The organism is Ralstonia sp. 25C (assembly GCF_051904805.1).
Classification (GTDB): Bacteria; Pseudomonadota; Gammaproteobacteria; order Burkholderiales; family Burkholderiaceae; genus Ralstonia.
The window spans coordinates 3,809,670-3,923,790 of record NZ_CP196737.1 but is presented as its reverse complement, the minus strand read 5'-3'; the positions used below and the strand labels follow the sequence as shown (position 1 = coordinate 3,923,790).

The 114,121-nt window shown below is 63.2% G+C and carries 96 protein-coding genes, 5 tRNA genes and 1 pseudogene (2 of these 102 only partly in view); 36 read left to right on the top strand and 66 right to left on the bottom strand.

All coding sequences use genetic code 11. The features are described from left to right. The 5 genes from ACS7SF_RS18245 to ACS7SF_RS18225 form a co-directional block, all read left to right on the top strand. A protein-coding gene (locus tag ACS7SF_RS18245) for a sensor histidine kinase (RefSeq protein WP_439891042.1) crosses the window boundary here: on the top strand, window positions 1-956 show its 3' portion. It extends 478 nt beyond the left edge of the window; 956 of the gene's 1,434 nt are visible here — the last part of the coding sequence; the start codon falls outside the window, past its left edge; its stop codon occupies window positions 954-956. Between the two features lie 444 nt (window positions 957-1,400). Then, window positions 1,401-2,489 (top strand): ABC transporter ATP-binding protein, encoded by a 1,089-nt coding sequence (locus ACS7SF_RS18240; RefSeq protein ID WP_439891041.1) that lies wholly within the window; start codon window positions 1,401-1,403, stop codon window positions 2,487-2,489. Window positions 2,490-2,559: 70 nt separating this feature from the next. Further along, entirely contained in the window at window positions 2,560-3,600 is a 1,041-nt protein-coding gene (locus ACS7SF_RS18235) for an ABC transporter substrate-binding protein (RefSeq protein ID WP_439891040.1), read from the top strand. A gap of 103 nt (window positions 3,601-3,703) precedes the next feature. Beyond that, a complete protein-coding gene (locus tag ACS7SF_RS18230; RefSeq protein ID WP_439892800.1) occupies window positions 3,704-4,972 on the top strand; it encodes an ABC transporter permease in 1,269 nt (422 codons plus the stop codon). 16 nt (window positions 4,973-4,988) lie between these two features. Next, window positions 4,989-5,825 (top strand): ABC transporter permease, encoded by an 837-nt coding sequence (locus ACS7SF_RS18225; protein WP_439891039.1) that lies wholly within the window; start codon window positions 4,989-4,991, stop codon window positions 5,823-5,825. A 764-nt stretch (window positions 5,826-6,589) separates the two neighbouring features. Here ACS7SF_RS18225 and ACS7SF_RS18220 read toward each other — a convergent pair. Then, window positions 6,590-7,354 (bottom strand): SDR family NAD(P)-dependent oxidoreductase, encoded by a 765-nt coding sequence (locus ACS7SF_RS18220; RefSeq protein WP_439891038.1) that lies wholly within the window; start codon window positions 7,352-7,354, stop codon window positions 6,590-6,592. Window positions 7,355-7,482: 128 nt separating this feature from the next. Between ACS7SF_RS18220 and ACS7SF_RS18215 the strand changes: the two genes are divergently transcribed. From ACS7SF_RS18215 to ACS7SF_RS18205, 3 genes are all read left to right on the top strand, one after another. Beyond that, window positions 7,483-8,409 (top strand): LysR family transcriptional regulator, encoded by a 927-nt coding sequence (locus ACS7SF_RS18215; protein ID WP_439891037.1) that lies wholly within the window; start codon window positions 7,483-7,485, stop codon window positions 8,407-8,409. Window positions 8,410-8,531: 122 nt separating this feature from the next. Then, on the top strand, window positions 8,532-10,154 hold the full coding sequence (locus ACS7SF_RS18210; protein WP_439891036.1) for an NAD(P)/FAD-dependent oxidoreductase: 1,623 nt from the start codon (window positions 8,532-8,534) through the stop codon (window positions 10,152-10,154). Window positions 10,155-10,297: 143 nt separating this feature from the next. Next, window positions 10,298-11,536: a serine hydrolase domain-containing protein gene (locus ACS7SF_RS18205; RefSeq protein ID WP_439891035.1), complete on the top strand. Its 1,239-nt coding sequence runs from the start codon at window positions 10,298-10,300 to the stop codon at window positions 11,534-11,536. A gap of 162 nt (window positions 11,537-11,698) precedes the next feature. Here ACS7SF_RS18205 and ACS7SF_RS18200 read toward each other — a convergent pair whose 3' ends face one another. The 3 genes from ACS7SF_RS18200 to ACS7SF_RS18190 form a co-directional block, all read right to left on the bottom strand. Continuing rightward, window positions 11,699-12,334, bottom strand: a complete 636-nt coding sequence (locus ACS7SF_RS18200) for a Pr6Pr family membrane protein (protein ID WP_439891034.1) — start codon at window positions 12,332-12,334, stop codon at window positions 11,699-11,701. 60 nt (window positions 12,335-12,394) lie between these two features. Further along, the gene (purL, locus tag ACS7SF_RS18195) at window positions 12,395-16,483 is read right to left on the bottom strand and encodes a phosphoribosylformylglycinamidine synthase (RefSeq protein WP_439891033.1); all 4,089 of its coding nucleotides are present in this window, start codon (window positions 16,481-16,483) and stop codon (window positions 12,395-12,397) included. A gap of 137 nt (window positions 16,484-16,620) precedes the next feature. Then, a complete protein-coding gene (locus tag ACS7SF_RS18190; RefSeq protein ID WP_439891032.1) occupies window positions 16,621-17,199 on the bottom strand; it encodes a winged helix DNA-binding protein in 579 nt (192 codons plus the stop codon). A gap of 85 nt (window positions 17,200-17,284) precedes the next feature. On the opposite strand from ACS7SF_RS18190, the gene ACS7SF_RS18185 reads away from it, so the two are divergent. Then, a complete protein-coding gene (locus ACS7SF_RS18185; protein WP_439891031.1) occupies window positions 17,285-18,880 on the top strand; it encodes an NAD(P)H-hydrate dehydratase in 1,596 nt (531 codons plus the stop codon). Window positions 18,881-18,950: 70 nt separating this feature from the next. Next, the gene (gene pgi, locus ACS7SF_RS18180) at window positions 18,951-20,570 is read left to right on the top strand and encodes a glucose-6-phosphate isomerase (RefSeq protein WP_439891030.1); all 1,620 of its coding nucleotides are present in this window, start codon (window positions 18,951-18,953) and stop codon (window positions 20,568-20,570) included. Between the two features lie 4 nt (window positions 20,571-20,574). Here the strand turns inward: pgi and ACS7SF_RS18175 are convergent, their stop codons facing one another. Further along, window positions 20,575-21,285: an ABC transporter ATP-binding protein gene (locus ACS7SF_RS18175; protein WP_439891029.1), complete on the bottom strand. Its 711-nt coding sequence runs from the start codon at window positions 21,283-21,285 to the stop codon at window positions 20,575-20,577. 73 nt (window positions 21,286-21,358) lie between these two features. On the opposite strand from ACS7SF_RS18175, the gene ACS7SF_RS18170 reads away from it, so the two are divergent. After that, window positions 21,359-21,964, top strand: a complete 606-nt coding sequence (locus ACS7SF_RS18170; RefSeq protein WP_439892799.1) for an arylesterase — start codon at window positions 21,359-21,361, stop codon at window positions 21,962-21,964. Window positions 21,965-22,053: 89 nt separating this feature from the next. Beyond that, entirely contained in the window at window positions 22,054-22,746 is a 693-nt protein-coding gene (gene lepB, locus ACS7SF_RS18165; RefSeq protein WP_439891028.1) for a signal peptidase I, read from the top strand. 76 nt (window positions 22,747-22,822) lie between these two features. On the opposite strand, the gene ACS7SF_RS18160 is transcribed toward lepB, so the two are convergent. The 23 genes and pseudogenes from ACS7SF_RS18160 to cyoA form a co-directional block, all read right to left on the bottom strand. Continuing rightward, the gene (locus ACS7SF_RS18160) at window positions 22,823-24,763 is read right to left on the bottom strand and encodes a SurA N-terminal domain-containing protein (protein WP_439891027.1); all 1,941 of its coding nucleotides are present in this window, start codon (window positions 24,761-24,763) and stop codon (window positions 22,823-22,825) included. A 64-nt stretch (window positions 24,764-24,827) separates the two neighbouring features. Further along, a complete protein-coding gene (locus tag ACS7SF_RS18155) occupies window positions 24,828-25,397 on the bottom strand; it encodes an NADPH-dependent FMN reductase (RefSeq protein ID WP_439891026.1) in 570 nt (189 codons plus the stop codon). Between the two features lie 93 nt (window positions 25,398-25,490). Then, a tRNA-Asp gene (locus ACS7SF_RS18150) sits at window positions 25,491-25,567 on the bottom strand. 44 nt (window positions 25,568-25,611) lie between these two features. Further along, window positions 25,612-25,687: transfer RNA gene (locus ACS7SF_RS18145), tRNA-Val, on the bottom strand. 77 nt (window positions 25,688-25,764) lie between these two features. After that, on the bottom strand, window positions 25,765-26,037 hold the full coding sequence (locus ACS7SF_RS18140; protein ID WP_426398509.1) for an HU family DNA-binding protein: 273 nt from the start codon (window positions 26,035-26,037) through the stop codon (window positions 25,765-25,767). Between the two features lie 159 nt (window positions 26,038-26,196). Continuing rightward, window positions 26,197-28,617, bottom strand: coding sequence for an endopeptidase La (gene lon / locus ACS7SF_RS18135; protein WP_439891025.1), 2,421 nt, complete (start codon window positions 28,615-28,617; stop codon window positions 26,197-26,199). 217 nt (window positions 28,618-28,834) lie between these two features. Beyond that, window positions 28,835-30,109: an ATP-dependent Clp protease ATP-binding subunit ClpX gene (clpX, locus tag ACS7SF_RS18130; protein WP_439891024.1), complete on the bottom strand. Its 1,275-nt coding sequence runs from the start codon at window positions 30,107-30,109 to the stop codon at window positions 28,835-28,837. A 186-nt stretch (window positions 30,110-30,295) separates the two neighbouring features. Then, window positions 30,296-30,944 (bottom strand): annotated as a pseudogene (gene clpP, locus ACS7SF_RS18125) (ATP-dependent Clp endopeptidase proteolytic subunit ClpP). 55 nt (window positions 30,945-30,999) lie between these two features. Continuing rightward, on the bottom strand, window positions 31,000-32,343 hold the full coding sequence (gene tig, locus ACS7SF_RS18120; RefSeq protein WP_439891023.1) for a trigger factor: 1,344 nt from the start codon (window positions 32,341-32,343) through the stop codon (window positions 31,000-31,002). A gap of 242 nt (window positions 32,344-32,585) precedes the next feature. Continuing rightward, window positions 32,586-34,604: a bifunctional tRNA (5-methylaminomethyl-2-thiouridine)(34)-methyltransferase MnmD/FAD-dependent 5-carboxymethylaminomethyl-2-thiouridine(34) oxidoreductase MnmC gene (gene mnmC / locus ACS7SF_RS18115; RefSeq protein WP_439891022.1), complete on the bottom strand. Its 2,019-nt coding sequence runs from the start codon at window positions 34,602-34,604 to the stop codon at window positions 32,586-32,588. Window positions 34,605-34,680: 76 nt separating this feature from the next. Then, window positions 34,681-35,841 (bottom strand): aromatic ring-hydroxylating oxygenase subunit alpha, encoded by a 1,161-nt coding sequence (locus tag ACS7SF_RS18110; protein WP_439891021.1) that lies wholly within the window; start codon window positions 35,839-35,841, stop codon window positions 34,681-34,683. Between the two features lie 39 nt (window positions 35,842-35,880). Beyond that, complete coding sequence (locus ACS7SF_RS18105; RefSeq protein WP_439891020.1) at window positions 35,881-36,681, bottom strand: siderophore ferric iron reductase; 801 nt, start codon at window positions 36,679-36,681, stop codon at window positions 35,881-35,883. Window positions 36,682-36,689: 8 nt separating this feature from the next. After that, window positions 36,690-38,567, bottom strand: a complete 1,878-nt coding sequence (locus ACS7SF_RS18100) for an IucA/IucC family protein (protein ID WP_439891019.1) — start codon at window positions 38,565-38,567, stop codon at window positions 36,690-36,692. Window positions 38,568-38,582: 15 nt separating this feature from the next. Next, the gene (locus tag ACS7SF_RS18095; protein WP_439891018.1) at window positions 38,583-39,179 is read right to left on the bottom strand and encodes a GNAT family N-acetyltransferase; all 597 of its coding nucleotides are present in this window, start codon (window positions 39,177-39,179) and stop codon (window positions 38,583-38,585) included. Further along, window positions 39,169-40,416, bottom strand: coding sequence for an MFS transporter (locus ACS7SF_RS18090; protein WP_439891017.1), 1,248 nt, complete (start codon window positions 40,414-40,416; stop codon window positions 39,169-39,171). The genes ACS7SF_RS18095 and ACS7SF_RS18090 overlap by 11 nt, the downstream gene beginning before the upstream one ends. Further along, window positions 40,413-41,804 (bottom strand): lysine N(6)-hydroxylase/L-ornithine N(5)-oxygenase family protein, encoded by a 1,392-nt coding sequence (locus ACS7SF_RS18085; RefSeq protein ID WP_439891016.1) that lies wholly within the window; start codon window positions 41,802-41,804, stop codon window positions 40,413-40,415. Before ACS7SF_RS18085 ends, ACS7SF_RS18090 begins: the two co-directional genes overlap by 4 nt. Window positions 41,805-42,093: 289 nt before the next feature. Then, window positions 42,094-44,310, bottom strand: coding sequence for a TonB-dependent siderophore receptor (locus ACS7SF_RS18080; RefSeq protein ID WP_439891015.1), 2,217 nt, complete (start codon window positions 44,308-44,310; stop codon window positions 42,094-42,096). A 95-nt stretch (window positions 44,311-44,405) separates the two neighbouring features. Continuing rightward, window positions 44,406-44,912: a sigma-70 family RNA polymerase sigma factor gene (locus tag ACS7SF_RS18075; RefSeq protein ID WP_439891014.1), complete on the bottom strand. Its 507-nt coding sequence runs from the start codon at window positions 44,910-44,912 to the stop codon at window positions 44,406-44,408. A 157-nt stretch (window positions 44,913-45,069) separates the two neighbouring features. Then, a complete protein-coding gene (locus ACS7SF_RS18070; RefSeq protein WP_426398496.1) occupies window positions 45,070-45,264 on the bottom strand; it encodes a hypothetical protein in 195 nt (64 codons plus the stop codon). A gap of 48 nt (window positions 45,265-45,312) precedes the next feature. After that, entirely contained in the window at window positions 45,313-45,741 is a 429-nt protein-coding gene (gene cyoD, locus ACS7SF_RS18065) for a cytochrome o ubiquinol oxidase subunit IV (RefSeq protein WP_426398495.1), read from the bottom strand. Beyond that, window positions 45,738-46,394 (bottom strand): cytochrome o ubiquinol oxidase subunit III, encoded by a 657-nt coding sequence (cyoC, locus tag ACS7SF_RS18060; protein ID WP_439891013.1) that lies wholly within the window; start codon window positions 46,392-46,394, stop codon window positions 45,738-45,740. Before cyoC ends, cyoD begins: the two co-directional genes overlap by 4 nt. Next, window positions 46,387-48,390, bottom strand: coding sequence for a cytochrome o ubiquinol oxidase subunit I (gene cyoB, locus ACS7SF_RS18055; protein WP_439891012.1), 2,004 nt, complete (start codon window positions 48,388-48,390; stop codon window positions 46,387-46,389). The genes cyoC and cyoB overlap by 8 nt, the downstream gene beginning before the upstream one ends. A 91-nt stretch (window positions 48,391-48,481) precedes the next feature. Continuing rightward, window positions 48,482-49,543, bottom strand: a complete 1,062-nt coding sequence (cyoA, locus tag ACS7SF_RS18050; RefSeq protein WP_439891011.1) for a ubiquinol oxidase subunit II — start codon at window positions 49,541-49,543, stop codon at window positions 48,482-48,484. A 154-nt stretch (window positions 49,544-49,697) separates the two neighbouring features. On the opposite strand from cyoA, the gene ACS7SF_RS18045 reads away from it, so the two are divergent. Then, window positions 49,698-51,017, top strand: a complete 1,320-nt coding sequence (locus ACS7SF_RS18045; protein ID WP_439891010.1) for an MFS transporter — start codon at window positions 49,698-49,700, stop codon at window positions 51,015-51,017. A 35-nt stretch (window positions 51,018-51,052) separates the two neighbouring features. Here ACS7SF_RS18045 and ACS7SF_RS18040 read toward each other — a convergent pair. The 3 genes from ACS7SF_RS18040 to ACS7SF_RS18030 form a co-directional block, all read right to left on the bottom strand. Next, a tRNA-Leu gene (locus ACS7SF_RS18040) sits at window positions 51,053-51,139 on the bottom strand. 124 nt (window positions 51,140-51,263) lie between these two features. Continuing rightward, a complete protein-coding gene (locus ACS7SF_RS18035) occupies window positions 51,264-54,383 on the bottom strand; it encodes an efflux RND transporter permease subunit (RefSeq protein ID WP_439891009.1) in 3,120 nt (1,039 codons plus the stop codon). Window positions 54,384-54,425: 42 nt separating this feature from the next. Next, window positions 54,426-55,646, bottom strand: a complete 1,221-nt coding sequence (locus ACS7SF_RS18030) for an efflux RND transporter periplasmic adaptor subunit (protein WP_439892798.1) — start codon at window positions 55,644-55,646, stop codon at window positions 54,426-54,428. A 195-nt stretch (window positions 55,647-55,841) separates the two neighbouring features. Here ACS7SF_RS18030 and hpnD point away from each other — a divergent pair, with 195 nt between their 5' ends. Next, window positions 55,842-56,675, top strand: a complete 834-nt coding sequence (gene hpnD, locus ACS7SF_RS18025) for a presqualene diphosphate synthase HpnD (RefSeq protein ID WP_439891008.1) — start codon at window positions 55,842-55,844, stop codon at window positions 56,673-56,675. Here hpnD and ACS7SF_RS18020 read toward each other — a convergent pair whose 3' ends face one another. The 3 genes from ACS7SF_RS18020 to ACS7SF_RS18010 form a co-directional block, all read right to left on the bottom strand. Continuing rightward, a complete protein-coding gene (locus ACS7SF_RS18020; protein WP_439891007.1) occupies window positions 56,676-57,869 on the bottom strand; it encodes a DUF1501 domain-containing protein in 1,194 nt (397 codons plus the stop codon). Between the two features lie 23 nt (window positions 57,870-57,892). Then, window positions 57,893-59,503, bottom strand: coding sequence for a DUF1800 domain-containing protein (locus ACS7SF_RS18015; RefSeq protein ID WP_439891006.1), 1,611 nt, complete (start codon window positions 59,501-59,503; stop codon window positions 57,893-57,895). A 67-nt stretch (window positions 59,504-59,570) separates the two neighbouring features. Continuing rightward, window positions 59,571-60,017, bottom strand: coding sequence for a hypothetical protein (locus ACS7SF_RS18010; RefSeq protein WP_439891005.1), 447 nt, complete (start codon window positions 60,015-60,017; stop codon window positions 59,571-59,573). Between the two features lie 177 nt (window positions 60,018-60,194). On the opposite strand from ACS7SF_RS18010, the gene ompR reads away from it, so the two are divergent. The 4 genes from ompR to ACS7SF_RS17990 all read left to right on the top strand — a co-directional run bounded on the left by ompR (window position 60,195) and on the right by ACS7SF_RS17990 (window position 63,736). Beyond that, window positions 60,195-60,917 carry an osmolarity response regulator transcription factor OmpR gene (ompR, locus tag ACS7SF_RS18005; RefSeq protein WP_004627064.1) on the top strand — a complete coding sequence of 241 codons (723 nt, stop codon included), beginning with the start codon at window positions 60,195-60,197 and terminating at the stop codon, window positions 60,915-60,917. A 38-nt stretch (window positions 60,918-60,955) separates the two neighbouring features. After that, window positions 60,956-62,317, top strand: a complete 1,362-nt coding sequence (locus ACS7SF_RS18000) for an ATP-binding protein (protein WP_439891004.1) — start codon at window positions 60,956-60,958, stop codon at window positions 62,315-62,317. Window positions 62,318-62,605: 288 nt separating this feature from the next. Next, entirely contained in the window at window positions 62,606-63,154 is a 549-nt protein-coding gene (locus ACS7SF_RS17995) for a peroxiredoxin (protein ID WP_439891003.1), read from the top strand. Between the two features lie 60 nt (window positions 63,155-63,214). After that, a complete protein-coding gene (locus ACS7SF_RS17990; RefSeq protein ID WP_439891002.1) occupies window positions 63,215-63,736 on the top strand; it encodes a carboxymuconolactone decarboxylase family protein in 522 nt (173 codons plus the stop codon). A gap of 13 nt (window positions 63,737-63,749) precedes the next feature. On the opposite strand, the gene ispF is transcribed toward ACS7SF_RS17990, so the two are convergent. Continuing rightward, window positions 63,750-64,256: a 2-C-methyl-D-erythritol 2,4-cyclodiphosphate synthase gene (gene ispF, locus ACS7SF_RS17985; RefSeq protein WP_439891001.1), complete on the bottom strand. Its 507-nt coding sequence runs from the start codon at window positions 64,254-64,256 to the stop codon at window positions 63,750-63,752. Window positions 64,257-64,272: 16 nt separating this feature from the next. Beyond that, complete coding sequence (ispD, locus tag ACS7SF_RS17980) at window positions 64,273-65,013, bottom strand: 2-C-methyl-D-erythritol 4-phosphate cytidylyltransferase (protein ID WP_439891000.1); 741 nt, start codon at window positions 65,011-65,013, stop codon at window positions 64,273-64,275. A gap of 157 nt (window positions 65,014-65,170) precedes the next feature. Between ispD and mfd the strand changes: the two genes are divergently transcribed. From mfd to ACS7SF_RS17960, 4 genes are all read left to right on the top strand, one after another. After that, the gene (mfd, locus tag ACS7SF_RS17975; RefSeq protein ID WP_439890999.1) at window positions 65,171-68,602 is read left to right on the top strand and encodes a transcription-repair coupling factor; all 3,432 of its coding nucleotides are present in this window, start codon (window positions 65,171-65,173) and stop codon (window positions 68,600-68,602) included. A 37-nt stretch (window positions 68,603-68,639) separates the two neighbouring features. After that, complete coding sequence (gene argE, locus ACS7SF_RS17970; protein WP_439890998.1) at window positions 68,640-69,824, top strand: acetylornithine deacetylase; 1,185 nt, start codon at window positions 68,640-68,642, stop codon at window positions 69,822-69,824. Window positions 69,825-69,925: 101 nt separating this feature from the next. Then, on the top strand, window positions 69,926-70,783 hold the full coding sequence (serB, locus tag ACS7SF_RS17965) for a phosphoserine phosphatase SerB (protein ID WP_439890997.1): 858 nt from the start codon (window positions 69,926-69,928) through the stop codon (window positions 70,781-70,783). A gap of 118 nt (window positions 70,784-70,901) precedes the next feature. Then, window positions 70,902-71,759 carry a DUF2071 domain-containing protein gene (locus ACS7SF_RS17960; RefSeq protein ID WP_439890996.1) on the top strand — a complete coding sequence of 286 codons (858 nt, stop codon included), beginning with the start codon at window positions 70,902-70,904 and terminating at the stop codon, window positions 71,757-71,759. 72 nt (window positions 71,760-71,831) lie between these two features. Here ACS7SF_RS17960 and ACS7SF_RS17955 read toward each other — a convergent pair whose 3' ends face one another. The 9 genes from ACS7SF_RS17955 to phaC form a co-directional block, all read right to left on the bottom strand. Then, complete coding sequence (locus ACS7SF_RS17955) at window positions 71,832-73,043, bottom strand: cystathionine beta-lyase (protein ID WP_439890995.1); 1,212 nt, start codon at window positions 73,041-73,043, stop codon at window positions 71,832-71,834. A gap of 63 nt (window positions 73,044-73,106) precedes the next feature. Then, window positions 73,107-73,856, bottom strand: coding sequence for a hypothetical protein (locus ACS7SF_RS17950; protein ID WP_439890994.1), 750 nt, complete (start codon window positions 73,854-73,856; stop codon window positions 73,107-73,109). Further along, window positions 73,831-75,015: a beta-ketothiolase BktB gene (bktB, locus tag ACS7SF_RS17945; protein WP_439890993.1), complete on the bottom strand. Its 1,185-nt coding sequence runs from the start codon at window positions 75,013-75,015 to the stop codon at window positions 73,831-73,833. The genes ACS7SF_RS17950 and bktB overlap by 26 nt, the downstream gene beginning before the upstream one ends. Before the next feature lie 100 nt (window positions 75,016-75,115). Next, window positions 75,116-76,477 (bottom strand): 30S ribosomal protein S12 methylthiotransferase RimO, encoded by a 1,362-nt coding sequence (rimO, locus tag ACS7SF_RS17940; protein WP_439890992.1) that lies wholly within the window; start codon window positions 76,475-76,477, stop codon window positions 75,116-75,118. A 68-nt stretch (window positions 76,478-76,545) separates the two neighbouring features. Beyond that, the gene (locus tag ACS7SF_RS17935) at window positions 76,546-77,550 is read right to left on the bottom strand and encodes a tRNA dihydrouridine synthase (RefSeq protein WP_439890991.1); all 1,005 of its coding nucleotides are present in this window, start codon (window positions 77,548-77,550) and stop codon (window positions 76,546-76,548) included. 207 nt (window positions 77,551-77,757) lie between these two features. Continuing rightward, the gene (gene phaR, locus ACS7SF_RS17930) at window positions 77,758-78,312 is read right to left on the bottom strand and encodes a polyhydroxyalkanoate synthesis repressor PhaR (protein WP_021194616.1); all 555 of its coding nucleotides are present in this window, start codon (window positions 78,310-78,312) and stop codon (window positions 77,758-77,760) included. Window positions 78,313-78,719: 407 nt separating this feature from the next. Continuing rightward, complete coding sequence (locus ACS7SF_RS17925; protein WP_439890990.1) at window positions 78,720-79,460, bottom strand: 3-ketoacyl-ACP reductase; 741 nt, start codon at window positions 79,458-79,460, stop codon at window positions 78,720-78,722. Between the two features lie 123 nt (window positions 79,461-79,583). Next, entirely contained in the window at window positions 79,584-80,765 is a 1,182-nt protein-coding gene (locus ACS7SF_RS17920) for an acetyl-CoA C-acetyltransferase (RefSeq protein WP_439890989.1), read from the bottom strand. Between the two features lie 87 nt (window positions 80,766-80,852). Then, window positions 80,853-82,646, bottom strand: coding sequence for a class I poly(R)-hydroxyalkanoic acid synthase (gene phaC, locus ACS7SF_RS17915; protein WP_439890988.1), 1,794 nt, complete (start codon window positions 82,644-82,646; stop codon window positions 80,853-80,855). Between the two features lie 267 nt (window positions 82,647-82,913). Between phaC and ACS7SF_RS17910 the strand changes: the two genes are divergently transcribed. After that, window positions 82,914-83,135, top strand: a complete 222-nt coding sequence (locus ACS7SF_RS17910) for a hypothetical protein (protein ID WP_439892797.1) — start codon at window positions 82,914-82,916, stop codon at window positions 83,133-83,135. Window positions 83,136-83,139: 4 nt separating this feature from the next. Here the strand turns inward: ACS7SF_RS17910 and pgeF are convergent, their stop codons facing one another. Together pgeF and ACS7SF_RS17900 are read right to left on the bottom strand one after the other, a co-directional pair. Then, complete coding sequence (pgeF, locus tag ACS7SF_RS17905) at window positions 83,140-83,949, bottom strand: peptidoglycan editing factor PgeF (protein ID WP_439890987.1); 810 nt, start codon at window positions 83,947-83,949, stop codon at window positions 83,140-83,142. After that, the gene (locus ACS7SF_RS17900; protein WP_439890986.1) at window positions 83,933-85,057 is read right to left on the bottom strand and encodes an RluA family pseudouridine synthase; all 1,125 of its coding nucleotides are present in this window, start codon (window positions 85,055-85,057) and stop codon (window positions 83,933-83,935) included. Before ACS7SF_RS17900 ends, pgeF begins: the two co-directional genes overlap by 17 nt. A 15-nt stretch (window positions 85,058-85,072) precedes the next feature. On the opposite strand from ACS7SF_RS17900, the gene ACS7SF_RS17895 reads away from it, so the two are divergent. Then, on the top strand, window positions 85,073-85,927 hold the full coding sequence (locus tag ACS7SF_RS17895; protein ID WP_439890985.1) for an outer membrane protein assembly factor BamD: 855 nt from the start codon (window positions 85,073-85,075) through the stop codon (window positions 85,925-85,927). A 67-nt stretch (window positions 85,928-85,994) separates the two neighbouring features. On the opposite strand, the gene ACS7SF_RS17890 is transcribed toward ACS7SF_RS17895, so the two are convergent. From ACS7SF_RS17890 to ACS7SF_RS17880, 3 genes are all read right to left on the bottom strand, one after another. Further along, the gene (locus ACS7SF_RS17890) at window positions 85,995-88,133 is read right to left on the bottom strand and encodes an ATP-dependent DNA helicase (protein WP_439890984.1); all 2,139 of its coding nucleotides are present in this window, start codon (window positions 88,131-88,133) and stop codon (window positions 85,995-85,997) included. A gap of 85 nt (window positions 88,134-88,218) precedes the next feature. Then, the gene (locus ACS7SF_RS17885) at window positions 88,219-88,422 is read right to left on the bottom strand and encodes a DUF465 domain-containing protein (protein ID WP_426398465.1); all 204 of its coding nucleotides are present in this window, start codon (window positions 88,420-88,422) and stop codon (window positions 88,219-88,221) included. 36 nt (window positions 88,423-88,458) lie between these two features. After that, on the bottom strand, window positions 88,459-89,223 hold the full coding sequence (locus ACS7SF_RS17880) for a hypothetical protein (protein ID WP_439890983.1): 765 nt from the start codon (window positions 89,221-89,223) through the stop codon (window positions 88,459-88,461). A 110-nt stretch (window positions 89,224-89,333) separates the two neighbouring features. Here ACS7SF_RS17880 and ACS7SF_RS17875 point away from each other — a divergent pair, with 110 nt between their 5' ends. Then, a complete protein-coding gene (locus ACS7SF_RS17875) occupies window positions 89,334-91,679 on the top strand; it encodes a Tex family protein (protein WP_439890982.1) in 2,346 nt (781 codons plus the stop codon). A gap of 187 nt (window positions 91,680-91,866) precedes the next feature. After that, complete coding sequence (locus ACS7SF_RS17870; protein WP_439890981.1) at window positions 91,867-92,307, top strand: hypothetical protein; 441 nt, start codon at window positions 91,867-91,869, stop codon at window positions 92,305-92,307. Between the two features lie 81 nt (window positions 92,308-92,388). On the opposite strand, the gene ACS7SF_RS17865 is transcribed toward ACS7SF_RS17870, so the two are convergent. Beyond that, window positions 92,389-94,290, bottom strand: a complete 1,902-nt coding sequence (locus ACS7SF_RS17865) for a potassium transporter Kup (RefSeq protein WP_439890980.1) — start codon at window positions 94,288-94,290, stop codon at window positions 92,389-92,391. 357 nt (window positions 94,291-94,647) lie between these two features. Between ACS7SF_RS17865 and ACS7SF_RS17860 the strand changes: the two genes are divergently transcribed. Next, the gene (locus ACS7SF_RS17860) at window positions 94,648-94,842 is read left to right on the top strand and encodes a hypothetical protein (protein ID WP_439890979.1); all 195 of its coding nucleotides are present in this window, start codon (window positions 94,648-94,650) and stop codon (window positions 94,840-94,842) included. Window positions 94,843-94,854: 12 nt separating this feature from the next. Here the strand turns inward: ACS7SF_RS17860 and ACS7SF_RS17855 are convergent, their stop codons facing one another. Further along, entirely contained in the window at window positions 94,855-95,898 is a 1,044-nt protein-coding gene (locus tag ACS7SF_RS17855; protein ID WP_439890978.1) for a quinone-dependent dihydroorotate dehydrogenase, read from the bottom strand. A 229-nt stretch (window positions 95,899-96,127) separates the two neighbouring features. On the opposite strand from ACS7SF_RS17855, the gene ACS7SF_RS17850 reads away from it, so the two are divergent. From ACS7SF_RS17850 to ACS7SF_RS17830, 5 genes are all read left to right on the top strand, one after another. Then, window positions 96,128-96,204 (top strand) — tRNA-Met (locus ACS7SF_RS17850). A 28-nt stretch (window positions 96,205-96,232) separates the two neighbouring features. Then, a tRNA-Met gene (locus ACS7SF_RS17845) sits at window positions 96,233-96,309 on the top strand. Window positions 96,310-96,478: 169 nt separating this feature from the next. After that, window positions 96,479-97,066 (top strand): NUDIX hydrolase, encoded by a 588-nt coding sequence (locus ACS7SF_RS17840; RefSeq protein WP_439890977.1) that lies wholly within the window; start codon window positions 96,479-96,481, stop codon window positions 97,064-97,066. Between the two features lie 27 nt (window positions 97,067-97,093). After that, window positions 97,094-97,840: a leucyl/phenylalanyl-tRNA--protein transferase gene (gene aat, locus ACS7SF_RS17835; RefSeq protein WP_439890976.1), complete on the top strand. Its 747-nt coding sequence runs from the start codon at window positions 97,094-97,096 to the stop codon at window positions 97,838-97,840. Then, a complete protein-coding gene (locus ACS7SF_RS17830; RefSeq protein ID WP_439890975.1) occupies window positions 97,827-98,588 on the top strand; it encodes an arginyltransferase in 762 nt (253 codons plus the stop codon). Before aat ends, ACS7SF_RS17830 begins: the two co-directional genes overlap by 14 nt. Before the next feature lie 3 nt (window positions 98,589-98,591). Here ACS7SF_RS17830 and ACS7SF_RS17825 read toward each other — a convergent pair whose 3' ends face one another. From ACS7SF_RS17825 to ACS7SF_RS17805, 5 genes are all read right to left on the bottom strand, one after another. After that, a complete protein-coding gene (locus ACS7SF_RS17825; protein WP_439890974.1) occupies window positions 98,592-98,759 on the bottom strand; it encodes a hypothetical protein in 168 nt (55 codons plus the stop codon). A gap of 14 nt (window positions 98,760-98,773) precedes the next feature. Beyond that, a complete protein-coding gene (locus ACS7SF_RS17820) occupies window positions 98,774-99,088 on the bottom strand; it encodes a TM2 domain-containing protein (RefSeq protein ID WP_439890973.1) in 315 nt (104 codons plus the stop codon). Window positions 99,089-99,157: 69 nt separating this feature from the next. Beyond that, window positions 99,158-99,439 (bottom strand): hypothetical protein, encoded by a 282-nt coding sequence (locus ACS7SF_RS17815; RefSeq protein ID WP_439890972.1) that lies wholly within the window; start codon window positions 99,437-99,439, stop codon window positions 99,158-99,160. After that, window positions 99,436-100,845: a LutB/LldF family L-lactate oxidation iron-sulfur protein gene (locus ACS7SF_RS17810; protein ID WP_439890971.1), complete on the bottom strand. Its 1,410-nt coding sequence runs from the start codon at window positions 100,843-100,845 to the stop codon at window positions 99,436-99,438. Before ACS7SF_RS17810 ends, ACS7SF_RS17815 begins: the two co-directional genes overlap by 4 nt. A gap of 38 nt (window positions 100,846-100,883) precedes the next feature. After that, window positions 100,884-101,609: a (Fe-S)-binding protein gene (locus tag ACS7SF_RS17805; RefSeq protein WP_426398452.1), complete on the bottom strand. Its 726-nt coding sequence runs from the start codon at window positions 101,607-101,609 to the stop codon at window positions 100,884-100,886. A gap of 251 nt (window positions 101,610-101,860) precedes the next feature. Here ACS7SF_RS17805 and ACS7SF_RS17800 point away from each other — a divergent pair, with 251 nt between their 5' ends. Continuing rightward, window positions 101,861-102,658, top strand: coding sequence for an IclR family transcriptional regulator (locus ACS7SF_RS17800; protein WP_439890970.1), 798 nt, complete (start codon window positions 101,861-101,863; stop codon window positions 102,656-102,658). Between the two features lie 71 nt (window positions 102,659-102,729). Here ACS7SF_RS17800 and pbpG read toward each other — a convergent pair whose 3' ends face one another. The 5 genes from pbpG to ACS7SF_RS17775 form a co-directional block, all read right to left on the bottom strand. Beyond that, window positions 102,730-103,920: a D-alanyl-D-alanine endopeptidase gene (gene pbpG, locus ACS7SF_RS17795; RefSeq protein WP_439890969.1), complete on the bottom strand. Its 1,191-nt coding sequence runs from the start codon at window positions 103,918-103,920 to the stop codon at window positions 102,730-102,732. Between the two features lie 437 nt (window positions 103,921-104,357). Continuing rightward, entirely contained in the window at window positions 104,358-105,065 is a 708-nt protein-coding gene (locus ACS7SF_RS17790; protein WP_439890968.1) for a nitroreductase, read from the bottom strand. Between the two features lie 15 nt (window positions 105,066-105,080). Next, on the bottom strand, window positions 105,081-105,524 hold the full coding sequence (locus ACS7SF_RS17785; protein WP_439890967.1) for an acyl-CoA thioesterase: 444 nt from the start codon (window positions 105,522-105,524) through the stop codon (window positions 105,081-105,083). Between the two features lie 58 nt (window positions 105,525-105,582). Next, a complete protein-coding gene (locus ACS7SF_RS17780) occupies window positions 105,583-106,506 on the bottom strand; it encodes a DMT family transporter (protein ID WP_439890966.1) in 924 nt (307 codons plus the stop codon). Then, entirely contained in the window at window positions 106,503-107,507 is a 1,005-nt protein-coding gene (locus ACS7SF_RS17775) for a histone deacetylase family protein (protein ID WP_439890965.1), read from the bottom strand. The genes ACS7SF_RS17780 and ACS7SF_RS17775 overlap by 4 nt, the downstream gene beginning before the upstream one ends. A gap of 39 nt (window positions 107,508-107,546) precedes the next feature. Between ACS7SF_RS17775 and ACS7SF_RS17770 the strand changes: the two genes are divergently transcribed. The 3 genes from ACS7SF_RS17770 (at window position 107,547) to ACS7SF_RS17760 (ending at window position 109,334) form a co-directional block, all read left to right on the top strand. Then, window positions 107,547-107,750, top strand: coding sequence for a hypothetical protein (locus ACS7SF_RS17770; protein ID WP_439890964.1), 204 nt, complete (start codon window positions 107,547-107,549; stop codon window positions 107,748-107,750). A gap of 112 nt (window positions 107,751-107,862) precedes the next feature. Then, entirely contained in the window at window positions 107,863-108,441 is a 579-nt protein-coding gene (locus tag ACS7SF_RS17765) for a phasin family protein (protein WP_426398445.1), read from the top strand. Window positions 108,442-108,773: 332 nt separating this feature from the next. After that, window positions 108,774-109,334 (top strand): hypothetical protein, encoded by a 561-nt coding sequence (locus ACS7SF_RS17760; protein WP_439890963.1) that lies wholly within the window; start codon window positions 108,774-108,776, stop codon window positions 109,332-109,334. A 104-nt stretch (window positions 109,335-109,438) separates the two neighbouring features. Here ACS7SF_RS17760 and lpdA read toward each other — a convergent pair whose 3' ends face one another. From lpdA to aceE, 4 genes are all read right to left on the bottom strand, one after another. Then, a complete protein-coding gene (gene lpdA / locus ACS7SF_RS17755) occupies window positions 109,439-111,220 on the bottom strand; it encodes a dihydrolipoyl dehydrogenase (protein ID WP_439890962.1) in 1,782 nt (593 codons plus the stop codon). Between the two features lie 57 nt (window positions 111,221-111,277). Then, window positions 111,278-111,850 (bottom strand): MFS transporter, encoded by a 573-nt coding sequence (locus ACS7SF_RS17750; RefSeq protein WP_048932532.1) that lies wholly within the window; start codon window positions 111,848-111,850, stop codon window positions 111,278-111,280. A 93-nt stretch (window positions 111,851-111,943) separates the two neighbouring features. Next, entirely contained in the window at window positions 111,944-113,614 is a 1,671-nt protein-coding gene (aceF, locus tag ACS7SF_RS17745; RefSeq protein WP_439890961.1) for a dihydrolipoyllysine-residue acetyltransferase, read from the bottom strand. Window positions 113,615-113,765: 151 nt separating this feature from the next. After that, a protein-coding gene (gene aceE / locus ACS7SF_RS17740) for a pyruvate dehydrogenase (acetyl-transferring), homodimeric type (RefSeq protein ID WP_439890960.1) crosses the window boundary here: on the bottom strand, window positions 113,766-114,121 show its end. It continues 2,335 nt past the right edge of the window; 356 of the gene's 2,691 nt are visible here — the last part of the coding sequence; the start codon falls outside the window, past its right edge — the gene reads right to left on this strand; it ends in the stop codon at window positions 113,766-113,768.

The following is a 114,121-nucleotide window of genomic DNA, read 5'->3' as shown; positions in this document are numbered from 1 at the left end:
CGCGCGAAGCCCTGGCGCACGAAATTCTCGCCGGCTCGCTGCAGCAGGAAGTGCTGCTGGTGGTGCTGGCGGTGGGCATCGTCTGGCTGGGTGTGCGACGCGGGCTTCGGCCACTGCGTCAGTTGAGCGAAACCGTGGCCAACCGCAGCACCGATGAACTTGCCCCGCTGCCGCAGCATGGCTTGCCGGCGGAAGTCGCGCCGCTGGTCGAAGCCATCAACCAATACGTTGCACGCCTCCTGAGGCTGCTGCAGGCCCGCAAGCGCTTTTTTGCCGATGCCGCACATCAGTTGAAGACGCCGCTGGCCGTGATCCAGGCGCAATCTGAACTCGCCTTGCGCGAGCCTGATGGAGACCGCATCCGCCGCCATCTGGAACCACTGCATGGCACCGTGAGACAGGCCGCGCGGGGCGTGCAGCAGTTGCTGTCGCTCTCGCGCCTGGAGACCGACAGCGGTTACGCCCCGCACCTCCAACCGCTTCGCCTCGACACGCTGGCCGGTGATGTGGCGCTCGAACTGGCACCGGTGGCGCGCAAATCCGGCGTCGATCTCGGCTTTGAAGGCGACGAACCCGTGACCGTAGCCGGTGAGCCCCAGTGGCTGCAGGAACTGGTCGGCAACCTGCTCGACAACGCCATCCGCTACGCCGGCAAGGGTGCACGCGTCACGCTGCGCGTCAAACGCCAATCGATGGCAATGCTGGGCGAGCAGGCCGTGCTGCAAGTGGAAGACGACGGCCCCGGCATTGCCGTGCCTGAGCGCGATGTGGTGTTCGGCCGGTTCTATCGTGGCGCCGCATCGGAAGGCCACGACGGCAGTGGCCTGGGCCTGGCCATCGTGCGCGAGATCGCGCGCATGCATGGCGGCACGGTGGCCCTGTCGGAAACGCCCGGCGGCGGGCTCACCGTGAGCGTCTACCTCGCACTCGCGCTGGCGGAAGAACCCGTAGCCTGATCGCCGGTTGCCGCAAGGCCACATCTTTTTTTTCGGCGATGCAGCAATGCGCGACACACCGTGCACCGTTTGCGTGACGACGCAGCGCACCATTTCCAGGCGCCGTCGCGTTCGCGGCTGCGCCGCCCAAATTGGTTCCATCCACACACGCTGATGCCCGCCACATGTGTGCTGACGGCGACCTACACTCAGAGCACACCCCAGTCGTTACCCAATCGGCCGCCGAGCTTGCTCGGGCAAGGCATCCGGGGTTTTCCCTATTGTGGTGCCGTGGGCCCGCACGCCCATTGGCTGTGCCTGCGGCGTCGCCTGAAATGGCTCCATCAAATAACCGGGATTGGGTCCACTTGGCAGAACAATGAGCCGCTATAGTCCATTCACAAATCGTCACAACACGATACGTTGACCGACCCGAAGGGGCCTAGGGACAGCAGGAGGCAGCAAATGAAGACCGACGACGTGATCGTCAGCTTTCGCGGTGTACGCAAGACGTATGACGGCGAGACCCTCGTAGTCAAACACCTGGATCTCGACATCTACCAGGGCGAGTTCCTGACCCTGCTCGGCCCCTCCGGCTCGGGCAAGACAACGTGCCTGATGATGCTGGCCGGGTTTGAATTCCCGACCGGCGGCGAGATCCGCCTGGAAGGCACACTGCTCAACAACGTGCCGCCGCACAAGCGCAACATCGGCATGGTGTTCCAGAACTACGCGCTGTTCCCGCACCTGACGGTGGCGCAGAACGTGGAATACCCGCTGACCGTGCGCAAGATTCCCGCCAGCGAGCGCGCCGATCGTGTCCACAAGGCCCTGCAGATGGTGCGCATGGAAGGCTTTGCCAAGCGCTACCCCGCGCAGCTCTCGGGCGGCCAGCAGCAGCGCATTGCCCTGGCCCGCGCGCTGGTGTTCGAACCCAAGCTCGTGCTGATGGACGAACCGCTCGGCGCGCTCGACAAGCAACTGCGTGAACACATGCAGTACGAGCTGAAGTCCCTGCACGAAAAGCTCGGCGTGACCTTCGTCTACGTGACGCACGACCAGGGCGAGGCACTCACCATGTCCGACCGCGTGGCCGTGTTCGACAAGGGCATCGTGCAGCAGCTCGACACGGTGGACAGCCTGTATGAGCGCCCGTGCAACGAGTTCGTCGCCAACTTCATCGGCGACAGCAACACGCTGCGCGGCACCGTCACCCGCATCGACGGCGACTACTGCGAACTGCAACTCAATGACGGCGCCCGCATCCTGGGCCGCAACATCGCTGGTGCCAGCGTGGGTGCTACCGCCACCGGCTGCATCCGCCCCGAGCGCATGCGCCTGCTTGATGGTGCGCCAGCCACCGGCAACGCCATCGCAGGCCAGACACGCGGCCTCGTCTACTTTGGCGACCACGTGCGTATGCGCTGCGCTCTACCCGATCAACCTGAATGTTTCGTCAAGGTGCCGCTGGGCACGCGCGCGCTCGAAGGCTTTGCGCCGGGCGCTCCGATCCAGTTGGAGTTCGCACCCGAACATCTGCGCATTTTTGTCTGAGCCGTTTTTGCCTGACCGTAACACGACCACAAAGCCGTAACCACACGCTAAAGCCAAAAGAGGAGCCAACATGAAACACAGCACGAAAATGCGTCTGAGCCTGCTTGCAGGTGCGTTCGCCATTGCATTCGGCGCGCATGCAGCGGAAATCACCGTCGTCAACTTCGGCGGCGCCAATGGCGATGCGCAGAAGGCCGCCTTCAACAAGCCGTTCGAGGCGCAGACCAACAACAAGGTCACCGTGGTCGAGTACAACGGCGAGCAGGCCAAGATCAAGGCCATGGTGGAAGCCAAGCACGTCAACTGGGACGTGGTGGAAGTCGAATCCGGCGACATCGGCCGCGGCTGCGATGAGGGCCTCTTCGAGAAGCTCGACTGGAGCAAGATCGCCAAGAAGAGCGACCTGATCCCCGAGTCGCCGAGCGCCTGCGGCGTGGGCTTCTTCGTGTGGTCGACCGCGATGGCGTACAACGCCGACAAGCTCAAGACCGCCCCCACCGGCTGGGCCGATTTCTGGGACGTGAAGAAATTCCCGGGCAAGCGAGGCATGCGCAAGGGTGCGCGCGGCAACCTGGAATTCGCGCTGATGGCCGACGGCGTGCCGGTCAAGGACGTCTACAAGGTGCTGGCCACCAAGGACGGCCAGGCCCGCGCGTTCAAGAAGCTCGATCAGCTCAAGCCGAACATCCAGTGGTGGGAAGCCGGTGCACAGCCGCCGCAGTTCCTGGTGGCGGGTGACGTGGTGATGTCCACCGCGTTCAACGGCCGCATCGATGCCGCACAGCGCGAAGGCAAGAACCTGAAGGTGGTCTGGAACGGCAGCATCTACGACCTGGACTACTGGGCCATCCCCAAGGGCACGCCCAACAAGGCGCTGGCCGAGCAGTACATCGCCTACACGCTGTCGCAGAAGCCGCAGCAGGAATACGCCAAGCACATCGCGTATGGCCCGGCCAACGTGGCGGCCATCAAGGCGCTCGATACCAAGACGCAAGCCAACATGCCCAACTCGCCCGAGAACGCCAAGAACGCCGTGCTGCAGAACCTGCAGTTCTGGACCGACCATGGTGACGAGCTGGAACAGCGCTTCGCCTCGTGGGCATCGAAGTAACACCGTAGCGATGTAACGCAGTACCGCGCGGATGCCCTGTCGACTCGGCATGGCATCCGCCGGATGAATCTCCGCAGCATTTGGCGAGGGCAGCTTGAACACCATGACCATCGCGGCTGAATCGGTTCCGGAATCGACGGCCAAACTCAAACGCGAACTGAAGAGCGCTGAGGCGCGCAGGCGTGCCATGGCGCTGGCGCTGGTGGCGCCGCTCGCCATCTTCCTGCTGCTGATCTTCGTGGTGCCGATCGGCGCCTTGCTCACGCGCGCCGTGCAGAACCCCGAGGTGGCCGACGCGCTGCCCAAGACAGTCGCCGCGCTCAAGAACTGGGACCGCAAAGCCCCACCCGCCGATGCCGCCTACGTTGCCTTGGTCGCCGACCTCACCACCGTGAGCGAAGGCGAAGCGATGGGCGCCCTGGCCCGCCGCCTGAATACCGAAATCCCCGGCTTCCGCTCGCTGGTCGCCAAGACCGCCCGCGCGATGCCGTTGGCCGATGACCAAGGCAAGGCGCTGACGCTCACGCCCGAGCAGACCCGCGCCAAGCTCCTCGAAGTCGACGAGCGCTGGGGCGATGCCACCTACTGGCAGGCCATCGCCAAGAATGGCAGCCGCACGTCGCCGTTCTACCTGCTGGCGGCGTTGGACCACAAGCAAGACGCCTTCGGCCACATCCAGCCCACCGACCCCGACGAGCAGATCTACGTGACCGTGTTCGTCCGCACCTTCGTCATCAGCGCGATGGTGACGCTGTTCGCGCTGTTGCTCGGCTATCCGCTGTCGTACTGGATCGCCTCGCTGCCGGAGCGCCGCGCCAACCTCGTCATGGTGATGGTGCTGATCCCGTTCTGGACCTCCATCCTCGTGCGCGTGGCCGCATGGATCGTGTTGCTGCAAACCGAAGGCCTGATCAACCACGGGCTGATGGACCTGGGGATCATCAAGGAGCCGCTGGCGCTGCTGTTCAACCGTGTGGGCGTGTACATCTCGATGACGCACATCCTGCTGCCGTTCATGATCCTGCCGCTGTACAGCGTGATGAAGTCGATCCCGCCCACGTACCAGCGGGCAGCCGTCTCGCTGGGCAGCCATCCGTATGCCGCATTCTGGCGCGTGTACGTGCCGCAGACCTATCCGGGCATCGGCGCCGGTGCGCTGCTGGTGTTCATCCTGGCACTTGGCTACTACATCACGCCCGCGCTGCTGGGCGGCCCGAACGATCAGATGGTCAGCTACTACGTGGCGTACTTCACCAACGTCACCATCAACTGGGGCATGGCTTGCGCGCTGGGCGCACTGCTGCTGCTCGCGACGCTCGTGCTGTACGCGGTGTACGGCCGCTTCACGCGCCCCAAGGTTCGCGTCGGTTGAACGGAGCCCATCGACTATGAAACTCGCCAAACCGATGTTCGCCCCGCACACCTCGCTGATCGAGCGCATCTGGTACTTCGCGCTGCGCGGCCTGGCCGTGCTGACGCTGCTCTACCTCGTGCTGCCGGTGCTGGTGATCGTGCCGCTGTCGTTCTCGTCGAGCACCTTCCTCTCGTACCCAATCCCGAGCTATTCGCTGCGCTGGTACCACAACCTCGTCACGTCGGATGAATGGCGCATGGCGGCCAAGAACAGCTTCATCGTCGCGCCCGCAGCCACGATCGTGGCAACGGTGCTGGGCACACTCGCGGCCATCGGGCTGAACAAGGCGGACTTCCGTGGTAAGGGGCTACTGATGGCGGTGTTGGTATCGCCGATGATCGTGCCGGTGGTCGTCGTCGGTGTCGGCATGTATCTGTTCTTCGCGCCGCTGGGGCTGGCCAATACGTATGTCGGGCTGATCCTCGCGCATGCGGCGCTGGGTGTGCCATTTGTGGTGACGACTGTGCTGGCGACGCTGCAGGGGTTCAATCACAACCTGGTGCGGGCTAGCCTGTCGCTGGGCGCCAATCCTGTGATGACGTTTTTCCGGATCACCCTGCCCGTGATTGCGCCGGGCGTGATTTCGGGCGCGCTGTTTGCCTTCGCTACGTCGTTTGATGAGGTGGTGGTGACGCTCTTCCTAGCCGGCGCCGATCAGGTCACGCTGCCGCGTCAGATGTTTACCGGGATTCGCGAAAACATCTCGCCGACGATTGCTGCGCTGGCGACGATTTTGATTGTGTTCTCGACTTGTCTGCTGCTGACGTTCGAATGGCTGCGCGGGAGGGCTGCGGCTAAGGCGATCGCCTGACTTGGTTTTTGTACCTCGGGGTCTTTGCTTTTGGTCCATCCCCTGTTTCATCCCCTGCCGGGGCTGACTCACTTTCTTTGTCTTGCCAAAGAAAGTAAGCAAAAAAAGGCGCGCCCAAGATGGCGACCCATCCCTTGAATTTCTGTCACCGGGCGGAGACGGGGAAAACTCGCTTCGCTCAGACAGTTCCCCGTCTTTTTTCCGCCCGCTGACAGAAATTCAAGGCGCCATCTAGGGCAAGGGCAAAGCACACCATCGCTTGCCAGCGCACTACTTCGTCTTACCTTCTAAACTAGTCGCCGCTCGCCTTGCATCTGGCGCCTCGCGCAGGGCATCAACCACGCACACGCACCGCCTGAGCTATGTCGCTCACTCTTGTTCCTCGCCGGTTTGGCCTTTGACGTTCCTGCCCTTGATGGCGCCTTGGATTTTTGTTGCGGGGAGGATAAAGAGAGCGGGCCTGTCTGAGCGCAGCGAGTTTGCCCGCTCTCCCTCCCCGCGACAAAAATCCAAGGAGGGGGTCGCCATCTCGGGCGCGCCTTTCTTTGCTTACTTTCTTTGGCAAGACAAAGAAAGTGAGTCGCCCCCGGCAGGGGGTGAAACAGGGGATAAGCCGCTGCGCCAAGCAGCAAGCCCCGACGCCTCCAGTTCAGAACTCGACGCCCGGAGCTATTTTCTCGACACGCCGAGCTTTTCTCTCGACGCGTGGAGTTCCGAACTCGGCCGTTGGCGTTCCGAACATCACGCGCGGGGAGTTGTCCCGCTCAGAGGAACATCCCACCCGAAGCCTCGATGCGCTGCGCATTGATCCAGCGGTTGTCCGGCGACAGCAGCGAGGCCACCACGCCACCGATGTCATCCGGCAGCCCAGCACGCCCCAGCGCCGTGTTGGCCGCCACCATGGCATTGAGATCGGGGTTGTCGCGCACGGCACCGCCACCAAAGTCCGTCTCGATGGCACCCGGTGCGACCACGTTGACGGCAATGCCGCGGGGCCCAAGTTCCTTCGCCAGATAGCGCGTCAGCACCTCCACCGCGCCCTTCATCGCCGCATACGCGCCATAGCCAGGTAACGCAAAGCGCGCCAGTCCCGACGAGATATTGACGATGCGCCCGCCGTCGGCCATGAGCGGCAGCAGGATCTGCGTGAGGAAGAACACGCCTTTGAAGTGCACATTCATCAGCTCATCGAACTGGGCTTCAGTGGTTTCGGCCACGCTGGCATGCGCGCCGACGCCTGCGTTGTTGACGAGGAAGTCGAAGCGCTCGGCCTTCCACTGCGCCAGCACGCCGCGCACGGCATCGGCAAAGGCTGGGAAGGTGGCGATCTTGCCGGTGTCCAACTGCAGCGCTGCGGCGCGGCGGCCCTGGGCGGTCAACTCGGCGACGAGTGCGTCGGCGTCTGCGCGGTTGCTGCGGTACGTGAAGATCACGTCGGTGCCGCGCTGGGCCAGCTTCTGCACCATGTTCTTGCCAAGGCCGCGGCTGCCGCCGGTCACGATGGCGATGGGGGTGTGGGATTGGGTCATCTTGCTCTCCGTTGGGTTAAGGGGTGTCGAACACCGTGAGAGCATGGTATTGGGCGATAAACTAAGAATAAATCTCGCCTATCCTATTGCTGTGTTTGCCCACAGATAACAATCTACCCACCGCCGCCATGCCCGCCAACCAACTCGAAGCCATGCAGATCTTTGTGCGCGTGGCTGAACTCGCCAGCTTCACGCGCGCCGCGGAGGCGCTGAGCATTCCCAAGCCGGCCGCCTCGGTCGCGGTGCAGCAGTTGGAGACGATGCTCGGCACGCGCCTGCTGCATCGGACCACGCGCAAGGTGCAGCTCACGCAAGACGGCCAGGCCTTCTACGAGCGCTGCCAAGACCTGCTGGCCGACATGGACGAGCTGCAGACCATGTTCCGGCAGACCTCGCAGGCGCTGCGCGGCCGCTTGCGTGTGGACATGCCCGTAGGTGTCGCCCGCCGCATCGTCATCCCCGCCCTGCCCGGCTTTCTGGACGCGCATCCCGATCTGGAAATCGAGCTCTCCAGCACAGACCGTCGCGTCGACCCGGTGCGCGAAGGTTTCGACTGCGTGCTGCGCATCGGCGCACTGACCGACAGCAGCCTGATCGCCCGCCCGCTCGGTCAACTGCATCAGGTCAACTGCGCGAGCCCCGCGTACATCGCGCGCTATGGCATGCCGAAAACACTCGAAGACCTCGACCGCCATCGCATCGTTCATTACGTGCAGACGCTGGGCACCAAATCGCCGGGGTGGGAATACACGGTGGAGGGCCGCTCGGCGTTTCGGCCGATGAAAGGTGCGGTAACGGTCAGCTCGGCGGAGAGCTATGACGCGGCGTGCCGAGCCGGGCTGGGGATGATCCAGGCGCCGGTATATGCCGGGCTGTCATCGGCGATTGCCGATGGGACGCTGCTGGAAGTCCTGCCGGATTTTCGGCCGCCGCCGATGCCGGTGTCGCTGGTGTATCCGAACCGGCGGAACCTGCCGGTGCGGGTGCAGGTGTTCATGCATTGGATGGAGGGGTTGCTGGGCCCGTATCTGGAGGCGCGGCCGTCGGGTTCGTAGGAAGTCGCCCGTCAAATGGTCTGTTTGCCTTGAACAGGTCGCCTCCTTTCCATTAGAGAAGCCGCTGAACCTATAAAATACGGCTTTCGCCACGATTCCCGTGGCAACCGCACTCAGCACCCATGTTACGTTTAAGCGAAGTCAAACTCCCTCTGGACCATGCCGAAGACGATCTTGACGCCGCAGTTCGCGCGCGCCTCAAGGATCTCGGCGTCGCGGCAGACGGGCTCGTCCGTTACACCGTATTCCGCCGTGCCCACGATGCACGCAAGCGCTCGGATATCAAGCTGACCTATATCGTCGACGTCGAAGTCAAGAACGAGGCAGCCGTGCTCAAGCGGATCGCCGGCAAGCCGCATTGCGGGGTGACGCCGGACATGACCTACCGCTTTGTTGCGCAGGCACCCGAGCACACGACGCGCCCGCGCCCGGTGGTGATCGGCATGGGGCCGTGCGGTCTGTTTGCGGGGCTAATCCTCGCGCAGATGGGGTTCCGTCCCATCATCCTCGAACGTGGCAAGGCCGTGCGCGAGCGCACCAAGGACACCTTTGGCCTGTGGCGCAAGAGCGTACTCAACCCCGAATCCAACGTGCAGTTCGGCGAAGGCGGCGCCGGGACGTTCTCTGACGGCAAGCTGTACAGCCAGATCAAGGATCCGCACCACTACGGCCGCAAGGTGCTCGAGGAGTTCGTCAAGGCGGGCGCGCCGGAAGACATCCTGTATCTGAGCCGGCCGCACATCGGCACGTTCCGCCTCGTCAGCATGGTGGAAAAAATGCGCGCCACCATCCACGAGCTGGGCGGCGAAGTGCGTTTCGAAACCCGGGTGGACGATATCGAAATCGATCAGGGCAAGGTGCGCTCGCTCAAGCTCTCGAACGGTGAAACGCTGCGCTGCGACCATGTGGTGCTGGCCGTTGGCCACAGCGCGCGCGACACGTTCCAGATGCTGCACGATCGCGGTGTGTATATGGAAGCCAAGCCGTTTTCACTGGGTTTTCGCATCGAACATCCGCAGGGGCTGATCGATCGCGCCCGCTTCGGCAAGTTTGCGGGCCACAAGCAACTCGGCGCGGCCGACTACAAGGTGGTCCACCACTGCAGCAATGGGCGGGCGGTCTACAGCTTTTGCATGTGCCCAGGCGGCACAGTGGTGGCGGCGACCTCCGAACCCGGCCGCGTGGTCACCAATGGCATGAGCCAGTATTCCCGGGCCGAGCGCAATGCGAATGCGGGCATCGTCGTCGGCATCACGCCGGAAGACTATCCGGGCGGGCCGCTGGCGGGCATCGCGTTCCAGCGCAAATGGGAAGAACGGGCATTCGAACTCGGCGGCAGCAACTACCAGGCGCCCGGTCAACTGGTCGGGGACTTCATCGCCGGCCGGCCATCGACGTCGCTTGGCTCCGTCATCCCGTCGTACAAGCCGGGCGTGCACCCGACCGATCTCAGCACGGCGCTCCCGGACTACGTGATCGAAGCCATCCGTGAAGCACTCCCCCAGCTCGATAAGAAGATCGCAGGCTTCGCGCTGCACGATGCCGTGCTCACCGGCGTGGAGACGCGCACTTCGTCACCGCTGCGGATTCGACGCAAAGACGATTACCAAAGCATGAACGTCGAAGGCCTATATCCGGCTGGCGAAGGTGCCGGGTATGCCGGTGGGATCTATTCGGCGGCCATCGACGGTATTGAAGTGGCGCAAGCGGTGGCACTCAATCTGGCATCGACGCACGCGTCCTGATGTGTGGGGGTAAGGGCGGCTGGTGAGCTGCCGCCGATGCCGGTGTCGTTCAACCGCTGGCCTCGAATTCGTAGGCGCTCCGGCTTGCGGTCAGTGTAGTCTCACGGCTTGCCGCTGCCCGCCACCTAACCCCCGCCCCGGTCATGAAAGCTCTCCAACGCTGTGCCATATGCGCGCTGCTCGCCTGTAGCGTCGCCATCGCCTCCCCCGATGAAGATCGGCTCGGTAAGCCGCAGGGCTATCCGCTTGCGCCAAGCGCAGCACGCATCCACGAGGCTCAATACATCGTGGGCGCCTTCAGCGGCATGGACCGTATCTCGCCGTCTTGCGAACTTGCGCCGGCCGACAAACCGGTGCCGCTCAAGATCGCGGAACAGGAGGCGGATGTCCGGTATCGGTTCCGCAACCATGACTACACGCTGGCGGACTACATGGAGCATCAGCGCGCGACCGCCGTGCTGATTGTTCAAGACGGCGTCATCCTGGCTGAGCATTACGGCTACGACCGCACGCAAGACATGCGCATGCTGTCCAACTCGATGGCCAAGACGCTGGTGGCACTTGCCATCGGCAAGGCGCTGGAGGACGGAAGCCTGCGTTCGCTGGAAGACCGCGTGGACCAATACGTGCCCGGGCTTGCGGGCACACTGTACGGTGAAACGCGCATCGTCGATCTTCTGCGCATGGCCTCCGGCGCCAAGTACGTCGAGGACTACACCCCCAACGACGATCGGGCACGCTTCCTCAAGACAGCCGCCAAGCAAGGCGTGCTCGCGGCAGCCGCCCAGGTCAACGAGCGCGCCGATGCGCCGGGCACGCGTTTCAACTATGCGGGCGCGCAAACCGAAGTGTTGGCGCTGGTGCTGCAGGCGGCTACGCAGCGCAGCCTGTGCGACTTCGTTGACGACAAGCTATGGAAGCCAATGGGGGCACAAGCCAAGGCGACCTATCTCGTGCGCGAATCCGACGGATCCGCGTTTGCACAGGGCGGCTTCAATGCGACGGCTCGGGACTACGCGCGCCTCGGATCCCTGCTCGCCAACGACGGCGTGGTGCAAGGCCAGCAAGTCGTGCCCCGCGCGTTTCTGTTGGACATGGCCGACGCATCGCGCCAGCCTGAGGCGTTTCGTCCGGGGCAGATGGCCTATCACGGCAATCACTACTACGGCTACGGGTTCCAAGTCTGGCTTCTGCCGGGAGAAGCGCGGCGGTTCGTGCTGCTCGGCATCCATGGACAGGCAATCTACGTGGACCCGCGATCCAAGCTCACCATGGTTCATCTTGCGGTGGGACAGGATGCGGCGGGCGATGCGAGCGGCGCCCATTTGGGCGCAGAGCGGGATGCGTTGTGGCGCGGTGTCGTGGAGAGGTTTGGGCGCTAAACCGCACGGCTGATATGGCGGGTCGCCGCAGTCTGTGAAGAAAGAAAAAAGCGCGCCGAGATCCCCTCGGCGCGCTTCATTTTTTGCTTCACCCCTTCTGCTGGGTAGGTACCCCGGACTCCGGGTGCGGCATCAGCACCACCACCGAAGCGAACCTCCAGCTCACGCTGTCGCAGACGTCCCACCCGCCTTACGCGCGCGCATCAACAGCAACGGCGCGGGCACCCAGCGGTCTACCGCCTTGAACACCAGGACGACGAGACACGCTCCAGCAAGCACCGCCGCTGTGTTCGTCAGCGCAGCCGGATAGCCGATCTTCGCCACATTCAAGAACGGATAGGGATACCACCCGCTCAACGCGCCGTGCACAAAGGTGTACGCAAGCCACGCCGCCGGCCAGATCAGCGACAGCGCGACGGTCGACCATCCGATGCGCGGCCGCGGGCCAAACAGCAGCCAGCCGACAAGCGCCATCCATGGCGAGACGTAGTGAAAGCCATTTGACGCCAAGAGCGCCAATCCGGTTGCCTTCGAGATTGGCGCAAGCACGATGTGAAACACCAGCCCCGTCGTCGCGATGCCGAGCAAACCATCCAGCCTGAGTACGCGCCACCATTTGCCATCGCGCGCAGGGTCCAGCACGAGAGAGATGGCAACCGCCGCAACCAGGAGGTTGCTTTGGATGGTGAAGTAGCTGAACAACCGGACAAGCCGCGTAGCAAGCGAGACCTGGCTACCCACACCGCTGATGGTCACGCTGAGCTGCACGATCAGTGCAACGACAATGACGGCGGCCAACAGGGCATGCCATGCCCGTGCCGGCCGCATCGGTGATGCATTGGCCAACTCAGCCACGCATCAACCCATCCACTTGCGTGCGTTGCGGAACATCCGCATCCACGGGCTGCTGCCGTCGCCGGCGGCTTCCCATTCCTTCGGATGCCAGCTCATCTGCACCGCGCGGAACACGCGTTCCGGGTGCGGCATCAGAGCAGTGAATCGACCGTCGTGCGTCGTCACCGAGGCAATGCCCTGCGGCGAGCCGTTCGGGTTGAGCGGATACGTCTGCGTGACTTCACCGCGGTTATCGACATAACGCAGGCCAACGGCCACCTTGCTGATGTCGCCTTGCTGCGAGAAGTCGGCATAGCCCTCGCCGTGCGCGACGACGATGGGGATACGGCTGCCTTCCATGCCAGCGTAGAAGATCGACGGGGACGCTTCCACCTGCACGGTCACCAGACGACCTTCGTACTGCTCCGACTGGTTGCGCGTGAACTTCGGCCATGCGCCGGCACCCGGGATGATCGGGGCGAGGTTCGCCATCATCTGGCAGCCGTTGCACACACCCAGCGCGATCGAATCCGTGCGGTTGAAGAAGGCCGCGAACTGCTCGGCGAGCATGCTGTTGAAGAGGATGGTCTTCGCCCAGCCTTCGCCCGCGCCGAGCACATCGCCGTAGCTAAAGCCGCCACAAGCGACGAAGCCCTTGAAGCCGGCCAGCGTGGTGCGGCCAGCCAGCAGGTCGCTCATGTGGACGTCGTAGGTGTCGAAGCCGGCCTTGTCCATCGCATAGGCCATTTCGATCTGCGAGTTCACACCCTGCTCGCGCAGGATCGCCATGCGCGGGCGGGCGCCCGTGGCGATGAACGGTGCGGCCACGTCTTCCGCAATGTCGAACGTGAGCTTGGGCGAGATGCCCGGGTCTTCGGCATCCAGCAGGATGTCGTATTCGCTCTGCGTGCACTCGGGGTTGTCGCGCAGGCTGGCGATGCGCCAGGAGACGTCCGTCCAGGTGCGTTGCAACTCGATGCGCGAGGCACTGAACACCTTCTTGGCGTCGCGCCAGATTTCGATATGGTCGTTGGCGTTGGGGGCGCCGATGACGTGGCTGCAGCCAGCAAGGCTGTGCTCGCGCAGCACCGCGAACACCGCATCGCGCTGAGCCAGCGGCACTTGAATGACTGCGCCGAGTTCTTCGGAGAACAGTGCACGCAGCGTCAGGTCCGCACGGCGGCCGGAGACTTGCTGCGCCCAGTTCTTGGCGTCGCCATGGTCGGCTGCATCGTCCAGCGTGAGCATGTCGACGTTGATCGACACGCCGCAGTGGCCGGCAAAGGCCATTTCGCAAACCGTCGCCCACAAGCCGCCGTCGGAGCGATCGTGGTAGGCGAGCAGCGAACCGCTGGCGTTCAGTTGCTGGATGGCTGCGAAGAAGCGCTTGAGGTCTTCCGCGTCGTCCACGTCCGGCACGGTGTTGCCGATCTGCTGCGTGACCTGCGCCAGGATGCTGCCGCCCATGCGGTTCTTGCCGCGGCCCAGGTCGATCAAGATCAGCGTGGTGTCGGCCGGCGCGTTGGCCGATTCGACTTGCTTGAGTTGCGGCGTGAGCGTCTTGCGCACGTCCGTCACCGGCGCAAAGGCCGAGACGATGAGCGACACCGGCGCCACGACTTCCTTCGCTGCGCCATCGTCTTCCCACTTGGTGCGCATCGACAGCGAATCCTTGCCCACCGGAATGCTGATGCCCAACGCCGGGCACAGGTCCATGCCGACGGCCTTGACGGTGTCGTACAGGCGGGCGTCTTCGCCGTTCACACCGCAAGCGGCCATCCAGTTGGCCGACAGCTTGAGTTGCGTGAGCGAGTCGATCGGTGCAGCGGCGATGTTGGTGATGGACTCGCCAATCGCCATGCGGCCCGATGCCGGTGCGTTGATGACAGCCAGCGGCGTGCGCTCGCCCATCGTCATTGCCTCACCCGTGTAGCCCTTGTAGTCGAGCGTGGTGACGGCCACGTCGGCCACCGGCACTTGCCACGGGCCGACCATCTGGTCGCGCGTGTTCAGGCCGCCGACGGTGCGGTCGCCAATGGTGATGAGGAACGATTTGCTGGCAACGGTCGGGTGGCGCAGTACATCGCGCGCCACCACTTCCAGATCCAGACCGGTGACATCGACTTCCGGCAGTTCTTGCGACACGCGACGCACGTCGCGGTGCATGCGCGGCGGCTTACCGAGCAGCACGTCCATCGGCATGTTGACCGGGAAATGGTCGGCGCTATCGACCGGGGCATCGCTGTCGACCACTTGCAGTTGCTGCTCATCGGTGGCGAAACCGACCACCGAGAACGGCGCGCGCTCGCGCTCGCACATGGCCTGGAAGCGCGGGAAATCGCCCGGGGCGATGGCCAGCGTGTAGCGCTCTTGCGATTCGTTGCACCAGATTTCTGCCGGGCTCAGGCCCGACTCTTCCAGGTGCACCTGGCGCAGGTCGAAGCGTGCGCCCTTCTCCGCTCCGTTGACGATTTCCGGGAAGGCGTTGGAGATACCGCCCGCGCCCACGTCGTGAATCGACAGGATCGGGTTGTCTTCGCCCAGCGCCCAGCACGCGTTGATGACTTCCTGCGCGCGGCGCTGCATTTCGGGGTTGCCGCGCTGGACGGAGTCGAAGTCCAGGTCAGCGGTGTTGGTGCCGGTGGCCATCGAGCTGGCAGCGCCGCCGCCCATGCCGATGCGCATGCCGGGGCCGCCCAGTTGAATCAGCAGCGTGCCGGCCGGCAGGCCGTGCTTGTGCGTGTGGCCGGCATCGATGTTGCCGATGCCGCCCGCGATCATGATCGGCTTGTGATAGCCGCGCACGGTGCCGCCGACGTTCTGCTCGTAGACGCGGAAATAGCCGCCCAGGTTGGGCCGGCCGAATTCGTTGTTGAACGCAGCGCCGCCGATCGGACCTTCGATCATGATCTGCAGCGGCGAGGCGATGCGGTCCGGCTTGCCGATGGGGCCTGCAGCAGCTTCATCGGGATTGCGATGCGCCACGGGCTGAGCCGTATCGCGGGCGTTTTCCCACGATTGTTCAGCGTCCGGCAGCAGCAAGTTCGACACGGTGAAGCCGGTCAGGCCCGCCTTGGGCTTGGCGCCACGGCCGGTCGCGCCTTCGTCGCGGATTTCACCGCCCGCGCCGGTTGACGCACCCGGGAACGGCGAGATGGCCGTCGGGTGGTTGTGCGTCTCCACCTTCATCAGCGTGTGCGTGAGCGCCTCGCGACGGTTGTATTGCGGCACGCCCGTTGCGGCTTCGGTGCCAGCGTGCGGGAACCAGCGCTCGGCCATGCCGCCTTCCATCACGGCGGCGTTGTCCGAATACGCGACGATCGTGCCCTGCGGCGCGAGCTGGTGCGTGTTGCGGATCATCGCGAAGAGCGACTTGTCTTGCGTTTCGCCGTCGATGGTCCAGTCGGCGTTGAAGATCTTGTGGCGGCAGTGCTCGCTGTTGGCCTGCGCGAACATCATCAGCTCGACGTCGGTCGGGTTGCGTTCGAGCTTGCGGTAGGCGTCGACCAGGTAGTCGATTTCGTCGTCGGACAGGGCCAGGCCCATTTCGACGTTGGCGGCTTCCAGCGCCTGACGGCCACCGGCGATATCGACAAAGCGCAATGCCTTGGCGGGCAGCACGTCGAACAGGCCGTAGCCAGCTTCGCGCGAGTCGATCACCACTTCGGTCATGCGGTCGTGCAGATGCTCGGCCACCGCGGCGCGGGTGGCGTCGTCCAGATGCTTGGCCGCACCGGTCAAGCTGCGGATGAGGCCCTTCTTGCACGTAACGGTGAATTCCACGCCGCGCTCGATGCGGTGGATCTGCGGCAGCGCGCAGTGGCGGGCGATTTCGGTCGCCTTGCTGGCCCACGGCGAGATCGTGCCGAAGCGCGGGATGACCACGAAACGGTCGCCCTCGACATCCGCTGGGGCGGGCGAGCCGTAGGTCAGCAGCGCCTGAACACGGGCGGACTCATCGGCCGACAGCGGCGTGTCGGCTGCAACAAAGTGCAGGTATTGGGCACTGACGGCTTCGATATCGGGATCGATGCGCTTGAGGGTGGAAAGCAGGCGTTGCTGACGGAAGGCGGACAGCGCGAGAGCGCCGGGAAAGCACGAGAAATGCGCCATGGTGGGCAAGGCAGGCAGTAGCTGGAAGAGGAGACTCCCCGGCGTGCGCGGGGAAACCGCTATTGTACCTTGCCCAGCCCGTGTTACCGAGCCTCAAAGCGCCTGGAAATGCGCTTGCCGAGGCTGAAACAGGCGTTTTACAGCGAAGTTGCCGAGCGCGCGGCCTGTTCGTACAGCCCCGTCAGCACGCGCAGCAGGCGCGCCAGCTCGCCAATCTCGGCATTTTCTTCACCGCTGGGCGAAATATTGCTGGTCAGGCACTGCTCGCGGATCTCGCGGTAGCGGGCGCAGGCCTTCTCGCCGGTCGGCGTGGTGGTGTAGGTGACTTCCTTGCCGTTGCGCGTGCCTTCCACCAGCTCCATCCCCTGCAGCTTCTTGAGGGAATACGTGACGAGGTGGGTATCTTCCACGTTCAGCACAAAGCAGATGTCGGCCAGCCGCTTGGCGCGGCCCCGGTGGTTGACGTGATGCACCACCAGCACATCGAGGAAGGTCAGGTCGCGCACGCCAGCAGCCGCCATGCAGCGCACGCACCAGCGGTTGTAGGCGTTATACGCCGTGTTGAGCGCGAATTCGAACTCCGACAACTCAGGGCTGCGCGCCGACACCAGATGCGACGACGACACAATCGGCCCGCCGGGGCTTCCCGCCTTCCCCGCCTCATTGGCTGCAGATTGCGGCAGATCAGCTTTCGGAGTGTTCGGCGACTTGGACATTGCAACGGGCTAGGAAGGGACCGGGAACGCCGGCTATTGTATGAGAATAGATCGTCATGTCTGTCCCGGTTTCTCCGTAGTCGCCATGTCCGCACACTCTTCCTGGCGTGAAATTCTGATCGACGGTGCCCTCGCCGCGCACCACGGCGCCGACCTGCTGTTCGGCACAACAGGCGTTCGCGCGCTGGAAGCTGCCGCCTACCGTTCGCTCGAACCTTTTACCTTGATGGCCCGCGCTGGTGAGGCCGCTGCGGACTGGCTGCAAACGCGCGCGCCACATGGGCACCTGCTGTTCGTCGCTGGCCCCGGCAACAACGGTGGAGACGCCCTCGTCGCCGCAACGGTGCTGCATCTGGCAGGCCGTGCCGTCACCGTGTGGCTCGCCGCCGACCCGGCCAAGCTGCCCGACGACGCCCGCCGTGCCTGGACCGAGGCCAGCGCTGCGAATGTCCCCATCGAAGTCCTGCATACCCCCGCCTCGTTGCCAGCAGCGGCCACCGCCATCGTCGATGGGCTATTCGGCATCGGGCTCGCGCGGCCATTGACCGGGTTGCACGCGGCATTGGTCGACACGCTCAACGCCAGCGGCCTGCCGGTGTATGCGCTGGACATCCCTTCGGGGCTGAACGGCGACACCGGCCAGCCACCCGCACCGGATTCGCCTGTGATCCAGGCGCGCGCCACGATCACGTTTCTCGCCTTGAAGCCCGGCTTGTTGACCGGCAACGGCCGCGATGCTGCAGGCGATATCGCACTGGCCGACTTACAAGCCGCGCAACCGGCGTACGACGGCGTGATCGAGGCGGACGCGCTCATCAATACACCGGCGCGCTGGCTCGGGCACGTGCCGCGCCGGCGGCATAACGGACACAAGGGCACCTACGGCAGCGTGGCGGTCGTCGGCGGCGTGCCGGGCATGGTGGGGGCGCCGCTGTTGTCGGCACGCGGGGCGCTGTACCTGGGTGCGGGCAAGGTGCACGTGGTGTCGCTTGCCGCCGACGCGCCGCGCGTCGATGCCGTTCAGCCTGAACTGATGCTGCACACGTGGGGCACGCTCAACGTTGGCGACATGCAAGCGCTGGCGGTTGGCCCCGGCATGGGCACCGGCAAGGAGTCAGAAGCCGCGCTCGAGCATCTGCTGGATCGCATGCTGTCGACCCGCACACCCGCCGTGTTCGACGCCGATGCGCTCAACCTCTTTGCCAAGGTGCCCGCGCTGCTTGCACGCCTCACTCAGTTGGCGGGGAGCGGCGTGCCATTCGTGCTGACGCCGCATCCACTGGAAGCCGCACGTCTGCTGCATACCGATGCGCACAACGTGCAGCACGATCGGCTGGCCGCAGCCAAAGCGCTCGTCAACCGGACCGGTGCGGTCGTGGTGCTCAAGGGCTCAGGCACGATCATCGCGGCGCCCGGCATGCCGCCCGCCATCAACCCCACCGGCAATGGCGGGCTCGCCACCGGCGGCACTGGTGATGTGCTGACCGGCATGATCGGTGCGCTGCTTGCGCAAAGCATGCCCCCGCGCGAAGCCGCGCTGGCCGCCGTGTGGCTGCACGGCCGCGCGGCGGATGACCTCGTCCACACGGGTGAAGGCCCGATCGGCCTGCATGCCGGGGAACTGTGCGCACCCGCGCGGCGCGCACTCAACGCATTGCTCGCGTCAGAAACTCGCCGATAGAAAACGACCATATCGCACCGTTATACTGCGCATTCGTTTTCCTAGGTCGAACTCATCCCCATCACGCCGTATGCCCATCGCCCTCCCCGCCTGGCAGTCCCTGACGCAACATGCAGAATCGATTCGCTCGGCGCATATGCGCGATTGGTTTGCCGCGCCGGACGCTGAGGAGCGGGTGCGCGCCTTCACACTGGAAGCCGCGGGCCTGACGGTCGACTACTCGAAAAACCGCATCACCCCCGAGACGCTCACCCTGCTGCTGCAACTGGCCGATGAAGCCGGCGTACTCACGCTGCGCGACGCCATGCTGCGCGGCGACCGCATCAATAACACCGAGCACCGCTCCGTCCTGCACGCGGCCCTGCGCGGCCATGCCGAAGACGACTTCCGCGCCGATGGCGAACCGGTCATGCCGGAAGTGCTGCGCGTGCGTGCCCAGATGCGCGACTTCGCCAACCGCGTGCATAGCGGCGCGTGGACCGGACACTCCGGCCAGCGCATCACGGATGTGGTGAACATCGGTATTGGCGGCTCGGATCTCGGCCCGCGCATGGTGTGCCGCGCGCTCGAGCACTTGGCAGTGCCGCAGGTGCGCGTACATTTCGTCTCCAACGTCGATGGCACGGACCTGGCCGAAACACTCGACCACCTGAACCCGGATACCACGCTCGCCATCGTCTGCTCCAAGACGTTCACCACGCTGGAAACGATGGCCAACGCGCACAGCATGCGACGCTGGTTTGTCGAGCACGGCGTGGCGGAAGACCAGCTCAAGCATCACTTCGTCGCGGTCTCCACCAACCGCGAGGCCGTTGTCCAGTTCGGCATCGATCCGGACAACATGTTCACGTTCTGGGATTGGGTTGGCGGGCGTTTTTCGCTGTGGTCGGCCGTGGGGCTGTCGATCGTGCTGGCGATCGGGCCGCAGCAGTTTGAAGCGATGCTCGATGGCGCGCGGGCGATGGATCGCCACTTCGCCACAGCCGCGCCGCGCGAGAACCTGCCGCTCATTCTCGGGATGCTGTCGGTGTGGTATCGCGGCTTCTTTGATGCGGCAAGCGCCTGCACGGTGCCCTACTGTGCGCCGCTGGAACTGCTGACGGATTTCATGCAGCAACTGGAGATGGAGAGCAACGGCAAATCCGTCCAGCGCACCGGCACCGCCATCGATACCGACACCGGCCCCATCGTCTGGGGCACGGCCGGCACCAATGGCCAGCACGCCTATTTTCAGTTGATCCACCAGGGCTCGCAGATCGTGCCGGTGGATTTCATCACCACGCTGGAGCCCGTGCGCAGCCTGCCCGGCCATCACGCCAAGCTGCTGGCCAACTGCTTTGCGCAGGGCGAGGCGCTGCTGCTCGGCCGCACGGCAGATGAAGTCCGCGCGGGCGGCGTCACAGACGAAGCGCTGGTGCCGCACATGGTGTTCGAAGGCAATCGCCCGAGCACGACCATTCTGATGGAGCGACTCGACGCCGCGTCATTCGGCGCGCTGATCGCCTGCGCAGAACACCGCACCTTCGTGCAAGGCGCGGTGTGGAACATCAACTCGTTCGATCAGTGGGGCGTGGAGCTTGGCAAGAAGCTCGCCAAGCCGATCCAGGCGGAGCTGGAAGGCGCACCCGCCTCTGTGGCGCACGATGCATCCACGGCGGCGCTGATCCGCCGCGCCAAGGCCGCGCTTTAAACGTTCAAAGCTCGGTGACGGTCTCGTCGCCGACCAAGTGACCCGCTTCGATGGTCAGAATGCGGCTGCAACGTGCCGCGACGGAGCGATCATGCGTCACCAGCACGAGCGTGGAACCGGCACTCCGATTCAGCTCGAACATCAATGCGATCACAGCCTCGCCGGTGGCGGTGTCTAGACTGCCGGTCGGCTCATCAGCAAAGAGGATGTCGGGCTCGGTCACGAACGCTCGGGCCAACGCCACGCGCTGCTGTTCGCCGCCCGACAGCGTCTTCGGATAGTGTGACAGCCGCGCGCCCAAGCCGACGCGCTCCAGCAATGCCGTAGCACGGCGACGCATCTCGGCAGCGCCAACATCGCCGCGCAGCTCCAGCGGCAGCATCACGTTCTCGAGCGCCGTCAGATGCGGCAGCAGCTGGAACGACTGGAATACGAAGCCGACGTGGCTTCCGCGCACCGCGGCACGGCCGTCCTCATCGAGCTTGAACAGATCATTCCCCAGCAACTTGACTGAGCCCGATGTCGGCAAGTCGAGACCGGCGAGCAACCCGAGCAGCGTCAACTTGCCCGACCCCGACGCGCCGACAATGGCCAGCGTCTCACCCGCTTCCACGCGGAAGGCAACATCGCTCAGAATAGGCAACTCGCCAGTTGCATCGCGCACGGTCTTGTGCAGCGAATCGACTTCAATCACCCAGGTAGCGGAAGACGACATGATTGGACAGGTAGGTAGGAAGAGGCGCTTCATCCAGGCACTGGCTGCTGCGCTCGGCTGCGCAGTGTTCGGCATGCCGATGGCACAGACAGCAGCGGCACAGGCCGCGCCGGCATCGCATCGCGTGGTGGTGCTGGGCGACAGCTTGTCTGCGGGATACGGCCTCGCGCAGGGCACCGGCTGGGTCGCACTGCTCGACAAGCGCCTCAAAGAACAGAAGCCCGATTATAGCGTTGCCAATGCAAGCATCAGCGGCGACACCACGGCCGGCGGGCGCTCGCGGCTGCCGGCCGTTCTGACGCGCGAGAAGCCTGCCGTCGTGATCCTGGAACTGGGTGCCAACGATGCGCTGCGTGGCCTGTCGCTGGCGTCGAGCGAAGCCAATCTGAAGGCCATGATCGAAGCCTCGCAAGCGGCGGGCGCGAAGGTACTGTTGGTAGGCATGCGCATTCCGCCGAACTACGGGCCCGATTACAGCGAGCGTTTCTTCGCCATGTTTGGCAAGCTCGCGCAGCGGTACAAGCTGCCGCTGGTGCCCTTCCTGCTCGACGGGGTGGTGCAGCGCGCGGACTGGTTTCAGGAAGACCGCATCCATCCGATCGCCCAGGCGCAACCCACCATGCTGGATAACGTCTGGCCCAAGCTGGAACCTCTGCTGAAGGGCCGGGTCGGAGGTTGACGGCCCGCCCGCGCCAGCTTGCTCACTAGAAGCATCACGTATCAGCGCTGCGCTGGGTGTCGGAGCCGCATTTCACTCGGGGGAACATCATGAAGCTTCTGACAAGCACGCTGCGTGCGGCACGCGACAACAAACGATTCCTGGTCGGCATGTCGTTGCTGTTCGCCTTCCGCGCCTGCATCGCCGATTGGTCCATCGTGCCCAGCGGCTCGATGAATCCGACCCTCATCGAAGGCGACTACGTCCTGATGAATCGGCTCGCTTACGGTGTACGCGTACCCGCCACCACCGTCTGGCTCAAACGTGGCGACGAGCCACGACGCGGAGATGTCGTCGTCTTCTCTTCTCCCGAAGACGGCACGAAACTGGTGAAACGCCTGATTGGCCTGCCCGGTGATGTGGTCGAAATGCGGGGCGAAGCGCTCTACCTCAACCACCAGCGCATCGCTTATACCCCCCTGCCGGACGTCGCGCCTGGTGCGTTACCGCAAGCCACGGCCATGCTGCAGCATGAACTCTGGTCCGAAGCGCTGCCCGGCCGAGCCCATCCAGTGATGGTCTTGCCTGAAGTGCGCGCGTTGCGCAGTTTCGGTCCGATCACCGTGCCACAGGACCACTACCTGATGCTCGGCGACAACCGTGACAACAGCCGGGATTCGCGCTACTTCGGCCTCGTCCCGCGCGAGAACCTTATCGCCCGCGCTTCGCACGTGGCACTGTCGTTCGATCCGGACCACTGGTATCTGCCGCGCATTGCGCGCATCGGCAAGCCGCTGGACTGAGTGAAAGCGCACACAAAAAAGAAGCCCCCTCACAGTGAGGGGGCTTTTTCGTCAGGCTAACTACGGCGCGTCGGGATCAGTCTTCCGCCGTATTGGCAGGCTTGGCACTGTCAACCACGCTGCTGTTGATCTTCACCTTCGCGCGCGCCTTCAGGGCGTCGTAGTAGGCATTGAAATCCGCTTGGCCAGCAGCCTGCGACAGTTGCTGCGCATCGGCGGTGCGGCGAGCCTGGTCCACATTGGCCGGCGGCAGTACCTTGTTGATGCGATACAGCGCATAGCCCTGCGCACCCAGGTCCACGCCGATGGTGGTCGGCAGCTTGCCGGCATCGGCGCGTAGGATCGCCGTCAGCGCTGCGGGCAGCGTGCCCTGCGCTTGTTGGCGCGAAACCGTCTGTGCTGCGCTGAAGCCCTCTGCGCTGTTGCTCTGCTTCACGGCAGCCAGCTTCTCTTCGCCAGCCTTCTTCGCCAATACTGCAGACTGCTCGGCGATCACCTTCGCCTTCACCTGCTCGCGCACATCGGCCAGCTTCTTGACCGTTGCGGGACGGTACTCCGCCGCGTGCGCGGCCACCAGCGTGGTCGGGCCAACCTGGATCGCCGCCGTGTTGCGATGGTTCTTGATCACGTCGTCAGCAAACAGGGCCTTGAGCACCTTGTCGTTGCCGATCGGGCTGTTGGCCAGCGCGGGGTTCGGCGTGCGCGTCACGTTGTCGACGGTCTGGATCTGCAACTTGAGCTTGTCGGCCACCGGCTTCAGGCTGTCGGCCTGATCTTCCACCGTGTTGGAGAACGCTTCCGCCAGTTCCGAATACTTCTTGTTGGCCAGTTGCGTACGCACTTCGCGCTCAAGCTCCGGCTTGACGGCTTCCAGCGGCTGCACACCGCCGCCCTTCACTTCTTCCAGCTTGATGATGTGGAAACCGAAATCGCTCTCCACCACATCGCTGATGTCGCCCGGTTGCTTGAGTGCAAACAGCGCGTTTTCGAACGGCGGCACAGTCGCACCCTTGCCCAGGAAGCCGAGCTCACCACCCTGCGCGGCCGAGCCCGGATCGCCGGAGTACTTCTTCGCCAGATCAGCAAAGCTCGCAGGGTTCTTGCGCACTTCGGCCAGCACTTCCGCGGCCTTTTTCTTGGCAGCATCCTTATCGGCCGGTTTGGCGTTGTCCGGCAGTTTGATCAGGATGTGCGCGGCGCGGCGTTGCTCTTCCAACTTGAAGCGCGCAGCGTTCTGGTCGTAGTACTCCTTGAGCTGCTCGGGTGTGACCGGAATCTGCTTCATCATGTCTTCGCCCGAAAACACGACGTACTCGGCCTTCACCTGCTCGGGCACCGTGAACTCCTGCTGGTGCGCGTCGTAGTAAGCCTGGATAGCCTTGTCATCAACGCTGACCTTGGCTGCGTAGTCCGCCGGTTTGAACAGCAGTGCCTGCACTTCGCGCTGTTGATCGCGCGCCTGAATCAGGCGATCCACCAGGGACTTGGGCACGAACGCCGTCGAGGCGATGGACTGGGGAATCTGCTGCTGCGCCAGCTCAAAACGCAGATTGCCCTCCAACTGCTCGGGGGTCATGTTCTGCGCGGCCAGCAGTTGCACATAGGCTTGCTGATCAAACGAGCCATCCGGCTTGCGCAGCGCGGCCACGGCCGGAATCTCCAGAATGGTGTCGCGAATCTTGTCGTTCGAGACGCTCAAGTTTGCGCGCGCGACTTCGTTAGCCAGCACGCGCTGCTTGATGATGCCGTCCAGCACGTCACGGCGCATCTGCGGACCTTCAAACTGGCGCGGATCATATTGCGCGCCCAGCATCTGACGCAGACGCTCGGTCTGCTCACGCACGCGATTGTCGACCTCGGTGGTGGTGATGACCTTGCCGTCGACCTTGGCGGCGTCATGCGAGCTGTCCATGAAGCTCGAATAACTTTGCACACCAAAGAACACGAACGACGGGAACACCAGAATCAGCAGCACCAGAAACATCAAGCGCCGATGCGTACGTACGAAATCAAGCATGCTGAACGGAGTGAGGATGAGATGGAAAATCCGCTGATTCTATCAGGGCTGGCGATCACCCCGGTTAATCGATGGAGTCGGCCGCGTGATTCATTTCGCTCCGTCGATCCAGGACGTAACGCCGCAGCACGTCCAGCGCATCACGCAACGTCGCTGCGAGCGCAGGATGGCGCGCAATACCAAGCGCATCGAGCCCGCTGCCAAGCACCGGCAGCGTGACAGAAGCGTCCGACACAAGGTCTGCGGACATGACCGACAGCGTTTCTTTGAGCGCTGCATCGGCGTGCACCGCGCGCGGCGATGCATTGAGAACAGCCGTTGGCTTGTAGACGAAGGCCTCGCAACCGACAACCCAGTCCAGCGCGTTCTTGATCACGCCCGTCACGCCATGCGCATATTCCGGGCTGGCAATCATCACAGCGTCTACTGCGATGAGTTGCTCTCGAAACGCCTGCACCGGAGGCGGAAGCGGATATTCGGTATCGGGATTGAACAGCGGAAATTCGCCGAGCCGCGCAAACGGCACGACGGCGATTCCAGCAGGCGCCACTGCAGCGGCGGCCGTTAGCACGGCGGTATTGATGGACGCGGCCCGCAGGCTGCCGGAAATGGCCAACACTCTGATGGTTTGCATTACCTCGCCCTAACGAGGGCCGCCAAACAAGCGCGCGCCGTGTCAACCGCAGAAAAGACAAAGGCCCGAACAAATCGGGCCTTTGCAGTGTTTTGGCGGAGCGGACGGGACTCGAACCCGCGACCCCCGGCGTGACAGGCCGGTATTCTAACCGACTGAACTACCGCTCCAGATTGGGTCGGACCACCCGACGCAGAAGCGGCAATACGAACGATGGTGGGTGCTGAGAGGCTCGAACTCCCGACCCGCGCCTTGTAAGGGCGCTGCTCTACCAACTGAGCTAAGCACCCGTTCGTACTGCCGGCGTGAGCCGGACTGTCCGGCGCTTGCGATTCGTTGTCACTCGAATCGTGAGCACCAAAGCCCGCTAGTTTAGCGCATCTTTTAGCGCTTTGCCAGGTTTGAATTTCGCAACCTTGCCACCTTCGATGGTGATGGTCGCTCCGGTGCGTGGATTACGGCCGTTACGCGACGATCGCTTCCCCACCAAGAACGTGCCGAAGCCGACCAGCGTGACCGACCCGCCATCGCACAGCGCGTCTTTGATGCCGTCGATCAGCGCGTCGATTGCGCGCCCGGCCGCAGCTTTGGACATATCTGTCTGCGCCGCTACATGGTCGATGAGATCCGTCTTGTTCATCGTGCCACCTCCCCGAACACCCGCTTAGTGTGGATTCATTAAAGTGGCCGCCTATCGACGTGTCAAGGCGAAGAACCGACTACACCTCGCCGCCCATGGCGCAATGAAAAAGGGCCCGAACACTGTCGGGCCCTTCTTCAACCTAGGCAGGCTACGGCATCAATGATGCACCATCTCCTGCGACTTCCCGTCATCCGTTTTCGCGGCTTCGGGTGCCGGCTTGGCTTCCTCTTCCGGCAGCGGCTCCGGCTTGCGCACCAACGCGAGCTCCAGCACCTTGTCGATCCAGCGTACCGGCTGAATCTCAATGCTGTTCTTCACGTTGTCCGGAATGTCCGCCAGGTCCTTGACGTTCTCTTCCGGAATCAGCGCCAGCTTGATGCCACCGCGGTGTGCGGCCAGCAGCTTTTCCTTCAGGCCACCGATCGGCAGCACTTCGCCACGCAGCGTGATCTCACCGGTCATCGCCACATCGGCACGCACCGGAATACCGGTCAGCACCGACACCAGCGCCGTCGTCATCGCAATACCTGCCGACGGGCCGTCCTTGGGCGTCGCACCTTCGGGCACGTGGATGTGGATGTCGCGTTTCTCGAACATCTCATCCTTGATACCCAGACGCGTCGACCGCGAACGCACCACCGAACGCGCAGCCTCGACCGATTCCTTCATCACGTCGCCCAGCGAACCGGTGCGGGTGATGTTGCCCTTGCCCGGCATCAGCGCGGCTTCGATGGTCAGCAGATCGCCGCCCACTTCCGTCCACGCCAAACCGGTTACCTGGCCCACCTGGTCTTCCTTGCCGGCCAGACCAAAGTCGAAGCGACGCACGCCCAGGAATTTGTCCAGGTTGTCCGAATCCACCTTCACGGACGTACCCGCTTCCTTCTTCAGCAGCAATTGCTTGACGACCTTGCGGCAGATCTTCGAGACCTCACGTTCCAGCGAACGCACACCAGCTTCACGCGTGTAGTAGCGGATGATGTCGCGCAGCGCGGCTTCGGTCACCTCGATCTCGCCTTCCTTCAGACCGTTGTTCTTGATCTGCTTAGGCAGCAAGTAGCGACGGGCGATGTTGACCTTTTCATCTTCCGTGTAGCCCGACAGGCGGATCACTTCCATCCGGTCCAACAGCGGCGCCGGAATGTTCAGCGAGTTCGACGTCGCCACGAACATCACGTCCGACAGGTCGAAGTCCACTTCGATGTAGTGGTCCTGGAACGTGTGGTTCTGTTCCGGGTCCAGCACCTCGAGCAGCGCCGACGACGGATCGCCGCGGAAGTCCGCGCCCATCTTGTCGATTTCGTCGAGCAGGAACAGCGGGTTGCGCACGCCAACCTTGGTCAGGCTCTGCAGAATCTTGCCCGGCATCGACCCGATGTAGGTACGACGGTGGCCGCGAATTTCAGCCTCGTCACGCACACCACCCAGCGCCATGCGCACGAACTTGCGGTTCGTTGCACGCGCCACGGACTGCCCAAGCGAAGTCTTCCCCACACCCGGCGGCCCCACGAGGCACAGAATCGGCGCCTTCAGCTTGTCGACACGCTGCTGCACTGCGAGGTACTCGAGAATGCGTTCCTTCACCTTCTCCAGACCATAGTGGTCCTGATCCAGCACCTGCTCGGCATTCGACAGGTCGTTGTTGACCTTGCTTTTCTTGCGCCACGGCAGGCCCACGAGCGTGTCGATATAGTTGCGCACGACCGTTGCCTCAGCCGACATCGGCGACATCAGCTTGAGCTTCTTGAACTCGGAGTCGGCCTTCTTCTTGGCCTCCTTCGGCATGCGAGCGGCCTTGATCTTCTTGTCCAACTCTTCAAGATCAGCGCCTTCTTCGCCTTCGCCCAGTTCCTTCTGGATGGCCTTGACCTGCTCGTTCAGGTAGTACTCGCGCTGGCTCTTCTCCATCTGGCGCTTGACGCGGCCACGGATGCGCTTTTCCACCTGCAGAATGTCGATCTCGCCTTCTAGCTGCGACAGCAGGCTCTCCAGACGTTCGGTGACATTGAACATCTCGAGAATCTTCTGCTTCTGCTCAAGCTTGATCGGCAGATGCGCGGCGATGGTGTCAGCCAGGCGACCCGGCTCGTCGATGCCCGACAGCGAGGTCAGGATCTCCGGCGGGATCTTCTTGTTCAGCTTCACGTACTGATCGAACTGCGAAACGATGGCGCGACGCAGCGCCTCGGTCTCAGCCGATTCAGTAGGCTCCGGGCCGACAGGCACCGCTTCGCAGAAGAAGTGCGATTCGTCGTCGGTCACAGACAGGATGTTGGCGCGTTGCGTACCTTCGACCAGCACCTTCACGGTGCCGTCCGGCAGCTTCAGCATCTGCAGAATGTTGGCGATACAACCGACCTCGTAGAGGTCCTTGTCGGTCGGCTCATCCTTGGCGGCGGTCTTTTGCGCCACCAGCATGATGCTCTTTCCCGCTTCCATCGCAGCTTCCAGCGCCTTGATGGATTTAGGGCGCCCCACGAACAGCGGGATCACCATGTGCGGAAACACCACCACGTCACGCAGCGGCAACAGCGGCAGGCGAATCTGCTCAGCGGGTAAAAGTTGGGTTCCGGACATTATTTTCCCCAGAAAGTCATGTAAGGGCTAAATTGGGCGCAGCGGCGGTTTTACAAGACCGCCGCTGCAAGTCGCATGCCGGCCCGGTTTCCCGAAGCAAAAAAGCCGCTCGCGTGCGAACGGCTTCCTGCTTGGGATGCTTACGGCACATCCCGGCCGGGCATTCGCATCAGAACCTGTCCACGATCACAACCAATGGCTGAACCGTGAATGGCTCTCAGTTGGAACCTGCAACCTTGGGCTGCTCTTCGTAAATCAGCAAGGGCTTGCCGTCACCGGAGATCGTGCTTTCATCGATCACCACCTTCTGCACGCCCTTGTGGTTGGGGAGGTCGTACATCACATCCATCAGCGCGTGCTCAACGATCGAACGCAAACCGCGCGCGCCCGTCTTGCGCTTGATCGCCTTGCGGGCGATTGCCGTCAGCGCGCTGGGACGAATTTCCAGTTCCACCCCTTCCATTGCCAGCAGTTTCTGATACTGCTTGACGATTGCGTTCTTCGGTTCGACCAGAATTTCCATCAGAGCCGCTTCGTCCAGCTTGGCCAACGTCGCCACCACAGGCAGACGGCCGATCAGCTCGGGAATCAGGCCAAACTTGATGAGGTCTTCCGGCTCCACCTCAAGCAGCACTTCGCTGACCTCGCGCTCTTCCTTACTCTGCACCTCAGCACCAAAACCGATACCAGTCTTGTCCGAGCGCTGCACGATGATCTTCTCCAAGCCATCGAATGCGCCACCGCAGATGAACAAGATGTTGGTGGTGTCAACCTGCAGGAAATCCTGATTTGGATGCTTGCGACCACCTTGCGGTGGCACCGACGCCATCGTTCCTTCGACCAGCTTGAGCAAGGCTTGCTGCACGCCTTCCCCAGAAACGTCCCGGGTGATGGACGGGTTGTCAGACTTGCGCGAAATCTTGTCGATTTCATCGATGTAGACGATGCCGCGCTGGGCCTTGTCCACTTCGTAATTGCAGTTCTGCAGCAGCTTCTGGATGATGTTTTCGACGTCTTCGCCCACGTAGCCGGCTTCGGTCAGCGTGGTGGCATCAGCGATAACGAACGGCACATTCAGCAGACGTGCGAGCGTTTGCGCAAGCAGCGTCTTGCCCGAACCGGTCGGCCCGATGAGCAGGATGTTGCTCTTGGACAGCTCGACATCGTCCTTCTTGCCGAGGTGCTTCAGACGCTTGTAATGGTTGTAGACCGCGACCGCCAGAATCTTCTTAGCCTGCTCCTGACCAATCACATATTGGTCCAGGCTTTGGCGGATCTCATGCGGGGTGGGAAGGTCGGACTTGACGGCCAGACCACCTTCCTTTTCGGAGATGGCGGCTTCGTCCCGGATGATCTCGTTGCACAGGTCGATGCATTCATCGCAGATGAAGACCGAGGGGCCGGCAATCAGTTTCTTGACCTCATGCTGGCTCTTGCCGCAGAACGAGCAATACAGCAGCTTTTCGCCAGTCGAGCCTTTCTTGTCCGCCATAACGATTACCAGTAGTTCTTGGCAGCATCATACGCCAAATTATCTGGCGACGATCCGCTGGTGTTGTACAAAGCAAAAACGAGGCGCGAAGCCTCGTTTTTGACACCGCTTGACATGCTTTGCGCGCCTAACCAGTGTGCCGCCGAGGTGCCTCGGGATGCACCGGCTATGGCGCACATCCGCGTTTTACCGCTTGCTGATGACCTGGTCGATCAGGCCGTATTCCTTGGCCTGTTCGCTGCTCATGAAGTTGTCGCGGTCCGTATCGCGGGCAATCTTGTTCGACCGGCTGGCCCGTCGCCTCCGAGAGTACCGTGTTCAGGCGCTCGCGCAGGTACAGAATTTCGCGCGCCTGAATCTCGATGTCCGATGCCTGACCACGCGCGCCGCCCAGCGGTTGGTGAATCATGATCCGCGAGTTCGGCAGTGCCAAGCGCTTGCCCTTGGCACCAGCCGCCAGCAGGAACGCGCCCATGCTGGCTGCCATGCCCATGCACAACGTCGACACGTCCGGCTTAATGAACTGCATCGTGTCGTACATCGCCAGACCCGACGACACCGAGCCACCCGGCGAGTTGATGTACAGCGAGATGTCCTTATCAGGGTTCTCGCTTTCCAGGAACAGCAGTTGTGCCACCACGAGGTTGGCAGTCTGGTCGTTGACCTCGCCCACCATGAAGATCACGCGCTCCTTGAGCAGGCGCGAGTAGATGTCGTAGGCGCGCTCGCCGCGGCCAGACTGTTCGACCACCATCGGCACCAAACCGAGCCCCTGCGTTTCGAGCGCGGAAGCCTGGGTACGGGCAAGTTGGTCGATCAGTTCATTGCGGATCATGCGGTTCTCCGGTGCTTATTTCGGAAACTCTATCGACGGAATCTCAGCCGATTCGTCAGCCTTGCGCCGGGGTGGCGGTCAGCTCTTCGAACGACACAGCCTTGTCAGTGACCTTGGCCTTGTCGCACACAAAATTTACCACGTTGTTTTCGAGCACGTAGGCTTCCATTTCGGCCAGGCGCTGTTGGTCTCCGTAGTACCAGCGAATGACTTCCTTCGGATCTTCGTAGCTCTTGGCGAACTCTTCGATCTCGGCCTTGATCTGCTCCGGCTTCGCTTCCAGGTTGTTGGCCTTCACGACTTCAGCCAGCACCAGACCCAGCTTCACGCGGCGCTCAGCTTGTTGCGTGAACATCTCGGCCGGAATCGGCATGTTCTTGGCGTTCGGCATGCCGCGCGACTCGAGGTCACGACGGGCCATTTCCACCAGGCGCTCCTGGTCTTGTTCGACCAGCGACTTCGGCACGTCCAGCTCTGCCACCTTCAGCAGCGCTTCCATGACTTGGTCCTTGAGCAGCGCGTGCGTGCGACGCTTGACTTCACGCTCGAGGTTTTCGCGGATGTCGGCGCGCATCTTGTCGAGGTTGCCGTCGGCGATGCCCAGCGATTGTGCGAAGGCTTCGTTGACTTCCGGCAGGTGTGCCCACTCGACTTGCTTGAGCGTCACGGTGAATTCCGCCGTCTTACCGGCCACGTCCTTGCCGTGGTAGTCCTCGGGGAAAGCCAGCGGGAATTTCTTCGACTCGCCTTGCTTCAGGCCCAGCGTGGCTTGTTCGAACTCGGGCAGCATGCGGCCCTCGCCCAGCACGAAGCTGAAACCTTCAGCCTTGCCGCCGGCGAATTCCACGCCGTCGATTGTGCCAACGAAGTTGACCGTCACGCGGTCGCCGTTTTGTGCAACCGCTGCGCCGCCATCACCGTGCTCGCCGGCTTCGCCGCGCGGGTGGTAATGCACGCGTTGCTTGCGCAGGATGTCGATGGTCTTGTCGATTTCGGCGTCGGTGATTTCGGTCTTGGTGCGGGTCAGTTCCGCGCCGGCCAGATCGCCCAGCTTGACTTCCGGGTACACCTCGAAGGTAGCGTCGAATGCGACTTGGTCGTCTGCCACGCCTTCGGTCTTCAGCTCGAAGCGCGGTTGGCCGGCAACCTTCACGCCTTGCTCGTTGGTGATGTCGAAGAACTGGCGAGCGGCCTTGTCGTAGCGGACTTCGAATTCAACTTGCTGGCCGTATTGCTTCTCGACCATCTTCATCGGGACCTTGCCCGGGCGGAAGCCGGACATCTTGACGGTCTTGGACAGACGCGCCAGACGGCTTTGCTTCTCTTGCTCCACTTCGGCCTTCGGGACAGCCAGGGTCACTTTGCGATCAAGCTTGCCGAGGTTTTCGATAGTCGACATGGTCGTAATTCCAGAATCAGATGAAAGTTGCGTCGAACGGCGCAGCGCCAGCAGCAGCCGTGGTTCAGTTCTTGGTCTTGCCGGGCTTGCAGGAATGCGTTGCTGGGACCGCTTAGGCGGGACTTCAGCGGCACAACAAGCGTATTCAGGCTGGCAAACGCAAAACGCATATTATGGCATGGAACGTTCGGCAGCCTTGATTTTTTGGGTCTGAACGCTCGGAAAACCCTTCAAACGGCGCGTTAATCCTGCGTATCGGCCGCGTCGCTTTCGGCGGGTGCGGCGCCCTGCGCTTGCGAGCGCCCGTGCTGCAATACGCGCAGGACAAACCGGCCTGGATCGAGCGCTGCCGCAAGATCACTCTCCAGCGGCAGCGGGCCTCCATCGATTTGCGCAGCCAGCAATTCCGCGCCAAGCACCGACCATGTGAGGCCGCGCGACCCATACGCAAGTGCGGCATACAGCCCGGCAAGGCGCGGGAGCTGCGCATGCGGCCCGCGTAGACGGAAACCCGGTGCCATGGCAGCCGCTTCATCCACCACGGGGCCGATCAACGGCAGCCGGTTGGCAGAGACACAGCGCACACCGACGTAGCCCCGCAGTTGCGTAGGCTCGACCCGCGCAAGCGCGGACGATTGCTGCGGCTGCAGGGCGGCGAGTCGTCGAAGGTTAGCCGCGTGATCGGCGGTGCGCTCGACCAAACTGTATTCGCCTGGCTGGAAGGAGGACCCTGTGCGCACCGTTTGCGCGCCCACCTCGGCCGGCAGCAGATAACCGTCGCCGCAGACGACGGCTTTGGGCCACGTGGCAGTCGGATCCAAGTCGGCAACCGGCACATCGGTAAGCTGACCGCGCACCGGCTTGAGCGATGCCGTTGCCAATGGCGCAAGACGCGCGGCGTCCAGGCTATTGGCGAGGACGACAACCGGCGCGCTTGCCATCACATCGCCCTGCGCATCCAGGGCCCGCCATTGATCGCCGTCTTGGCGCAGCGATTCGACCTGCATATTCCAACGTGTTTGGATTGCAGTCCCGGCAGCGGCCAGATTTGCGCGGCAAACATCGGGCGGCGCCACCCAACCGGCTTGCGCGAACCACCAGCCGCCCTGCGGGACGCTCGCACCAACACGTTCGGCGGCTTGGTCTGCATTGAGCCAATCGATGTAATCGGTGGGGTAGCCAAGCGCTGCCACGATGCGCTGCTGCTCGATGGCGTCTTCAGCGTGCTCGGCAAGTTGCAGCACGCCGGTGGGGTGGAAACCCGTGGTGAAGCCTGCGCGATCGAGTGCATCCCAATGGCGGCGTGCGAGCAGGTTCCCGGCGCGCGACAGGCGTGACAGCACGCTGTCATCGATGGACACGTGCGGATGCATCGCTGCTGCGCGATGCGCCGACGTACCGAGCGCCGGTCCATCGTTTGCATCGATCAGCGTGATGCGCCAGCCGCGGGCCACGAGCCGTTCGGCGACGGAGCAACCGGCGAGTCCTGCCCCAATGACGATGGCATGGCGCTCGGTCCAGACGGGCGCCTCAGCCGGCCCGCGCCGTGTACGCCAGTGTGTCGGAAACTGCGCGACGGTCATGTCGCGCTTGGTGCCGAAACCGGGGGCCTTGCGCGTCTCGAAGCCGGCCTCCTGCAACCCACGCCGCACAAATCCAGCAGCGGTATAAGTGGCCAACGTAGCTCCGGCGCGTGCGACACGCGCGAGCTGCTTGAAGACGCGCGGCTGCCAGAGATCCGGGTTCTTGGCGGGCGAAAAGCCGTCGAGATAGAACGCATCGGCCGCGCAGGAAAGCTGCGGCAGCATCTCCATCGCATCACCGAAGAACAGCGTGAGCGTAACGTGGCCACCATCGAACACGAGGCGATGCACACCGGGCACCGGCACAGGCCACGCCTGACGCAGCGCTTGCGCAAGCGGTGCAAGCACGCCGTCTTTCGGATGGACGACGGACAAGCCCGCGCGATCAAACGGGTGCTTCTCGATGGAAACGAAATCGAGCCGTGCACAACGATGCGAGTCATCACGCCATGCCTGCCATGTCGCCAGAAAATTCAGGCCTTGGCCGAAGCCGGTTTCGACGATGGTGAATGCGCTCTTGCCTTGCCACGCGCCGGGCAAACCATTGCCGCCGAGAAAGACGTGCTGCGCCTGCGCCAGACCGCCTTCGGTGCTGTGATAGACGTCGTCGTATTGCGCGGAGAACGGCGTGCCGTCGGACGTGAGGTGAGGCGTGGCGAGAACGAGGCCGCGTGGCATGAAACACCCTGGAAAGAAGCTGCGGATTGTACCGCCGCCCTCCTCGCCCACGTTGACTTGGCGCAGGCCCGTGGGGCTAGACGTCCGCGATCGGCAATGTGCCCATGAGCCGGCGGTACCACGCATGGAAATGCCGCATGCCGTCTTCGAGCGGCGACTGGTACGGACCGGTTTCCGACACGCCGCGCGCCATCAGTGCGCGGCGCCCTGCGTCCATGCGCTCGCCAATCTCGTCGTCTTCGATGCAGGTTTCCATGTAGGCGGCGCGTTGTGCTTCCACGAACTCGCGCTCGAACGCGGCAATCTCTTCCGGGTAGTAGAACTCGACCACGTTGACGGTGTCCTGCGGCCCCTTGGGGTACAGCGTGGAAAGCACCAGCACGTGCGGATACAGCTCGATCATGTGGGTGGGGAAATACGTGACCCAGATGGCGCCAAAGTCGGGCGATGCGCCGGCGCGGTAGTCGAGCAATCGATCATGCCATGCGCCATACGCGTCGGAGCCAGGTTGGCTGAGCGCCTGATGAATGCCGACGCGCTGCATGCTGTACCAGTCGGCAAACTCCCATTCCAGGTTGTCGCACGTCACGAAATGGCCGAGGCCGGGATGGAACGGTGCGACGTGGTAGTCCTCCAGGTAGACCTCGATGAAGGTCTTCCAGTTGTAGTTGCATTGATGAACTTCCACGTGGTCGAGCACGTAGTCGCCAAAATCGAACTCGGGCCGTGCGAACAGCGGCGCCATGTCGCGAGCAGGATCGCGCGGCCCTTCGAACAGCAGGCCATGACAGTTGCGCAGCGTGAAGCGCTGCAGGTTCTTGCAGGGTGTGCTGGCAAACTGCGGCGCGCCGATCAGCTCACCGCGATCCGTGTACGTCCAGCGGTGCAGCGGGCAGACGATGTTGCCGCCAGCTGCGCGCAGGTTGCCGGTGGCGTGACCTGCGCCGGTGACGTTGCCAGCCTCACCGCCGAGGATGAGCGCCTGCCGGTGGCGACAGACGTTAGACATCAATTCCACGCCGCCGGCGTTGCGCACAAGCACGCGGCCGCCGCCTTCGTGCACAAGGCGGCGCCAGTCGCCGGATTCGGGCACGGCTTTCTCGTTGCCGACGTAGCAGGCGGATTGCCTGAAGATGGCTTCCAGTTCGAGAGCGAACAAGTCGTCGTCAAAATACGCGGCGACGGGCAATTGGGTATGCGCTGGCATCACGTGGGCCAGGCGTCCGATATCGGTCATCGGGGCTCCAACATGGGTGGCGGTCGGGCACGACGCAGGCTATGACGCCTCATCCCTCAGGCGGGCGATGCGTGCGTCGAGCGAGAGCTTTGGACAAGTGCTGCACTTCACCCCGTCGTGGCGGCGAAAATGGTGGCAGCAGACCTTGCGGTCGAGCGCGAGTGCAGCCGTGCCGTCACGAGCGCGGTAAGCGAAGAAGGCGCAGCCGCCAGCAATGCCCAGGCGCGCGAGCCACGCCTCTCCCATGACCGTCACCTCAGCATCGGACAATGACGTGTGCGGGCGCACGATCAGGAGCGCGCCAAGCACGCATTCCGCTTGCAGCCGATCGGCCGCGCGGTCTTGGAGTGCCACCTTGGGCTTCAGCATTCGACGGACTGCTGCAGAGAACCCACGGAGCTCAATGACGGCAGCGTCCATCCGTTCAGCGAAGAGGCCATCGATTGGCACGTGCTCCGGCAAGTGCAGGCCACTGGGGAAGCCGTCCACGACCGGCTGCGAGATGCCCGCCAGTTGCGGCACCGGCGCCCCGAGGTGGACGGCGATCACGCACAGATAGATCGGTTGCCAGATCGCCAGGCCCCAGCAGCGTAGCGCGAGGTAATGTCCGCCGGCTTCCGGATAAGCCTGCGCCCAGTGATCGCACAGGCGCTGCCATGCAGCGTCGTCGTCAAGTTGCAGCGCGCCGGCAGTAGCCGCGCTGCACTGCCCGCCATGCAGGCTGGGGAGGACGCGTTCGATCGCCTCCCACACGCGGGTGAGATCGGGCGCGGGCGAAGGTCGCCAGGTTGCTGCCATGGCGAAGCCCTGCCCGCTGGCTTCTTCGGAAAGGCCTCGCATGCCGTCCGTCATGCAGCTGCTTCTGCCGCTTCAGCCGGTGCGGGCTGTACCACGCGGCGAAACTTGGCGATCGGGTTGATCAGGTGGCCCGCGATCTTGAGACTCGACGCGGGGTCGGCCAGGTTCACCATCTGCACGTTGTTGCCGAGTTGCAGGCGATTCAGGCACGAGTGCAGGAACTCGGGCACGAACATGTCGTAGTGCGCGTACTTGGCGGCATGCTCGGGGTGCGCGTCCTGATAGTCATGTACGCATTCGGCCACGGCACCCCAGAACGCATCTTCAGTGCAGCAATCGTTTTCAACCAGCACTTGATTGATGTGGCGCAGCACGCCATCAAACACGTCGATAAAGATGCCGAGCAGCTTGAAGTGGTCTGGCACTTCCACGGCGAGGCGCTGGACGCGTTCGGGCAGCCACGCGCGCGCCTTGATATCGAGGATGGCGCATTCCTCGGCAATGTCTTTCATGATGGCGCGCACGGGCACGTGGTTGTCCATCACGAGAATGAGGTTTTCACCGTGCGGCATGAAGGTGAGCTCGTAGGCATAGAAGCAATGCAGCAACGGTGTGAGGTACACCTCAAGGTAGCGGCGAATCCAGGCAAGCGCCGGCAGGCCAGAGCGACGAATCAGCTCAGGCATCAGCGCATGACCATCCTTGTCGACATGCAGCAGTGCAGCCATCGTCATCAGGCGTTCGCCCGGTTGCAGCAGCGGCAGCGGGTTTTCGCGCCACAGCGCCGAGAACTGCTTCTTGTAGGGCGTATCCACCGGGATGGCCGCCTCGTAATAGAAGTTGCGAAAGCCGATGGCCGCCACTTCCTGCAGGATGGTGAATCCGTTTTGGCGCAGGAACGCATCGTCCGCCACCAGCCCTTTGATGAACTCGTTGATGGCCGGGGTGCCCGACATGTAGTACGGCGACAGCCCGCGCATGAACCCCATGTTCAGGATCGACAGCGACGTCTTTACGTAGCGCTTGGTGCGGTCGCTCGTGTTGAAGAACGTGCGGATGGATTGCTGGGCGATGTAGTGGTCGGCGCTGTAGTCCAGGCAAATGATCTTGCGCTGGGCGACGTAGCCCGCAAACGCGATAGAGAGCTTGTTGAACCACTGCCACGGATGCGCGGGCATGAAGTGATAGTCGCTCGGGTCCACGCCCTTGGCCGCCACCTGGCGCGTGAAATCGTGCACCGTGTCCTGGCCCAGTTCCTCAACCAGCAGTTGCGCATAACTCAACGTGGAAAGCGTGGATGGCGTGGCGTGGTCCTTGTGCACAGCGAGCCAGATCACGCGAATGTCCGAGCCGGCTTCCGGCGCATAGGCTTGGTAGTCGACGGCGGTGAAGCCCAGGCGCCCGTTGTTGGCGACGAAGCCCGGGTGCCCTTCCATCATGGCAACTTCGATGGTCTGGAAGTCCGTGGCTTCGGCAAGTTGCGCGCTGCTCGGCGCGTCGGCCTTCCCGCGTTTGAAGGCGCTGCCAAAGAGCGTGCTGCTGATCTCATCGAGGTAGATCGGCAGCAGCTCGTCTCGGATGCCCAGGCGCTGACGGCATTCGATGATGAACTGCAATGCATCGAGCGGTTGCTCCACACCGTCGACCACTCGACGAATCGACTGCGGCTTGATAAACCAGTGGCGCAGCGCGAGCTGCTGCGCCTCAAACTGGTAGCAAACCTTGCCGTCATCAGAGACCACCTGATACAGCGCAAAACCATGGGCCGTGGCATTCAAGTGTTCCGGCTCCAGAATGAGCTCGTGTGCGTATTCGGCAATCGCCTTACGCAACAGCAGGCGGTTGGCCTGGGCCCAGACTTCGGGCGTGAGGTGAGCGGCGGCCTGGGCCGGGTGCTGGGAAAGCCGGTTGTGGATAGTGACGTTCATGAGAAATCCTTGGTCTTAGGCGATGGCTGTGGTGGCCTGTTCGAAATCTCGCTGGGTGCAAAAAGCGAGGCTGGCAATCTTTTCGGGAAACGCCACATTGCGGTCGTACACAAAACCCGCAGCGCGGTTGATGGCGTGAATACGTGTGTTGTCGGCATCGGGCTCGACCACGATGCGTGCCGCGCCCAGGTGCACGAACATGAAGCGCATCAGCGCGAAAAACACCGTGCGCGTGTAACCAGCAATGCACACGTCCGATGGACCAATGAAGATGTGCATGCCGAGATCCCCCGGCTGCACGTCGTAGAACGCGCGGATACGGTCATGCGCGGGGTCGTAGCACTCCGCCAAAAAGGCGGGTTGACCGCCCCTCCATGCCAGGTACGCAGTCGCATGGCCCGAGTCCATCAACTGCTTGTAGATGTGACCGATCTCGGCCTCCGTCTTGTCGCGCATCAGCCAGAACGATGCACGTTCGGGCTGAAACCAGCGATGCAGCGTTGGGATGTCTTCCGGAATGCGCAACAGGTGGAAGGTGAAACCTTCGGCATCGGTGTACGGCGCGCTGGCGGCTTCCGCACGGCGATGCTTGGTGCGAGCGTCAGTTGGCATGGGCAGGCGCCTCCAATTGCGTGCCAGCCTCTACCTCGTGCGCGCCATGCACATGGCCCGCGCTGGGCACATTCAGGATCAACCGGTCGAGCCATGCCGTCAGCACAAAACCGCCGGCCGCGAGCAGAAACGGCACGTGCAGCCCGTAGCGATTGACGATCGCCCCCGCCGCAAACGAAGACAGCAGCACCCCCATGTTCTGGAAGAAGTTGGTGATGCTGTAGTCGTGGGCATAGCGCTGCGGCGTGGAGAGGCGGAACAGGTTCACCTCCAGCTTCACGATGATCTGGAACAGTGCCCAGCCGTACAGCACGCGCCCCAGCACGATCAGCATTGGATTCGGCGCCGCATGCAACAGCAGACCGACCATGCCCAGCAGCAGGTTGCCGACCGTGTGGTCTGGCAGCTGGCCGCCACGCGCACGAATACGCGCGTGCAAGCGCAACGCCACGATGGCGACCACGCCCGGAATGGCAAACGCCATGCCAGAGACGAACTCGCTGTCGACGCCCGAGACCCGCTGCCAATACACCGAAAAAAACGGGCGGATGAGATACGCACTGAAGTCGAACACCAGCATCACCAGCGCCAGGCGCAGGATTGGCAGGCGGTCGCGCCAACCCGTGCGCTGCACCTTGGAGGCTTCCGCGGCCGCCGCCTCGGCATGCTCGCCCGAATTGACGCGCACGATCTTGCCGCTGCGGATCAGGTAGCAGCACACGCCCATCTGGAAGAAATCGCCCGCAGCCATGGCGACGATACTGGCGCGCGGCCCCCACGTCTGGAGCACGAGGCCGCCCACCACCGCCCCAAAGATGGCGCCAAAGTGCACGACCACCGACAGCGTGCCCACCGTGGCGGCATGCTGGTCCTTGGGCGTCAGCCGCATCATGTACGGATACATCAGCAGATAGCTGCTCTTGCACATGAACATCAGCATCGAGAGCACCCAGTACGTCACCACATTGGGTGCCCAGTCGCTCAACAGGCTGAACGTGCCCGCCGCACACTGCGTATAGACCAGCAAATGCAGCGGCTCGACACGCTTGGCCACACGCGCCCAGAACGGCAGCGTGCACATCACGGCAATCGAAATCGCCGCCACATAGGCGCCAACGTGCACGGGGCTGTCCAGCCCATAGCGCGACGCGAAGAACTGCGGATAGAACGGAATCAGGATCGCATCGCTGATGACGGCAAACACCGTCATCAGGATGATGGTGTTGCGCAGCTTCATGCGATTACCTCGGCGGTCACCTCGGCACCCGCTTCGACAACCGCGCCCTCCCGCTGGCTCGCCCCCTTCTCTGCGCTCAGCGGGATGAACTCCGGTGTGGCGGGAATCGCAAAGTCCTGGATGGCGACCCGGGGCTCGATCTTGTAGTGCTCCACACCGGTCAGCTCACGCAGGATGTAGGAATTGCGGTAGCAGCTCATGCCGATGTCCTGATTGGTCACGCCGTGCGTGTGCAGGCCTGCGTTCTGGACAAAGATCTCGCTGCCGTTGACGTCTGCCGCATAGTTGCGCGCGAGCTGGTAACGGCCCTTGGCGTCCCAGCGCAACCGGTGGCGAATGCCATCGAGGAAGGCCGGGATGTTTTGCGCATAGCCCGTGGCAAGCACGAGACCCTCCGTGCGGTGGGCATAACGCGCCCCGCTGTCGACTTGCTGGAATTCGATCGCGTAGGCGCCCGCGGCGGCGTCGTAGTGGCACGCCTGCAACTCGCAGTTGGTGATCAGATGCGTGCGCAGATCGCCGACCTTGCGTCGGTCATCCAGAAGGTCGTAGATCTGGTTGATGAGGCTGGCGTTCACGCCCTTGTACAGACTGTCCTGCGCTCGGATGATGTCGTCCTTGCGACCATCAGGCAGGCTGTAGAAATGATCGATGTAATCCGGCGAGAACATCTCCAGCGTCAGCTTCGTGGTCTCCATCTGGAAGAAGCGCGGCGAGCGCGTGATCCAGACCAGGCGGTAACCGTGTTTGTCGCTCTCCTTGAGCAGGTCGCAATAGACTTCCGCTGCGCTCTGCCCGCTACCGACGATGGTGATGGAGCGCTTCTTGTGCAATGACTCGCGCGCGTCGATGTAGTCGGCGGTGTGCAGGTAGCGATGGCCATCGCGCCGCACGCACGCCGGGAACGACGGCGACGACCCCACGCCAAGCACGAGCTTGCGCGCACGCAACACAAACGGTTCGCACTCCGCGCCACGAACACCCGTAACGACATAGCAGCGGTGCTGTGCGTCATACGACAACGCCTGCACCTCGTGGTGGAAGCGCGTGCTGGTGAGCTGCGCGACCACCCACTTGCAGTAGCGGTTGTACTCCCCCCGGCTCAGATAGAAGTTCTCGCGAAAGTAATACGAATAGATCTTGCCTTCCTGCTTGCAGTAATTCAGGTAACTGAAGCGGCTTTTCGGGTCTGCCAAGCTGACAAGATCCGCCAGAAATGGATTCTGTAATGTGGTGTTATCAATCAGCATGCCTGGGTGCCAATTGAATTCCGGCGAACGCTCCAGGAATACCCCATCCAGATTCGCAATCGGTTCAGCCAGGCAAGCCAGGCTTAAATTAAATGGACCTAACCCGATGGCAATAAAGTCATGAATCTCAGATTCCATCACAATCGCACCTCCTGATTGACAAAAGCGATGACAACAAGACGCCAGCCGGGCGAGCACACGCGCGCTTCCCGTCGGCTGACGGCATCAAGCCGCGCCTAGGCTGGGTGATTTCAGGTGGGGGTTGATCACGACCGATGCATGCCGGTCGCTGGAAGATCATGGAATACCGCGGAGCGGTATCAGGACTGATATTGAACGCCCCAGCAACCGCAATACAGGGTTGCCGGGCAACAATCTAATTCACAATACTACACATAGAATCGGATTTCTTCGTGAATAAAATGAATTACCACTGACAAGAAAGGGTTGCTGTCACATTACGCGCATCACCCCAATAACAATAGTTGCTGTTCATGCAAGATGACACATACGTTTTATTCAAGATGTTTTTGGCCGACAACTGCAGCTTGGCACCCTTGAGCGACGGGTCCCAGCGCGCCAGATCAATACGCAGCATCAGATCGAACAGCGTGTACGGCGGCACTTTGAAGCTATTGGCATTGTCGCCATAGCTCGTACCAACGTAGCGCACGCCCATGCCCGCCGTGTAACCCGGCATGAACGTCCAATCGCCCCAGACCGACGCCACGTGGCGCGGTGCCTGGTAAGGCGTGTTACCCGTGAACCCCTCGGCCGACTCGACAAACTTCATATCGGTCAAGGTGTAGTTGGCCAGCACCGAGACCGTGTCCGTCACCCGTGAACGCGCCTCCAGCTCTACCCCGCGCGTACGGATCTTGCCTGTGGGCAGGTAGTAGACCTGGCCAACCGGTTTGCTGGCCACGTTCTCCTGCTCCAGGTTGAACACCGCAGCGGAGAGCATCGTGTTCGAGCCCGTCGGCTGATAACGCACCCCGGCCTCGAACTGCTTGGCCGTCGCCGGTTGCAGCAGGTTGCCGCCCTGATCTGCGCGCAGGCTGGGGTTGAAGCCGTCCGCATAGCTGAAGTACGGAGCGATGCCGTTGTCGAACAGGTAGACCACCCCAGCACGCTTGGTGAACTTCGATCCGCTCCACTCCGACGGTGTGCCCGTGCCATACAGGTTCGACGCCTTGGCGTGGTCTTCACGCACGCCCAGCGTGAAACGCCAACGATCAATGGCAATCTGATCTTGCAAGTACACGCCGGTCTGCTCCAACCAGCGATCGATCGGCGCTACCGACACCCCCGTCAGGCCCGGATTGCCGTAGACCGGGTTGAACGCGTTGATCGGGTCTGCGCTGCCGGACTCCCAGAATCCATCGACATGACGCTTCTGGTAGTCGAGGCCGATCAGCATCGTGTGCTTGACGGCGCCGGTCGTGAACTTGCCCTCGAGCTGGTTATCGACCGTATAAGCGTGCGCCGCTTCCTTGGCACCGGAGTAATAGCGCGTGAGGTTGTCCGCATCTGCCCAGCCATAACCGTAGATCTGGCGCAGACGTGTATCGCCGAAGACATAGCGGAAATTCTGGCGCACCGTCCATTGATCATTGAAGGCGTGTTCAAACTGATAGCCCACCATGCGTTCGGTGCGGCGGAATTTTTCAACCGTCGGGTCGCCATCGAAGAAGTTGCGTGAGATGGTGCGGCCATTGCGTGGGAAGAGACTCCCCTCGGCCGGCACCCCGCTGTGGAAGCCCCCCTCCGGGTCGTGCTGCAGATACGCCTGCAGCAGCAGATGCGTGTTGGGCGTGAAGTTGATCGCCAGCGACGGTGCGATGGCGAAGCGCTGCTCGCGTACGTGATCAAACTGCGTGTCCATGCCCCGCGCCAAACCGGTCACGCGAAAGGCCATCACGCCGTTCTCATCGATCGGCCCCGAGATATCGAACGCGCCTTCCAGGCGGTTGCGGTTGCCTACTGTCATCTCGACTTCGTGGTACGGCTGGAACAACGGCTTCTTGGTGGTAAGCGCCACCACCCCACCCGGCGACGCGCGCCCATACAGGATCGAACCCGGCCCCTTCAGCACATCAATGCGTTGCAAGAAATACGGATCGATCTGGAACGACGTGTAGCTGCCTTGATCTCCCAGCAGGTTCAAGCCGTCGAGAAACGTGTTGTTGACGCTGCTGTCGGCAAAGCCGCGCAGCGCGACGTAGTCATACCGGTTGGATGCGCCGACCAGCCCGGTGAACGCGCCCGACGTGTAGTTGAGCGCCTCTGAAATACCGCGCGGTTTCTGATCGTCAAGCTGCTGCTGTGTGATGACCGAGATTGACTGCGGTGTCTCGATGATCGGTGTGTCGGTCTTTGTGCCGGCGGTGCTTTGCTTGGCCACAAAACCCTTACCCGGGCTCTGCGCCGTCTCGCCACGGCCGACTGCCGTGGTCGCTGGCAGCGTGGCACTGACTTCGCCAGTGGTACGCTGCGCGATCGCTTGTGCCGTTGCCGATCCGGGCAGCGCCGCCCCCAACAGCGCTGCGCAAGTCAACCGTGCAGCGAGCGCCAGCGGGCGCAGCGTCGTACGGCAAGTCGTTTCAATGGGAAGAACCCTTGTTGTGTTGGTGTGCGTTGACATGGTGTGTTGGAAGATGCGTGTCGTTTCCACACCCATCGACGATCAACACAGCAAAAGCGGAACCCGGTGCGGAACTTTTTTCCATCAGGCCATCGCTACATTGCGCAACGCTCGCCCGCCTGCACGAGGTACTTGCGCACCATGCGCGTCGACTTGCCGAGCTGTTCGGCAATGCACGCGTGGGACTGCCCTTCGATGTAGCGCAAGCGAACCGCCTCGCGCGCGGCGGTCAACAGCGTCTCCAGCATCGCGCTGGTGTGCTGGAGCGCCTGGGCCTGCGCCATGCGCTGCTCTGGCGACAGTGCATGACCGAACGCCTCGGATCGCAGCGACAGCTCGTCCAGGCAGGCGCATTCGATACGCCGCCGGCGCGCGCGATCAATCATCAGATGCTTGGCAGTGGTGGTCAGGTACGCGCGCGGCTCGTGCACGCCATGCAGTGCACCAGGCAAAGCCAGTACGCGCATGAAGGTATCGTGCAGCACGTCCGCAGCCTCTTCTGCGCAAGCGAGCTTTTTGCGCAGCCAGGCAAACAGCCATTCGCTGTGGTGCACATAAAGGGCGTCGATATCGTGCAGCGGCTCGAGCTGTACGGCAGGCATGCGGGCTCCCGAAAATCCACCAGACGCCCGCACGCAGATACGCATGCACCGCGCCAATACAAATGAGAATTATTCTCATTGTAGGAGCTAGAAAGCCCTGCTCGCAAATGGGAATTCAAAAGGGAGCGCTCAGAATTGAGCGCTGCGGCAAGAGAGTCTACGTCGCGTCGCGGGACGAACGCTGCCGCCACACCATGAGTGCAATCGCCAGCGCGCCGACAGACAAGCCGATCGCCAGCCCCGTCAACCGACCGGCGCGACGTGCTTCATCCACCCGGTCGCGAGCCTCGATGGCCTGGCGCACGGTCTCCCAGAAGGCTTCGCGGTGTTCGTTCTCATCGAAGATGGACATGGCGCGTGTTCCCTATTCGGTATGACTGGCCTTGTCAGTACGCGCAACCTACTGCGTCCGGGGCGGCAGCATCGTGCCGCCCGCCTGCGCTGGCGGCCGCATGTGCGGCATCATGTTGGTATTCAGGTGGTACATCACCCACAGCGAGCCGGTGAGCGTGATGACCACCAACACCAGTGTGAACATCAGCGACAGCATGTTCCACCCGCCTTCCGATTTGGCGTTCATGTGCAGGAAGTAGATCATGTGCACCACAATCTGCACCGCGCCAATCAGTAGGATCGCTACAGCAGTGGTGGACGATCTCTCGAAGACATTGCCCATCACGAGCCAGAACGGAATCGCCGTCAGAAAGACAGACAGTACGAAGCCCGTCAGATAGCCACCCAGCGTGGCGTGCGGCCCGAGGTCTTCCTCATGGTGATGGCCATCGTGTGCATCGCCATGGCCGTTCATCGTTTGATCTTGCGCGCTCATGGCAGCGTTCCCATCAGGTAGACGAAGGTAAAGACGCCGATCCAGACGACGTCCAGAAAGTGCCAGAACATCGACAGGCACATCAGCCGGCGTTTGTTGGCGACAATCAGCCCGTGTTGCGACACCTGCAGCATCAGCACGATCAGCCAGATCAGGCCAAACGTCACGTGCAGGCCGTGTGTACCGACCAGCGAGAAGAACGAGGTCAGGAAGGCACTGCGTGTCGGCCCCGCACCCTCGTGGATCAGGTGCGCAAATTCATACAGCTCCACTGCAAGGAACGCCGCGCCAAACAGCCAGGTGATGGCCAGCCAGATCTGCATGGCGGCGGCCTTGTTCTGCTGCATCTGCAACATCGCAAAGCCATACGTAATGGACGACAGCAGCAGGAACGATGTGTTGAGCGCCACCAGCGGCAATTCGAACAGCTCCGCGCCAGTCGGGCCGCCCGCGTATTCGCGGCCCAGCACACCATAAGCGGCAAAGAGGCACGCGAAGATCAGGCAATCGCTCATCAAGTAGAGCCAAAACCCAAGCAGCGTGCCGTTGGGCACGTGGTGCTCTTCGGTAACGTGGAACTGGTAGCCGCCGGGCGGCACGACATCCGCCGTGGTGGTGCCGTTGGTATGCAGGGTTGCGGTCGTATCAGCCATGGCCTGCCATCAGTTGGGTGCGCAATGCTTCGGTCCGGACCACATCTTCTGCCGGGATGTAATAGTCGCGCTTGTAGTTGAAGGTATGAATGATTGCGGACAGGATGGTGGCCGCGAACGACACAATGGCCAACCACCAGATATGCCAGATCAGCGCAAAGCCGCACACCGTGGACAGCCCTGCCAGCACAATGCCGGCCGCGGTGCCCTTCGGCATATGGATCGGCTTGAAGCCTTCTTGCGGGCGCCGATAGCCGTACTGCTTCATCTGCCACCAGGCATCGGTGTCATGCACGAGGGGCGTGAACGCGAAGTTGTACTGCGGCGGCGGCGATGACGTGGACCACTCCAGGGTGCGGCCGTTCCAGGGGTCGCCAGTCGTATCGCGCAATTCCTCACGGCGCAGGAAGCTGACCACGAGTTGGATCAGGAAGCACCCAATGCCGATGGCGATCAGCAGCGCGCCGAGCGCTGCGAGCTGGAACCAGATCTGCAGCGACGGATCGTCGAAATGGCTCATGCGGCGGGTCACACCCAACATGCCCAGCCAGTACAGCGGCATGAACGCCAGATAGAAGCCAACGAACCAGAACCAGAACGACGCCTTGCCCCACGACGACACCAGCCGATAACCGAACGCCTTCGGGAACCAGTACGTAATGCCCGCCATAAGCCCGAAGAGCACGCCCCCGATGATCACGTTATGGAAGTGCGCGATCAGAAACAGGCTGTTATGCAGCGAGAAGTCCGCCGGCGGCACCGCCAGCAGCACGCCCGTCATGCCGCCGATCACGAACGTGACCATGAACCCCACCGTCCAAAGCATCGGCGGTTCGAAGCGGATCTTGCCGTGGTACATCGTGAACAGCCAGTTGAAGATCTTCGCGCCGGTCGGGATCGAGATGATCATCGTGGTGATCCCGAAGAACGAGTTGACGCTCGCGCCCGACCCCATCGTAAAGAAGTGGTGGAGCCAGACCAGATACGACAGCACCGTGATCACCACCGTCGCATAGACCATCGACGCATAGCCGAACAGGCGCTTACGGGAGAACGTCGCGACCACCTCCGAGAAGACGCCGAACACGGGCAGCACCAGGATGTAGACCTCGGGGTGGCCCCAGATCCAGATCAGGTTCACATACATCATCGCGCTGCCGCCCTGCTCGACCGTAAAGAAATGCGTGCCGAGGTAGCGATCCAGCGCCAGCAGCGTCACAGCCGCCGTCAGCACCGGGAAGGCAGCCACGATGAGCGTGTTGGTGCACAGGGCCGTCCAGGTGAAGATCGGCATGCGCATCAACGTCATGCCGGGCGCGCGCATCTTGACGATGGTCACCAGCAGGTTGATACCCGATAGCACCGTCCCTACCCCGGCAATCTGTAACGCCCAGATGTAGTAATCGACCCCCACATCCGGGCTCGCAATGATGCCGGAGAGCGGCGGATAAGCCAGCCAGCCCGTGCGCGCAAACTCGCCCACAAACAGCGACATCATCACCAGGATGGCGCCGCCCGTGGTCATCCAGAAGCTGAAGTTGTTGAGGAACGGAAATGCCACGTCACGCGCGCCAATCTGCAGCGGCATGACAAAGTTCATGAGCCCCGTTACCAACGGCATGGCGACGAAGAAGATCATGATCACGCCGTGCGCGGTGAAGATCTGATCGTAGTGATGCGGCGGCAGGTAACCGAGGTTGTCGCCGAAGGCCACGGCTTGCTGGATCCGCATCATGACGGCATCGGCAAAGCCGCGCAGCAGCATCACGATGCCGAGCACCACATACATGATGCCGATCTTCTTGTGGTCGATGCTGGTGAACCATTCACGCCAGAGGTAACCCCAGACGCGGTAATACGTCAGCGCGCCCACCAACGCCAGGCCGCCGATGGCGACCGCGGCAAAGGTGGCCAGCAAGATGGGCTCGTGGTACGGAATGGCCTCCCACGTCAGGCGGCCAAAGATCATGTTGGCGAGTTCGGAGCGCTCGGGCATGGTTGTCACCTGGGCCTTATGTTGGCCAATCGGGGTCGATCAAGGTTTGGCGAAACACGTCACATGGGGCAAGGAGGCGCAAGGCTCTGCGCTACCGCAACACCTGTCGGCCGTCGTTGACGGCGGCATCCGGCGCAAACACCGTGCCGGCACCCGCGATGTTGCTTGCCGTGCAGACTTGTGCAAACGGATCGAACCGGCCGCGGCTGCCGCGGTTGCTATCACGCGCCATGGTGTCTGCCACGCACGCCTGGCCGTCCACGCAGCGGTTCAGGATGCGGTCGTAGAGGTCGGGTGCCACGCTGGCGTAGCGTTGCACCGGCTCGCTTTCGCTGGGCTTGGCCAGCTTCAGGTAGGTGTCTTTCGACAGCGGCGTGCCCGACGACTTTGCTTGCTGGACCCAGCGGTCGAAGTCTCCACTCGACAAGCCGTGGAACTTGAACCGCATGTGTGAGAAGCCCGCGCCGCTGTAGTTGGAAGAAAACCCGTCATAGACGCCGGGTTGGTTGATGACCGCATGCAGCTTGGTTTCCATGCCCGGCATCGCGTAGACCATGCCAGCCAGCGACGGCACAAAAAACGCGTTCATCACCGACGTGGCCGTGATCTTGAACGCAATCGGGCGATCCACCGGCGCTGCCAGCTCATTGACGGTGGCAATGCCCTGCTCGGGATACACGAACAGCCATTTCCAGTCCATCGCCACCACCTCCACGGTGAGCGGCTTGGTCTCCGCCGGCACGGCGCGCGCGCCGTCTAGCCGCGTCAGTGGCCGATACGGATCGAGTTGATGGGTACTGACCCAGGTAATGGCACCGAGCGTGATGATGATCAGCAGCGGCGCAGCCCAGATCGCTAGCTCCAGCACTGTGGAATGGTCCCAATCCGGGTTGTAGGGCGCATTCTGAGCGCTCTCCCGGTATCGCCATGCAAAGACCAACGTGAGAACGATCACCGGCACGATGATCAGCAGCATCAGGCAGGTGGAGATGATGATCAGGTCCCGCTGCCGCACCGCCATGTCGCCAGCGGGCGACAACAGCACTGCATTGCTACATCCCGCAAGCCCCAGCAACAGGGCGACTGCGGCACTTCGTAAAAGCGATCTTTCCGCAATTTTGAGAGTCATCACGGCTGCACCGAAGCGTGGCATGGTCTCTGAAGTGTCGTCGAATTGATGTCATCGCGCATTGGGGTGATCCCCAACGATCTTTCGATTTGCCGTTGCAGTTTAGGCGGCTATTCTGGTGATTGCAGAACTTTAAGTACCGTACGACATCCTTCCCGGCTCCGATGGAGACTCTACGATGGCCAGTCTGACCCACCAACACCGCGCATCGCCGACGGCTCCTCCGGCACCAGGACACCACGAAGTGGCGCCTGCCGAAATCGCCACCGGCGTGGTGATCGGGCGAGCGTCGGAGTACTTCGATTTCTTCGTCTACGGCATCGCCTCGGTGCTGGTCTTCCCAACGGTTTACTTTCCGTTTGCCAGCGAACTGGCCGGGCTGCTTTACAGCTTCGCGATCTTTTCCTTCGCCTTTATCGGCCGCCCATTCGGAACCGCGCTCTTCATGCGCATCCAGCGACGTTGGGGCCGCGGCACCAAGCTGACTGCGTCACTGTTTCTGCTGGGCACGGCCACGGTGGGCATTGCGTTCTTGCCATCGTACGCATCGATCGGCAGCGCAGCGATCTACCTGCTGGCGCTATTCCGTGTCATGCAAGGCATTGCGTTTGGCGGCTCGTGGGATGGCCTGCCATCGCTGTTAGCACTAAACGCGCCCGAGAACAAACGCGGGTGGTATGCCATGGTGGGGCAACTGGGCGCCCCCACGGGCTTCCTCGTTGCGGGCGGCCTGTTCCTGTTCCTGCATGCCAGCCTGACGCCGGAGGAATTCATCGACTGGGGTTGGCGTTATCCGTTCTATGTCGCCTTTGCCATCAACGTCGTGGCGCTGTTTGCGCGCCTGCGCCTGGTGGTGACGTACGAATACACGCAGTTGCTCGAAGAAGGCGAGCTGGAACCGATCAGCACGCTGCAGATGGTCAATGCGCAGGGCTTCAACATCTTCCTGGGTGCGTTCGCGTCGTTGGCCAGCTACGCGCTGTTTCACCTGGTGACGGTGTTTCCGCTGTCGTGGGTGTCGCTGCACAAGACACAGGACGTGTCGAATGTGCTCGTGGTCCAGATCGTCGGTGCGGTCATCGCATTCATCGGCACGCTGGTCTCGGGCTTGATCGCCGACCGCATCGGCCGCCGCACCACGTTGGCGGCCATGGCGGTGCTCATCGGCATCTTCAGCCTCGCTGCGCCGTGGCTGCTAGATGGCGGTGCGGCTGGGCAGGACATCTTCATCCTGATCGGCTTTGGCCTGCTGGGGCTGTCCTACGGACAGGCCGCCGGTGTGGTGACGTCGAACTTCGAGAGCCGATTCCGCTATACCGGTGCGGCCCTCACGACCGACTTCGGCTGGCTTTTTGGCGCGGCGTTCGCGCCGCTGGTTGCGCTGGGCCTGTCGTCGCTGTTCGGGCTGGCGGCGGTGAGCTTGTATCTGCTGTCCGGGGTCGTGGCGACGCTGGTGGCGTTGCGGATCAACAAAGCGCTGGGAACGCCGGATGCGTAACGGCGCTTGCTGGAGAAACCTCAGAACGAGGTAAGTGGTGCGAGGGAGGGGACTCGAACCCCTACACCATTGCTGGCGTCAGGACCTAAACCTGGTGCGTCTACCAATTTCGCCACCCTCGCTGGATGGATCGCGGCGTCCCTAGAACAAGGGGCGCCGGAAAGGAAGCCCGCGATTATATCGCAGTCGCCCGGGGGTTACCATCCCTGCCGCCGCAGAAGCTGCCGGGCGGTTACGGAGTGACGTTTAGACCGTCGGTGCAGTCGCCTCCGATTCGGGCCGCTTGACCCGGAACCACGCCGCATACAGCGCAGGCAAGAACAGCAAGGTCAGCACCGTGGCGATGATCAGCCCACCCATGATGGCGGCAGCCATCGGCCCCCAGAACACGCTGCGCGACAGCGGAATCATTGCCAGCACCGCCGCTGCCGCCGTCAAGATGATGGGGCGGAAACGCCGCACCGCTGCCTCGACAATGGCCGTCCAGGTGGGCACACCCGCCGCCACATCCTGCTCGATCTGATCCACCAGAATGACCGAGTTGCGGATGATCATGCCGATGAGCGCAGTGATGCCGAGCTGCGCCACGAAGCCCATCGGCGCACGCAGCAGCAACAGCGTCGCAGCTGCACCGATCAACCCCAGCGGGCCAGTCAGGAACACCATGACCGAGCGCGAGAAGCTGTGCAACTGAAGCATCAGCAGCAGGAAGATGATGAAGATGCATAGCGGCATCTGCGCGGCAATCGATGCCCCCGCATTGGCGCTCTCTTCTTCTGCCCCGGCAATCTTGATCTGGTAGTCCGGCGGCAAGTCCGCGCGGATCTTGTCGAGCAGCGGGTTGATCTGCGCCGTTACCGTCGGGCCCTGCACGCCGTCAACCACATCGGACTGCACGGTGATACCGTAATCGCGGTTCTCGCGCCAGATCACGCCCGGCTCCCACGTGAAGCCCACACGCGCCACCTGTGTGAGCGGCACCGTGCGGCCGCTAGCCGTCGGCACCTGCACGCGTTGCAAGGCGTCGAGCGTGTTGCGCTCGTCTTCCTGCGGACGCATGACGATGTCGAGCAGCTTGTCGCCATCACGGTATTGGGCGATCGGCGCGCCGGACAGGACCGTCTGTGTGACCTGCGAGATCGACCCGGTCGACACACCCAGCGCGCGCGCCTTGTCCTGGTCGATATCCAAGCGCAGCACCTTGACGTTCTCGTTCCAGTTGTCGTTCACGCCCACGGTGTTCGGGTTGGCGACCATGATCGCCTTGACCTGGTCGGCGATCTTGCGCACGCCGCCAATGTCCGGGCCCATTACGCGGAACTGCACCGGATACGGCACCGGGGGCCCGTTCGGCAGCAGCTTCACGCGGCCACGCAGATGCGGGAATTGCGACTTGAGCAGCCCGATCAGGCGTTGCCGCACGCCCTCGCGCGTCTCCAGCGAAGTCGGCATCACGATGGCTTGCGCCACATTGGTTTGCGGAAGAATCTGGTCCAGCGGCAAGTAGAAGCGCGGCGCACCGGAGCCGATAAACAGCGTCACGCTGTCGACGTTCTCCTCCTTACGCATCAGGGCTTCAAAGCGCTTGGCCTCGGCTTCCGTCTGGTTGAAGCTGCTGCCTTCAGGCAGCCAGAGTTCCACCATCAACTCGGGGCGACTGGAATCCGGGAAGAACTGCTTCTCCACATACTTGAAGCCGAACACGCCCAGCCCGAACGCCACCAGCGTGATGGCGATCACCGTCTTGCGATATTCCACGCACCAGTTCACCCAGCCACGAAAGCGCGTGTAGAACGGCGTATCAAACAACTCATGATGGCCGCCATCGCCCACGTGCGACTTGGTGCGCAACAGCAGGAAGCCGAGGTACGGCACAAACACCACCGCCGCAAACCACGACAACACCAGCGCCAGCGCCGTCACGGCAAAGATGCCGAAGGTGTATTCGCCCACGGTCGAACGCGCCAGCCCCACCGGCAGAAAGCCCGTGGCGGTAATGAGCGTACCGGTCAGCATCGGCATGGCGGTGGAGCTATACGCAAAGGTGGCCGCCTCCATCTTGGAGAAGCCCTCTTCCAGCTTGCGCACCATCATCTCGACCGCAATGATCGCGTCGTCCACCAGCAGGCCCAGCGCGATGATCAGCGCGCCCAGCGATATCTTGTGCAGGCCGATGTCGAAGATGTTCATGAACAGGAACGTCACCGCCAGCACCAACGGGATCGTCAGGCCCACCACCAGACCCGGCCACACATCAATGCGCAGCTTCGGCTTGGTGTGCAACCCCAGTGAGAGGAAGCTCACCGCCAGCACGATCACCACAGCCTCGATCAGCACGTGCACGAATTCGCCCACTGAGCTCTGCACCGATTTCGGCTGGTTCTGCACCTGCTCCATCTCGATCCCCACCGGCAGCTTGGCGCGGATCTTCTCGACTGTGGCGCGCAAGTCCTTGCCCAGCGTAATGATGTCGCCGCCCTTGGTCATCGAGATGCCCAGGCCAATGACTTCCTTGCCGTTGAAGCGCATCTTGGCGTGCGGCGGGTCGATGTAGCCGTGCTTGACGGTGGCGATGTCGCCGAGGCGGATGTTGGTTGTGCCGCCGGGGCCGCGCAGCGTGAGGTTTTCCAGATCGCGGATGTCCGAGAACTGGCCCGACAGGCGGATCTGCACGTTATCGGAAGGCGTCACCAGCACGCCGCTCGGGCCGATGTTGTTCTGCTGGCCGATCTGCGTGGCGATGCTGTTGATGTCGAGCCCCATCTGCGACAGCTTGGCTTGCTGGAACTCGATGTAGATCTTCTCGTCCTGATCGCCCAGCAGTTCGACTTTGGCGACGTTCGGCACGCGCAGCAGCTGCTGGCGGATCGAATCGGCGTAATCGTTGAGCTGGCGGTAGGTAAAGCCATCGGCCGACAGCGCGTAGATGGAGCCATACACGTCGCCGAAATCGTCATTGAAATACGGTCCGCGCACGCCCTGCGGCAGCGTGGGCGCGATGTCGCCCACCTTCTTGCGCACCGTGTACCAGGATTGCTGCACATCCTTGGCGGGGGACGTGTCGGCCAACTGGAAGGTGACGAGCGTTTCGCCGGGCTTGGAATAGCTGCGGATCTTCCAGGCGTACGGCACTTCCTGCAGCGCCTTTTCGATCTTGTCGGTCACCTGGCGCGACATCTGCTCGGCCGTGGCGCCGGGCCAGAAGGCCTGCACCACCATCGCGCGGAAGGTGAACGGCGGATCTTCGTCCTGCCCGAGTTTGGAATACGCAAAGATGCCGCCGAGCAACAGCGCCACTAGCAGAAAACGCGTGAGCGGCTGATGTTCGAGCGCCCAGCGTGACAGGTTGAAACGGGAGTGTTCCATGCGCGCGAAGGTTGGCGTGTTGGAGCGGAGGCTTGCCGCGGATTAGCGGCGCGGCGTAATGGCGGACTGCGCTGACGGCTGATCGGCCGGCGCCATCGGCATGACTTTTTGGCCGGCCTTGAGCAGGTGCACGCCGGCCGTCACGATGGTCTGGCCGGGTTGCAGCCCGCTCGTGACCAGCAACACGTTGTCGCGCGGGGCGCCCACCGTCACTGGCACAGGTTTCACCGTTTGCGATGCCGCGTCGTACAGCCACACCACGTTCTTGCCCTGCTCCTGCAGCAGCGCAGTGATCGGCACGCGTACGCCCATGCCACCGCTGTCGCCACCGCCAGATGTGCCAACTGCTGGCCGTACAAACGTTGCCACGGCTGTCATGCCCAGCTTCAGGTCAGGCGGCGGGTTGGGGATCGAAATCTTGACTGTATACGTACGCGTCAGCGGGTCCGCCGCAGGAGCGATCTCACGCACCTTGGCCGGAATGCTGCGCGACTGGTCCGCCCACAGCTTGACGCTCACCTCGGGCGACTTGCGCAGCGTATCGACCTGGTCTTCGGGAATGCCGACAACGACTTCCTTCTCCGCCGTCTGCGCCACGCGCACGACCGGTTGGCCGGCGGAAACCACCTGCCCGACTTCTGCATCCACGCCCGTCACTACGCCATCGGCGTCGGCTTCGAGTGTGGCGTAGCCGGCTTGGTTGGACTGGTTGCGATAACCCGCCGCTGCCTGGTCGTAGCGCGCCTGGGCGCCGTCGAAATTGGCTTGATGGCGTTGCTGCTCGGCCGCGCTGATGAAGCCCTTGGCGAACAGTTCTGAATAGCGTTTGAGGTCGGCCGCAGCCAGATCACGGTCGGTCTTGGCGGCAGATAGCTGGGCCTGGGCGGACTGCTGTGCGAGCGCTAGATCGGTCGGGTCGAGACGAGCCAACGTTTGGCCCTTCTTGACCGTGGCGCCCACATCCACCAGCCGGGCGACGATCTTGCCCGGCACACGAAAGCCCAGGCGCGATTCAATGCGCGGGCGCACATCGCCGGAAAATTCAGCCGTGCCCGCGCCTTGCTCGCTGGCAACGGTCAGGGTGCGCACGGGGCGCACGTCGGGGGCTTTGGGCGCCTCCTTGCTGCAACCGGCCAGCAGCGCCACGCCGGTCAACAAAGCTGCCGATACGGCAACAGATAACGAGCGCCTGCGCGACAAAGACTGCGTGTCGGTAGGACCAATGGAATCGGAATGCGGGTACGGCAAACTCATCGCAGGCACGGCAGGCATGACACGCTCTCAGTAAATAACTGACCGGTCAGTAATATACCCACGCCCATGCGCAGGGTCAACGACACGGCTGTGTCTGATTGACTTTTCTTAGCGGACACTCCAGCAAGGGTCCGCAGTATGCTGCGCTGCAACGCGCTGTAGAATGGCCGCCCTGCACGAAACCTCATCAAAACGGCCCCTTCCGTGACCCCCGACGACTACTGCGCCGACAAGGCCGCCCCGCCCGGCAGCGACGTGTACTACAGCGTATTGTTTCTCGCGCCCGAGCGCCGCCGCGCGACCATCGCGCTGGAAGCCGTGCGCCGTGAGTTGGAAGATGCCGTCCGTGATGCGAGCGACCCAAGCGTCGTGCAATCGAAGTTGCAATGGTGGCGGCAAGAACTGGCGCGGCTGTTTGAAGGCCGCCCCGAGCACCCAGCGGCCAAGGCACTGCAGCCGCATCTGGCCACGTACGACATCGGCGCCGTGCACCTGGGCGAACTGCTGGCCGGCGTCGAGGCCGATGCCATGCAGAACCGGTATCTGGATTGGCCCAACCTGCGCCGACACGGCGACCAGGTCGCCGGCGTCGCGGGCCGCCTGACCGCGCGCATTGCCGGGCACACGCATGCGCGCACGCTGGAGTTCGCACGGCTGCTGGCGCTGGCCGAACAGCTCGTCCACTTCATCCGCAATCTCCACGAAGACGTGCGCCACAACCGCGTCTACATCCCCGTGGACGAACTGCAGCGCTTCAACGTACCGGCGGCCGATCTGTTCAACCGCCGATACGCAGAAGGTTTCAAGCCGCTGATGGCGTTTCAGGCCGAGCGCGCCCGCGCAACGTACAAAGAAGCGCTCGCCGCGCTGCCGGCCGAAGACCGCCGCGCCCAGCGCTCAGCGCTGATCCGCGGCGTGCTGGCCATGCGCCTGCTCGATGAGGTGGAGGCGGACGGCTTCCAGGTGCTCACGCAGCGCACGGACCTGACGCCGCTGCGAAAGCTATGGCTGGCCTGGAAGACCCACATCCGCGGCTGATCAGGCCTTGATGAGGTCGAGCGGCGCAAACCGGCCGGCGAGCACGGACTGCGAATCCATCCCCCACCAGCGCTCCAGCACCGTTGCGTAAAGCGAGCGGAAATCGACGGACGGATCGAGATTGCCGCCGCCGTCCAGCCGCTCCAGCACCGGCCCTTGCCCCGCCAGGCCGCCCTTCACGCGACCACCTGCGACGAAATGCGCGGCCGCAGTGCCGTGGTCCGTACCGTTGTTCAGGTTTTCGCGCGGGCGGCGGCCGAATTCTGAGTACGTGACGATCAGCGTATCGTTCCAGCGGCCCAGTTCCGTCAGCGCGCTCTTGAGCGAGGCAATGCCGTCGCCCAACTGGCGCAGCAAGTTCGCCTGCGTGCCTTGTTGATTCGTATGGGTATCGAAGCTGCCCAACGACAGGCACACCACGGCGACATCCGCCCCGCCATGTCCCGGCGCCGCCACGACCTGCATCGCTGCCTTGATCGAGTTACCGAAGCCGCCGTCAGGAAAGTGTGTCTGAAACGCGAACTTGCCGGCTTTCGGACGCAGCCCGTCGGCAGCTTTGACGATATCCGCCTCCACCTTCAGCACGTGCGCGAGTGTGGCGTTGCCCATCGCGTGCGACGGCATCGCCAGCTTGGCGTCGTTGAGGAAGGCATCCGGATTCGCCAGCGCCACGGCGCGTGAGCCGCCCTCAAGCGGGCCCAGATCGGCGGTGCCGATGATCACGCCATCCGCGCCAAACGATGGGGGAACCGGCTTGGCGGCAAACGCGCGCGTCAGCCAACCTTCGCGCAAATACTGATCGGAGCGCGATGCCGTATCCCAGATCTCGATCGAGCGGAAGTGCGAGAGATTCGGCTGCGGATACGACAGCCCCTGCACCACCGACAATTCGCCCGCCTGCCACAGCGGCATCATCGCCTGCAATGACGGATGCAGACCGTAGCGGTCATCCAGTTGCAGCACCTGCTCACGCTTGATGGCAATGCGCGGGCGCAGCGCGTAGTACTGCGCGCTGGTGTACGGCACGACGGTGTTCAGCCCGTCGTTGCCGCCCTTGAGTTCGATGAGGATGAGCAGGTTGCCGTAGCCCTTGCGCCCGCCTTGATCCCGCTGCCCTTGCGCAAAGACGACTCCCGGTACAGCACCACCCATGCCGAGCATGGCGCCAGCCTTGAGAAAATCGCGACGTTCCATGATGTGCTCCTGCAGAGATGGCGTTACTTCAACTGATAGGCCGGGTCCATCATCAGCGTGCGCAGGTACGCCGTACCGGCCAGCTTGACGGGGATCGGCGCGGTCGGCTCGATCGGCAGCACCGCACGCTGAATCGAAATACGCGGCCCAAGCTGCGGCGGGTCATCCCCATCCGCGCCAAACTGCGCCAGCCACTTAGTCGAGTTGAACGACACCATCGTCTGCGACTGCGCCAGCTTGAAGCGCCCTTCCTGCCCCATGCCCTTGAGCGCCTGGCCCAGGCCCTGAACGTTGCCGCCCTCTTTCAACTCCTGGCGCATGGCGGCGACCATCACGCCAGGCTTCTGCGCTTGCGGAGGCGCCTTCATCTCGGTCGACCGGAACAACTGGTCGAGAAACTGCTTGCGCCCGAGCAGCGTGGTCGAGTTGATCCACGCATCGCCGCCGGGCCAGCCCTTCACATTGGGCGGCGCCAGCAGGTTCTGCCCCAACTGCGCAGATTTGATCGCAAATGGCGTGGGGTCGGTGTACTGCACGTTGAACTGCTTGAGCGTGCCGACAATCATTTCCACCGGCGATTTCACCAGCGTTGCATGCGATTGCGGCGCCCAGAAGGCCTGCGTCATGAACAACTCGCGCAGCGCCACCTTGATGTCGTAGCCGCTCGCGCGGAACGTATCGGCCACGTGCTGGACCTGCGCCGGATCCGCGTCGGGTGAAACAAATTCATGCCAAAGCTTGGTGACGATAAAGGTGGCCGTCTCCGGGCGCGACAGCAGAATGTCGAGCATCTGGTCGCCATCGTAATCGCCGCTCTGGCCGAACACCGTCTTCGTGCCGGTGTCGTGGATCTGCGGGCGCCAGATGTAAGCGAAATCGTGCTCGCGATCGATGCTCCAGCCCGTGTACGCGCGGGCGGCTTCCTTGATGTCCTGCTCGGTGTAGTGGCCCTCGCCCAGCGTGAAGAGCTCCATCACCTCACGCGCGAAATTCTCGTTGGGCTTGCCCTTGCGGCTTTCGGCGCCATCGAGGTAGATCAGCATCGCCGGGTCTTTGCCGATGGCGTGCAGCATCGTGCCGAAGTTGCCCACCGCGTTTTGGCGCAGCAGCACGTTCTGCCGGTACATCAACTGCGCGAACGGCACCTTCTGCGAGCTGGAAACGAAGTGGTTGTGCCAGAACAGCGTCATGCGCTCGGTCAGCGGCGACGGCGTCTTGATCATCTCGCCCATCCACCACGCGCGCAGTTCCAGCTCGTGCGCCCCGTTCTGCTGGCGTGCGGCCTTGCGGGCGTCTTCGTCAGGCAGCTTGTTGTAGGGGATGATCGGTTCGTTTACCCACGCTGGCGGCGCCTGGGTAGCCACGGTGCCGGTCTGGGCCAGCACGCGGTCGATCGCCTCGCGGTGGGTGAGTCCGGCATAGGCGTCGAGTTCGCTCTCGGAAGGCGCAAAGCCGATGCGGGTGAGGAAGTAGCGCGCGTCGTCGCGGTCCAGGCGCTGCTCTTCTGCGGCGGGTGCCCTGGCGTGCGTGGTGTGGTGGTGCGGCTTGTCCTGCGTTGCCGCGTATGCGGGCTGCAGAGAGAGTACGCCGACAGCAGTCAGCGCCAAGAAAATGGTAGTGCTACGGATTCGCATGTCGGTCCCCCGATCGACCCTACTGCCTTGCCGGGACAGCGACTGCGCGCCGTTCCTCGGCCCCTACCTAGCCGCCACGGTGGTAGATATCCCGCGTGACGTCATAGATGTTCTGCCGCAATTGCTTGCGTTCCTCGGGAGACAGCTTGCGCTGCGGGGATGGGCGGTCGGCGTTCTCACCACGGCGGTTTTCCATCGCAGCGGCACGACGGCTGCGTTCTTCGCCGCCATGACCACGCCCTGGACCCTGCCCGCCCTTTTTTTCCTGGCCCCCGGCCTGCATTGCATGCCCGCCGCCGAAAAAGCCACCGAATCCGCCAAAGCCACCGCGGTCGCCACGTGCGTGCGCCGACGAGCCGGCCGCGCAGAGGGCAAGTACACAGGTGAGCAGCGAGAGGCGCTGCCGAAACATCACTGAGCGATTCAAAAAAGGGAGTTGAGAAGCCACGTCCATGTTGCTGGAAACCGATGCGCCATGCATCATTGCGCGACAATCGATAACAAGCAACCACATTGCACGCCAGTCCCCTCGGGGTCGGCAGACCCCAAAACCGTTGCGAGGAACTGCCAGGGCAGTGTAGCTGTGCGTCCTACAGACTGTTCGCGTGGCTCGGTAAATAATGTAACCGTCTGTTTCAATTGGGCTTTTACAGCGCCTCGGGCGCATGTTTTTGTCGTTACCATTAGCGCCATGGAAAATTCCGGTCAAAAGATTCTCGTCGTCGACGACGACCCCCGCCTGCGTGACTTGCTGCGCCGCTACCTCGGGGAACAGGGCTTCACCGTGCTGGTGGCGGAAAACGCCACGGCCATGAACAAACTCTGGCTGCGCGAGCGCTTCGACCTGCTCGTGCTCGACCTGATGATGCCCGGCGAAGACGGCCTGTCGATCTGCCGCCGCCTGCGCGGCGCGAACGATCAGACGCCGATCATCATGCTCACCGCCAAAGGCGAAGACGTGGATCGCATTGTGGGCCTGGAAATGGGCGCCGACGACTATCTGCCCAAGCCCTTCAACCCGCGCGAGTTGATCGCCCGCATCCACGCCGTGCTGCGCCGCCGCGGCCCGGCTGAGATTCCCGGTGCGCCGTCGGAGACGCCCGAAACCTTCGCCTTTGGCGATTTCGTGCTGAATTTGGCCACGCGCACGCTCAAAAAGAACGACGAAGAGATCACGCTCACAACGGGCGAATTCTCGGTGCTCAAGGTGTTTGCGCGCCATCCGCGCCAACCCCTGTCGCGCGAAAAGCTCATGGAAATGGCGCGCGGCCGTGAATACGAAGTCTTCGATCGCAGCCTCGACGTGCAGATCTCGCGCCTGCGCAAGCTGATTGAGCCGGACGCCAGCAACCCGCGCTTCATCCAGACGGTGTGGGGCCTGGGCTACGTGTTCATTCCTGACGGCGCCAAGTAAGCCGGCGTTCTAGCAACCTCTTCTTTTCCGCATCCGACTTGCGCATCCCGCGTCCGGCCGCGTTGCGGCGTCTATTGATCAGTGTGTTCGGTTCGCTGTTCTGGCGAACCTTCATGCTGATCGCATTGCTCATCGCGATCTCGCTGGGCGTCTGGTTCCAGAGCTTCCGCATTTTTGAGCGCGAACCCCGCGCGCAGCAGATCGCCATGCAGGTGGTCAGCGTGGTCAAGCTCACGCGGGCGGCGCTGCTTTACTCCGACCCCGCGCGGCGGCGCTTCCTGCTGCTCGACTTGGTGCAGAACGAGGGCATCAAGGTCTACCCTCGCGAGAAGGAAGACGAATACCGTGAGCCGCACACCAACCCGTATCTGACGCAACTCGTGCAGCAGGAAATCCGCAACCGGCTCGGCGCCGATGCGGTGATCGCGACGGCCGTCAATGACATCCCCGGCGTGTGGGTGAGCTTCCAGATCGAGGGCGACGATTACTGGGTGGCCATCAGCCCGGACCGTTTCGAGCATGTGCCCGGGCTGCAATGGCTGTGGTGGTCGATGGCGGCGCTGGTGCTGTCGGTGCTGGGCGCGGCGTTCATTACGTCACGTGTGAACCAGCCGCTCAAACGTCTGGCGGATACGGCACGCGCCATCAGCGCGGGGGACGATCCGAAAGCGCTGCCCGAGGGCGGCGGCACGGAAGTGGCGCAGGCGAATCACAGCTTCAACCAGATGGTGCGCGACCTTAAACAGCTCGAGGCCGATCGCGCGGTCATGCTGGCCGGTATCTCGCACGACCTGCGCACGCCGCTCACGCGCCTGCGCCTGGAAACCGAGATGAGCCCCGTCGACGAGCAAACGCGCGAGTTGATGGTGGCCGACATTGAGCAGATGGACGCGATCATCGGCCAGTTCCTCGACTACGCGCGCCCCAGCGGCGAAATGCTCGAAGACGTGGACCTGACCGAACTCGTGCGCGACACGGCGCCCGTCTACTCCGCGCATGACGATATCGACCTCACGCTCAAGCTCGCGCCCGAAGCCGTTGCCCGCTGCAACCGCATGGAAACGCAGCGCATTCTCGACAACCTGATCGAAAACGCCCGCCGCTACGGCAAAATCCCCGGCACAAACCGCGCGGACATCACCGTCAGCACGTTCCTGCAAGGCAACGAAGTTGTGTTGTGCGTGGCGGATCGTGGCGCGGGGGTGCCGACGGATCAGCTTGCCTTGCTGACGCGGCCGTTCTATCGGCTGGAGTCTGCGCGCAGCGAGGCCAAAGGCGCGGGGCTCGGCATGTCGATCGTCAATCGCATCTTGCAGCGCAGCGGCGGCCGGCTTGTGCTGGAGAACCGCACGCCGCCCGAAACCGGCCTGCTCGTCAGCGCCTGTTACACGCGCGGCTGATCCGCTGCCCGCAGGCACATCCCCTGCTTCCCACCGCTGTCATGCGCCGTCGCTAAGCTCGTGCGGCGGGCTGCGCTATGGCTGGCGTTGAGATTATCAATTAGCCGGTTACGGATTCATCGCCAATACTGCAGCCGCAGGCTGTGTGCCCGCGCGTCCTTCGTTCCTTCGTCTCTCCGACCGCCTTTCTTCCCCCCACCGGACGGCCGGGGAGCGTGTGTTTGCAAGCCCCACTGGGGGCCATTTGGGTGCCCCCAGCCCGTTGCCAGACCACTCCAGGAGAAGCTCATGAAGACCATTGGTGACAAGCTCGAACCGTTCAAGGTTGTTGGCGTAAAGCCGGGATTCAACAACCATGAGGAAAACGGCGAGTCGGCGTTCGAAGACATCACGGAAACCTCGTTCCCAGGCAGGTGGAAGGTCATCTTCTTCTATCCGAAGGACTTCACCTTCGTGTGCCCGACCGAGATCGTTGCCTTCGCCAAGCTGAACAACGATTTCGCCGACCGCGACACCATCGTGCTGGGCGGTTCGACCGACAACGAATTCGTCAAGCTCGCATGGCGCCGCGAGCACAAAGATCTGAACAAGCTCAACCAGTGGTCGTTTGCCGACACGACCGGCGCGCTGATCGACCAGCTGGGTGTGCGCGAGCATGAGGCCGGTGTTGCGTTGCGCGCGACCTTCATCGTCGATCCGGACAACGTGATCCAGCACGTATCGGTCAACAACCTGAACGTCGGCCGCAACCCGGACGAGGTGCTACGGATTCTCGATGGCCTGCAGACGGATGAACTATGCCCCTGCAACCGCGCCGTCGGCGGCGCCACGCTGTAATCGGAACGGCACCTGGCAAGCCCGCACATGCGGGCTTTGTCGTCTCAACGGGAGGCGCGCATGGAATTTCTGCAGACGATCAAAGGGCTTATCCCTGACTATGCCAAGGACATCCGCCTGAACCTCGACGGCACGATCGCGCGGTCCTCGCTGGAAGGTAACGATGCCGTTGGGGTTGCACTGGCCGCGGCGTTTGCTGCCAAGAGCAAGGTGCTCGTCGATGCGATCCGCAATGCCGGTGTGCTGTCGCCAGAAGAGACGAACGGCGCGCTCACGGCGGCCGCGCTGATGGGCATGAATAACGTCTGGTATCCGTTCGTCGAGATGGCGGACGACACGGACCTCTCGCAGCAGAAGGCGGAACTCCGGATGAACGCCTATGCAAGCAACGGCGGTGTCGATAAGCGTCGCTTCGAGATGTATGCCCTGGCGGCGTCCATCATCGGGAAGTGCCATTTCTGCATCAAGTCGCACTACGACTTGCTGAAGAACCACCAAGGCATGAGCGCGCAGCAACTGCGTGACGTGGGGCGCATCGCGGCCGTGATCAACGCCGCTGCGCAGGTGATTGCGGCTGAATAGTCGTGGAGCACGCTCAGTCCTGGTCGGCAGCGTCGGCGCGATAGATCAGCACCACAGCCTGCGCAACGATGCCCTCTTCCTTGCCTTCGAAGCCGAGCTTTTCGTTGGTCTTGGCTTTGACGTTGCACCGTTCCGGCGCGATACCGAGGTCTTCCGCCAGATTGGCGACCATACCCGGCACGTGCGGCGCAAGCTTGGGCTTCTGCGCAATGACGGTGGCATCGACGTTGCCCACCGCATAGCCCGCCTTGTGCACGCGGCGTACGGCTTCGCGCAGCAACACGCGGCTGTCAGCACCCGCGAAGGCGGGATCGGTATCGGGAAAATGCCGGCCGATATCGCCCAGGCCGGCCGCGCCGAATAGCGCATCGGTAATCGCATGCAGCAGCGCGTCGGCGTCGGAATGGCCGAGCAAGCCGCGCGTGTGCGGAATGTCTACGCCGCCGAGGATCAGCTTGCGGCCTTCCACCAGCGCGTGCACGTCATAGCCTTGCCCGATGCGAATGTCCATCCAGTTCATGCTTGCGATGCCTCTCTTAGTCGTGGCGTGCCCGCGCGAGGATAGCCTCGGCGAGCGCGAAATCGTCGGGGTATGTCACCTTGAAGTTGCGCAGCGCGCCCGGCACGAGCAGCGGCTTGTGGCCAGCGCCCTCGATGGCGCTGGCTTCATCGGTGACGATGCGTTGCTGAACAAGCGCATCCCGCAAGGCGCGTTCCAATAGGCCTAGCGGGAACATCTGCGGCGTTTGTGCTTGCCACAGGCCGTCGCGCGGCACGGTGGCGTTGACGTGCTGCCCGGCGTCGGCGCGCTTGAGCGTATCGGCCACCGGCAACGCCAGAATGCCGCCGACTGCCTGCGCCCCCTCTTCTTCCACTGCGGCGATAAGGCGCGCGATCAGCGCGGGCGTCAGGCCGGGGCGTGCGGCGTCATGTACGAGCACCCAGTCGTCGTCATGCGCGCCGAGGCCGCGCAAGGCCGCCAACCCATGCGTGACCGATGCGTGGCGTGAATCGCCGCCGCAGTCCACCTCCACCAGCTTGGGCGCGTCGAAACCGCCATCGGGAAAGCGCTGCGTGAGCGGCTGGGCGCCGGGCGTGGTGACGATGAGCACCGTATCGACTTCGGGACTGGTCAGAAAGGCTTGTGCCGTATGCCAAAGCATCGGTCGCCCGGCGACTGCCTGATATTGCTTCGGCAGATCACCGCCGGCGCGCGAGCCGGTACCGGCCGAGGGAATCAGCGCAAAACGACGTCGGCGAGGAAGGGAGGCGGGCATAAAGGCTGGAAAGTCGGCGTAGGAGCAGCGTTTGCTAGGGTTTTGGTCCGTCGCCAGCGCAGGATTCGCGCGGATTTTATAATAGCCGCCAGTGCCACGACACCCCGCCTGCAAATGCCGGCGGGGTGTCGTGCTTTGTCCCCGATCCCGACGTCCCATGTCCGACTTTTCGCTCTCTGCCCTGCCCGCCGTCAAACCAGGCGCGCGCTTCGTCTTCAGCGGCCTCCAGGGCGCGGCAGATGCCTTGCTGCTCGCGCGCTACCTGGAGCAGCATCGCGCCAAGGTGCCCATGCTGGCCGTGATCTGCGCCAATGCCGTCGACGCCCAGCGCCTGGCCGAAGAGCTGCGCTGGTTTGCCCCGCAGGCGCGCGTGAAGCTGCTGCCGGACTGGGAAACGCTGCCGTACGACAATTTCTCGCCGCACCAGGATCTGATCTCCGAACGGCTGGCCACGCTGCACGATCTGCAGAACGGTGCCTGCGACATCCTGCTCGTGCCGGCATCGACGGCATTGCAGCGCATCGCGCCGCCGTCGTTCCTGGCGGCCTACACGTTCTTCTTCAAGAAGGGCGAGAAGCTGGATGAGGCCGCGCTCAAGGCGCAGTTCACGCTGGCCGGCTACGAGCACGTGAGCGCCGTCATGCGCCCCGGCGAATACTCCGTGCGCGGCGGCCTGATCGACCTCTTCCCGATGGGCTCGCCGCTGCCGTACCGGCTGGACCTGTTTGGCGACGAGATCGAGACCATCCGCTCGTTCGACCCCGACACGCAGCGTAGCCTCTACCCCGTGAACGAAGTGCGCCTGCTGCCGGGCCGCGAATTCCCGATGGACGAGGCCTCGCGCACCGCCTTCCGCGGCCGCTGGCGCGAGGTGTTTGAAGGCGACCCCACACGCTCGCCCATCTACAAGGACATCGGCAACGGCGTGCCCTCGGCCGGCATCGAGTACTACCTGCCGCTCTTTTTCGAAGAGACCGCCACGCTGTTCGACTATCTGCCGGGCGCCACGCACCTGGCCTTCGTCGGCGACATCGAAGGCGCGGTGCGCCGCTTCTGGGCTGACACCACGCAGCGCTACAACTTCATGCGCCACGACCGCGAACGGCCGCTGCTGGAGCCCGCCGCGCTGTATCTGGATGAAGAGGCATTCTTCGTGGCCGCCAAGCCGCATGCGCGCCTTGTGCTGCGCGTGGAGCCCGGTGACGCGCCGCTCTCGCTTCCGCTGCCGAACGTTGCGGTCAACCGCCGCGCGGAAGACCCACTGGTCAATCTCGAATCGTTCCTGATGCGCGGCGATTGCCGCGTAATGATCTGCGCAGAATCCGCCGGTCGCCGCGAAACGCTGGCGCAGATGCTTGCCGCCAGCGGCCTGCACCCGGAAGGCGTGGCCGATTTCGCCGACCTGCTGGCCGGCGACGCCAAGTTCGTGCTCGGCGTCGCACCGCTGTACCAAGGCTTCATTCTCGGTGACGAACGCATCGCCATCATCACCGAGACCGAGTTGTACGCGCAGAGCACGCGCCGCGCCGGTCGCCGCAAGCAGGAACAAGCCACGGCCGTCGATGCGATGGTGCGCGATCTGGCCGAACTGAAGATCGGCGACCCGGTGGTGCACAGCGAGCATGGCATCGGGCGCTATCAGGGGCTGGTGTCCGTCGACACGGGCAACGGCGAGGAAGAATTTCTCCACCTCGACTACGACAAGGGCAGCAAGCTCTACGTGCCGGTGCACCAGTTGCACGTGATCTCGCGCTACTCGGGCGCCGATCCGGAAACCGCGCCGCTGCATTCGCTCGGCTCCGGCCAGTGGGAAAAGGCCAAGCGCAAGGCCGCCCAGCAGATTCGCGATACGGCGGCTGAACTGCTGAACCTGTACGCCCGCCGCGCGCTGCGTCAGGGCTTCGCCTTCCCGCTCACGCCGGAGGACTACGTCAAATTTGCCGAGAGCTTCGGCTTTGAAGAAACGCCCGATCAGGCCGCCGCCATTGCCGCCGTCATCGCCGACATGACCTCGGGCAAGCCGATGGACCGTCTTGTCTGCGGCGACGTCGGCTTCGGCAAGACGGAAGTCGCCCTGCGTGCGGCCTTCGTAGCCGTGATGGGCGGCAAGCAGGTCGCCATCCTCGCGCCGACCACGCTGCTGGCTGAGCAGCACTACCAGACGCTGGTCGATCGCTTTGCGGATTGGCCGGTGCGCATTGCGGAAATCTCGCGCTTCAAGAACAAAAAGGAGATCGACGGCGCCATCCAGGCCATCAACGCCGGCACCATCGACATCGTGATCGGCACGCACAAGCTGCTCTCGCCGGACGTGAAGTTCGACCGGCTGGGGCTCGTCATCATCGACGAGGAACACCGCTTTGGTGTGCGCCAGAAGGAAGCGCTCAAGACGCTGCGCGCCGAGGTCGACGTGCTCACCCTCACGGCCACGCCGATCCCGCGTACGCTGGGCATGGCGCTGGAAGGCCTGCGCGATTTCTCGGTGATTGCCACCGCGCCGCAGAAGCGCCTGGCCATCAAGACCTTCCTGCGCCGCGAAGAAGACGGCGTGCTGCGCGAGGCCATCCTGCGTGAGTTGAAGCGCGGCGGGCAGGTCTACTTCCTGCACAACGAAGTCGAGACCATCGAGAACAAGCGCGCCAAACTGGAAGAGTTGATTCCGGAAGCACGCGTGGTGGTCGCGCACGGCCAGATGCACGAGCGCGAGCTGGAACGCGTGATGCGCGATTTCGTGGCCCAGCGCGCCAACATCCTGCTGTGCACGACCATCATCGAAACCGGCATCGACGTACCGACCGCCAACACGATCCTGATCCACCGCGCCGACAAATTCGGCCTGGCGCAGTTGCACCAGTTGCGCGGCCGCGTCGGACGCTCGCACCACCAGGCGTATGCGTACCTGCTGGCGCACGATCTGGACGGTTTGACCAAGCAGGCGCAGCGCCGGCTGGAAGCCATTCAGCAGATGGAAGAACTGGGTTCGGGCTTCTACCTGGCGATGCACGATCTGGAGATCCGCGGCGCCGGCGAGGTGCTGGGCGACAAGCAATCGGGCGAGATTTCCGAGATCGGCTTCCAGCTCTACACCGACATGCTCAACCAGGCGGTGAAGTCGCTCAAGGCCGGCAAGGAGCCCGACCTGATGGCGCCGCTGGCAGCCACCACCGAGATCAACCTCGGCACGCCTGCCCTGCTGCCGCAGGACTATTGCGGCGACGTGCAGGAGCGCCTGTCGCTGTACAAACGTCTGGCCAACTGCGAGAGCGGCGAGACCATCGACAACATTCAGGAAGAGCTGATCGATCGTTTCGGCAAGCTGCCGCCGCAGGCGCAGTCGCTCATCGAGACGCACCGTCTGCGCATTGCGGCCGTGCCGCTGGGCATCCGCAAGATCGACAGGGGCGCGGAAGCCGTCACGCTGCATTTCGTGCCCAACCCGCCTGTGGATGCCATCAAGATCATCGATCTCGTGCAGAAGAATCGGCAGATCAAGCTGGCCGGGCAAGACCGTCTGCGTATCGAAAACATTCCTGCCGAAACGGCCGCGCTGGCACAGACGATTCGCCATGCCATGCGGCAGTTGAGCTAACGCGCTAGCATCGACCGATCCAGAATAAGGACACCCCATGAGCACCGCTCTCACCACCCTTGATTGGACCCGCAAACTGGTCAGTTTCGACACTACCAGCCGCGGCTCCAACTTGGCGCTGATCGAAACCGTGCGCGATTACCTGCGCGGCATCGGCATCGAATCGCATCTTTCGCACAACGACGATCGCAACAAGGCCAACCTGTTTGCCACCATTCCAGCGGCGGACGGCAGCGTACAGGGCGGCATCGTGCTGTCCGGCCATACCGATGTGGTGCCCGTGGATGGCCAGAAGTGGGACAGCGATCCGTTCACGCCCGAGGTGCGCGACGGCAAGCTCTACGGCCGTGGCACGTGCGACATGAAGGGGTTCATCGCCTCGTCGCTGGCGCTGGTGCCATCGCTGCTGCAAGCCAAGCTGCGTGAGCCGGTGCACCTCGCGCTGTCCTACGACGAAGAAGTCGGCTGCGTGGGCGCACCGCGCATGATTGATGACCTGATCGCACGCGGCATCAAGCCCTCCGGCTGCATCGTCGGCGAGCCCACCTCGATGCGCCCCATCGTCGCGCACAAGGGCATCAACGCGTACCGCTGCCGCGTGCACGGCCGCGCCGCACATTCGTCGCTCACGCCGCAAGGCGTCAACGCCATTGAGTACGCCGCGCGCATCATCTGCTTCGTGCGCGATCTGGCCGATGAATTCCGTGCCAAGGGCCCGATTGATGACGCGTTTGATGTGCCGTTCACCACGGCATCGACTGGCCTGATCAACGGTGGTATTGCGCTGAACACGATCCCCGCCCTGTGCGAACTGGTGTTCGAGTTCCGCAACCTGCCCGGCGTAGATGCGCCAGCCATCCGCGCGCGAGTTGAGCGCTACGTGCGCGAGACCATCGAGCCCGCCATGCAGCGCGAGCACCCGGACGCCCGTATCGAACTCGACGAGATCGCCGCCGCGCCGTCGCTCGATGCATCCGAACAAGCCGCCATCACGCAACTCGTGCGCGTGCTGACCGAAGACAACGACAAGCGCAAGGTCGCCTACGGCACCGAAGCAGGCCTGTTCCAGCGTGCCGGCATTCCGGCCGTGCTGTGCGGCCCAGGTAACATCGAGCAGGCGCACAAGGCCAACGAATTCGTCGAACTTGCCCAGCTCGAGGCCTGCGACCGCTTCCTCGCCAAGGTGGCTCGCAGCCTGATGGTCGAAACCGCGTCCGCCTAGCGCTTACACAACAACCCTTCACCTTTTGGTGGGGCGCATTCCGGCTGGGGCGTTCGCTACAATAGCGGGCTTCCCCCGGCGTCTTTTTCCCTCTCTCGCTCATGCCTGTCGTCCTGCAAAGCCTGTCGCCGCTGTCCACTGGCGACATCGAATCCGTCCGCAGCCTGTTCGGCAGCGCCACGTACGAGATGCGCGCACCCAACGTCGCCGCCATCGAATGGGTACACGAGCTGCCCAGCGAATTGCGCGTCCAGCTCGACGCCATCTGCGCCAACCTGAAGCTGGACTACGCATGGATTCCCGACGAATGGACGTTCGGTGATTTCCGCGTGCTGGCGATGGACATGGACTCCACGCTCATCACCATCGAGTGCATCGACGAGATTGCGGATTTCTGCGGGCTCAAGCCGCAGGTGGCGGCCATCACCGAAGCCTCGATGCGCGGCGAGATCAAGGATTTCAACGAGAGCCTGACGCGCCGAGTGGAACTGCTGAAGGGCTTGGATGCGAGCGTGCTGGAGCGCGTCTACGCCGAACGCCTGCAGCTGTCGCTGGGTGCCGAAAAGATGCTCAAGGCCGTGCAGGCGATGGGCGTCCGCACGCTGCTGGTATCGGGCGGTTTCGAATTCTTCACCTCGCGCCTGCAGGAGCGCCTGGGTCTTGACCGTACGCGCGCGAACTCGCTGGAGATTGTCGACGGCAAGTTGACCGGCCGCGTGCTCGGCGAGATCGTCAACGCCGATGTGAAAGCCCAGACGCTCAAGGCGTTCTGCAAAGAGCTTGGCGTATCGCCGGATAACGCCATCGCCATGGGCGACGGCTCGAACGATCTGAAGATGATGGGTGTGGCCGGCCTGTCGGTGGCGTTCCGCGCCAAGCCGATCGTGCAAGCGCAAGCGGACGTGGCATTCAACGTGGTCGGCCTGGATGGGTTGCTGAACCTCTTCCCGCAACCATAACCAGCCCCCGCAACGGTGCCAAGCATCAGAAGCAGCAAGAAAGGCGGCCCCTAGGCTCGCCTTCGATCGCATCGGTGGAGACCTTCCGCGGATGCAGCGGCACCAGCGCAATGCCTCCATGCTCCACGACAACGCCTTTGTCTATCCGTCCGCCAGTCTGGCGGGCCGACTCGCCAATCGAATCGTAGCGAACCAGTCGCTGCTGCGTGCACGCCGCGCAGTGATGTCGCGGCTGCCGTTCCTCCAACTCGCCAGCGACGTTGAGAACGTCGTGTATTGCACGTGGGTCGTCGATGTTGCAGCCGTCGCGCCGCTGGTGCCACGCGGCGTCTCGCTGACAAACCGCAACGGTCGCACGCTGTTCACCGCACTCACCTACGCGCACCGGCACTTCGGCCCGCGCATTGCCGGCCCGCTGCGGCACCTGTTTCCCTCGCCGCTGCAAAGCAATTGGCGCCTCTACGTCGACGCACTGCCGGGCGGAGCGCTGGTGGACGGTACGGTGCTGTTCGTGAAAAACGTGTTTGATCAGCCGCTCTACGCGCTCGGCAGCCGGCTGTTCAGCGATGCGCTGCCGTCACACCTCGCTCAGCACTTCACGCATACCGTACAGAGCGGCCGCTACGAAACGCGGCTCTCGGGCGGCATTGGCAGCGCCCCGGATTTGCACTACACAGCGCAAGCGACGGACGATCGGACACTGCCTGATGTGTTTGCACCGTTCTTTAGCGATTGGCAGCATGCCGTGGCGTCCCTGACATTGCAGCATGCGGCAATCGTGCAGGTGGAAGACTGCAACCGTCTCGCGTTGGCATCGATCGACTTGCCGATCGATGTCGGTGCGGTACAGCCGCTGAAAACGATCGGGCCGGTGGGCCACGGCGATTTCCTCGCCAGCATCGGCGCCACCGGCGAACCGATGTGCTTTGTCGTGCCCGACGTCCCGTTCCGCGTGCTGTCCGAACGGCTGCTGTAGTGTTTGCGTGGCGGTGAGGGCCTGCACTCGAGGCGCCCTCCACGTCGCACCAACCTGCGCAGGGGGCCAAAATCAGCCCTTCAGGTGCGTCTCCATCGCCTGCTTCAGGTCGGCAATCAGGTCGCGCGGGTCTTCCAGGCCGATATACAGCCGCACGAAACCACCCGCGTTCTCCCAATCGGCGGGCGGCCACGCAGTGGCCGTGCGCATCGATGGGATGTTGTACGGCAGTGCCAGGCTATTCGCCCCACCCCATGAAAAACCGATCGCAAAGTAGCGCAGGCCTTCGATAAAGGCATCGATCTGTGCCTGCGAGTAGCGATCGTGCAGCACGATCGAAAACAAGCCGCTCGCACCGGTAAAGTCGCGCTTCCAGTTCTCATGGCCCGGGCAATCGGGCAGCGCCGGGTGCAGCACGCGCACGACCTCGGGCCGGTCGGCCAGCCATTCGGCCACTTCGCGCGCGTGCGCATCGTGGGCGGCCAAGCGCGTTGGCAGGCTCGGCAGGCCGCGCAGCACGAAATAGCAGTCGTCCGCCGACACACCCCACCCCATGCGCATGCGCGTAGCCAGCAGCTTGTGGTGCAGTGCCTCGTCGTTGGTGATGGCGGCACCCATCAGCACGTCGCTGCCGCCGGACTGGTACTTGGTCAGCGCCTGCACGGAGATATCGATGCCGTGCTCAAACGGCTGGTAATACACCCCGCCGCTCCAGGTGTTATCGATGGCTGTGATCGCACCTGCCGCGCGGGCGGCCTCGGCAATGGCCGTGCAGTCGGGCACTTCCATCGTCACCGAACCTGGCGCTTCCAGCCACACGAGCTTGGTGTTATGGCGGATCAGGTCAGCAATGCCGGCGCCGATCATCGGGTCGTAGTAGCGCACGGTGATGCCGAACTGTCGCGCCATCCATTCGCCGTGATCGCGGTTCGGGCCGTAGGCGTTATCGGGCACCAGCACGTCGTCGCCGGACTTGATGAGCGCGAAGTACACCAGCGAAATCGCTGCCAACCCCGACGGCAGCAGCAACGCATGCGAGCCACCTTCGATCTGCGCGAGCGCCTGGCATAGCGTGTCGGACGTCGGCGTGGCATGCAGGCCGTAGCGCCAGTGCACCACGCTGCCGCTGCCAAAGGCACGCATATCGGCGAGGTTCTTGAAGACCACCGTGGATGCCCGATGCGTGGCATGCGAGAACGCCGCAAAGCCGGCCGGAACGTGCAGATCCGGATGCACAGCCTGGGTGGCAGGGAACATGGGCGGGAGCTTGGTGTCGTCGGTCACGGGCGATTCCTGGAATTCCTGGGGCGTGGCGAATGAGCGGCGGCTGGCCGCTGACCCGGCAGCTTACCAGTGCGCGCCAGATCGCGCGGGGTTAACCGGCGGCAGCACGGGCGCGGGGGCGATCTTCCCGGGGCTTGCGGGCACCAGGGGTGTCGCGGCCACGGCGGCATTGCTGTTGGCGGCGGCGTCGTACGGCGGAATCACCACCACCGCGACGGGCCGCAGCACAAAGGGCAGCGTATGGCCGTCGTGGGCCACGTCCGTCCATGTGCCTCGCACAATGCCCTGACCGTCGATGGCACCTTCCCACGTGCCGGTGACGTGCGTGCCGTCATCCGACTCTTCCATGAGGAAGCCGCCGTTCTCATATTCGCCAGTCACGAGACGCACGCCCGGCGCTTTGCCGGCGACATATTCGCCGTGGACGCTGTCGATTTCCCCAGTCTTGCGGCCAAGGCGCATGTGAATCGGCATGTCGCCGATGACACCGGTGTAGACAGGGTATTTCGCGTAGTCGGGCTGCGGTTGCAACACGTGGGCCGGCTCGGTTTGAGCAGAGAAGCCATTGCCAGCCTTGGCAGCTTGCGCGGCGCGCCGTTTGTCGCCGTCGGCGATGGCGCGGTTCAAGCCGAGGTCGGCCGGCTGCACGTTCATGCTGCCGGTCGACACGTCATAGCCGTTGTTGGCGGCCGGCGTCTGGGCAGACACCGGCACCGCGCCTGTGGCCAGCACGAGCGCACACAGCGCGCCAGCCGGCCACACCAGGCGTTCAATCGAAACGCTGCGTTCAGATGCGTTCAAACACCGCCGCAATGCCTTGTCCTCCACCAATACACATGGTCACCAGCGCGTAGCGACCACCGATACGCTGCAGCTCGTGCAGCGCTTTCACCGTAATCAAAGCCCCCGTTGCGCCGATCGGGTGGCCGAGCGAGATACCCGAGCCATTCGGGTTGACCTTGGCCGGGTCCAGGCCGAGTTCTTTCGTTACCGCACAGGCTTGGGCTGCGAATGCTTCATTCGCCTCGATCACGTCCAGATCCTTAACCGTCAGACCCGCACGCTCCAGCGCCTTGCGCGTGGCCGGCACCGGACCAATGCCCATGATCTTCGGCTCTACGCCAGCGTGGCCATACGAAACCAGCCGCGCCAGCGGCTTGAGACCGCGCTTCTCCGCTTCCAAGCGTTCCATCAGCACCAGCGCCGCCCCGGCATCGTTCAAGCCCGAAGCGTTGCCCGCCGTCACCGTGCCGTTTTCCTTCGCGAAGACGGGCTTGAGCTTGGTCATGTCATCGATGGTCGCGTCGTGGCGGACGTGCTCATCGGTATCGAACTGGATGTCGCCCTTGCGCGATTTGATCGTCACCGGAACGATCTGGTCCTTGAAATAGCCGGCCTGGATGGCCCGCGAGGCACGCTGGTGCGATTCCAGCGCGGTCTGGTCCTGCTGCTCGCGGCTGATGCCGAATTCGCGGGCGACGTTTTCCGCCGTCACGCCCATGTGGATGGCGTGGAACGGGTCGTGCAGCGCGCCGAGCATCATGTCGACCATCTTGGCGTCGCCCATTCGCGAGCCCCAGCGGGCCGCGGGCGCGAGGTACGGCGCGCGGCTCATGCTCTCGGCACCGCCGGCAATGGCGACATCGGCATCGCCCAGCAGAATGGTCTGCGCGGCGCTCACCACGGCCTGCAGGCCCGAGCCGCACAGGCGGTTGACGTTGAATGCGGGCGTCTCGGCCGACACACCACCGTTCACGGCCGCCACGCGCGACAGATACATGTCGCGCGGCTCCGTGTTGATGACATGGCCGAACACTACGTGGCCGACGTCCTCGCCCTTCACGCCGGCGCGGGCCAGTGCCTCGCGCACGACCAGCGCGCCCAACTCGCACGGTGCCACGTCTTTCAGGCTGCCGCCAAATTCGCCGATTGCGGTACGAACGCCGCTGACCACCACCACTTCACGTGCCATTGCTGTCTCCTGTGCCATCGCGATTGAAATTGGATGGCGGCCAGTATAAACGCACGACCGTTCGCAAATTTTAGGTAGGACTACCTAAGCGGCCTTGGGGTCAGACCTCGCCCCACAGGTCGTGTCCATCCGCCCCGGTAATCTTGACCGACACGAAATCGCCCGTCTTGTAGCGTTTGTACGGCTTCGACGGCGGGGCGATGTACACCAGGCCGTCAATCTCCGGCGCATCCGCCGACGAGCGGCCAATGCCGCCATCCTGATTTACTTCGTCCACCAGCACGCGTAGCGTCTTGCCGACCTTGCGTTGCAGGCGGCGCGCCGACACGCGTTCGGCCACTTCCATGAAGCGCGCACGGCGCTCTTCGCGTACCTCGTCGGGCAGCGCGCCCGGCAGATCGTTGGCCGTCGCTCCTTCCACCGGCGAATAGGCGAAGCAGCCCACGCGGTCCAGCTCGGCCTCGGCGATGAAGTCGAGCAGCGTCTGGAATTCTTCTTCCGTCTCGCCCGGGAAGCCGGCGATGAACGTGCTACGGATGGTCAGTTCGGGGCACACCTCGCGCCAGGCACGGATGCGGTCAAGCGTTTTCTCCGCATTGGCCGGACGCTTCATGCGCTTGAGCACATCCGGGTGGGCGTGCTGCAGCGGCACGTCGAGGTACGGCAGCACCTTGCCCTCGGCCATCAGCGGCATCACTTCGTCCACGCTGGGGTACGGATAGACGTAATGCAGGCGGACCCATGCGCCATACTCCGAAGCCAGTTCGCCCAGCGCGGCCACCAGCTCGGTCATGCGCGTCTTCAGCGGGCGGCCATTCCAGAAGCCCGTGCGGAACTTGACGTCGACACCGTAGGCGCTGGTGTCCTGCGAGATGACGAGCAGCTCCTTCACGCCGGCCTTCAGCAGGTTTTCCGCCTCCAGCATCACTTCGGCCACCGGGCGAGACACTAGGTCGCCGCGCATCGATGGGATGATGCAGAAGCTGCAGCGGTGGTTGCAGCCTTCAGAAATCTTCAGATACGCGTAGTGCTTGGGCGTGAGCTTGATGCCCTGCGGCGGCACGAGGTCGATGAACGGATCGTGCGGCTTGGGCAGGTGCGTATGCACCGCTTCCATCACCTCGCCCAGCGCATGAGGGCCGGTCACGGCCAGCACCTTCGGGTGCACGCTGGTGATGATGTCCTGGCCGGCGGCGTCCTTCTTGGCGCCCAGGCAACCGGTTACGATCACCTTGCCGTTCTCGGCCAGCGCTTCGCCAATCGCATCCAGACTTTCCTGCACAGCCTCGTCAATGAAGCCGCAGGTATTCACGACCACCAGGTCCGCCCCGCCGTAGGTGCCGGAGATCTCGTACCCCTCCGCGCGCAGTTGGGTAATGATCTGCTCGGAATCGACGAGTGCCTTGGGGCAACCGAGCGAAACGAAGCCCACCTTCGGGCTCTGGGTACTGACGTCGGACATGGGAACAACCTGATGTGGGGAGAGGAGTTGCGCTGTGCACACCAGGGTGTGCCGCGCGGTTGCGTATTTTAACCGTTCGCCGCGCCTGGGCGGCCAAGCTTAAGCTGCATCTGTTCACGCATTTGCTCGCGCATTTGCTCGATCACGCGCGCGATTTCCATTGCGTCCTGCAGACGGCGGATCGCATCGTGCAGCTCCGCGGCCTGTGGCCACGTCCGCTTCAGATAGCTGAGCCACAGTTTGACGCGGCCATGCTCATGCTTGGCTTGGATGCGCGCATGCAGCTTCTTCAGATAATCGGCGAGATAACCCAGCACGATCGGCCACTCAGCGGCGGACGGCGCTTGCTCCATCTGCCCGCGAATGCGCTGGACCAGGAACGGATCGGACACTGCGCCGCGGCCGATCATCACGTCATCGCAACCGCTGACGGCGCGGCAGCGCTCCCAGTCGGCAACGGTCCAGACTTCGCCATTGGCGGTCACGGGGACGCTCACCGCATCGGCGATGCGCGCAATCCAATCCCAATGCGCAGGCGGCCGATAGCCATGATCGCGCGTGCGGGCGTGGACGACCAGTGATTCGGCACCGCCTTCGGCCAGCGCCGTCGCACAGTCAATCGCCCGCGAGGTGTCGGAAACACCGAGCCGCATCTTCGCCGTCACCGAAATGTGGGCTGGCACCGCAGTCCGTACGGCGCGCACGATGTCGTGCAGCACTTCCGGCGTAGCGAGCAGCATCGCGCCACCGCCATGCCGGTTCACCACCTTGGCCGGGCAACCGAAGTTCAGGTCAACCCCATGCGGCGACAGGGTCGCGGCATAGGCTGCATTGCGGGCCAGCCATTCCGGATCACTACCCAGGAATTGGATGACCATCGGCGTGCCGCTGGCGGTATAGCCACCGTTGGCGATTTCCGGCGTTTCGCGCTCGTAGGTACGAAAGGGAAGTAGCGAGCCCGTCACCCGGACGAATTCCGAAACGCAGCCGTCATAGCCACCGGCCTGTGTCAGCACGTCGCGCATGACGTAGTCCGCGACCCCTTCCATCGGGGCAAGCAACAGCCGGCTCATGAGGCGCGCTCAACGGCGGAGGACAACCGGCGTGCAAGCCGGGGGCGGACATCAAACATGGAAAACCGGGGCGGGAAGCATGATCGTCGATGAGACGCATGCCTCACCTGAAGGAGCGGTATTTTACCTTGCCGCCCTATTTCGCGCGCCCCAAACAAAAAAGGCGAACCGCCATGCGATTCGCCTTGCTTGGTCAGCGTGCCGAACTTACTTCTTTTCGGGCGGCTGGTTGAACGGGAAGGTCCCGAACATGTTCTTGGCCTGACTCTGCATTTGTTCCTGCATCTGCACGAACAGGTTTTTGCTCTGCTCGATGTAGTTGCTCATCATGCCTTGCATCATCGGCCCCTGCATGTTCATGAACTGCGACCACATGTCGGGGTTGAAGCTGTTGCCGCTGTACAGATCCTTCGAGTTCTCGGCGAGCTTGCTTTGGATGTCGACAAACGCCTGGATGTTCTTTTCCAAATACGTGCCCATCATCCCCTGCATGGCGTTGCCGTAGAAGCGGATGATCTGCGCGAGCATCGAGCCGGAGAACATCGGTACGCCGCCGGTTTCCTCTTCCAGGATGATCTGCAGCAGAATGCTGCGGGTCAGGTCTTCACCGGATTTCGCATCGACGACGCGAAATTCCTCGGTTTCCATCACGAGCTGCTTGACGTCTGCCAGCGTGATGTACGTGCTGGTCTGCGTATCGTAGAGCCGGCGGTTTGGATATTTCTTGATCAGCCGTTCAGTGCCCTTCTTGCTGGTGGCCATCGTGCCTTTCCGTGTTGGCGATGCTGCTGCGGTGCAGCCGATGCAGTGCGAGATGACCGCACCGGGCGGTGCAGCAAAACGCGGTTGCGCGACTGTGTCGATTCGCATTGTGCGAATGCTTCAATGCAAACTCAGCGCAGATGCATCCAGTTATGATCGGACGCCCCGTGTCTCCCTGCAGAGCGCCTCCGTGGTTGGATTCTATGCGGATCGCCCTGCAAAGAAAAGGCGACCTCCCCCGGTAAAAACCCGCAGCATTTTGATACGATCGCCGCACCTGAACCGTGGTGGCACAAGCGCAAAAACGACTGCTGCGATGCAATCGAGCACCGCAGCACTGCAGACGAACCAAGGGGAAAATTGCTGCGCCGATGCTGCAGCAACGCCGCAGCATCGGCGTCGAGCGGTCAGCCCATGTGCAGGCCGCCGTTGAGGGAGAAGTCCGCGCCCGTGGAGAAGCCGGATTCTTCGGATGCAAGCCACGCGCAGATCGAGGCGATCTCGGTCGGCTCACCCAGGCGCTTGACAGGGATCGTGGCGACGATTTTGTCGAGCACATCCTGACGAATCGCTTTCACCATATCCGTCGCGATATAGCCCGGCGACACGGTGTTGACCGTCACGCCCTTGGTGGCTACTTCCTGCGCCAGCGCCATCGTGAAGCCGTGCAGGCCAGCCTTGGCCGTCGAGTAGTTCGTCTGACCGAACTGGCCCTTCTGACCATTCACCGACGAGATGTTGACGATGCGGCCCCAGCCACGATCCACCATGCCGTCGATCACCTGCTTGGTCACGTTGAACAGCGACGTCAGGTTGGTATCGATCACGGCGTCCCAATCAGCGCGGGTCATCTTGCGGAACACCACGTCGCGCGTAATGCCCGCATTGTTGATGAGCACATCCACCTCGCCCACCTCAGCCTTGACCTTGTCAAACGCGGCCTTGGTCGATTCCCAGTCGCCGACGTTGCCCTCGGACGGAACAAAGTCGAAACCCAGTGCCTTCTGCTGTTCCAGCCACTTCACCTTGCGCGGCGAGTTCGGGCCGCAACCTGCAACGACGATAAAACCGTCGCGCGCCAAGCGCTGGCAAATCGCCGTTCCAATACCGCCCATGCCGCCGGTGACGTATGCGATGCGTTTGGTCATGTCCACTCCTGGTCCTTGTTGTTAGAGCCGCCCGGCCATTTGCTGGGCGGAAATGCTTGGTGTGTCTCGGATCGGCGCATGCGACTTTTGTTCCACATTGCGCCCATCCCATTCGCAAAAAATTTACGGGCGCTCAACCGCCAGCGCCACGCCCATGCCGCCGCCAATACACAGCGAGGCCAGGCCCTTCTTCGCGTCGCGCTTCTGCATTTCGTGCAGCAGCGTCACCAGGATGCGGCAGCCGGAAGCGCCGATCGGGTGGCCGATGGCAATCGCACCGCCGTTAACGTTGACCTTGGACGTATCCCAGCCCATTTGCTGATGCACGGCAAGCGCCTGCGCGGCGAACGCTTCGTTGATCTCCATCAGGTCCAGATCGTTGACCGACCAGCCTGCACGCGAAAGGCAACGCTTCGATGCCGGCACCGGGCCCATCCCCATGACCTTCGGGTCCAGGCCAGCGCTGGCGTATGCACGGATCGTCGCCAGCGGCGTTAGGCCGAGCTCCTTAGCCTTGGCGGCAGACATCACCACCACGGCGGCCGCGCCGTCGTTCAAGCCCGACGCATTGGCGGCCGTCACCGTGCCGGCCTTGTCGAATGCAGGCTTCAGGCCGGCCATCGAATCCAGCGTCGCACCGTGGCGGACGAACTCATCCTGCGTGAAGGCGATCGGATCGCCCTTGCGCTGCGGAATCAGGATCGGAACGATCTCGTCGTTGAAGCGGCCAGCTTTTTGCGCGGCTTCTGCCTTGTTCTGCGAAGCGACGGCAAACTCGTCTTGCGCCTCGCGGGTGATGCCGTACTCCTTGGCAACGTTCTCCGCGGTGATGCCCATGTGGTACTGGTTGTAGACGTCCCACAGGCCGTCCACAATCATCGAATCGATGAGTTTGGCGTCGCCCATGCGGAAGCCGTCGCGCGAGCCCGGCAGCACGTGCGGCGCGGCAGACATGTTCTCCTGGCCGCCGGCCACGACGATATCGGCATCACCAGCAATGATGGCGTTCGCCGCCAGCATGACCGCCTTCAGACCCGACCCGCACACCTTGTTGATGGTCATGCCGGGAATCATGTTGGGCAGCCCCGCCTTGATGACGGACTGGCGTGCCGGGTTTTGGCCCGAGCCGGCCGTCAGGACTTGGCCCATGATGACTTCGCTGACCTGCTCCGGCGACACCTTTGCGCGTGCCAGGGCCTCGCGGATAACGGCCGCGCCAAGGTCAGGCGCAGCAATCTTCGCCAGCGAGCCACCAAACTTGCCCACGGCGGTACGTACCGCCGATACGATCACAACATCGGTCATTTTGCTTACCTTCCACATTCAAGAGGGAGTCGTGGGAACCGTCAGCGACCTTAGCCGCTGCGGCAACGGGGGTTCATGCGCGCGATCTTACGCTTTCTGTTTGACGTAGCGGCCGGGTGCGGGCTCGATCTCGGGGTAGTCCGCATTGCCGTAACGCTTGGGCGCCGCCTTCTGCGCGCCAGCGTGTGAGGCGAGCCAGCTTGACCAGTCCGGCCACCAGCTGCCTGGGTGCTCCTTGGCGCCCTCAAACCATGCATCCGCGGTTTCGGGCAGTTTGGCGTTGATCCAGTGCGAGCGCTTGTTCGCGGCAGGCGGGTTGATAACGCCCGCAATGTGGCCCGACGCGCCCAGCACGAAGCGCCGCTCGCCCTTGAGCAGCGGCACGGATGCATACGCCGATTGCCACGGGACGATGTGATCTTCGCGGGAACCGTAGATATAGACCGGCGCCTTGATCTTGCCGAGGTCGACGGGCGTGCCGTTCACGCTCAGCTTGCCCGGGGTCTTCAGATCATTCTGCAGATACGTGTGGCGCAGATACCAGCAGTACCAAGGGCCCGGCAGGTTGGTCGAATCACCGTTCCAGTACAACAGGTCGAACGGCGCGGGCGTCTTGCCCTTCAGGTAGTTCTCGACGACGTAGTTCCAGACCAGATCATTCGGGCGCAGGAACGAGAACGTGTTCGCCAACTCCACCCCGCGCAGCAGGCCAGGGCCGGTCGGCGCATTGGAACCGATGGTCTTCTCCCGCATTTCCACCTGGGCCTGGTCGACGAAGACATCGAGAATGCCGGTATCGGTAAAGTCCAGCAGCGTCGTCAGCAAGGTCAGGCTAGCGGCAGGATGCTCGCCGCGCGCAGCCAGCACAGCCAACGCGGTCGACAGGATCGTCCCACCCACGCAGAAGCCCAGCGCATTGATCTGATCCTGGCCGGAAATCTCACGCGCTACGCGCAGCGCCTCAATCGCGCCGCCCTCGATGTAGTCGTCCCACGTGCGGGACGCCATGCTTGCATCCGGGTTACGCCACGAGACCAGGAACACCGTATTGCCCTGCTCCACCGAATAGCGCACCAGCGAATTAGCCGGCTGCAAGTCGAGGATGTAGTACTTGTTGATGCACGGCGGCACCAGCAGCAGCGGCCGCGCATACACCTTGGCCGTCAGCGGCTTGTACTGGATGAGCTGAAAATAGTCGTTCTCGAAAACGACCGCGCCTTCGCTGTTGGCCACGTTGCGGCCGATCTCGAAGGCGGTCTCGTCCGTCTGCGAAATCTTGCCGCGCTCCATGTCCTGCAGCATGTTGAGAATGCCCGTACGCAGGGATTCTCCGCGCGATTCAATCAGGTGCTTCTGCGCTTCCGGATTGGTCGCCAGGAAGTTGGACGGCGACATGGCAGCCGTCCATTGCGAGACCGCAAAGCGCACGCGCTCACGCGTCTTGGCGTCGGCCTTCACGGCGTCTGCCATTTCCATCAGCGTGCGCGCATTGAGCACGTAGAACGCAGCGGCATAGCCGTAGAGCGGGCTCTTGCGCCACGCATCGTTCGAAAAGCGGCGGTCGGACGGCGCCACGGCCTCGGCGCTTTCGCCGGTGCTCATATGGCGCCAGATCTTCAGCCATTCTTCGAGATATTTCTGCTGGATTTCCGCCAGTCGCTCGGGCGGAATCAGCGCGAAGGGCACGGTGCCCTCGCCCACTTGCCCGCCGTTGAACTGGCCGAAACCCGGCGCAGCCGCACCGGGTTGGGCAAAGGCGCCCGCAAAGGCCTGCCATTGCTTGAACTGCTCCGCCCACTGCGCTGGGTCCGACAAGCCCTGCCAGGGGGCTTGAGTGTGGGCGCTAGATGCTTTGGAAGATGTCGATTGACGCGATGCCATAGTGCCCTCGATGCGTACGATAGACGCCACTCCATTCGGAAAAGCGGCGCAAATCGCAGTATTGCGGGGCATTGTTGCCTTGCCGTTTCAAGACTGTCAATCAGAGGAACCTGATGATTGGCCGAAAACCTTGATCCAGCGCGGGTTTTGCCGCATCCATCCGGAACGAACCTCCGCCAAATGGCTAAGCGCGGCAGCGGGCTATGTACCTAGCGGCACCGTTTCATGCGAGACTGCCCCATTGCGCCAACGTCGGGCCTGTTCCCCATGTATATCGTCGCAATCGCTTGGCTGTATGTCGTGCTGATGATGTCGTTGACTGAGCAATCGTGGGTCGCCGGCATCAGTACATTTGTTCTGTATGGCGCGGCGCCACTGGCGCTTTTTCTGTGGATCGTCGGCTATCCCGCACGCAAGCGGCGGCGCCGAGCGCAGGAGCAAGCTGAGCAAGAGGCGAACGCCGCCATCTCTGGCGACAGCGCCCCTTAAGCCATCACTCAGCCCGCCAGATCAGCGTGGCCATGCGACCGGTTGTGCGATCACGGCGGTAGGAATAGAAGCGCTCAGCGTCAGTCATCGTGCACAGACCACCGCCATATACGTCCGTGCAACCTACGCGCGCCAGCCGCAGTCGGGCGAGCGCGTAGAGGTCGGCGAAAAACTTTCCCTCGCCTTCACCTTGCACAAACGCAGCCTCGGTGGCTGACAACTCGTTTGGCTGGGCCGCATCAATAAAGGCTTGCCGCACCTCCGCGCCCACCTCAAAGCAAGACGGACCGATGGCTGGACCAAGCCACGCGAGCCATGTCGGATCAGCTTCCTGGCCACTGGCGCGTAGCCGTTGCATCATCGCGTCGACCGTGCGCTCGATCACGCCGCCGCACAGGCCGCGCCATCCGGCATGTGCCGCACCGACGGTCACGCCGCGTGCATCACTCAGCAACACCGGCAGGCAATCGGCGGTCATGACCACGCAGACGCGGTCTCGCCAAGACGCGACAGCCGCGTCTGCAACCACGGGCGCCGGCGTATTGACGAGCTGATCAAGGTCAGCCACGCCGGTGCCGTGCACCTGCTCCATCCAAACAGGATCGGCGGGCAACGCCGCGCGCAGAATGCGGCGATTCTGCTCAACAGCTTCCGGCGCATCGCCCACGTGCGTGCCGAGGTTCAACCCGCCCGGCAAGCCGCCAGCCAAACCGTAAGGGCCGGCACTGACGCCGCCTAGGCGCGTCGTCGCCAGTGCCTTGACGCGCGGATGCGCCGGCCAATCGGGAACGATCCAATCAGGTGAAATCGACATCGGGGTCCAGGTCCAGGGCTTCCATCAGTTCGGCAAAATCTTCGGGCACCGGCGCTTCCCAATGCACCGACTTGCCCGACGCGGGGTGCACCAGGCCCAGGCGCACCGCATGCAATGCCTGCCGCGCAAACGGTACCGGCAGCTGTGCCTTGATCGTCTGCGGCTGGCCACGACGGAAGTTGCGCGTGTACACCGGATCGCCCAACAGCGGATGGCCTTCCGACTCAAAGTGCACGCGGATCTGGTGCGTGCGCCCCGTCTCCAGCTGGCAGCGCACAAGGGACACCTGCGCCCGCCCCACCTCCACCACATCCAGTGTCTTGAAATGCGTACGCGCCGGTTTGCCGCTGGCCGTTTCGATGATGGCCATGCGCGTGCGGTCGCGCGGGTCACGGCCGATCGGGGCGTCGATGGTGGCCTCTTCCGGCGTCTCGCCCCACACCAGCGCGAGGTAGGTCCGCTTGACGGTACGCGCCTGCAACTGGCGCACAAGGTCGGTCTGCGCGGGCAGCGTTTTGGCGACGACCATCAGGCCCGACGTGTCCTTGTCGAGCCGATGAACGATGCCAGCGCGAGGCAATTCCACAGCCGCCGGATAACGGTGCAGCAGCCCGTTGAGCACGGTGCCGCTCCAGTTGCCGGCGGCGGGATGCACGACCAGCCCGGCGGGCTTGTTGATGACGAGCAGCGTGTCGTCTTCGTACACCACATCAAGGTCGATCGGCTCGGCCACGAAGGCGCTCTCGTCAGCCGCGCGCTGCGGCACGACCTCGATGCGGGCGCCGCCGGACACTGCGGCGCGCGGGCGCACCGCTGCGCCATCTACGCGGACAGCGCCGGCGTCGATCCATTGCTGCAGGCGGCTGCGCGAGTAATCGGGCAGCAGCTTGGCCAGCGCCTTGTCGAGGCGTTCGCCATGCATGGCCTCGGGAATCTCCACGATGATCGGCTCGGCCGCCTGGACCGCACCAGCGACAGACAAGTCGAGTGCTTCGTCGTCGAGGGCCTCATCAGTGTCCTGCGCGGTTTCCTGCGCAGTGAGGGAAACGTCAGCCGCTGCGTCGTCCGACACAGGGCTTGGGCTATAATCCTTGGTGCGATTTTTCATTCAAAAAAGGTGCCCATGTCGGTCACGAGCGTAAAGCAGGCGCGTATTGATGGTCGTTTCGGCGGTCGAATCCGCGCGCAAATCGGAGCAGTGTTGGTGGCAGGTGCATGCATTGCCATCTCGGCCTGCGGCATCCTGCCGGAACAGCAAGACGAAACGGCGGGCTGGTCGGCCAACAAATTATATTCGGAAGCGAAGGACTCTCTGAACGGCGGCGACTACGCCAAGGCCGTCAAGTACTACGAAAAGCTCGAAAGCCGCTATCCGTTTGGCCCGTTCGCTCAGCAAGCGCAGATCGAAACCGCCTACGCCAACTACAAGGATGGAGAAACCGCTGCGGCACTGGCTGCGGTCGATCGCTTCATCCAGCTGCACCCGAATCACCCCAGCGTGGATTACGCCTATTACCTCAAGGGCCTGATCAACTTCAACGACAACCTGGGCTGGCTCGGCCGCTTCTCGAACCAGGATCTGAGCGAGCGCGATCCGAAGGCTGCGCGTGCCGCCTACGATGCGTTCAAGACGCTGGTCACGCGTTTCCCGAACAGCAAGTACACGCCGGATGCCACCCAGCGCATGCAGTACATCGTGAACGCGATGGCCGAGCATGAAGTGGGCGCGGCGCGCTACTACTACCGCCGCGGCGCCTATCTGGCCGCCGTCAACCGCGCGCAGGACGCCATCAAGGATTACGACCGCGCACCGGCTGTGGAAGAAGCGCTGTACATCATGATGAAGTCGTACGAGGCGCTGGGCATGAAGGACATGCGCGACGACACTGAACGCATCATCAAGCAGAACTACCCGAACAGCGATTTCCTCGCTTACGGCCAGCGCAAGAAGAGCAAGCCCTGGTACCAGTGGTGGTAAGCAACGCCTGAACAGCGCGAACAAAAAGCCCGGTCAATTGGCCGGGCTTTTTGTTGGCGCCTGCGCATCAGGCTTCTGGATCGCTAGCGGGCGGATCATCGGAATCTGATCGCAGAGAGCGCAAAAAATCGGCCGCCGTGTCGGCCTCGCGCGTCCGCTTGAACGGCGGCAGGCTCTGCCAAATCTGGCGGCCGTAGTTTTTTTCCACCAGACGCGGATCACAGATCATCAGCACGCCGCGATCCGTTTCCGAGCGAATCAATCGCCCTGCCCCCTGCTTGAGCGTGATCACCGCGTGCGGCAGCTGATGCACGGCAAACGGGCTCAGCCCCTTCTTTTCCAGCGCCTCCATGCGTGCGCTCAGCACCGGATCATCTGGCGGCGCGAATGGCAGCTTGTCGATCACCACCAAGGACAACGCCTCGCCGCGCACGTCCACGCCTTCCCAGAAACTCTGGCTGCCGATCAGCACGGCATTGCCCAGCGCGCGGAAGCGGTCGAGCAGTTCGGTGCGGCTCGCCTGGCCCTGCACAAGCAGCGGGAAATCCCAGCCGCGCTGCGCAAACTCGTCGGCCAACCGTTCGGCTGCGCGGTTGACGGCGCGCAGCGTCGTACACAGCAAAAACGTCTTGCCGCCCGCCGCTTCGATCAACGGCAACGTGGCGTCGAGCACTGCGTCGGTAAAGCGCGGATCACTCGGCTGCGGCAGATCGCGCGGCACGTACAGCAACCCTTGCGATGCATAGTCGAATGGGCTGTCGAGCGTCATCGAGCGATTGCGATCCAGGCCAAGCTGCGCCGCGTAATGCGTGAAGTTGCCACGCACCGACAACGTGGCCGAGGTGAAGATCCACGCCCGCGGCTGCCCAGCACGTTGGCGCGAGAAGATTGGCGCAATGGACAGCGGCGTCAGGTGCAGTTGCACAGAATTGGCGAACACCTCGACCCAGCGCACACGCTCGTCGACGGGGGCGGCGCTCTCGCCTTCCTTGCCCTCGTCGTCTCCGTCCTTCTTCGGCGCTTTCGGCGGCTTGGGATCGACCCACGCTTCCAGCTTCTCGCACAGCGCAATGGCGCGACGGTGGCATTGTTCGATGGTCTCGGCGCGTTCGGCCTGGGACTCCAGCGCGCCCGTGAAATCCGAAAGCGCTTGCTCCAGCTTCGGCAGCACCTCATAGAACGGCGTGGCGATCGCGGCATCGTTGTCGATCTGCTTGATCGACAGGCGTGAGCCATCCTGGCGGAAGACGAGGCGCAGGTCACGTGCAGCCCGCTCCAGCGGCGCGGCAATCGCTACCCAGTCCACCGCATCACGCGCGTGTGAAAGACCCTCGGCCACGCTGTCGCGCGCGAGTTCGAGAATCTGGTTCGTGGAGATGGTCTCGCCGAAGAACAGCGTTGCCGTTTCGGGCAGTTGGTGCGCCTCGTCGAAGATGATGGTGTTTGCCGCCGGCAGCAGCTCGGCCATGCCGGTGTCCTTCAACATCACGTCCGCAAAGAACAGGTGGTGGTTGACGACCACCACGTCAGCCTGTTGCGCCTCCTTGCGGGCGCGCATCACGAAACAGTCCTTGTAGTAGGCACAGTCCGAGCCGAGACAGTTATCGCGCGTGGAGGTGACGAGGTTCCACACCGGGGCGTTCTCGGGCACGGTCGACATTTCCGCCTTGTCGCCCGTCTTCGTGGTTTTCAGGAAGAGATTGATCTGCCGCAGCCACGCCGCATCCTGCCGCGAAGATAGCCGCCCATTCTGGGATGTGCGCTCCAGGTGGTAATGGCAAACGTAGTTGGCCCGCCCCTTGAGCAGCGCCACTGACACCGGCGCATTCAGCGCCTTGCGCACCGTTGGGATGTCGCGCAGGAAGAGCTGGTCCTGCAGGTTCTTCGTCCCCGTGGAGAGAATCACCTTGCCGCCCCACAACATCGCCGGGACGAGGTACGCATAGGTCTTGCCCGTGCCGGTGCCGGCCTCGACGATGACCGAATCGGCAGCCTCGATGGCGTTGGCAACAGCCTGCGCCATCGTCAGCTGTGCGCTGCGGGGCCGGTAGCCGTCGATCCCCTTGGCCAGCGTGCCTTCGTCGGCGAACAGCGTCGCCAGCTCGGCATGGTGGGCATCGGCAGGTACGGGGGTGGCGGTGGCGTCGCTGGCGTCGGCGGATTCAAGTCCAGCCGACGGCTCGGCGAGCGGGGAAAGCGAAGTCAACGCGGAGTCTCTGGGGATCAAATGACGGAGGCCGCACGTGATTGCGGCCTCTCGGGATGAAAATCGAACCAGCTTTGAGCAAGCACTAGGCCGGCACGTCCGGCTCAAGCTGCAACTGTAGCAGGGTGATGGTGTCCTTGAGTTTGAGCCGGCGCTTCTTGAGGCGGCGCAACTGCAATTCGTCGTGATCGGCTTCTGCTGCCAGCCGGTCGATCAGGAAATCAAGATCGCGGTGCTCGATCTGCAATTCAATGATGCGACGCGAGACCGTATTCAGATCGCTGTCCATCTCGCTTTCCTCCGGAAACCCGATCTTGGCTGGAGTTTAGAACCCCAGCGGGCTCGTGTTGTTCTGGTTTTGCTGGTTGCGGCGCTTGGCGTCTTCGCGGCGCTGCTCCAGCTCTTTCTGGCGCTGTGCGGCGCCCTGCTGCTTTTCCTCGTACTGCTTGACGTTGTCGGCGCGCTTGGCAGCGTTGGCAGCACCCTGCTCCTGCGCGGCCTTGAGCTTGGCGTTGTAGTCCGCCTGTTTCTGGCCATACGCCTGCGCGCTGGCGGCACGCTGCGGGGCGCCGGCCTGGCGCTGCGCTTCGTTCAGGCGTTGCTGCTCCTGCTTGCTCTGGAAATCGGTGCGGTTCTTCTGCTCGGCCGCCTCGCGTTGCGGGCGTTCGGCGTTGTATTGGGCGTCGCGGATGGCGCGTTCCTGGTCACGTCGGGCGGCGCGATCGGCGCGCTCGGCCTCATCCAGCGCAAGTTCACGTTCGCGGATGGTGTGCAGCTCAGTGCGCCGCGCATCCTTGGCCTTGTCGATGCAGCGCGCGACGAGGAATTTGTCATAGCAAGCGCGCTCTGCGTCGGCGTACCGGTATTCGGCCCATGCCTTGGCACTGCTGATGCGGTCGTGCTCGGCGCCAAAATCGGGCGGCGTGCTGGACACCGGAGCAACTGGCGCGGCAACGGGCTGGGACTGGCTCCATGCGGGCGCGGCATTCAGCGTTGCCAGCAGTGCGGCGACAGGCAGCATCAGGCGAGAAGCGTGGCGCGCACCAGCGCGATAGCGAGCGGAAAACGTGAGCGTAGGCATAACGCGCATTTTATCACCGCGCTTGTGCCGACTACGCCGCGCGACCACGGATTTCCGCTCAGGAACGGGGTTCGCGTTGTGGCAAAATGCGCGGCTTTCCATCGCACTCTCTGGAAGCAATGACTGATTCCGTGTTGCAGAAGATCGTCTCCCGCATCGCCGTTGAACTGGCGGTGAAGCCGCATCAGGTTGCGGCCGCCGTGCAACTGCTGGACGAAGGCGCCACCGTGCCGTTCATTGCGCGGTACCGCAAGGAAGTGACGGACAACCTGGACGACACGCAGCTACGCAACCTGGAAGAACGCCTGCTGTATCTGCGCGAGCTGGAAGACCGCCGCGCAGCGATCCTGGCTTCCATTGAAGAGCAAGGCAAGCTGACTGACACCCTGCGCACGGCCATCGAGACGGCTGAGACCAAGCAGGTGCTGGAAGACCTCTACCTGCCCTACAAGCCCAAGCGCCGCACGCGCGCGCAGATTGCCCGTGAATGCGGCCTGGAGCCGCTGGCCCAGGCGCTGCTGGCTGACCCAACGCTCGACCCGCAAGCCGAAGCCGCCAAGTTCGTCAACGGCAACCCGACCGCTGATGGCGGCGTGCCCGACGTGAAGGCCGCGCTGGACGGCGCGCGCGACATCCTCTCCGAACAATTCGGTGAGACGGCTGAGCTGCTGGGCAAGGTGCGCGAGCACCTGTGGAACCAGGGCCTGGTCTCGTTGACGGTCGTGGAAGGCAAGGAAACCGCTGAGGAAGAGAAATTCCGCGACTACTACGCCTACAGTGAGCCGATCCGCAACGTGCCGTCGCACCGCGCGCTGGCGCTGTTCCGCGGCCGCAATGCGGGCGTGCTGTTCGTCAAGCTCGGTTTGGGCGAAGAACAGGATGCGATGAGCCCGCACCCGTGCGAAATCATGATCGCGCGCCATGTCGGCATCGAAAACAAGGGCCGCGCGGCGGACAAGTGGCTGTCGGACGTGTGCCGCTGGTGCTGGCGCGTCAAGGTGCAGCCGCATATCGAGACCGAACTGCTGACGCAGCTGCGCGAATCGGCGGAAGCCGAAGCCATCAAGATCTTCGGCCGCAACCTGCATGATCTGCTGCTGGCGGCGCCGGCAGGCCCGAAGGCGGTGATGGGCGTCGACCCGGGCATCCGCACGGGCTGCAAGATCGCCGTGGTGGACCACACCGGCAAGCTGCTGGAAACCGCCACCATCTACCCGCACGAGCCGCGCCGTGATTGGAACGGCTCGCTCGCCACGATGGCGCGCCTGGCCAAGCAGCACAACGTAGCGCTGGTCTCCATCGGCAACGGCACCGCCAGCCGCGAAACCGACAAGCTCGTGCAAGACCTGATGCAGCTCCTGGCCCAATCCGCGCCTGAAGTGAAGCTGACCAAGATTGTGGTGAGCGAGGCTGGTGCATCGGTGTACTCGGCGTCGGAACTGGCGGCCAAGGAATTCCCGGAGCTGGACGTGTCGCTGCGCGGCGCGGTGTCGATTGCCCGCCGTCTGCAAGACCCGCTGGCAGAGCTGGTGAAGATCGACCCGAAGTCGATCGGCGTCGGCCAGTATCAGCACGACGTGAACCAGCGCGAGCTGGCCCGTGCGCTGGACGCCATCGTCGAGGACTGCGTGAACGCGGTCGGCGTGGACGTGAACACGGCCTCTGCTCCGCTGCTGGCGCGCGTGTCGGGCCTGAACTCGATCCTCGCCAAGAACATCGTCGAATACCGTGATGCCAACGGCGCATTCATCAACCGCGATGCACTCAAGAAAGTGCCGCGCCTGGGCGACAAGACGTTCGAGCAGGCCGCCGGCTTCCTGCGCATCAACGATGGCGACAACCCGCTCGACCGTTCCTCCGTCCACCCGGAAGCCTATCCGGTGGTCAAGCGCATTCTGGACAGCATCAAGAAGGGCATCGGCGATGTGCTCGGCAACCGTGAAGCGCTGCGCGGCCTGACCCCGCGCGACTTCACCGACGAGAAGTTCGGCCTGCCGACTGTGGTCGACATCCTGTCCGAACTGGAAAAACCCGGCCGCGACCCGCGCCCCGAGTTCAAGACAGCAACGTTCCAGGACGGTGTGGAAGACATCAAGGACCTGCAGCCGGGCATGGTGCTCGAAGGCGTGGTGACGAACGTGGCCGCCTTTGGCGCGTTCATCGACATCGGCGTGCATCAGGATGGGCTGGTGCACGTGTCGGCGCTGTCGACCAAGTTCGTGCGTGATCCGCACGAGGTGGTGAAGCCCGGCCAGATCGTCAAGGTCAAGGTGATGGAGGTGGATGTGAAGCGCAACCGCATCGGCCTGACGATGCGCCTGTCGGACGAGCCGGGCCAGACGCCTGCGCGTACCGGCGGTGGCGATCGCCCAACCAGCGGGGGCAACCGCCAGGGTCAGCAACGCCGTGAAGCCGCGCCGGCGGGTGGCGCGATGGCGGCCGCCTTCGCCAAGCTCAAGCGCTGACGCGCGTTCCGCTGGCTAGAACTCGCCCGGTCTTCAGACTCGGCGGGTTTTTTCATGCCTCGCCCGAGAACGTTACAAGTTCTTACGTGCGCGGAACTTTGCTAACACTCGGGCGTCGTCGGCGCGTCTTTTTGGCCCGTTAAGGAGGCACAGGCAACCACCGCCTGGCACCCACGAGGAGAACACCATGAAGACGAGCCACACCCTGATCGCCGCCCTGCTTGCTGTTGCCGGTACCGCTGCCTTTGCGCAAGCCACGCCCGTCCAACAAGTGCAGCAAGACAATCAGCAGATCCGCCAGGACAACCGTGACATCCGTCACGACAACCGCGATATCCGCCGTGACCGTGCCGACATCGCCAAGGACAAGGCGGCTCTGGCTGACGAACGCGCCGAGCGCAATACCGCCCAGCGCCGCGAAGACCGCGATCTGGCGAATGGCAACGTCAAGGGTGCCGAATACTGGAACAAGCAGCGCGCGCAGGATCAGCATCAGATCAACGCCGAGCGCCGCGATCTGCACCACGATCGCAAAGACCTGCGCCATGACGTCAAGGACCGCAACCACGACGTGCACGCCCGCAACGACGAAGTCCGCGAGCGTAATCACGCCGCTGCGAAGATGTAATTCCAGCCCTGCCCCAACAAACAAAACGGCCCGTGCGTCTCTCTCGCACGGGCCGTTTTGCTATGGAGCGATCAGGGTCGATCAGATCTCGACCTTGGTCCCCAATTCCACCACGCGGTTGGCCGGGATGTGGAAGAAGTCCGACGGCTTGGCGCCGTTCTGATGCATCCACGCAAACAGGCGCTCGCGCCACATCGACATGCCTGGCAGCTTGGACGGCACCACCGATTCACGCGCGATGAAGAACGACGTGTCCATCAGCTCGCAGCGCGTACCGATCTGCGGCTGGCCGAGCTCAAGCACGCGGTACACGTCCGGCGTTTCCTTGAAGCCGTATTCGGCCGTGACGATGTAGATGCCGCTGCCCAGATCCCGCACGTTGACGCGATGCTTGTCATCCACATAAGGAATATCGCGCGTGACGAAGCTGATGAAGATCACGCGCTCATGCAGCACGCGGTTGTGCTTCAGGTTATGCAGCAGCGACACCGGCACGTATTCCGTATTGCCGGTCAGGAACACCGCCGTGCCCTCCACGCGATGCGGCGGATGGGCCAGCAGACCTGCCAGGAACGGCTCCAGCGGAATACCGTCTTCGAGGCTACGTGCACGCACCAGCTTCTTACCCTTGTACCAGGTCATCAGCAGGAAGAACACGAAGGCGCCCAGCGTAAGCGGGAACCAGCCGCCATCGCGGATCTTCAACAGGTTGGCCGAGAAGAACGCCACGTCGACCACCAGGAAGCCCAGACTCACCAGGGTCACCAGGGCCGGGTGCCAACGCCATACCGAGCGCATCACGACCGCCGCCAGCACGGTGGTGATGACCATCGTGGTCGTCACTGCAATACCGTAGGCGGCCGCCAGGTTGTCGGACTTCTTGAACGCCAGCACCACGCCGATCACCAGAATCAGCAGCATCCAATTCACCACCGGCACGTAGATCTGACCGATCTCGACTTCCGACGTGTAGCGAATGCGCATACGCGGCACAAAGCCGAGCTGAATCGCCTGGCTCGTCAGCGAAAACGCGCCCGAGATCACCGCCTGCGAGGCGATGACGGTGGCTGCCGCTGCCAGCACCACCATCGGTAGCTGCAGCGCTTCGGGCACGGCACGGTAGAACGGGTTTTCGATGGTGCTCGGGTCAGTCAGCAGCATCGCGCCCTGGCCGAAGTAGTTCAGCAACAGGCTCGGCGCCACGATAAAGAACCACGCCCAGCGGATCGGACGCGCGCCAAAGTGGCCCATGTCGGCATACAGAGCTTCGGCCCCGGTCAGCACCAGGAACACCGAACCCAGCACGATGAACGCCTGCAGCGCATGCTCATGCAGGAACGAAATCGCGTACATCGGATTGACGGCCATCAGAATCTGCGGCGCCTTCGCCAGGTTCATCAACCCGAGCGCGGCAAGCGCGGCGAACCACACCAGCATCACCGGCCCGAACACCTTGCCGACTACGGATGTGCCGCTGCGCTGGATCAGGAACAGCACCGCCAGGATGACGATCGTCACCGGCAGCACGAACGGCGACAACGCCGGTGCGGCGATCTCCAAGCCTTCCATGGCGGAAAGCACGGAGATGGCCGGGGTGATGACCGCGTCCCCGTAAAACATGCACGCGCCGAACACGCCCAGCATCATCAGCAGCGACATGCGTTTGGAGCTGGCGCTGGCGGTGCGCAGCGACAACGCCATCAGTGCCAGGATGCCGCCCTCGCCGTTGTTGTCCGCGCGCATGACGAACAGGACGTACTTGAGCGACACCACAATCACCATCGCCCAGAACAGCATCGAAATGATGCCCAGCACCGCACCACTGGAAAACGGAATGCCGTGCTCGGGGCTGAAGCACTCCTTAAGCGCGTACAACGGGCTGGTGCCGATATCACCGAACACCACACCCACGGCGCCCACGACCAGGGCGCGCAAATTCACATTGGACTGGGGAGACCCCGTTGCTGTGAGAGCTTGACTCATGAACTGGAAGTCAGCCGAATTGCCGGCTGTTCAAAAAATAGTGCAATGCACAATGAAGGCGGATTGTACTCGCGGCCTTTTTTACGCCAACCCCCTCCAACGAACATTCGTTGCCGTGTCGCATCACAGCAAATTTCGCTTGCGGCGGCCCCGCAGGAGGAGCAAGGAGCACGTCCGAAACGAAGCCTCAGCCAAAAGTAGGACTCTCTCCGACAGAACTTTGTAGGAGAATGCCGGACAAACCAGGATTGCAAACTTCTGTCGCACACCATCTGGATGACGGCGCGGCAATCCCTGAACAAGGACGTCGTGTTGTCCGATTCTTCTTTTCGCTCGTGGGCCCGGGCCCAGACGTCGATGGCCGCGCTGATTGTGCTGCTGGTCGTAGCGGGCGTTTTGGTTGCCATCCCCAGGGTGATCCTGCCCTGGGCGCAAGCCGCGTTCGCACAGCGGCTCGACCCCGCAATCTGGGCAGACTACGCCGGCCCCTTTGATCTGGCCGCCACGGTCGTAGCCGCGGCCGCCGTCGTCATCTATCTCATCCGGCGCTAGGGCAAGCGCAGTTCAGCGCGCCAATGCGCGCGCGCATTCCGCCACCAGCGAAGGGCCGCGATAGATCAACCCCGTATACAGCTGCACCAGTTGTGCGCCGGCGTCGATCTTTTCGCGCGCATGCTCGCCCGCCAGAATGCCGCCCACGCCAATGATGGGCACCGCATCGCCCAGCAAGCCGTGCAGAGCGCGGATCACGCGGGTCGAGCCCTCGCGCACCGGCTGCCCCGATAGACCGCCCGCCTCTTCCGCATGCGCCAGCCCAGCCACAGCTTCCCGGCGGATCGTCGTATTCGTGGCGATCACGCCGTCCATCTTGTGGCGTAGCAGCGCATCGGCAACGTTGGCAATCTGATCGTCATCCAGATCCGGGGCGATCTTCAGGACCACCGGCACATACCGCTTGTGCTGATCAGCCAGCCGATGCTGTGCATCGCGCAACGTGCCCAGCAGGCTATCGAGCTCGCTCGCCCCCTGCAGCTGACGCAGATTCTTGGTGTTCGGCGACGAAATATTGACGGTCACGTAGCTCGCATGCGGGTACACGCGCTCCAGGCAGTACAGGTAGTCATCGACCGCGCGCTCGATGGGCGTATCGGCGTTCTTGCCGATATTAAGGCCCAGCACGCCGCCGGCCTCGCGCCACTTGGAGGCCTTCACATTACTGATGAAGGCGTCGACACCGCCGTTGTTGAAACCCATGCGGTTGATCAGCGCATTCGCAGCCGGCAAACGGAACATGCGCGGACGCGGGTTACCCGGCTGGGCACGCGGCGTGACCGTACCGACCTCAATAAAGCCGAAGCCCAACGCGCCGAGCGCATCGATATAGGCGCCATCCTTGTCCAGCCCCGCCGCCAGACCCACCGGATTCGGAAACGTCACCCCCATCACGGTGCGCGGCGCAGGCGCAATGCGGGCGCCGATGCAGCCGGACAGCCCCATCGCATGCGCCCGCTTGAGCTGGTTCAACGTGAAGTGGTGCGCGTCTTCTGGGTCCATCGAAAACAGCAGCGGGCGGGCAAGCGGATACAGGGCAGACAGAACGTTGAGCACGGTCGGAATCAGGAGAAGAACGCGAAAGGCGGCATTGTAAACGGCGCAAGCGCCGCGATGCATCGTGCGCACCGCTTTCGAACGTCGGCGCGTGCGACGCGTCTAAATATGGGTCGATGGGTTAGTGCTGCGAGCCCGTCGGGAACATCGCGCACCATCAAGATGCACTTCGCAGCGGAAAAGTGTTGCATCGCCACAAAGGTTTCGATATACTCTTTTATTCGACGGACGCGGGGTGGAGCAGTCTGGCAGCTCGTCGGGCTCATAACCCGAAGGTCGCAGGTTCAAATCCTGCCCCCGCAACCAGCCAGAAGTCGAACGTGTTTTCTACGGACGCGGGGTGGAGCAGTCTGGCAGCTCGTCGGGCTCATAACCCGAAGGTCGCAGGTTCAAATCCTGCCCCCGCAACCAGCAAGTAGAATGGCTCGCTCCAAGACCTGAGCCAAACATCAAGCCCGCACACAGCGGGCTTTTTGCTTTTCTGCGCACCCTCTAGCCTGCAACTCAGCCGATACCCGGCCCACACGGAGCCGGGCCACCTCGGTGATACACTGAGACATTCCACCCGCGCCAGATCCCCATGAAATTCTGTTCCAACTGCGGCCACCCCGTTGTCTCGCGCATCCCCGATGGCGACAACCGGCTGCGCGCTGTTTGCGACCACTGCAACACGATTCATTACGTGAATCCGCGCAACGTGGTTGGCACCGTGCCCGTTTGGAACGACCAAATCCTGCTGTGCAAGCGCGCTATCGAGCCGCGCTATGGTTTCTGGACACTGCCCGCAGGCTTCATGGAAATCGGCGAGACCACCGCGCAGGCCGCCGAGCGCGAAACGGCGGAAGAAGCCGGCGCCCGTATCGAAATCGGCGAGCTGTATTCGGTGCTCAACGTGCCGCACGTGCACCAGGTGCACCTGTTCTATCTGGCCAAGTTGAGCGATCTCGACTTCGCGCCGGGCGAGGAAAGCCTGGAGGTGGCGCTGTTCAACGAGGCCGACATCCCGTGGGATGACCTCGCCTTCCCCACCGTCATCCACACGCTGCGCTGTTTCTTTGCCGATCGAGCTGCTGGCAAGCTGACCGACGGCAGCTTCCGCCTCCACACGCTGGACATCTACAAGCCGATGCGATCGAGCACGATTGACGCGACGGCTGCCACGTCGTAACCCTCACCACTATCAGTTTGACGCACCATGATCGCCTGGCTGGATCCGCACGATCCCTTTCCGCCGGTCGATCGGGCACTGGGGCCTGAATCCGAGGCACCAGGGCTGCTCGCCGCAAGCTCGGAGCTCTCCCCTCAACGGCTGCTGATTGCCTATCGGCAAGGCATCTTTCCGTGGTACGCACAGGGCCAGCCCGTGCTGTGGTGGAGCACCGACCCGCGCATGGTGCTGCGCCCGGAAGACTTCCGCGTCTCGACCACCTTCCGCAAGACGCTGCGCCGCGTATTGGATGACCCGGCCTGGGAGATCCGTATCGACCACGCCTTCCGCGAAACGATGGTCGATTGCGCCACCACCGCACGCCCTGGCCAGCACGGCACGTGGATCACCGAAGATGTGATCGCCGCCTACACCGCCCTGCACCGCCGTGGCTACGCACACAGCGTCGAAGCGTGGTATGCGGGGCAACGCGTGGGCGGCCTGTACGGCGTAGCATTGGGCCGCATGTTCTACGGCGAATCAATGTTCGCGCACCGCACCGACGCATCGAAAATTGCGCTGGCAGCACTGTGCGCCTTCCTCGGCAGCCGGGGCGTCGCGATGATAGACTGCCAGCAGGAAACCGAGCATCTGGCGTCGCTGGGCGGGGCTCCGGTGCCGCGCGCGGCGTTTCTCGCACACGTGCGTGAGGCCTCGAACGCGCCGGCCATCGTGCCTTGGCACTTTGACAAGTCGGTGCTCCGCCGGTGGACCGTGCGCAATGAGCAAGCTTAAGGAACTCCCTCTCTCGGCATTGCAGTTCTATGCCACCGCGCCTTACGCATGCAGCTATCTCGATGGCCGCTTGGCGCGCTCGCAGGTGGCCACGCCGGCGCATCTCATCAACGCAGATGTCTACTCCAAGCTGGTACGTGCCGGCTTTCGGCGTAGCGGCATCTTCACCTACCGCCCGCATTGCGACGATTGCCATGCGTGCACGCCATGCCGCGTCGTCGTCGATCAATATTCACCGTCGCGTGCGCAACGCCGAGCCGCTGAGCGGCATCAATCGCTCGAAGCACTCGTTGCACCGCTCACCTATGTCGAAGAGCACTACCAGCTCTATCTGCTGTACCAATCCGTGCGCCATGCCGGCGGCGGTATGGACCACGACAGCCGTGACCAGTACGAGCAGTTTCTGCTGCAAAGCCGGGTGAATTCGCGTCTGGTGGAGTTTCGCGAGCCGCCCGAATCGCCGTCGGCCGGCAAACTTCGCATGGTCAGCATGATCGATGTGCTGGAAGACGGGCTGTCATCCGTCTACACGTTCTACGATCCGATGGAACAGAAGGCCAGCTACGGCACGTACAACGTGCTGTGGCAGATCGCTCAGGCGCAGGCGCTGGACCTGCCCTACGTCTACCTCGGTTACTGGATCGAACAGAGCCGGAAGATGGCCTACAAGGCCTTGTTCCAGCCGCTGGAACTGCTCGTCAACGGGGAATGGCGGCGGTTTGAGGACGTGGCACCCGCCGCGGAATGACGATCAGCGCGACGTGCGCTCGATGCCGACATCAACCACGCCATAAGCGCTGACGCTTGAACTCTGGCTGTATTGTTCGCGCGACGTCGTGCAGCCCGCCAGCGTGCCGCCCACGCAAGCCAGGCCGACACCCCACAGGGCGGCACGTTTCCACCAAGTCATCTTGTTCATGAGGTCGATTCCTTTCAGAGCGTGGCCGAGAGCCGCTCGGCCAGCACCGTGTTGTACGCGCGGACCATCCCGGGAATCAGGAACATGTCCACCAGCACCCACACGCCGCCGATGACGGCCAGCACCCAGCCAGCCGTGTTGTTCATGTCCCGGAATGCCAGCCATGTGCCGCCGATATTGGCGATGGCCTGCGCGATGCCACTGCCTGGCCGCTTCAGATAGAAGCGGTGCGCACCCAGAAAGCCCAGCAAAAACCACCACAGGTACGCGACGCCCGAACTCTTCTTCTGGGCGTCGTACAGCATGATTTCGCGGGCGGTCTGGTTCATGGCATCGGCTGGCACGGGAATAAGGTGTCAGACACTAGCACGCACCACGCGTTCCATGTCGACCGTCGATTACATGCTGGCGAGCTTGGCTTCGGCCTTGTCCGTCCACAGGCGCATTTCGGCCAGCAGCGACGAGGGCGAGAACGAGCAGCTCTCTTCGCCAAACGACACCGCCATGTCAAGCCGCTGCAGCAGCGAGCGCCGCACCTGATCGTATGCAGGAGGCAAAACACCCAGTGGTGCGAGCGTGGCGTCGTCTCGCCACTGCTTGAGCAAACGCGGCAGATCAGGCGACTTTGCATGACGCTCAAGGGCGTCGCGGAGCGTTTGGAGGGAATCAGCAGCGGTCATGCTCGGGCCTTCTTTTCTCGATACAGCTCGCGGAACGTTTTGCCGGCGGGGGCCGGCATGTCACGCGTGTTTGTCCACCCTTTGCCGACGGGCAATGAGTGAATCAGCTTCTTGTCGCCGCCCATCCAGCGCAGCACGCGCGCAGCCACCCATGTCCCCGCCGAATACAGCGCCGGACGCCGCGCTATGAAACCCCACACGCGCAGGCCGAAACGCTCCGATTGCGGGCGCAGCTCGCGCTCCATCTGCTTCTCACGCAGTGTGCGCAGCAGATCCGACAGCGGGATCGATGCCGGACAGACGCGATTGCATTCGCCACACAGCGTGGCGGCCTGCGGCAAGTCCAGCGCGTTCGACAGCCCCACGTAGCTGGGCGTCAGCACGCTGCCCATCGGGCCCGGATACACCCAGCCATACGCATGGCCACCGATCTTCTGATAGACCGGGCAATGGTTCATGCACGCGCCGCAACGGATACAGCGCAGCATCTCTTGGAACTCACCGCCGATGAGGCCGCTGCGGCCGCCGTCGACGATGACGAAGTACATGTGCTCGGGGCCGTCTTTCTCGCCCGGTGCACGCGGGCCGGTCAGCAGCGAGAAGTAGTTCGAAATCGCCTGCCCCGTGGCCGAGCGCGGCAACAGACGCATGACGGTCGCCAGGTCTTCCAACGTTGGCAGCACCTTCTCGATGCCCGTCACGGCGACGTGCACGCGCGGCATGATCGTGCACATGCCTTCGTTGCCTTCATTCGTGACGATGGCCACCGAGCCCGTCTCGGCAATGATGAAATTGCCGCCCGTCACGCCCATGTCGGCCGACAGGAACTCGGGCCGCAGCACTTCACGCGCCTCGCGGGTCATCTCAGGAATGTCAGTCAGGCGCGGCTTGTTATGCGTCTTGGCGAAGAGATCGGCAATCTCCTCCTTATCCTTGTGCACCACCGGCGCGATGATGTGCGACGGCGGCTCGCTGTCGTTGATCTGGAGGATGTACTCGCCCAGATCGGTCTCGATGCTCTGCACGCCCATCTCGCCGAGCACCTGGTTCAGGCGCATCTCTTCGGTCACCATCGACTTGCTCTTGATGACCTTCTTCACGTCGTGTTTGCGGGCGATCTCGGCGACTAGGCGTGCGGCATCGGCCGTGGTTTCGGCAAAAAGCACCTTGGCGCCACGGCGCGTGGCCTCGGCCTCGAATGTAGCGAGCCAGACGTCGAGATTCTCGAGCGCACGATTGCGGCGCTCCTTCAGCGCTTCACGCGTGGCCGGGAAATCGATGTCCTGGATGGCGACCGCGCGCGCGGTGACGAACTTGGTCGAGAGCTTGGTGAGGTTCTGCTGCAGGCGTTTGTCGGCGAGCTTCTGCCCGGCGCGCGCCTTGAATTCCATGCTGCGGACTTGCATGTGATTGCGTCTCCGTCGTGTTCTTGGGCTGCTGGGATTTACGCGTCGCCGGCCAGGACTTGCGCGATGTGCAGCACGCGCGTCTGCGTGTCGCCGGTGCGGCGCAAGCGGCCCTCAATGTTGAGCATGCAGCCCACATCGCCAAGCACCACGGCATCCGCGCCGCTGGCCTTGATGTTGGCGCACTTCTCATCGGCGATGGCGGTGGAGATGTCGCCGTACTTGATCGAGAACGTACCGCCGAAGCCGCAACACGCCTCACATGCGGGCATCTCGGTCAACTGCACGCCAGGCAGCTTGCCGAGCAGTTCACGCGGTTGCGTCTTCACGCCCAGTTCACGCAGACCAGAGCAGGAATCGTGGTACGTGACATGGCCATTGAATTGGGAATCCAGCGATTCGATACGCGCCACGTTGACGAGGAAATCCGTCAGCTCGTACACACGCGGCGCCAGACGTTCGTAGCGGCCTGCAAGCTCCGGATCATCACGAAAGAGGTCGGCGTAGCCCTTGCGGATCATTCCGCCGCACGAGCCGGAGGGGATGACCACATAGTCGAATTGCTCGAATTCCTTGAGCGTTTTCTCGGCCAGGTCGCGCGCCAAAGGGCGATCCCCGGAGTTGTAAGCGGGCTGGCCACAGCACGTTTGTGCGGGCGGCACCACCACGTCGTATCCGGCCTTTTCCAGCAGCTTGAGCACGGAAAACCCGATGTCGGGCCGCATCAGATCAACCAGGCAAGTGACGAACAGACCTACGCGCATGGGGAGTCTCGTATGTTCTTCGGGAGGCCGCCATTATGCGCCCAAGGTTGCCGAACTCACCGCCCAGCGCGGCTTTTGAGGCACAGAAGTTCTTCATGCCGATGGTGAGTGCGCTTCATGTGATGCACGCAAGCACAGTCCGGCCCGACTTGAAAAAGCGCTCGAAAATACCCGGAATCATGCATCGGGAGGGTGCGCATTTTCACATCGTGGGATAGAATTTTGCATCGCATTCGCAACCCACTGCACCCATGGCAGAAGCAGAGAAGGACCCCGGCAAGACGTCCATCCAGGTCATCGAACGCATGATGATGCTGCTCGACGCGCTGGCCGATCACGCCGATCCGGTCAGCCTGAAAGCGCTGTCCGCCAGCACCGGCCTGCACCCTTCCACCGCGCACCGCATCTTGAACGACATGGTCGCGTGCCGTTTTGTCGATCGCTCCGACCCCGGCAGCTACCGCCTCGGCATGCGCCTGCTGGAGCTGGGCAATCTCGTCAAGGCGCGCCTGTCGGTGCGTGAAGCAGCGTTGGCGCCGATGCGCGCCCTGCACCGCCTGACGGGGCAGACCGTCAACCTCTCGGTGCGCCAGGGGGACGAGATTGTCTACATCGAGCGCGCGTATTCCGAACGCTCAGGCATGCAGGTGGTGCGAGCCATCGGCGGCCGCGCTCCGCTGCATCTGACCTCGGTCGGCAAGCTGTTTCTGGCGGCGGACGACATCGGCCGCGTGCGCGCTTATGCCACCAAAACAGGCTTGGCCGGCCACACCCGCACGTCGATCACCGATCTGCCCAAGCTCGAGCGCGAACTCAACTGGGTGCGCACCAATGGCTACGCTCGCGACAATGAAGAACTGGAACTCGGCGTGCGCTGCATCGCGGCCGGTATCTACGATGACTCGCGTCGGCTGGTAGCCGGATTGTCGCTCTCCGCACCGGCAGACCGGCTGCAAGATAGCTGGCTGGAAAACCTCAAGGACACTGCCCTGCAGATCTCCAAGGGCATGGGCTACACCTACGAGGAAGACGCTGTGCGTGCGGAATAAACACAGGTTTTGCCCAACAAAAAAAGCGCGTCCGAAGACGCGCTTTTTTGTTGGGCGATCCTGCGAGCGGATCAGGCGCCGTGCTGTTGATCCGACGCCAGCACCGTCGCCGGTTGCGTGGACACCGGAACGGTGCGCAGCGGCGCTGCCGCCTGGGTCGGCGCTTCGGCGTGCGGATTGCGCTCGAGCCAGTTACGCACGCGCGTGGCATCGGCAAAGCGTGTGAGGTTGCCGGCGGAATCGAGAAACACCATCACAACGTTGCGGCCATGCACGTTGGCTTGCATCACGAGGCAGCGGCCGGCTTCGTTGATGAAACCGGTCTTCTGCAGACCGATGTCCCAGTCACCACCGCGCACCAGGCGATTGGTGTTCACGTAGTGCAGCGTGCGGCCGTTAGCGTTGACCGTGTGTTCAGTCGTGGTCGTGAACTGGCGGATCAGCGGCACCTTGTATGCAGCGATCACGATCTTCGCGAGATCCTGGGCGCTCGACACATTGCTGCTCGACAGGCCATTCGAATCGACATAGTGGGTGTCGTTCATACCGAGTTCGCGCGCCTTGCGGTTCATCGCGGCAACGAATGCCGGACGGCCGCCCGGATAGCTGCGGCCGAGCGCCGAAGCTGCGCGGTTCTCCGACGACATCAGCGCCAGCAGCAGCAGGTCTTCACGCGTGAGCATCGTGCCGAAGCGCAGACGCGAGCCCGTGTTGCGCTCGTAGTCACGATCTTCTTCTGTGACTTCAAGCAGCTCGTCCATCGGCTGATGCGCGTCAGTCACGACCAGCGCCGTCATCAGTTTGGTGATCGACGCGATCGGCAGCACGGCCGACGAATTCTTCTGGAACAGCACCTCGCCGGTGTTCTGGTCCATCACCAGCGCGACAGAGGAACGCAGCGCCAGTGCATCCGGTGTGGCACGCAGGCCCATGGCCTCACCGAGCGTCGGTGCAGCCGGGACAAACGCGGCGCGCACCGCGCGAGCCCCGCGCTCAACCACGATCACGCGGCGCTTGCCCTTAACGGTAACGACTTTGCGAACCTTGGTGGACCCCGCCGCATCGGCATCCGCGGCAGCAACCTTGGCGCTGGCCTTACGGCTGCCGACGGCTTTGCCTTTGGTCTTGGCGGTCTTGCTGGCAGCGGGTTTCTTAGTGGACGTGGCCGCGTGGGCGGTCACAACAGAGGCAGCGGCGAGCGCGACAGTCATCAGCGAAGCTAGGCCGAGACGCCGGAAAAATGAGGAAACAGACCGTGACATGATTCGATCACCCGCGCGTGAGATGGCGCAAGTGTAGGTAAAAACAAAATTCTTAGCAAGATGAAGGACTTAGCTCACAGCCTTAAAGTTTGACCTTTGGAGCCTTATCATTCGGTCATCATTTCGACGCAATTCCCTGCCTCCATGAAGCCAGAATGCGATGAAAAGTTGCGCAAGAAGCACATGGCCTCGGGCGCGGAATCAGAAACGGAGTCGGGAATCGTTCCGGGATTCCATCGCCAATGGCGACAATCACGGTTTACAACCTGCCTCAACACTTCCTCACAACGCACCCACGTTCACACGCGAGCCGCATGATGGAAGTCTAACGACGGATCGGTCGAATCTGTTGACACAATTCGACGATTTTTCCGTGCCAATTCTCGCTTTGAACGAAGAAGTGCGCTGTAGCGTGCAGCCGGCAGCGAGATAACGACTCAGTCGAGAAACCGAGTGAAGTCAGAGACAGGCGCGCGCTCGGTGACGAGCGTATTTTCCACGGCAGCCGGATTGGCGTAGCCCATCGACATCCCGCACACGACCATCTCCTCGTCCGGCAAGGCGAGGTGCGCTTTGATGACGCGATGGAATTGCGTGAAGGCCGCTTGCGGGCACGTGTCGATGCCGCGCGCTCGTGCCGCCACCATCAGCGCCTCGAGGAACATGCCGTAGTCGAGCCAGCTGCCCTGCTCCATCACGCGGTCGATGGTGAAGATGAGCCCGACCGGCGCGTCAAAGAAACGAAAGTTGCGCGCGTGCTGCGCATGCATGCGCTCTTTCTCAGCGCGGCCGATGCCGAGCAAGCCGTAGAGATCCCAGCCGACCTTGCGACGGCGGCTCTGGTATGGGTCCACCCAGGTGCGGGGGTAGTACGGGTACTCCTCACGATGCAGCATTTCGGCCTCGGGATGCGCATAGGCCGCCAGCACGGATTCCGATAGACGCGCCTTCGATTCGCCCGTCAGCACGTAGACCTTCCATGGCTGCGTGTTGCTGCCCGACGGCGCACGCCGCGCGACATCGAGAATCGCTTCGATGTCCTCGCGCGCAACGGGAGTGGGCAGGAACGCACGGATGGAGCGGCGCGACGTGATTGCCTGGTCGACAAGCTCGACTTCAGCGGAGGTGGGGCATCGGTCAGTCATGGCAAGGCGAAAACATCAGGCAGCAATCTGGATGGCGAGCGGCTCGAGCGCTGCGCGCAGTGCGCTGGGCAGTGGCACGGGCCGACGCGTTTCCCGGTCGACGTAGACGTGCACGAAATGCCCTTGCGCCGCGGCTTCATGCGCGTCACCACGGAACAGGCCAACCTCGTAGCGCACGCTGGTGTTGCCCAGGCGCGCAACGCGCAGCCCTGCGACCACCGTGTCGGGAAACGACAGCGGCGCGAAGTAGTTGCACTGCGTCTCGATGACCAAGCCAATGGTGTCGCTGCGCTCGGGGTCCAGCACGCCCTGGTCGATCAGGTAAGCGTTCACCACGGTATCGAAATAGCTGTAATAGACGACGTTGTTGACGTGGCCGTAGACGTCGTTGTCCATCCAGCGCGTGGTGATGGTGTGGAAGTGGCGGTAGTCGTCGCGCGTCTGGCGGGGCGTGCTCATGGGCGGCTGGCGATTGGCAATGGAAAGTGATGAGGATACGCCCGCCACTTGCCGGCGGTCACTTGCGGATAACGAGCGCCACACCACACGCGGCAATCACCATGCCCAGCGCCGCCAGCGGGGGAAACCGCTCGCCAAAGAGCGCCCAGGCCATCACAGCCGTCGTGGGCGGCGTCAGGTACAGCAGCGAAGCCACCTTGGTCGCGCCACCCCTGCGGATCAGCACAAACAGCAGCGAGATCGCCCCGATCGACAGCGCCAATACCGACCACACCAGCGCGCCAATCATCTGCGCGGTCCAATGCACCTCGCGCGTCTCAAACAGGAACATGAACGGCAGGCACAGCAGCGCCGATGCGCCGAACTGGATGCACGCGCCCATCCGCAAATCGAACACAGGGCAATGGCGCTTCTGATAGAGCGTGCCAATCGTGATCGACAACAGCGCGCCCACGCACAGCACAAGCGTCGTCACACCCACGCCCGCCAAGTGCAGCTTGTTGGCCACCACCAGACACACGCCGGCGATGCCGCACAGCAGCCCCAGCCATTGGCGGCCAGAGACACGTTCACCGCGCATCGATACATACAGCGCCGTGAGGATCGGTTGCATGCCCACGATCAGCGCGGTCATCCCCGCAGGCATGCCGAGTTTGACCGCGGCCCACACGCCTGCCAGATAGCCCCACTGCATCAGCACACCTGCCACGGCGATATGGCCGACGGTGGCCCAGTCGGTCTCGTCCGAACCCGCACGACGCGGCAGCGGAACGCGGGCCAACCACACCAGCGGCAACAGGCACATCAGCACGCCCGCGAAACGTAGAAACAGGAAAGTGATCGGCTCCGCGTACGGCATGCCGTACTTGGCCACGATAAAGCCCGTGCTCCAGATCAGCACAAACAGCCATGGCATCGCGGCCACGAACAGGGAATCGCGGGCCCGGCTAGATTGGGGCGCCACAGAACAGGCCTGGGTCATGCGGAAAGCGGAAGAGAGGTCGATGCGGCGGCTGCCTCGCGTGCCGCCCAGCGCTGTGCGTGCCGGGCAGCCAGCGCGATGGTCTGCGCATGGACGGCGACGGTGTCGTCAATGTTGTTGCCGTAACCGCCCGCCATCGTAACGGCAATCGGAATCCGCCGCTGGTAGGCAAAGTCGAAGACTTCCTGGTCACGGCGGGCCAGCCCGTCCAGGGTCAGCTTGAGCCGCCCCAGACGATCGCCCTCATGCGGATCGGCGCCGGCCAGGTAGATGATCAACTGCGGTTTGAAGCGCCCCGCCAGAATATCCAGCGCACCGGTCAGCGCCTGCAGGTAGTCCTCATCACCGCAGCCGTCGTGGAGCCCGACATCCAGGTCCGATGCCTCCTTGCGGAACGGATAGTTTTTCTCGCCATGTAGCGACAACGTGAAGATTGAGGGGTCGTCACTGAGGATCGAAGCCGTACCGTTGCCCTGGTGCACATCCAGATCGACGATGGCAACAGGAAACTCCGCCGGCGCCCCGCCCGGCTGGCGCTGCATCCACCGCGATGCCACCGCCGCATCGTTGAAGACGCAAAAACCGCCGCCCTTGTCCGCATAGGCGTGGTGGGTGCCGCCCGCCAAGTTCACGGCAATGCCATCGACTAGAGCCGCCTCGCAAGCTGCCATCGTTGCGCCAGCCGAGCGGCGGCTACGTTCGACCATCTCGGGCGACCAAGGGAAACCGATCTCGCGCTGGCGCGCCGGGTCGAGTGTTCCAGTACTGACCGCCTCAACGTAGTCGGGCGCGTGAGCCAGTAAAAGTGCGTCGTCGTTCGCCCTGGGCGCCTCGTGCAACACCACGCCCGGCACATCCGCCAGAACGCGCGCCCGCAAGTCGCTGTACTTGCGCATCGGAAACCGATGGCCCGGCGGCAGCGGCAAGACAAAGTGGTCGGTATAGAAGGCCCGCATGTGGAGAAAAGACCGCAACGCAACAAAATTGGCAACCGGACGCATCCTAACCTACGCTGCCGCAGTGAGTTTTTTGAGGCGAATATGCCGCCCGAACGCCTGCAGGCCGGACCGCATGCACCACCGGCGCGCATTTTTCTGCCACAAAAAATCATGCCAAACGGTTCGTCGCGCAATTCCTATGCACGAAAAATCAGCGGATTCCGATTTTTGTGCGATGCACAAAGAACGCTTGACACTGGTTTGACGTTCAACAACAATGAAATTGTTGCGATGCACCATCCCTAATTCATCGCGATGTCGCCTGGAAGGCCCGACGTGACCGTCATGCTTTGTACATCTGGGCGATCTAAATTTTGAATTTGATTCCCCGACCCACCTTTGTATTTGGAGAGACAACATGCTGACTCAGGAACAGATCGCTGCGGCGCACAAGGCCAACCTGGAAACCTTCTTCGGCCTGACCAACAAGGCATTTGAAGGCGTCGAAAAGCTGGTCGAACTGAACCTGCAAGTCGTTAAGGCCACCCTGGCCGAGAACGTCGAACACGCCAAGAAGGCCCTGACCGCCAAGGATGCCCAAGAGCTGCTGTCGGTGCAAACCGCCGCCGTGCAGCCGCTGGCTGAAAAGGTGCTGGCATACAGCCGTCACCTGTACGAAATCGCTTCGGACACGCAAACCGAATTCAGCAAGGCCGCTGAAGTGCAAATCGCCGAAAACAGCCGCAAGCTGCAAGCGCTGGTCGACAACGTGTCGAAGAACGCTCCGGCCGGTTCGGAATCGGCTGTGGCCCTGGTGAAGTCGGCTCTGTCGGCCGCCAACAACGCCTACGACTCGGTGCAGAAGGCCACCAAGCAAGCTGTGGAACTGGCTGAAAGCAACTTCCACGCTGCTGCCAACGCTGCCAGCAAGGCAACCGCTCAAGCTTCGGCTCAAGCGCGCGCTGCTACGGGCAAGAAGGCAACGACCGCTGCCTAATCGGCAACCGGTTTCTGCCGCTCAGACGGGCCTCCTTCGGGAGGCCCGTTTTGTTTTGTCCATCGAATCACACTTCCAAACACCACGTTTGCGCACATTTGCGCGGAACCGAAACGCACGCCCAGCGGTCCATCCCACCGTATTTGTCAGATTGTCTCCTCGGTACCGCCAAGAAAACCTGTCCTCAGTGGTGATCAGTGGGTACCTTTGACCCGGCCTCGGCCGGGTTTTTTGTGTGCGCTCGCTCAACTTGCCGCATGCAACATGCGAACTTTTGCGCGCGATCGGCGCTCCATTCTGTATTGCGGCTCGCCGCTTCCGCCCTCACGTCGATGTCCCCGGAGTCCTTTGCCAAGCGCAGCCTGATCGTTGTGGCCGCCCTGATCCTGTTGTTTGAAGAATGGATCTGGAACGCCATGCTGCGGGCAACTACGCGGCTAGTGATGCACCCCTGGGTCCAGGCCGCAGAGCGCAGGTTGGCCACGTTTGAGCCCATCGAGGCGCTGTGCGTGTTCATCCTGCCGATGCTGGTGCTGTTGCCATTCAAGCTGGCCGCCTTCTACGTGTTAGCGCGCGGCAAAGTGATTGCAGGGACGCTGGTGCTGATCTTGGCAAAGGTGGCCAGCACCGCGCTGGGCGCACGTATCTACTACGTCGTCCGCCCGCAACTGCACACGATCACGTGGTATCTCCGCTGGGAAACCGCGTTCCTTGCCTGGAAGCACCGCATGCTCACCGCACTGCGCGCCACGCCGACATGGCAAGCCCTGCAAGCACGCATCGCCATCTGGCGAGCACATCGCCACGGGCTGATGCGTTTGGCTTGGCGGCGGCTGACCGCAGCGCTGCGCTTGCTACGCCGGCATCGCCGCCGCGCCGAACCCCGGCACTGAGCCATCCCACGTACAAACGAAAAGGGCCGCCCAATCGAGCGGCCCTTCTTGTTTTGCCAGCTTAGTTTTTCGGTTACCCCAAAAACTAGACGGTTAATTGCAGATCAGCGCTTACGAGCTGGCGGCACATCCGTGCAAACGCCTTCGTAGATCTCCGCCGCCATGCCCACCGACTCACCCAGCGTCGGGTGAGGATGGATGGTCTTGCCGATATCCACCGCATCTGCGCCCATCTCGATGGCCAAGCAGATCTCGCTGATGAGGTCGCCTGCATGCGTGCCGACAATGCCGCCGCCGATGATGCGGTGCGTTTCCTCGTCGAAGATGACCTTGGTGAAGCCCTCGTCGCGGCCGTTGGCGATGGCACGGCCCGAAGCGGCCCACGGGAACACACCCTTGCCGTACTTGATGCCCTGCGCCTTGCACTGGTCTTCGGTCAGGCCGGCCCAGGCCACTTCCGGATCGGTAAAGGCCACCGATGGAATCTGCTTGGCATCGAAGTACGCCTTCTCGCCATGCGCGGCTTCGGCAGCCACGTGGCCTTCGTGCACCGCCTTGTGCGCCAGCATCGGCTGGCCGACGATGTCGCCAATCGCGTAGATGTGCGGCACGTTGGTGCGCTGCTGCTTGTCCACGTCGATGAAGCCGCGGTCGGTCACGGTCACGCCAGCCTTCTCGGCGCCGATGCGCTTGCCGTTCGGGCTGCGGCCCACGGCCACTAGGACCATGTCGTAGCGCTGCGGCTCGGCCGGTGCAGCTTCGCCTTCGAACTTGACGTAGATACCGTCCGGCTTGGCTTCGACGCCGACCGTCTTGGTCTTGAGCATGACCTTGTCGAAGCGGCCCTTGTTCATCTTGTCCCACACCTTGACGAGGTCGCGGTCGGCGCCCTGCATCAGGCCGTCAAGCATTTCCACCACGTCGATGCGTGCGCCCAGCGTGCTGTACACCGTGGCCATTTCCAGGCCGATGATGCCCCCGCCGATGACGAGCATCTTGGCCGGCACTTCGCGCAGTTCCAACGCGCCAGTCGAATCGACGATGCGCGGATCTTCGGGGATGAACGGCAGCTTCACGGCCTCGCTGCCCGCGGCGATGATCGCCTTGGCGAAGCGGATGACCTTCTTCTCGCCGGTGGTCGCCTTGCCGGCGCCATCGGTCAACTGCACTTCCAGGTGGTTCGGATCGAGGAACGTGCCGACGCCGCGCACGACCTGCACCTTGCGCGACTTGGCCATGCCCGCCAGCCCGCCCGTCAGCTTGCCGATTACGGATTCCTTGTGCTTGCGCAGTTGGTTGATATCAACCTTCGGCTCGCTGTAGACGATGCCGTGTGCGGCCATCGCCTTGACTTCTTCCATCACGGCAGCCGTGTGCAACAGCGCCTTCGACGGGATACAGCCCACGTTCAGGCAAACGCCGCCCAGTGTGGAGAAGCGCTCGACCAGCACGGTGTTCATGCCCAGATCCGCGCTGCGGAACGCTGCGGAGTAGCCGCCCGGGCCGGAGCCCAGCACGAGCATGTCGCACTCGATATCGGCGCCGCCGGCGTGCTTGGCTGCTTGCGGTGCAGGTGCCGATGCAGCCGGAGCGGCAGCAGGTGCTGCGGCCGGAGCCGGTGCCTGCGCGGGTGCAGGCGCTGCGGCTGCACCAGCTTCCGCCGTGGCAATCACCGTGCCTTGGCTGACCTTGTCGCCCACCTTGATCTTGACTTCGACAATCTTGCCGGCCACATCCGACGGCACATCCATGGTGGCCTTGTCGGTTTCCAGCGTGATCAGCGCCTGATCGACGGTGACGGCATCACCCGCCTTCACCATCACTTCAATGACGTCCACGTCCTTGTAGTCGCCGATATCCGGCACCTTGATTTCCACCACGCTCATTCCTGACTCCTTGTTCTTGTCGTCGGCTGCAGGCACTCGCCTCGGCCGCCGACGCTTTCAATCCTGCAGACGCACCGTGTGCACTTCGATCGGGCCGCCCGAGCTCTTGTCGAACTCCACGCCAGCGGACACACCGACCTGCGCGACATCCGCCGCCGTCTTGCCGGGCATATCGAACACCGCCGACATGGCCCCCAGCGCGAAATTGCGCCCCGAGCCGATACCCCAGAAGCGGTCGAACGAAAACACCTCGCGGTACGAATAGACGCCGTAGATGCCGGTTGCGTTGGCGATCAGGCAGGTGATCTGCGACGACTCGTAGGGGTCGTCGTCGTCTTCCTTGGTGTTGACGAAATACTCGTCCTTGAGCTTCTCGTGCACCTTGAGGAAGGTCCGGAAGACGTCGTCGCGCGTGCCCAGACGGCACTCATCCGCCAACCCCGTCAGCAGGCTGCGCATGACCGGGAAGTGGGCCGTCGTACCCGCCAGCGCGATCAACGAATCGCCCACCTGGAAGATCTTCTGGTTCTGCTCGTAGCCGCGCGCCAGACGCGTATCGCCGAACGTCACCAGAGAATCGGCTGCGATTGCCACTTCGCCGTCTTTCTTGACTACCACGCACGTCGTCATGTCGTCCTCGCGAGAAGTTCGCCGACCGCTGCAAACCCATGTGGGTCGGCACGCACAGGCCGTAAGCCAGATGCGTGCCGCACCCGTGCGGGCTTACAGGCTGACGCGGCGGAAGTCCGCCAGCAGGCTGCCCAGATACGCGTTGAAGCGTGCAGCCTCCGCGCCATCGATCACGCGGTGATCGTACGACAGCGACAGCGGCAGCGTCAGGCGCGGCACGAACTGCTTGCCGTCCCACACCGGCTTCTGATAGCCACGCGACAGGCCCAGGATGGCCACTTCCGGCGCATTGATGATCGGCGTGAAGTGCGTGCCGCCAATGCCGCCCAGCGACGAGATCGAGAAGCAGCCGCCCTGCATCTGGTCCGGCTTGAGCTTGCCTTCGCGGGCCGCCTTGGACAGATCCGCCATTTCCTTGGCGATATCGACCACGCTCTTCTTGTCCGCATCGCGGATCACCGGCACCACCAGCCCGTTGGGCGTGTCGGCCGCAAAACCGATGTGGTAGTACTGCTTGAAGACGAGGTTGTCGCCGTCCAGGCTGGCGTTGAAGGTCGGGAACTTCTTCAGCGCCGAAACCACCGCCTTGATCACGAATGCCAGCATCGTGAACTTCACGCCGGCCTTTTCGTGCTCCTTGTTCATCTGCACGCGGAAGGCTTCCAGATCGGTGATGTCCGCCTCGTCGTTGTTCGTGACGTGCGGGATCATGACCCAGTTGCGGTGCAGGTTCGCACCGGAAATCTTCTTGATGCGCGACAGCGGCTTCGGATCGACCGGGCCGAACTTGGTGAAGTCCACCTTCGGCCACGGCAGCAGGTTCAGTTCGCCACCACCAGCCGGCGCGCCTGCAGGGGACTTGCCCGGGGCTGCGGCCTGGCCGCTCATCACGCCCTTGACGTAACGCTGCACGTCTTCCTGCGTGATGCGGTTCTTCGGGCCCGTGCCGCCAACCAGGTTGACGTTCACGCCGAGTTCACGCGCGTACTTGCGGACCGACGGGCTGGCGTGGGCAGCCTTGCCCACCGTGCCGACGGTGTCAGCGGTGTAGGTGGCAGGTGCTGCGGCCGGAGCGGCTGCGGGTGCAGCAGCAGCAGCCGGGCTCGGTGCGGCAGCAGCCGGTGCGGGCGCCGGAGCTTGTGCGGGTGCCGGTGCAGCGGCAGCACCGCCAGCACCTTCCAGCACGACGATCAGCGTGCCTTGCGACACGGCATCGCCCACCTTCACGCGGATTTCCTTGACCGTGCCGGCAGCCGGCGACGGCACATCCATCGTCGCCTTGTCCGACTCGAGCGTGATCAGCGACTGCTCGGCTTCCACCTTGTCGCCCACCTTCACGCTGATCTCGATGACGGGCACGTCGGTGTAGTCGCCGATGTCCGGGACCTTCACTTCCACCGTGCCGCCACTTGCAGCTGCCGGCGCGGGAGCCGGGGCTTGTGCAGCAGGTGCGGGCGCCGGCGCAGCAGCGGCCGGAGCCGGTGCGGCCGCCTGGGGCGCCGGAGCGGGAGCCGCAGCAGCGCCCTGCTCTTCGAGCAGCAGCACCAGCGAGCCTTCCGACACGGTGTCGCCCACCTTGATCTTCACTTCCTTGACAACGCCGCTCTTGGGCGACGGCACGTCCATGGTCGCCTTGTCCGACTCCAGCGTGACCAGCGAATCCTCGGCGTTGACGGTATCGCCCGCCTTGACCAGCACTTCGATCACCGGGACGTCTTTGTAGTCGCCGATGTCCGGCACCTTGATTTCTACGACTTGACTCATTCTTCTGTCTCCAGAGGGTCTGGCGGCGGGTGCGTCCGGCGTGGGCACAAACTGTCCCGCAGGCTACCGCATCGTGCAGGCAAATGCACGTCGCGGAAAGTCTGTCGGGGCGGTGCCCGGCCGGACGCAACCTGCGCGCCCGGCGGCTCCGTTATACGGTCATCGGGTTGGGCTTGTTCGGATCGAGGTTGTACTTCTTGAGTGCCTCGGCCACCTTTTCGCGCGGCAGCACGCCTTCATCGGCGAGCGCCTTGAGCGACGCGACCGTCACCCAGTAACGGTCCACCTCGAAGAAGTGGCGCAGCTTCTCGCGGGTATCCGAGCGGCCGAAGCCGTCGGTGCCCAGCACCACGTAGCGACGCGGCACGAAGGCGCGGATCTGCTCGGCGAAGGTACGGACGTAGTCGGTCGATGCAATGACCGGTCCGCGTGCGTTCTTGAGCAGCTTCTCAACGTGCGACTCGCGTTGCGGCTCGGTCGGGTTGAGCAGGTTCCAGCGGGCGACGG

What these genes read in the sequence shown, in the direction of transcription:
- mfd (WP_439890999.1), top strand. Translation starts at nt 65,171, where the DNA reads ATGTCCGACTTTTCGCTCTCTGCCCTGCCCGCCGTCAAACCAGGCGCG.
- ACS7SF_RS17815 (WP_439890972.1), bottom strand. Translation starts at nt 99,439, where the DNA reads ATGACCGCTGCTGATTCCCTCCAAACGCTCCGCGACGCCCTTGAGCGT.
- ACS7SF_RS18075 (WP_439891014.1), bottom strand. Translation starts at nt 44,912, where the DNA reads ATGCCTGCCGTACAGCTCGAGCCGCTGCACGATATCGACGCCCTTTAT.
- ACS7SF_RS18080 (WP_439891015.1), bottom strand. Translation starts at nt 44,310, where the DNA reads ATGTCAACGCACACCAACACAACAAGGGTTCTTCCCATTGAAACGACT.
- ACS7SF_RS17910 (WP_439892797.1), top strand. Translation starts at nt 82,914, where the DNA reads ATGTATATCGTCGCAATCGCTTGGCTGTATGTCGTGCTGATGATGTCG.
- ACS7SF_RS18155 (WP_439891026.1), bottom strand. Translation starts at nt 25,397, where the DNA reads ATGCAAACCATCAGAGTGTTGGCCATTTCCGGCAGCCTGCGGGCCGCG.
- ompR (WP_004627064.1), top strand. Translation starts at nt 60,195, where the DNA reads ATGGAAAATTCCGGTCAAAAGATTCTCGTCGTCGACGACGACCCCCGC.
- ACS7SF_RS18175 (WP_439891029.1), bottom strand. Translation starts at nt 21,285, where the DNA reads ATGTCGTCTTCCGCTACCTGGGTGATTGAAGTCGATTCGCTGCACAAG.
- cyoC (WP_439891013.1), bottom strand. Translation starts at nt 46,394, where the DNA reads ATGGCTGATACGACCGCAACCCTGCATACCAACGGCACCACCACGGCG.
- mnmC (WP_439891022.1), bottom strand. Translation starts at nt 34,604, where the DNA reads ATGCCACGCGGCCTCGTTCTCGCCACGCCTCACCTCACGTCCGACGGC.
- ACS7SF_RS18110 (WP_439891021.1), bottom strand. Translation starts at nt 35,841, where the DNA reads ATGACCGATATCGGACGCCTGGCCCACGTGATGCCAGCGCATACCCAA.
- bktB (WP_439890993.1), bottom strand. Translation starts at nt 75,015, where the DNA reads ATGGCACGTGAAGTGGTGGTGGTCAGCGGCGTTCGTACCGCAATCGGC.
- ACS7SF_RS17935 (WP_439890991.1), bottom strand. Translation starts at nt 77,550, where the DNA reads ATGAGCCGGCTGTTGCTTGCCCCGATGGAAGGGGTCGCGGACTACGTC.
- ACS7SF_RS17960 (WP_439890996.1), top strand. Translation starts at nt 70,902, where the DNA reads ATGCTCCACGACAACGCCTTTGTCTATCCGTCCGCCAGTCTGGCGGGC.
- cyoA (WP_439891011.1), bottom strand. Translation starts at nt 49,543, where the DNA reads ATGCCACGCTTCGGTGCAGCCGTGATGACTCTCAAAATTGCGGAAAGA.
- ACS7SF_RS17990 (WP_439891002.1), top strand. Translation starts at nt 63,215, where the DNA reads ATGGAATTTCTGCAGACGATCAAAGGGCTTATCCCTGACTATGCCAAG.
- ACS7SF_RS17820 (WP_439890973.1), bottom strand. Translation starts at nt 99,088, where the DNA reads ATGAACCAGACCGCCCGCGAAATCATGCTGTACGACGCCCAGAAGAAG.
- phaC (WP_439890988.1), bottom strand. Translation starts at nt 82,646, where the DNA reads ATGGCATCGCGTCAATCGACATCTTCCAAAGCATCTAGCGCCCACACT.
- ACS7SF_RS17995 (WP_439891003.1), top strand. Translation starts at nt 62,606, where the DNA reads ATGAAGACCATTGGTGACAAGCTCGAACCGTTCAAGGTTGTTGGCGTA.
- ACS7SF_RS18020 (WP_439891007.1), bottom strand. Translation starts at nt 57,869, where the DNA reads ATGGAACGTCGCGATTTTCTCAAGGCTGGCGCCATGCTCGGCATGGGT.
- ispD (WP_439891000.1), bottom strand. Translation starts at nt 65,013, where the DNA reads ATGCCCGCCTCCCTTCCTCGCCGACGTCGTTTTGCGCTGATTCCCTCG.
- ACS7SF_RS17865 (WP_439890980.1), bottom strand. Translation starts at nt 94,290, where the DNA reads ATGAGTCAAGCTCTCACAGCAACGGGGTCTCCCCAGTCCAATGTGAAT.
- ACS7SF_RS18095 (WP_439891018.1), bottom strand. Translation starts at nt 39,179, where the DNA reads ATGCCAACTGACGCTCGCACCAAGCATCGCCGTGCGGAAGCCGCCAGC.
- aat (WP_439890976.1), top strand. Translation starts at nt 97,094, where the DNA reads ATGATCGCCTGGCTGGATCCGCACGATCCCTTTCCGCCGGTCGATCGG.
- ACS7SF_RS17750 (WP_048932532.1), bottom strand. Translation starts at nt 111,850, where the DNA reads ATGACGACGTGCGTGGTAGTCAAGAAAGACGGCGAAGTGGCAATCGCA.
- ACS7SF_RS17920 (WP_439890989.1), bottom strand. Translation starts at nt 80,765, where the DNA reads ATGACCGATGTTGTGATCGTATCGGCGGTACGTACCGCCGTGGGCAAG.
- serB (WP_439890997.1), top strand. Translation starts at nt 69,926, where the DNA reads ATGCCTGTCGTCCTGCAAAGCCTGTCGCCGCTGTCCACTGGCGACATC.
- ACS7SF_RS18220 (WP_439891038.1), bottom strand. Translation starts at nt 7,354, where the DNA reads ATGACCCAATCCCACACCCCCATCGCCATCGTGACCGGCGGCAGCCGC.
- ACS7SF_RS18070 (WP_426398496.1), bottom strand. Translation starts at nt 45,264, where the DNA reads ATGTCCATCTTCGATGAGAACGAACACCGCGAAGCCTTCTGGGAGACC.
- ACS7SF_RS17900 (WP_439890986.1), bottom strand. Translation starts at nt 85,057, where the DNA reads ATGAAAAATCGCACCAAGGATTATAGCCCAAGCCCTGTGTCGGACGAC.
- ACS7SF_RS17785 (WP_439890967.1), bottom strand. Translation starts at nt 105,524, where the DNA reads ATGAGCACGCCCCGCCAGACGCGCGACGACTACCGCCACTTCCACACC.
- ACS7SF_RS18015 (WP_439891006.1), bottom strand. Translation starts at nt 59,503, where the DNA reads ATGCGAATCCGTAGCACTACCATTTTCTTGGCGCTGACTGCTGTCGGC.
- ACS7SF_RS17805 (WP_426398452.1), bottom strand. Translation starts at nt 101,609, where the DNA reads ATGCGCGTAGGTCTGTTCGTCACTTGCCTGGTTGATCTGATGCGGCCC.
- lpdA (WP_439890962.1), bottom strand. Translation starts at nt 111,220, where the DNA reads ATGAGCGTGGTGGAAATCAAGGTGCCGGATATCGGCGACTACAAGGAC.
- ACS7SF_RS18240 (WP_439891041.1), top strand. Translation starts at nt 1,401, where the DNA reads ATGAAGACCGACGACGTGATCGTCAGCTTTCGCGGTGTACGCAAGACG.
- ACS7SF_RS17765 (WP_426398445.1), top strand. Translation starts at nt 107,863, where the DNA reads ATGCTGACTCAGGAACAGATCGCTGCGGCGCACAAGGCCAACCTGGAA.
- ACS7SF_RS18230 (WP_439892800.1), top strand. Translation starts at nt 3,704, where the DNA reads ATGACCATCGCGGCTGAATCGGTTCCGGAATCGACGGCCAAACTCAAA.
- lepB (WP_439891028.1), top strand. Translation starts at nt 22,054, where the DNA reads ATGAAGCTTCTGACAAGCACGCTGCGTGCGGCACGCGACAACAAACGA.
- lon (WP_439891025.1), bottom strand. Translation starts at nt 28,617, where the DNA reads ATGTCCGGAACCCAACTTTTACCCGCTGAGCAGATTCGCCTGCCGCTG.
- ACS7SF_RS18190 (WP_439891032.1), bottom strand. Translation starts at nt 17,199, where the DNA reads ATGTCCAAGTCGCCGAACACTCCGAAAGCTGATCTGCCGCAATCTGCA.
- ACS7SF_RS17925 (WP_439890990.1), bottom strand. Translation starts at nt 79,460, where the DNA reads ATGACCAAACGCATCGCATACGTCACCGGCGGCATGGGCGGTATTGGA.
- pbpG (WP_439890969.1), bottom strand. Translation starts at nt 103,920, where the DNA reads ATGTCACGGTCTGTTTCCTCATTTTTCCGGCGTCTCGGCCTAGCTTCG.
- ACS7SF_RS17810 (WP_439890971.1), bottom strand. Translation starts at nt 100,845, where the DNA reads ATGCAAGTCCGCAGCATGGAATTCAAGGCGCGCGCCGGGCAGAAGCTC.
- ACS7SF_RS18100 (WP_439891019.1), bottom strand. Translation starts at nt 38,567, where the DNA reads ATGAACGTCACTATCCACAACCGGCTTTCCCAGCACCCGGCCCAGGCC.
- ACS7SF_RS18035 (WP_439891009.1), bottom strand. Translation starts at nt 54,383, where the DNA reads ATGGAACACTCCCGTTTCAACCTGTCACGCTGGGCGCTCGAACATCAG.
- ACS7SF_RS17870 (WP_439890981.1), top strand. Translation starts at nt 91,867, where the DNA reads ATGAAGACGAGCCACACCCTGATCGCCGCCCTGCTTGCTGTTGCCGGT.
- cyoB (WP_439891012.1), bottom strand. Translation starts at nt 48,390, where the DNA reads ATGCCCGAGCGCTCCGAACTCGCCAACATGATCTTTGGCCGCCTGACG.
- cyoD (WP_426398495.1), bottom strand. Translation starts at nt 45,741, where the DNA reads ATGAGCGCGCAAGATCAAACGATGAACGGCCATGGCGATGCACACGAT.
- ACS7SF_RS18085 (WP_439891016.1), bottom strand. Translation starts at nt 41,804, where the DNA reads ATGGAATCTGAGATTCATGACTTTATTGCCATCGGGTTAGGTCCATTT.
- ACS7SF_RS17760 (WP_439890963.1), top strand. Translation starts at nt 108,774, where the DNA reads ATGTCCCCGGAGTCCTTTGCCAAGCGCAGCCTGATCGTTGTGGCCGCC.
- ACS7SF_RS17860 (WP_439890979.1), top strand. Translation starts at nt 94,648, where the DNA reads ATGGCCGCGCTGATTGTGCTGCTGGTCGTAGCGGGCGTTTTGGTTGCC.
- ACS7SF_RS18045 (WP_439891010.1), top strand. Translation starts at nt 49,698, where the DNA reads ATGGCCAGTCTGACCCACCAACACCGCGCATCGCCGACGGCTCCTCCG.
- ACS7SF_RS18210 (WP_439891036.1), top strand. Translation starts at nt 8,532, where the DNA reads ATGTTACGTTTAAGCGAAGTCAAACTCCCTCTGGACCATGCCGAAGAC.
- pgi (WP_439891030.1), top strand. Translation starts at nt 18,951, where the DNA reads ATGCCCATCGCCCTCCCCGCCTGGCAGTCCCTGACGCAACATGCAGAA.
- ACS7SF_RS17830 (WP_439890975.1), top strand. Translation starts at nt 97,827, where the DNA reads ATGAGCAAGCTTAAGGAACTCCCTCTCTCGGCATTGCAGTTCTATGCC.
- ACS7SF_RS18010 (WP_439891005.1), bottom strand. Translation starts at nt 60,017, where the DNA reads ATGTGGTTGCTTGTTATCGATTGTCGCGCAATGATGCATGGCGCATCG.
- ACS7SF_RS18090 (WP_439891017.1), bottom strand. Translation starts at nt 40,416, where the DNA reads ATGAAGCTGCGCAACACCATCATCCTGATGACGGTGTTTGCCGTCATC.
- ACS7SF_RS17880 (WP_439890983.1), bottom strand. Translation starts at nt 89,223, where the DNA reads ATGCGCGTTATGCCTACGCTCACGTTTTCCGCTCGCTATCGCGCTGGT.
- ACS7SF_RS18170 (WP_439892799.1), top strand. Translation starts at nt 21,359, where the DNA reads ATGCCGATGGCACAGACAGCAGCGGCACAGGCCGCGCCGGCATCGCAT.
- ACS7SF_RS17770 (WP_439890964.1), top strand. Translation starts at nt 107,547, where the DNA reads ATGCCGCCCGAACGCCTGCAGGCCGGACCGCATGCACCACCGGCGCGC.
- phaR (WP_021194616.1), bottom strand. Translation starts at nt 78,312, where the DNA reads ATGGCCACCAGCAAGAAGGGCACTGAACGGCTGATCAAGAAATATCCA.
- ACS7SF_RS18185 (WP_439891031.1), top strand. Translation starts at nt 17,285, where the DNA reads ATGTCCGCACACTCTTCCTGGCGTGAAATTCTGATCGACGGTGCCCTC.
- ACS7SF_RS18235 (WP_439891040.1), top strand. Translation starts at nt 2,560, where the DNA reads ATGAAACACAGCACGAAAATGCGTCTGAGCCTGCTTGCAGGTGCGTTC.
- ACS7SF_RS18160 (WP_439891027.1), bottom strand. Translation starts at nt 24,763, where the DNA reads ATGCTTGATTTCGTACGTACGCATCGGCGCTTGATGTTTCTGGTGCTG.
- pgeF (WP_439890987.1), bottom strand. Translation starts at nt 83,949, where the DNA reads ATGTCGATTTCACCTGATTGGATCGTTCCCGATTGGCCGGCGCATCCG.
- ACS7SF_RS18140 (WP_426398509.1), bottom strand. Translation starts at nt 26,037, where the DNA reads ATGAACAAGACGGATCTCATCGACCATGTAGCGGCGCAGACAGATATG.
- ACS7SF_RS17780 (WP_439890966.1), bottom strand. Translation starts at nt 106,506, where the DNA reads ATGACCCAGGCCTGTTCTGTGGCGCCCCAATCTAGCCGGGCCCGCGAT.
- ACS7SF_RS17825 (WP_439890974.1), bottom strand. Translation starts at nt 98,759, where the DNA reads ATGAACAAGATGACTTGGTGGAAACGTGCCGCCCTGTGGGGTGTCGGC.
- tig (WP_439891023.1), bottom strand. Translation starts at nt 32,343, where the DNA reads ATGTCGACTATCGAAAACCTCGGCAAGCTTGATCGCAAAGTGACCCTG.
- ACS7SF_RS17875 (WP_439890982.1), top strand. Translation starts at nt 89,334, where the DNA reads ATGACTGATTCCGTGTTGCAGAAGATCGTCTCCCGCATCGCCGTTGAA.
- ACS7SF_RS17800 (WP_439890970.1), top strand. Translation starts at nt 101,861, where the DNA reads ATGGCAGAAGCAGAGAAGGACCCCGGCAAGACGTCCATCCAGGTCATC.
- ACS7SF_RS17790 (WP_439890968.1), bottom strand. Translation starts at nt 105,065, where the DNA reads ATGACTGACCGATGCCCCACCTCCGCTGAAGTCGAGCTTGTCGACCAG.
- ispF (WP_439891001.1), bottom strand. Translation starts at nt 64,256, where the DNA reads ATGAACTGGATGGACATTCGCATCGGGCAAGGCTATGACGTGCACGCG.
- ACS7SF_RS17775 (WP_439890965.1), bottom strand. Translation starts at nt 107,507, where the DNA reads ATGCGTCCGGTTGCCAATTTTGTTGCGTTGCGGTCTTTTCTCCACATG.
- ACS7SF_RS18215 (WP_439891037.1), top strand. Translation starts at nt 7,483, where the DNA reads ATGCCCGCCAACCAACTCGAAGCCATGCAGATCTTTGTGCGCGTGGCT.
- ACS7SF_RS18225 (WP_439891039.1), top strand. Translation starts at nt 4,989, where the DNA reads ATGAAACTCGCCAAACCGATGTTCGCCCCGCACACCTCGCTGATCGAG.
- clpX (WP_439891024.1), bottom strand. Translation starts at nt 30,109, where the DNA reads ATGGCGGACAAGAAAGGCTCGACTGGCGAAAAGCTGCTGTATTGCTCG.
- ACS7SF_RS17895 (WP_439890985.1), top strand. Translation starts at nt 85,073, where the DNA reads ATGTCGGTCACGAGCGTAAAGCAGGCGCGTATTGATGGTCGTTTCGGC.
- ACS7SF_RS17885 (WP_426398465.1), bottom strand. Translation starts at nt 88,422, where the DNA reads ATGGACAGCGATCTGAATACGGTCTCGCGTCGCATCATTGAATTGCAG.
- argE (WP_439890998.1), top strand. Translation starts at nt 68,640, where the DNA reads ATGAGCACCGCTCTCACCACCCTTGATTGGACCCGCAAACTGGTCAGT.
- aceF (WP_439890961.1), bottom strand. Translation starts at nt 113,614, where the DNA reads ATGAGTCAAGTCGTAGAAATCAAGGTGCCGGACATCGGCGACTACAAA.
- ACS7SF_RS18105 (WP_439891020.1), bottom strand. Translation starts at nt 36,681, where the DNA reads ATGCGAGGCCTTTCCGAAGAAGCCAGCGGGCAGGGCTTCGCCATGGCA.
- rimO (WP_439890992.1), bottom strand. Translation starts at nt 76,477, where the DNA reads ATGTCCGACGTCAGTACCCAGAGCCCGAAGGTGGGCTTCGTTTCGCTC.
- purL (WP_439891033.1), bottom strand. Translation starts at nt 16,483, where the DNA reads ATGGCGCATTTCTCGTGCTTTCCCGGCGCTCTCGCGCTGTCCGCCTTC.
- ACS7SF_RS18205 (WP_439891035.1), top strand. Translation starts at nt 10,298, where the DNA reads ATGAAAGCTCTCCAACGCTGTGCCATATGCGCGCTGCTCGCCTGTAGC.
- ACS7SF_RS17840 (WP_439890977.1), top strand. Translation starts at nt 96,479, where the DNA reads ATGAAATTCTGTTCCAACTGCGGCCACCCCGTTGTCTCGCGCATCCCC.